We start from the raw sequence: 115343 nt of genomic DNA, 5'->3' as shown, positions 1-115343 counted from the left end.
GAGATCCTGAATTTGCCGGAACATGAGCTGAACAAGCTGCGCGCCGAGCAGATTTCAATGATTTTCCAGGATCCGATGACGTCCCTGAACCCCTATATGCGGGTGGGCGAACAGCTGATGGAAGTGCTGATGCTCCACAAGGGGCTGGGTAAAGCCGAAGCGTTTGAAGAGTCCGTCAAAATGCTGGATGCGGTGAAAATGCCTGAAGCACGCAAGCGCATGCGCATGTATCCGCACGAGTTTTCCGGCGGTATGCGTCAGCGCGTTATGATCGCGATGGCATTGCTTTGTCGGCCAAAACTGCTGATCGCTGATGAACCAACCACCGCCCTGGACGTGACCGTACAGGCGCAGATCATGACGTTGCTGAACGAGCTGAAGCGCGAGTTCAACACCGCCATCATTATGATCACCCACGATTTAGGCGTCGTTGCCGGGATCTGCGACAAAGTGTTAGTCATGTATGCAGGCCGCACGATGGAATACGGTAATGCCCGCGATGTGTTCTACCAGCCAGCCCATCCGTACTCTATCGGGCTGTTGAATGCCGTTCCGCGTCTTGATGCGGAAGGGGAGTCGCTGCTGACTATTCCGGGCAACCCGCCTAACCTGCTGCGTCTGCCAAAAGGCTGCCCGTTCCAGCCGCGTTGTCCGCATGCGATGGAAATCTGTAACAGCGCACCGCCGCTGGAAGCGTTTGCCCCAGGCCGTCTGCGCGCCTGCTTTAAGCCGCTGGAGGAGCTGGTATGAACGCGATCGACGAAAAAAGAAATGTGCTGCTCGAAATCGCTGACCTGAAGGTCCATTTCGATATCAAAGACGGTAAACAGTGGTTCTGGCAGCCTGCCAAAACCCTGAAAGCGGTGGATGGCGTCACGCTACGCCTGTACGAAGGCGAGACCCTGGGCGTGGTAGGCGAATCCGGCTGCGGCAAATCGACGTTTGCGCGTGCGATCATCGGCCTGGTGAAGGCCACCGACGGGAAAGTGGCCTGGCTTGGCAAAGATCTGCTGGGGATGAAGCCGGATGAATGGCGCGACGTGCGCAGCGACATCCAGATGATTTTCCAGGATCCACTTGCGTCCCTGAACCCGCGTATGACCATTGGCGAAATCATTGCCGAGCCGCTGCGCACCTATCATCCGAAGATGCCGCGCCAGGAAATTCGCGATCGGGTGAAAGCGATGATGCTCAAGGTGGGTCTGCTGCCAAACCTCATCAACCGCTACCCACACGAGTTTTCCGGCGGTCAGTGCCAGCGTATCGGTATCGCACGCGCGTTGATCCTTGAACCAAAACTGATTATCTGTGATGAGCCGGTTTCGGCGCTGGACGTTTCCATCCAGGCCCAGGTGGTTAACCTGCTACAGAAACTGCAACGGGAAATGGGGCTGTCGCTGATCTTCATCGCCCACGATCTGGCGGTGGTAAAACACATTTCGGACCGTGTGCTGGTCATGTATCTGGGCCACGCCGTGGAGCTGGGCACGTATGATGAGGTGTACCACAATCCTCTGCACCCTTATACCAAAGCGCTGATGTCTGCGGTTCCCGTTCCGGACCCCGATCTGGAAAAAAATAAAACCATTCAGCTTCTGGAAGGTGAACTGCCTTCGCCAATCAACCCGCCTTCAGGCTGCGTATTCCGTACTCGATGCCCAATAGCCGGGCCGGAATGCGCAAAAACACGGCCGGTTCTGGAGGGCAGTTTCCGACATGCGGTTTCCTGCCTGAAAGTAGACCCGTTATAATCGCAAGGGCTGACATGATGTCAGCCCTTATTTTTCGAGGTTAATGTGTCGCGATTATTCACGTCGGCCCGTCAGCGGCTGTATCACCTTTTATTCGATCCTGAAACGGTTTCCGGTCGCCGCTTCGAAGGTCTGTGTGGTTTATTTGCGCTGATTAGCGTCATTATTATCTTTATCGAATCCGGCGCCGGAACGCAGTACCACATGACGTATGAGGAGTGGCACGTTTTCGTCTGGCTGGAATTGATTGTCACGCTGGTGTTTACTGCGGAATATGTGCTGAGGGTCATTAGCTGGCCAAATCCGGCGAAATACGTTTTCAGCTTCTGGGGATTTATTGATTTAGCCACTATCCTGCCGCTGTATGTCATGTGGCTGTGGCCTGAGATCAGCCTGAATTATGTGTTTGCCTGGCGTGCAATGCGGGCGATTCGTGTGTTACGGATTCTCAAACTGCTGCGCTTTATGCCGTCGCTGCGGGTTTTTTGGGTTGCCATTGTCAGCGCCCGCCACCAGCTGATTCTCTTCTATTCGTTTATTGCTATCGTGATGATCGTTTTTGGCTCCCTGATGTATTTAATCGAAGGGCCGAAATACGGGTTTACCACGCTTAATGCGTCTGTTTACTGGGCTATCGTCACGGTGACCACCGTGGGCTATGGCGATATTACCCCGCATACGCCGCTCGGACGTATTGTGGCATCGGTTCTTATCCTGATCGGCTATTCTGTGATAGCGATTCCGACGGGGTTAATTACCACCCATATGAGCAGCGCCTTCCAGAACAGCAAGCAGCAACGCAAATGTCCGAATTGTCAGCAGGGGAATCATGAACCCGGCGCGCGGTTTTGTCACCGCTGTGGAAATGCCTTACCGGATTAAATAAAAAAGGCTGCGCGGGCAGCCTTTTTTATTATTCGCGCCAGAGGATATGGCACAGTTTGTGATCTTTCTCGCGGCACAGCAGGACGCGGGCAAAGATGTCGTTAATTTCTCCGCCGTCTTCATCTGCAAGGCCAATCACCACCTCGGCGAAGAAGTCCGGGTTGAGATCAAAATCGACATGTTCGGCCCAGTCTTCAGCCGGATCGAACAGCTCAGCACCGCCACGCTCTTCAAATTGCAGGTTGAAAAGAATGACGTCAGCAGGGTCGAGATTATCGACCGCCAGCTCGAGAAAAATATCGTAGGCCTGTTCGAGCGTTTCGTCTTCGGTCAGGCGATTGTTCAGATCCATTTCCATGATGACTACCTGTTAAAAATCGTTGGGCACGTTTTACAGCAACGGACTAAAGAAGTAAAACAGTCGTTCGGCAATTCGCTGCCACAGCGGACGTTTCGCCCACAGTCTGGCGTCCAGCAGGCGTGAGCGGGAGATATAATCGTCCTGAACCGCCGCCAGATCGCCACCGAACCCGGCGTCATCAATGACCAGCGTAATTTCAAAATTCAGCCACAGACTGCGCATATCGAGGTTGACGGTACCCACCAGGCTCAGCTCTCCGTCCACCAGCACGCTCTTGGTGTGTAACAGGCCGCCTTCGAACTGATAAATTTTAACGCCTGCGGCCAGCAGCTCACTAAAGAACGCGCGGCTTGCCCATCCCACCAGCAGCGAATCGTTCTTGCGCGGCATAATAATGCTCACATCCACTCCGCGCTGTGCCGCTGTACAGATGGCATGCAGAAGGTCGTCGCTGGGAACGAAATAGGGCGTGGTCATGATCAGATATTCCCGCGCGGAGTACGCGGCGGTCAGCAGTGCCTGATGGATCAGATCTTCCGGAAAGCCAGGACCGGAGGCGATAGTGTGGATAGTGTGCCCGCTGGCTTCCTCAAACGGCATGATATTGCCATCCGGCGGCGGGGGAAGAATGCGTTTACCGGTTTCAATTTCCCAGTCGCAGGAGTAGACGATGCCCATTGAGGTCGCGATCGGTCCCTCCATCCGCGCCATCAGATCGATCCATTGCCCCACGCCGGAATCCTGCTTGAAGAAGCGGGGGTCAACCATGTTCATGCTGCCGGTGTAGGCGATGTAGTTATCGATCAGAACCATTTTCCGGTGCTGGCGGAGATCCATGCGGCGCAGAAAGACGCGGAAAAGATTCACTTTTAGCGCCTCGACCACCTCGATACCGGCGTTGCGCATCATGCCTGCCCACGGGCTACGGAAAAAGGCCACGCTGCCGGCGGAGTCCAGCATCAGGCGGCAGTGGATACCGCGACGTGCAGCGGCCATTAGCGATTCGGCGACCTGGTCCGCCATGCCGCCCGGCTGCCAGATATAAAACACCATCTCGATATTATGCCGGGCGAGCTGGATATCACGGATCAGCGCCTGCATCACATCATCAGAAGAGGTCATCAGTTGCAGCTGATTGCCTTTTACCCCAGCAATCCCCTGGCGGCGTTCGCACAGCTTGAACAGAGATGCGGCCACGCTACTGTTCTCTTCAGCGAAGATATGCTTGCAGGCTTTAAGGTCGGCAAGCCATTTCGCCGTGGAGGGCCACATGGCGCGGGCGCGTTCGGCGCGGCGTTTACCCAGATGAAGTTCACCGAAAGAGAGATAGGCGATGATGCCCACCAGCGGCAGAATATAGATAATCAGAAGCCAGGCCATGGCGGAAGGTACCGCTCTGCGTTTCATCAGAATGCGCAACGTCACCCCGGCAATTAACAGCCAGTATCCTAAAATGACCAGCCAACTCACCACGGTGTAGAAGGTTGTCATAAATAAAAAATCCTTTTGAAAGCGTATTGTTATGAGTTTACGCATCAGGATTCATCTGGCAAATAAAAACGGCAGATAAAAGCGCTGGTTTGCCGCCTGCTTAGGCATATAATGGCATCTCTGTTAGAGAAAGAGTTGTAGACATGAAGCGCAGTAGAACTGAAGTTGGGCGCTGGCGCATGTTGCGACAGGTGAGTCGTCGTAAGGCTCGTTGGCTGGAAGCACAATCCCGCCGCAATATGCGTATCCACGCCATCAGAAAATGTGGCCTGAACAGACACCGTAACGCGCTGTTGTTCGCGGTCCAGGACATCTGAAAAGCATGAAGGGCACCGTAAAGGTGCCCATTAAACATCCAGGCTATCAATTTTTGCAGTCTCTTCCCATCTGCTTTCCGCGATATACTAACTTCCAATAACGTCATGATATTAAAAGATGAATCCTTATCTCTGGATTTTTATTGTACTTTTGGCGCTGGATGCGCTCAGGGAAGATTTAGGACTTTCGTCATTTTCCTCATTGGCAGATTATGTTTTCGCATGGGGAATACATTTTTATTAAAGGAAAAAAGGATGAACGGAAAAGTAATGGCAGCACTCTTTGGGATTGCGATATTAAGCGGTTGTGCCAGCAGCAAAACCTCACCCGAACGGCACGCGTTTTATTTCGTGTCGCATCAGTCCAGCTTTACTGGCGGCAACTACACCTCCAGCGTGCAGAAAAATTATCAGCTGAACGTGGCGCAGTTCCGCGAGCTTTATGCCCGTGGCAAAGCTGACCGCGCGGAAGGGCGGACTGAGGCTGAAGCCAGTGAATACGCGCAAAGCATTCGCGATCAGCTAAAAGAAAATGCGAAGTCGCAGGAACTGTTCGCAGGCAACGCGAAGGATAAATGGTCTTCGGACATGGACAGTAAAGACGCCCTATTATTTGGTAACGAACTGGCCGCGACTTATCTTGATGGCTATAACGGCGTACAATAGCGCAACTGATTCAGGGGATACCGTAATTACCGGTATCCCCGCTGTTTTTGAGCGAAAGGAGTGAGACGTGTTTGCGGAGTTTGGTGTACTGAATTTCTGGACCTATGTTGTCGGCGCATTTTTTATCGTGCTGGTTCCAGGACCGAACACCTTGTTTGTGCTGAAAACAGGGATTGGCCACGGCGTTAAGAAAGGCTATCTGGCAGCCACCGGTGTGTTTATTGGTGATGCCGTGCTGATGTTTCTGGCCTGGGCGGGCGTCGCCGCGTTGATCCAGACCACTCCGGTTTTATTTAATATTGTCCGCTATCTGGGCGCGTTTTATCTGCTGTGGCTGGGCGGAAAAATGCTCTGGTCCGTTATGACGCGTCAAAAAAATGCGCACGAAAGTAGCGCCGAACCGGCAAGCGCAATCCTTAAGCGTTCGCTGGTGCTGAGCCTGACGAACCCGAAAGCGATTCTCTTTTACGTGTCGTTCTTCGTGCAGTTCATTGATGTCAATGCGAAGAATACCGGCACGTCGTTCCTGATCCTCGCCACAACGCTTGAGCTGATCAGCTTCATGTACATGAGCTTCCTGATTTTCTCAGGCGCGTTTGTCACGCGTTACCTCAAAACCAAAAAGAAACTGGCGAAGCTGGGGAACGGGCTGATAGGTCTGCTGTTTGTCGGATTTGCGGCGAGGCTGGCGTCGCTGCACTGAATGAAGAAAAGGCTCCCGAGGGAGCCTTTCGTTTCAGAATACTTTTTTATACGGACGAACCGTGACTTTCTCGTACACGCCGGCTGCGACGTACGGGTCTGCTTCTGCCCAGGCCTGCGCGGCTTCCAGAGATTCAAACTCGGCAATCACCGTGGAGCCGGTAAAACCCGCCGCGCCCGGATCGTTGCTGTCAACGGCAGGCATCGGGCCTGCGGTCAGCAACCGACCTTCATCCTGTAGCAACTGTAAACGCGCCAGATGAGCAGGGCGAACGGAAAGACGTTTTTCCAGAGAATCAGGTACATCTTCAGCGTAAATCACGTAAAGCACGGCAAAGCTCCTTAACCGGTAAAAGTGACAATTACGTTATGTGAAAGCACAAATGACTGCAATGTAAAGATAATAACAATGTTAAAACCCTGATCTGGATGCCCCTTTTTTGCCCTCATGTACGCTTAAATTGCGCCAGGACAAAGTGTCTTATTGAATATGATTGCTATTTGCATTTAAAATCGAGGTTCGGTTTTTTAACGTTGATGATTATGACTTCGATGACCCTTGATTTACCTCGCCGCTTTCCATGGCCGACGCTGCTTTCCGTCGTTATTCACGGTGCTGTCGTGGCGGGTCTGCTCTATACCTCGGTTCATCAGGTTATTGAAATGCCGGCGCCAGCGCAGCCAATTTCTGTGACCATGGTATCGCCTGCGGATCTTGAGCCGCCGCAGGTTGCGCCGCCGCCGCCACAGCCCGTTGTTGAACCCGAGCCGGAGCCAGAGCCCGAGCCGGTTCCTGAACCGCCGAAAGAAGCACCGGTAGTGATCCATAAGCCGGAGCCGAAACCTAAGCCGAAGCCAAAACCCAAGCCGGTCAAAAAGGTGGAAGAGCGTCCGAAACGCGAAGTGCGTCCGGTTGAGCCACGCGCCACGCAGCCGGTTGAAAATGCCGCCCCGTCACGTCCGCTGATGAATAACACCACGACCGCGACAAAACCGACGGTAACGGCGCCCGCGGGCCCGCGCGCGCTGAGCCGTAACCAGCCGCAGTACCCGGCACGTGCTCAGGCGTTACGTATTGAAGGGCGTGTACGGGTGAAATTCGACGTTACGGCCGATGGACGTGTCGATAACGTGGAAATCCTGTCCGCACAGCCGGCGAATATGTTTGAACGCGAAGTTAAATCGGCCATGCGCAGGTGGCGCTATGAAGCCGGTAAACCCGGCAATGGGTTGATTGTGAACATTGTCTTCCGCCTGAACGGCGGGGCACAGATGGAATAAAAGAAGCCTCCGCAAGGAGGCTTTTTTTTACCTGAGGATCAGCTCCGTGGGAGCTGGCGGGGCTTACCGTCGCTATCCACCGCCACATAGATAAATAATGCCTCCGTCGCCTTATAGCGCTGACCAATCGGCTCAGAAGAGACTTTTTTCACCCATACTTCAATGTTGATGGAGACAGACGTATTGCCGCGTTTTACGCAGCGTGCGTAACAGCACACCACGTCCCCCACCGCGACAGGGCGCAGGAAGGTCATGCCATCGACCCGGACTGTCACCACGCGCCCGTGTGCAATCTCTTTTGCCAGGATTGCACCGCCCATATCCATCTGCGACATCAACCAGCCACCAAAAATATCGCCATTGGCATTCGTATCCGCAGGCATTGCCAGTGTGCGTAAAACCAGTTCGCCCTGTGGGGCGTCATTTGTTGTCATTGTTTTAAACTCGTAACTGAAGACTTCAGGCGGGATGCTACTATGATTTCTGGCTGGAGAGAATAGGGTTAGCGCCCGCAGAGCAGGCGCCAGAGGGTCAGAAGGACAGGGTCACGCCGGCGTAATACGCACGGCCTGGTTCGTTATAGGTCGATGCACCGTCATTTTCTCGGTAAATTTGCTTATCAAAGAGGTTGCTGATCCCGGCATTCAGGCGGAGATCTTTTGTCAGTTGATAGTTACTACCGATCCCAACGATGGAATAGGCGCCAATCTCTTTATCTGACATCGCATTCTGCTCTTTGCGGATTTCAGCATTTTCTCTTGGCTTCTGGCGGCCATACATCGTCCAGCTAAGGTTCGCTGAAAGTTTGCTGTTAACCTGCCAGTCGAGCATCGTGTTGACGGTATATTTTGGGATAATCGACAGAGGGTTGCCGGTGTCCTTACTTTCAGACTGAATCATATACGTCGCATTGGTACGCCAGGTTAGCGTGTCGCGAATAACCGGGACGGTGAGGTTGCCTTCCAGCCCCTCAACAACAGCCTTTCCTCCGTTCTGCCACTGAAGGATATTTGCGCCGCTGCTTGTCTGGCCCAGCACATCCGTTCCCGAAACAATCTTGTTTTTGTAATCGTTGCGGAACCAGGTTATGCCAGCCTCGTAGCCTTCCAGCGCGAAGGCCAGGCCAATCTCTTTGTTCACGCTGATTTCAGGATCCAGATCCGGATTACCTAACAGGTAACAGCTTCCTTCGGAAACGTTGTTCGGGCAGCCATTGCCGCGGGTGGAAAGCAGATAGCCTTCGCTGGATTGATACAGGTTTGGCGCTTTAAATACCCGAGCGATACCCGCTTTAACCTTGAACATGTCACCCAAATCCTGAGAGAGGTTCAGGCTAGGACTCCAGTTGCTGCCAAACTGATTGTGATAATCAAAGCGGAGCCCTGGGATCAGGTTGGTGCCCTGGCGCGCTTCAATATTGTCCTCAAGATAGATGCCAGTGAGGTCAGCGCTGTTTTTGCTGTTGCGCTCAGAAGCCGTACCGGGAACGCCGTTAATCACTTCTCCCGACACATTTGTCGCCTGCATTGAGGCCGGATCGTTCAGTTCATCACGGTTCCATTCTGCACCCACGGTTAGCGTCTGTTCGACCAGCCAGAAGAAAGGCATGTTCAGTTCACCCGTTGAACGGTATGACTCCAGCCGGCTGGTATCGTATTTATCGCTATTGATCATCCCCTCAACTTTGCCCGTAGAGCCTTCTTCCAGGCGGGTGTTGTTGGTCTTTTCATAATAAACACCGAACTTTGACTGACCCCAGTCCCAGATGCCGTTGTGCGTAATGCCATAAGACTGGCGGTACATTCGGTTCGTTTCGTGTCCATACAGGGACGACACCAGACCGTCAGGGCTGACGTTGCTGTTGCTGTATTGAGTATCACCCGCGTAGATATTGCCCTGGCGGCTGTAGCTGTAGTCGAAATCGATAATCTGCTGTGGCGTGAGTTTCCAGGAGAGCAGGGCATTAATGTCCTTGTTGCGCACGCCTTCACGTCCGGCGGCGTAAGAACCGTTTTGCGCGGTGTTGATGTCCTGAGCATCTGCGTCAGTTTTGTTGATATTCCCGTACAGGCGCATCGTTAACGCATCGCCCGCAAGGGGGCCGCTCAGATCAAAATTAGCGCGTTTCGTCGCTCCCTCTTTATCATTTTCAGGCTGGTTAGTGTACAGGGAGAGCGAGCCGTGCCAGTCGTTGGTCGGGCGTTTGGTAATGATGTTGACGACGCCGCCGGCCGCCCCCGAACCATAGCGGGCGGCAGCAGGTCCCCGGAGCACTTCAATGCGCTCAACCATCTCTGGCGGAACCCAGTTGGTATCCCCGCGGGTGTCGCGCTCCCCGCGCCAGCTGTAGCGCACCGAGTTACGTGACGTCACCGGCACACCGTCAATCAGAATCAGCGTGTTCTCCGGCCCCATACCGCGGATGTCGATCTGGCGGTTGTTACCGCGGCTGCCTGTCGCGCTGTTTCCGGTGAGGTTAACCCCGGGCATTTTGCGAATAATTTCTGAAAGATCGTTAACCGGTGGATCCTTTTCTATGTCCTTTGCCGTGATGATGGATACCCCCGGCTGTTGCTTCAGCGCCTCTTCAGCGGTGGCCTGAACAACCATTGTTTCACCATCGGCGAGAGGATCTTCCGCTGCGTGTGCGCTCTGATAAAGCGTTGAAAGAATGGCGAGCGTAAGTGTAGCCGGGGCAAATCTTATTATGTTATTCATCAACTCATTTCCATTTGTTAAAAATGCGATGACGAATATTAATGATAGTCATTCTCATTACAATAAAGCGACAGCAAACTCCATAAAATCTTCATGATTCAGACATTTTCGCAGGAAGGGTGTAGAGAAAAGAGAAGGCGGGAAAAGAGGCCAGACCGCGTGGCGATCTGGCCAGAAGGATCAGTGCTTGTCATCCTGCGGCATGTGGCGATAAATATAAACGCCGCTGAGCAGGGTGAAGATAAGAGTCAGCGCCGTCAGGCCAAACACCTTGAAGTTGACCCAGATATTCTGCGGCAGCCAGAATGCGATATAGATATTCGCCAGACCACACAGAATAAAAAATAGCGCCCAGGCGATATTTAGACGCCCCCACACAGCCTGTGGCAGGGTCAGTTCTTTCCCCAGCATGCGCTGGATCAGCGGCTTCTTCATCACCCACTGGCTGATGAGGAGTGCGCCCGCAAACAGGCCGTAAATCACCGTGACCTTCCATTTGATAAATTCATCATTGTGGAAGAACAACGTCAGACCTCCAAACACCGCCACCATCAGGAAGGTGATGAGCGCCATCTTTTCAACTTTGCGATAGCGAACCCAGCTGTAAATCAGCACCACAGCCGTTGCCACAATCAGCGCCAGCGTGCCGGCATAAATGTCGTACAGCTTATAAAAAGCGAAAAATACGATCAGCGGTAAAAAATCAAGAAACTGCTTCATTCTGCGATCCCAGTTACTGACGAATTAACATGTACAGGCGGAACAAATAGACCAGCAGCACGGCTGAAATCAGATTGCTCAGCGTATTGGCGACAACCGCTCCGACGTTTGGCGTTAACACCGCAAAATTCGGCGCAAACAGCAACAGCAGAGTTTTGGCCAGCAGCCAGCTGATAACGGCCGGGGCGACCAGTCGCATATTGGCCCATGCGAGCCTGATGCTGCTGCGCATGGCGGTGAAAATGCCCATTTTGTCCTGCACAACCATTACTGGCGCGAATGAAAGCACGATAGCCAGCAGCACGCCCGGAACGACAACCAACATTATCCCCATCTGGACCAGCAGCGTGGTCAGGAAGATGAGGATAAACAGTTTTGGCAGCACCGGAGCGCTGGCCCCGATTGCACGTAACGCGCTGACGCGTTGGCCGGCAGACACCAGCTGGATCATCAGCAACACGCCACCCGCCAGAATGGCGTTGCCAATCAGGCCCGAGAAGGTAGATGCCGCAGATGCGCGCAGCAAGATTTGCTGTTGCTCTGGCGTCATATTCTGCACAAGGTCAAACAACCCTGCGCTGCCTGCAAGATTTTCCCCCTGGCTCAGCGTGGCAATCTGTTCATCACTGGGTGAGAACGCATGACCCAGCACCACCGTAATAAAGGCGCACAACAACGCGATCAGTAAAAAGGTAATGAACTGATTGCGGAAAAAATTTCCCGTGTCACGGTAGACAGACTTCGCCGTGATAGACATGCACTCTCCTTGAGTATTGCAGGTGTTAATTAGCCGGCAATTGTACACCGGATAACACGCTGGTGGCAGCATCAAGGCTTGTATGGAAAAGCATATCTTTGTAAAGCGGCGGTAATCCATAGCGGGCGCGGGCGCGATTGCATGCCTCATTGACCTGCCCATCCTTTCCCGACATCGCGAAAGTGCGACACGGGCTGGGGCGATCCGCGTAAATGGAACAGCGGGTGGATACCCCAGGCTCACCTTGCAGTGCCACACAGCGGCTCTGTTTTTGGTTGGTGCCGCGCATACAGCGCAGAAAAGGGGTTAAGGGTTCAGTGAGATCAACCGGAACGGTGCCGCCGCCATCGCTGGCTTCAGCCCAGTAGAACGAGACTCGAAAATACGCACAACAGGCTCCGCACGTCATGCACGGGTTATGATCACTCATGGCACACCTGCAAAAGTAGAACGCATCAAATCACATTGTGAGAGCGATAAATTATCCAGCCGCTACAGGAAGCGCAAGAGAGGGAAAACAGAAAATTTTGTAACCATGAAATGCCAAAAATTGACGCGGTAACAACTTATTGCTTTATGAGGCGTCACCAAAAATTAACCTAGATCAATGAATGTTAACTTACTGGTTTTAATGTGATCTGTGTTAGATCACTTATTACTCATTTGTGAGTATATTCTCCTCCGCAATTAAAACCACAACGATGGAGCGGATATGAAAAAATTAGCGGTGGCAGCCCTTATCTTAAGCAGTCTCTCTGGCGGCGCGTACGCGCATGAAGCAGGCGAATTCTTTATTCGTGCCGGTTCGGCAACGGTACGTCCAACGGAAGGGTCTGATAATGTACTGGGTATGGGCGGGTTTAACGTCAGCAATAACACCCAGTTAGGCCTGACGTTTACGTATATGGCAACGGATAACGTTGGCGTCGAGCTTTTAGCCGCCACGCCATTCCGTCACCGCGTCGGTTTAGGACCGACCGGGGACATTGCCACGGTTCACCATTTGCCACCAACGCTGATGGCGCAGTGGTACTTCGGCGATTCCAGCAGCAAGGTGCGCCCTTATATTGGTGCAGGGGTTAACTACACCACCTTCTTTGATGAGAAATTTAACGATACCGGTAAAAAGGCCGGGCTCTCCGATCTCAGCCTGAAAGACTCGTGGGGTATGGCGGGGCAGGTTGGTCTGGATTATCTGATTAACCGTGACTGGCTGATCAACGCCTCGGTCTGGTATATGGACATTGATACGGACGTGCGCTTTAAAGCTGGCGGGCAGCAGCAAAGTATCAATACCCGACTGGATCCGTGGGTATTTATGTTCTCAGCAGGCTATCGTTTCTGACAGAAGATATATCCCCTGTCAGCCGGTGATTGCTGTATGGTGGTTGTTCCATACACCTGGCTGGAGGGGATATCCCCAACATCAAATTTGAGTGTCCGGTTTGTGCAGGTAAACAGTTTCAGTTCACGACGTTCAGCCCAGCACATAGCCTACCTCACGGTGCTATCTGTTCCGTTTGCGGAACACGTCTCACCATTCATTCATGCCTGCCGAAGCTCAGACGACGACGGTGGCCAAAGCCAGTAAACTAGAAAAGGCCTCTGAGAGGCCTTTTTCGATCGTGAAGTCACTTCTGAATTAAATAACGAATGGTTGGTCCGTCCTGCTGGATATCCAGCACGGTATAGCCGTGATTTTTGGCATCAAGAGGAATGTTATTGATCGACTGGGGGCAATCGCTCACCACTTCCAGAATTTCACCTTTCTTTAGCTGCGGTAGCGCTTCAAGCGTGGCGACGGCCGGGTAAGGGCAAGGTTCACCCACCATATCGAGACGATAATCAGGCACGATCTCTTTCATGCGGCATTCTCCTGAGTTTCAGTTTTGGCGGTGGCGCGTCGGAAGAAGCGCTTCTCTTGTGCAACAACCAGTAAGAAGGCGATAAGCAGCAGGGCGTAGGTCACCAGGAGCCCCCCGAGTGGACCAAAGGTATTCAGCAGGTTGACCTTGTCCCAGTTTGTTGCCAGTACCGGAGAGACGTCATCCCAGTAGTAGGCCAGAATGGTAGAGCCAATCACGTTACCCAGACCCACCCACCAGTAATGCACCTGGCCTTCCACAGCGCGATACATCCAGCCGGTTTCACACCCGCCCGCCAGCACGATGCCAAAACCAAACAGCAGCCCGCCAATGACGGCATTTGGGCCCGCCCACATGATTTTCGGTTCCACGCCGAGCTGAACGTAGCTGAAGATGCCGATCGCGCTCACGGCCATACCGGCAATGATCGCCTTCGCCATCATGCTTCGTCCGGTGATCCACATATCGCGAAACGCGGAGGTAAAGCAGATCTGCGCGCGTTCAATCAGCAGACCAAAACCGACGCCGAACAGCATGGCCAAGCCGAGTTTTGGCTGATTCATCGCCGTGCAAATCGCCCAGGCAACCATGGCAAAAAAGACCAGCATACCGAGGCGGAAGCGACGACGCGCCTGATCGGGTTTTTGCGTTAACGGAGAGGCAGCGCTAACTTTCGTCATTTTCACCGGAATGCGGAACAGCGGCAGCAGGGTGAATTTAGCACCGAAGTAGGAGCCGATGGCGGTGGCGACGGCAAAGAACCAGGCATGCAGCGAGAACTGCGGAATACCGGTAAAGAACGCGGCCAGATTACAGCCCATCGCCAGGCGGGCGCCAAACCCGGCAATGATGCCGCCGACCACGGCCTGCATAATGCGGATGCGGCTTTTCGGCATGCGCAACTTAACGTTGTTGGCCCACAGCGCGGCCGCAAAACAGCCGCCGAACATGCCAATGATCATCATCCCGTCGATGCGGGTCAGCGGTGTGCCCTCAAGATGGATCAGTTTGAAGTAGCCCCACTCTTCGGCATGGACGCCTGCCAGCTGTAATAGCTGCCCACCCCAGCGGGTAAACTCGCCCGTAACAGCCCAGAAGGTGCCGGTAATACCGAAATAATAAGTAGAGAGAATGCCTGCCGCGATAACGGCCGGAACAGGTGACCAGAACTTAACCAGGTAAGTCTGTTTGAAGGAATGCCATGACATGAATAACCTCTGAACTCAGAAGGGTAACGCTAAAAAGAGCCCAGATCATACGCTTACGCGAAAGTTTGGAAAGTCATTCACACCGAAAATATCGACAGGATCAATTTTGACCTGCTTCTTTCAGGAAGAGAGAAGGGAAAACCGCCTGACGCCGGGGCCAGACGGTGTTAACGGTTACGCCTTGCGCGTGGCCGCTTTCATGGATGTGACGAATGCGTGTAACTCAGCCAGCATCTGCTCTGGCTTATCCACGTTCTTCTCGATAATTTTCACGATAGCCGAACCGGAAATGGCTCCGGCGGCTTTCGCGTCAATCGCCGCAGTAACCTGATCCGGTGAAGAAATGCCAAAGCCCTGAAGCGGCGGTGCAGCATGGTATTCTGCCAGCTTCTCCACCAGATGATGCAGCGGCAGCGCGGCTTTGTTTTCCGCACCGGTGACGCCCGCACGGGAGAGCAGGTAGGTGTAACCTCGTCCGTAAGAGGCAATCTGGCGCAACAGATCGTCATCGGCATTCGGTGGACAGATGAAAATCGGCGCGACGTTGTGGCGCATTGCCGCCTGACGGAATGGCGCAGACTCTTCAACGGGCACGTCAGCCACCAGCACGGAGTCAACGCCCACGCGGGCGCACTCTGCGTAAAACGCATCAATACCGCGGCTGAACACCAGGTTGGCGTACATCAGCAGGCCGATCGGAATGGTCGGGTGCTTCTGACGGATCGCCGCCAGCATTTCAAAGCACTGGCTCGGCGTCACGCCCGCGGCAAACGCGCGTAGCGTTGCGTTCTGAATGGTCGGGCCATCCGCCAGCGGATCGGAGAACGGAATACCGAGCTCCAGCGCGTCGGCACCGGCATCAATCAGGGTGTCGATAATCTTCAGCGACTGCTCCGGGCCGGGGTCGCCCAGCGTCACGAAGGGAACGAAGGCGCCTTCCTGGCGAGCTTTCAGTTGTGCAAATGCGTTGTCGTAGCGTTCCATCAGATTTCCCCTCGTGCTTTCAGAATATCGTGAACGGTGAAGATATCTTTGTCACCGCGACCGGAAAGGTTTACCACCAGCAGCTGCTCTTTTTCCGGGTTTTCCTTCATCATTTTCAGCGCGTGCGCCAGCGCGTGGGAAGACTCCAGCGCCGGGATGATCCCTTCATTGCGGCACAGCGTTTTGAAGGCCTCCAGCGCTTCGTCATCGGTGATGGAGACATAATCCGCGCGGCCGGTGCTGTTCAGGAACGCGTGCTGCGGCCCTACGGACGGGAAATCCAGCCCGGCAGAGATCGAGTAAGACTCCTCAATCTGCCCTTCATCGGTCTGCATCATTGGGGCCTTCATGCCGAAGTAGATACCCACGCGGCCATGCTTCAGCGGCGCACCATGCTCGCCCGTTTCAATGCCGTGGCCGGCAGGCTCAACGCCAATCAGCCCAACGCTGGTTTCGTCAATAAAATCGGCAAACATGCCGATGGCGTTAGATCCGCCGCCAACGCAGGCGATCACCGCATCCGGCAGGCGACCCTCTTTTTCGAGGATCTGCGCTTTAGTCTCTTCGCCGATCATGCGCTGGAATTCACGCACGATGGTCGGGAACGGGTGCGGGCCCGCGGCGGTACCGAGCATGTAGTGGGCGGTTTCGTAGCTGCCAGACCAGTCGCGAAGCGCTTCATTACAGGCATCTTTCAGCGTGGCAGAACCGCTGTGCACCGGGATCACTTCCGCCCCCATCAGACGCATACGGAACACGTTTGGCGACTGGCGCTCAACGTCCTTCGCCCCCATGTAAATGCGGCATTTCAGACCGAGCAGGGCGCTGGCGAGCGCTGAGGCCACACCGTGCTGCCCCGCGCCGGTTTCGGCGATGATTTCGGTTTTACCCATCCGCTTCGCGAGCAGCGCCTGGCCAAGCACCTGGTTAGTTTTATGCGCGCCACCGTGCAGCAGATCTTCACGCTTAAGATACAGCGTAGTTTTAGTGCCTTCGGTCAGGTTGCGGCACTTTGTCAGCGCAGTCGGACGACCGGCGTAGTTTTTCAGCAGGTCAGTAAACTCCGCCTGAAACGCCGGATCTTTCTGTGCGCTCACGAACGCTTCTTCCAGCTGGCGCAGCGCGGGCATCAGGATTTGTGGGACATACATCCCACCGAACTCACCAAAATACGGGTTAAGTAATGTCGTCATCTTCTCTTCCTTAATATGCACGCAGAGTTTTAAATACCGATGCCAGCTTGCTGGCGTCTTTAATGCCCGGTTGGGACTCTACGCCTGAATTGAAATCGAGGCCGGCGCAGCCGGTTTTGGCCGCTTCGACACAGTTATCGGGGCTTAATCCCCCTGCCAGCAGGACATTGTCCAGCACTTCGCCACGCAGCAGTGACCAGTCAAAACGCTGCCCCGTGCCGCCCTGGCCGTTGTCGAGCACGTATTTATCAACATGCTTCAGGTTACGCGCGGGCAGGGTGGCGCCAACGCTTTGCGCTTTCCAGATCTGAACCTGAGGCGCCAGAACATGTCGCAGAGCATCGATGTACGCCTGATCTTCATCGCCGTGCAGCTGGACCGCGCTCAGGGATAACGCGTCCGCTTTTGCCGCAACGTCGTTAATATCCGCAGTGCGGAACACGCCCACGTAGCTCAGTGGCGCAGCCGCGATCACCTTGCGCGCCTGTTCTTCATTTACTGCGCGAGGAGAGGACTCGACAAAGATCAGACCACCATAGATTGCGCCCGCTTCATATGCGGCCTGCGCATCCTGGGCACGGGTCAGGCCGCAGACTTTGTTCTCACCCAACAGCACGCGGCGCACGGCCGCGTTAAGGTCTTCGTGTTCCATCATTGCGGAACCTATCAGGAAACCGTTGGCAAAGTGGCTGAGTTCGCGCACCTGAGCGTAGCTGTTAATCCCGGATTCGCTGATCACCGTGACGCCCGCGCCCAGACGCGGCGCAAGCTGGCGCGTACGGTTGAGGTCAATCGACAGGTCGCGCAGGTCGCGGTTGTTAATGCCGACCACTTTGGCTTCCAGCGCGATGGCGCGCTCCAGCTCCTCTTCGTTGCTCACTTCGGTCAGCACGCCCATATTCAGGCTGTGCGCGACGGCGGAGAGCTGGCGATACTGCTCGTCATCCAGAACGGAGAGCATCAGCAGGCAGGCATCTGCCTGGTAAAAGCGCGCCAGCCAGATCTGATACGGGTCGATAATAAAGTCTTTGCACAGAATCGGCTGCGGCGCGATGCCGCTGACAACGGGCAGAAAATCGAAGCTGCCCTGGAAATATTTCTCATCCGTCAGCACAGAAATGGCAGACGCATGATGCTTGTAGATACCGGCAATACGCGCCGGGTCGAAATCGTCGCGGATCACGCCTTTGGACGGAGACGCTTTTTTACACTCCAGAATAAACGCGGTACGCGCGCCCTGGAGCGCATCATAAAAACGACGGCTGCTCGGAACGACGTCATTCTGAAAACTGGCGAGCGGCTGCTGTTGCTTACGGGCTTCCACCCAGATGGCCTTATCGGCGACGATTTTCGCTAAAACGGTCTGCATTATTTACCCTCTTGCCGCAAGTGCGGTAACGCGATCGTAAGCTGCACCGGAGCGCAGTACGTCCAGAACTTTTTGGGCGTTGGCTTTCAGATCTTCCTCGCCATGTAAACGCATCAGCATGGCTACGTTGGCCGCCACGGCGGCCTCATGGGCGGCCTCACCTTTACCTTGTAATAAGCGCGTGAGAATGTCACGGTTTTCTTCCGGCGTGCCGCCCGCCAGGGCGTCCTGATGGTACGGGGTCAACCCGAAGTCAGCGGCCTCAAGCTGATAGTTCAGCACTTCGCCGTTATTCAGTTCGGCCACCAGCGTGGGCGCATGCAGGGAAACTTCATCCATCCCGCCGCTGTGTACCACGGCGGCGCGTTGGTAACCGAGGACGCGCAGCGTCTCCGCAATCGGCAGGACCAGCTCCGGACTGTAAACGCCAATCAGCGCCAGCGGCGGGTGCGCCGGGTTAATGAGTGGACCGAGCACGTTAAACAGCGTGCGGGTTTTGAGCTGCTGGCGAACAGGCATCGCGTGGCGGAAACCGGTGTGATACTTCGGCGCGAACAGGAAACAGACGCCCAGGTCATCCAGCGCTTCACGGGAACGCTCGGCGTTCATGTCCAGGTTGATACCGAAAGCCGCCAGCAGGTCGGACGATCCGGAACGGCTGGACACGCTGCGGTTGCCGTGTTTCGCCACTTTCAGACCGCATGCCGCGGCCACAAAGGCGCTGGCGGTGGAAATATTGATACTGTTACTGCCGTCGCCACCGGTCCCGACAATATCGGCAAACGGATAGTCCGGGCGCGGGAACGGGGCAGCATTTTCCAGCAGCGCGGTTGCCGCACCGGCGATCTCCTGCGGGCTTTCGCCGCGTACCTTCATGCTCACCAGCGCAGCGGCCAGCTGCTCAGGCTTCAGCTCGCCGCGCACGACGGCGGAGAACAGCTGATGGCTCTCCTGCTGGCTCAGAGTCTGAGCCTGATACAGTTTTTCCAGAATCGGTTGCAGGGTGTTGGTCTGCTCCAGCTTTTGCAGCGCCCAGTCGAGCGTTTGCTCCAGCAGGCGCGCGCCGTTGGACGTCAGGATAGATTCCGGATGGAACTGCATCCCGCAGACGCGATCCGCATCGTGACGCACCGCCATCACCATCCCTTCAAACGAGGCGTTAATGGTCAGCCCGGCCGGAATGTTGCTGCCGACCAGCGAGTGGTAACGCGCTACCGGAAGCGGGTTCGGCAGACCGGCAAACATCGCCTGACCGTCATGTTCAATACTTGACGCTTTACCATGCAGGATCTCCCCCGCCTGACCCACGTAACCGCCGTAGGCTTCGACAATCGCCTGGTGGCCGAGACAGATGCCGATAATCGGCAGCTTGCCGCGCATACGGGTCAACAGCTCAGGCATACAGCCTGCTTCGCTCGGTGCGCCTGGGCCCGGGGAGAGCATCAGCACCGGGTTTTGCATGGTCGCCAGACGGTCAATCAGCGTCTGGGCCGGAACGTGGTTGCGATAGATAACGACGTTGTGACCATTCGCACGCAGCTGATCTGCCAGGTTGTAAGTAAAGGAGTCGATATTATCGAGCAGCAGAATGTCAGCCATCAGAAAATCTCCTGTGCATGGTGTGCGGTAGCAATGGCGCGCAGTACCGCGCGCGCTTTACTGCGGGTTTCGTCGGCTTCCGACTGCGGAACAGAATCCAGCACAATCCCGGCCCCGGCCTGGACGGTGGCAATGCCGTCCTCAACGTAGGCGGAGCGGATCACGATGCAGGTATCGAGGTCACCGTGAGCGGTGAAATAGCCCACGGCACCACCGTAGCTGCCGCGACGGCGTCCTTCCGCTTCAGCGATCAGCTGCATGGCGCGGACTTTCGGCGCGCCGCTCAGGGTGCCCATGTTCATGCAGGCGCGGTAGGCGTGCAGAACGTCGAGGTCGTGGCGCAGTTCACCCACCACGCGGGATACCAGGTGCATGACGAAGGAGTAGCGGTCGACTTTGGTCAGGTCCGCCACGTAGCGGCTGCCAGGCGTGCAAATGCGTGCCAGATCGTTACGCGCCAGGTCAACCAGCATCAGGTGTTCGGAGAGCTCTTTATGGTCGGTACGCATCTCCAGCTCGATGCGGCTGTCGAGGTCGCGATCCAGTGAACCATCGGCACGACGGCCGCGTGGACGGGTTCCCGCTATTGGGTAGATCTCAATCTGGCGGCTGGTGGCGTCGTACTTGAGGGAGCTTTCCGGCGACGCGCCAAACAGGGTGAAATCATTGTCCTGCATAAAGAACATGTACGGGCTTGGGTTGCTCTTTTTCAGCACATCGTAAGCCGCCAGCGGCGACGGGCAGGGCAGTGAGAAGCGACGGGACGGCACCACCTGGAAAATCTCCCCGGCACGAATCGCTTTTTGCATCTGACGTACCACCGCGCCGTACTGATCGTCGGTCTGACTCACCTCGCAGGTCATCTTTTCAACACGCTGCACCGGGAGCGCGGGCGGTGCTTCCGACATCTGCTGTTGCAGTTGGGCGATGCGCTGCGCGAGGCGATTTCTCTCAGACTCAGACGGGGTGAACAGGCTGGCCTGGATGCGGGTGTATTTTTTCTGATGGTCGATCACCAGCAGGGTTTCGGCCAGGTAGAAGCAGTAGTCCGGGCAGCGATTACCCTGCTCGGTTTCCGGTAAATCTTCAAAGCCAGCAACCAGGTCGTAAGCAAACAGCCCGCCAAAAAACATTGCTTCGCGCTCAACTTCCGGCACGGCCACCAGATTTTGCAGCAGGCGGAAGGCGTCAAAAACGGAGAGCGAGCAGAGGCGGGCATCCTCATCCAGCAGCTGGCTCACCGGCGGGAAATGCAGAATACGCAGGTCCGGGTGGCGTTCATTTTCAATGCCTGAAGGCAGCGCCGCATCCAGCAGCGGCAGGAGCGACGCGCCATTGTCAGACAACGCCTTGATAGTGACGGTGTCACCTAACGCGGTAATGCGCAGCGCGCTGTCAACCAGCAGCAGGCTTTTGAGGTCGTCCTTACTGTCGATATCAGCAGACTCCAGCAGCAGCGTCGCGGGACGTGCGCCGCACACCTGATGAAACAGCGCGGTAGGGTTATGGCGATAGGCCGCCTCGCAGGTCAGCAGTTCGAGATGAGGTTTGGCTGTTTGCATGTTGTTGTTCTCATATTCTGTTCAAAAAAAAGCCCGCTGGGTAGCGGGCCGGGTATCTGTTTGCATTTCGCAGACGCGTGACACTGCCCGAAGATCAGGAAGTACGCCACCAACCGTGCAGAGCGAAATGTGCTGTCATTTTCAGATACCTTTCTCGTGTGAACTTGCGTACTAGTTAACTAGTTCGATGGCGTGTTGTCAACCCCTGATTTCAGTATTTCACGGTTAGTCGGTATCATAGGGGCTTCGGATGTCTCCAACCTGTTATGGGAAGTGCTTTGAGCGATACCACCTACGCCGTAATTTATGATTTACATAGCCATACGCAGGCTTCAGATGGCCTGCTGACACCCGAAGCTCTGGTCCATCGCGCCGTTGAAATGCGTGTCGGCACGCTGGCAATAACCGATCACGATACCACTGACGGCATTCCCGCCGCGCGCGCCGAGATTGCCCGCAGCGGACTGGCGCTGGATCTGGTGGCCGGGGTTGAGATCTCGACGGTCTGGGAAAACCACGAAATTCATATCGTTGGCCTGAATATCGATACAGAACATCCGGCCATGCGTGCTTTTTTGCAAGAACAAAAAACACGCCGCAATCAACGCGCGGAGATGATTGGCGAACGTCTGGAAAAAGCGCATATTCCCGGTGCGCTGGAAGGCGCGCGAACGCTGGCGAACGGTGGGGCGGTGACGCGCGGCCATTTCGCCCGTTTTCTTGTGGATGCCGGTAAGGCGACGACCATGGCGAATGTCTTTAAAAAGTATCTGGCGCGCGGGAAAACCGGATACGTTCCCCCACAGTGGTGTACAATAAAACAAGCTATTGATGTGATTCATCATTCTGGCGGTAAGGCCGTGCTGGCCCATCCGGGGCGGTATAATCTTTCTGCTAAATGGCTGAAAAGACTGCTGGCACACTTTGCCGAATGCGGCGGTGAGGCGATAGAAGTTGCCCAGTGTCAGCAGGCACCCAATGAGCGTTCGCAGCTCGCGACCTACGCCCGTCAGTTTGGTCTGCTTGGGTCACAGGGTTCAGATTTCCATCAGCCCTGCGCGTGGATTGAACTGGGGCGCAAGCTCTGGTTACCCGCGGGCGTTGAGCCTGTCTGGCAGCTCTGGGAACAGCCACAGCAAATTGAAGAGAGGGAAGTATGAGTCAGTTTTTCTATATCCATCCGGATAACCCCCAGCCACGTCTGATTAATCAGGCCGTGGAGATCGTCCGCAAAGGCGGCGTTATTGTCTACCCAACCGATTCTGGCTACGCGCTGGGCTGTAAAATTGAGGATAAAGGGGCGATGGAGCGCATCTGTCGCATCCGCCAGCTGCCGGACGGCCACAACTTCACCCTGATGTGTCGCGATCTCTCTGAGCTGTCGACCTATGCTTATGTTGATAACGTGGCCTTTCGTCTGATTAAAAACAACACGCCGGGTAACTACACCTTCATTCTGAAGGGGACAAAAGAGGTGCCGCGTCGTCTGTTGCAGGAAAAACGTAAAACCATCGGCATGCGCGTGCCGTCGAACCCGATTGCCCAGGCGCTACTGGAAACCCTCGGCGAGCCGATGCTCTCCACATCGCTGATGCTGCCGGGCAGTGAGTTTACCGAGTCCGACCCGGAAGAGATCAAAGATCGTCTGGAGAAGGTGGTGGAGCTGATTATTCATGGCGGCTATCTTGGCCAGCAGCCGACCACCGTGGTGGATCTCACCGAAGACGCGCCAGAAGTGATTCGTGAAGGCGTGGGCGATGTTAAGCCTTTCTTGTAAGGGTGTAAGCAGATATACTACGCGGCCATCAAAGCAGGGCGTTGCCCTGTTTTTGACCTGATTCGACGCCTGTGAAGGCGACACCTGAGGAAGCTCAATGAGCGAGAAGTTACAGAAAGTGCTGGCGCGCGCCGGCCACGGTTCGCGCCGTGAAATCGAAGCCATTATTGAAGCAGGCCGCGTGAGTGTGGACGGTAAAATCGCCACGCTCGGTGACCGCGTTGAAATCGTACCGGGGCTGAAGATCCGCATTGACGGCCATCTTATCTCCGTGAAAGAGTCTGCTGAACAGATCTGCCGCGTACTGGCTTACTACAAGCCGGAAGGCGAACTGTGTACCCGCAACGACCCGGAAGGTCGCCCGACGGTGTTTGACCGTCTGCCAAAATTGCGTGGCGCCCGCTGGATTGCCGTAGGGCGTCTGGACGTGAACACCTGCGGCCTGCTGCTGTTCACCACCGATGGTGAACTGGCAAACCGTCTGATGCACCCGAGTCGTGAAGTGGAACGTGAATACGCCGTTCGTGTTTTCGGCCAGGTTGATGAGAACAAACTGCGCGACCTGTCGCGTGGTGTTCAGCTGGAGGACGGCCCTGCGGCGTTCAAAACCATCAAGTTTACCGGTGGTGAAGGCATTAACCAGTGGTACAACGTTACCCTGACAGAGGGACGTAACCGCGAGGTGCGTCGTCTGTGGGAAGCGGTCGGTGTCCAGGTGAGTCGCTTGATTCGCGTCCGCTATGGCGACATTCTGCTGCCGAAAGGCCTGCCACGTGGCGGCTATACCGAACTGGATCTGACGCAAACCAACTACCTGCGCGATCTGGTTGGCCTGACGCCAGAAACCACGTCGAAAGTGGCGGTAGAGAAAGATCGTCGTCGCATGAAGGCGAATCAAATCCGCCGTGCGGTGAAACGTCACAGCCAGGTTAGCAGCAATCGCCGCTCTGGCAGCCGTAATAACAACGGTTAATTGAAAAGCCCGGTGAATATACCGGGCTTTTTTTCTTCAGTAATCAATCCCAATTTGCGCTTTGATACCCGCATCGAACGCATGCTTAACCGGACGCAGCTCGCTGACGGTATCGGCCAGCTCCAGAATGTCCCGATGACACCCGCGCCCCGTGACGATCGCCGTCTGGTGTGCAGGGCGGTTCCTGAGGGCCTCCAGCACGGCTTCCAGCGGCAGGTAGTCATACGCCACCATATAGGTGATCTCATCCAGCAACACCATGTTCAGCGACGGGTCTGAAAGCATTCTTTTGGCATGCTCCCAGACGGCGAGGCAGGCTGCGGTATCGGTTTCCCGGTTCTGGGTATCCCAGGTAAAACCGGTTGCCATTACCTGAAACTCAACGCCATGCGGCTCGAGCAGATTACGCTCGCCGTTGGGCCATTCACCCTTGATAAACTGGATCACGCCCACTTTCTGCCCATGCCCGACTGCGCGGGTGGCGGTCCCAAATGCGGCGGTGGTTTTGCCTTTGCCGTTGCCGGTGAACACGATGAGGATCCCGCGCTCGTCCTGAGCGGCCGCCACGCGTGCATCAACCTGTTCTTTCAGACGCTGCTGGCGCTGCTGATGCCGATCTTCACTCATTGCGATATCCCCGGTTTGCGGCCTGGCTGGGCATCGAAGGTCATTCCGGTTTTGCGACGGCTGTCGTCACCCATCAGCCACAGGTAAAGGGGCATGATATCGGCCGGGGTTTTAAGCTTCTGCGGATCTTCTGTCGGGAAGGCGCTGGCGCGCATTTTGGTGCGCGTACCGCCTGGGTTAATACAGTTAACCCGCAGGTGGCGGCTTTGGTACTCTTCGGCCAGCACCTGCATCATTCCTTCGGTGGCAAATTTTGAGACGGCGTAAGCCCCCCAGTTCGCACGCCCCTGACGCCCCACGCTGGAGGAGGTAAATACCAGCGAGCCGGAATCGGAGTTGAGTAATAAAGGAAGCAAGGCCTGGGTCAGGAAAAACGTCCCGTTGACGTTAACCTGCATCACCTGCTGCCAAATTTCCGGATCCTGTTCATCCATCGGGCGCACTTCGCCCAGTAACCCCGCGTTGTGCAGTACGCCGTCCAGACGCGGATAATGCGTGCTGATACGCTGGGCAAGGGCCTGACATGACGCTGGCGTGCAGGTCAGCAGATCGAGCGTATACCAGGGCGTGGGGGTACCGCCGGCGTTTTCGATTTCACGGGCGACGGCTTTGAGCTTTTCTTCATTACGTCCCAGCAAAATAAGGCTCGCACCGTATTCAGAATAAGTCAGCGCCGCTTCGCGACCAATCCCGTCGCTGGCACCGGTAACCAGAATGATGCGGTTCTGTAGAAGGTTTTTTTGTGGCTGATAATGCACGGTGGCTCCTCAGGCGCATTGGGCGTGACTTGCACCTTTATTTATGACTTTTCGGCTTTATGCCCGAAACAGCGTCAGAATTCAATCAGTCTACAGGACAGAACGCTGGGAAATTAACAATTTGCAAAGATTTAAACCAGAAGCGGGGGATTCCTGAAGCCGCCTCGCAGAGGTAATGTCCAGAGCGAGACGCCTGCGCAGGGCTGTTGTACACTGGCGTGAAAGATTCGTGGTTAAATCAAGGTGGAACGCGTGGAATTACTTTCTCAGTATGGGTTGTTTTTGGCCAAAATCGCGACGGTGGTTATTGCTGTCGCGGTGATTGCCGTCCTGATTGTCAACCTGACGCAGCGTAAGCGTCAGCGTGGTGAGTTACGCATTACCCGCCTGAGCGAGCAGTATAAAGAGATGCAGGAGGAGATGTCTCTGGCGCTGCTTGACGATCATCAACAGAAGCTGTGGCTAAAAGCCCAGAAGAAAAAACATAAGCAGGACGCCAAAGCCGCGAAGGCGAAAGCTAAGCTCGCCACGCCACAGGCTGACGCAAAACCGCGCGTCTATGTGCTCGATTTTAAAGGTAGCATGGATGCGCATGAAGTCTCCTCTCTGCGTGAAGAAGTGACGGCGGTGCTGGCCGTGGCGACAGCCCAGGATCAGGTGGTGGTACGCCTTGAAAGCCCGGGCGGCGTAGTGCATGGGTATGGACTGGCGGCTTCGCAGTTACAACGTCTGCGGGATAAACAGATCCCACTCACCGTTGCGGTAGATAAGGTCGCGGCGAGTGGCGGCTATATGATGGCGTGCGTGGCGGATAAAATCGTCGCGGCACCGTTCTCCATTATCGGCTCGATTGGGGTGGTCGCGCAGATCCCTAACTTCAATCGTTTCCTGAAAAATAAAGAGATCGACATCGAACTGCATACGGCGGGTCAGTACAAACGTACGCTGACGCTGCTCGGCGAAAATACCGAAGAGGGACGGCAGAAATTCCGGGAAGATCTGAACGAAACCCACCATCTGTTCAAAGATTTCGTGCACCGCATGCGCCCAACGCTGGACATTGAGCAGGTGGCTACGGGCGAACACTGGTACGGCACGCAGGCGCAGGAGAAAGGGCTGGTGGATGAAGTGGGTACCAGCGATGACCTCCTGCTCAACCTGATGGAAGGCCGTGAGCTGGTGGAGGTGCGCTTCACCCGACGTAAGCGCCTGCTCGACCGTTTTACCAATAGCGCGGCAGAAAGCGCTGATCGCCTGCTGCTACGCTGGTTGCAGCGCGGCCAAAAGCCGCTGCTGTAAAGAAAAACGCGAGGCAGATGCCTCGCGTTTTCGTTTTAATCGACCAGGTGGTACTTCTCTGAGAGGGTATGCGCCAGGTATTTAAACATGTTAAACACGGCGGTGCTTTTCGGGGTGGGTAGCCCTTGTTCATCAAGGAAGTATTCACCGCTGAACACCAGCACGCCATTACGTTGTTCCACGCCAGTCGCTTCAATTCCCGCCAGGGTGTCTTCATGGTCGCGAATGAGTTTGTTTGCTTCGATAAGCAATGAAGCTCGGTCAATGGGTTGGGTCGTATTCTGCATATTCCACTCCTTAAACAGTGACAATAGTCTACGCCTGGGTCGCTTCGGGGGCAAATTTTCCCTGTTATCCGAGGGGATAAGAAACAGGGGCTGGCTGGCGGGATTTGCTTTTGCATGCTAATAAAGTTGCGTAACGAATTTTATCAGGTACAGTGTGCGCTTTCGTCATTCTGGCAACAGAATTGCTTGACATTCGACCGGGAATTCGTCACGAATGAACTTTGATGTGAGAAAAATACCCGAAAACTCAATGACCTGGATGTCGCCATTCTGACGTTCGGTAACACATAGGGGTTGATATCCCCTGACGATGTCGCAATATCAATGGCTCGTCGTCAGCGGAAGGGAAATCAACGTGCGGCGTATTCCTGGAAGAATTAAATTAGGTAAAGGTGAATATGGGTAAAGCTCTCGTCATCGTTGAGTCCCCGGCAAAAGCCAAAACGATCAATAAATATCTGGGCAATGACTACGTGGTTAAGTCCAGCGTTGGTCACATTCGCGATTTGCCGACCAGTGGCTCAGCCAGCAAAAAGAGCGCAGACTCTACCTCCACCAAAGGGGCTAAAAAGCCTAAAAAGGATGAACGTAGCGCGCTTGTCAACCGCATGGGTGTTAACCCATGGCACAACTGGGATGCACATTACGAAGTGCTGCCAGGCAAAGAAAAAGTCGTTAACGAGCTGAAACAGCTTGCTGAAAAAGCAGACCACATTTATCTCGCAACCGACCTTGACCGCGAAGGGGAGGCCATTGCATGGCACCTGCGGGAAGTGATCGGGGGTGATGACAAACGCTACAGCCGTGTAGTGTTCAACGAAATTACAAAGAATGCGATTCGTCAGGCGTTTGAAAAGCCGGGTGAACTGAATATCGACCGTGTTAACGCTCAGCAGGCGCGTCGCTTTATGGACCGCGTTGTAGGCTACATGGTCTCGCCGTTGCTGTGGAAAAAGGTCGCTCGCGGCCTGTCTGCGGGGCGTGTGCAGTCTGTGGCTGTTCGTCTTGTTGTTGAGCGTGAACGCGAGATCAAAGCGTTCGTCCCGGAAGAGTTCTGGGAAGTGGATGCGAATGTCACCACGCCGGGCGGCGATGCGCTGCCGTTGCAGGTGAGCCATCACAACGACAAACCGTTCCGTCCTGAAAATCGCGATCAGACCATGGCCGCCGTGGCGCTGCTGGAAAAAGCGCGTTATCAGGTTCTGGATCGTGAAGATAAACCAACCAGCAGCAAGCCTGGCGCACCGTTTATCACGTCAACTCTCCAGCAGGCGGCAAGTACCCGTCTGGGTTACGGCGTGAAGAAAACCATGATGATGGCCCAGCGCTTGTATGAAGCGGGTTACATCACCTACATGCGTACTGACTCCACCAACCTGAGCCAGGACGCTGTCAACATGGTGCGTGGCTATATCGAGGACAACTTCGGTAAGAAATACCTGCCGGACGGGCCTAATCAGTACGCCAGCAAAGAGAATTCTCAGGAAGCGCACGAAGCGATTCGTCCTTCTGACGTTTCTGTTCTGGCTGAATCGCTGAAAGATATGGAAGCGGACGCCCAGAAGCTGTATCAGCTGATCTGGCGCCAGTTCGTAGCCTGCCAGATGACGCCAGCGAAATACGACTCCACCACGCTGACGGTCGGCGCGGGTGATTTCCGCCTGAAAGCGCGCGGCCGCATTCTGCGCTTCGACGGCTGGACAAAAGTGATGCCAGCGTTACGTAAAGGTGATGAAGACAGAACGCTGCCTTCAGTCAACAAAGGTGACGAGCTGTCGCTGGTTGATCTGGTCCCGGCTCAGCACTTCACCAAGCCACCTGCGCGCTTCAGCGAAGCATCGCTGGTGAAAGAGCTGGAAAAACGCGGCATCGGTCGCCCGTCCACCTATGCGTCAATCATTTCGACCATTCAGGATCGTGGATACGTTCGCGTCGAGAACCGTCGTTTCTATGCTGAAAAAATGGGTGAGATTGTCACCGACCGTCTGGAAGCGAACTTCCGTGAGTTGATGAACTATGACTTCACCGCGCAGATGGAAGACAGCCTCGATGAGGTTGCCAGCCATAAGGCAGAATGGAAGAAAGTTCTCGACAGCTTCTTCAGCGATTTTACCAATCAGCTTGAGAAAGCCGAGAAAGATCCTGAAGAGGGCGGCATGCTGCCTAACCAGATGGTACTGACGAGCATCGACTGCCCAACCTGCGGCCGTAAAATGGGGATCCGTACCGCGACCACGGGCGTGTTCCTCGGTTGCTCTGGCTATGCGCTGTCGCCGAAAGAGCGTTGCAAAACCACCATCAACCTCGTGCCGGAGAACGAAGTTCTCAACGTGCTGGAAGGTGACGATGCGGAGACCAACGCACTGCGCGCCAAACGCCGCTGTAAGAAATGCGGCACGGCGATGGACAGCTACCTGATCGATCCCAAACGCAAACTGCACGTTTGTGGCAATAACCCGACCTGCGATGGTTATGAGATCGAAGAAGGTGAGTTCCGTATTAAGGGCTATGACGGTCCAATCGTTGAGTGTGAGAAATGTGGTTCCGAAATGCACCTGAAAATGGGACGCTTCGGTAAGTACATGGCATGCACCAACGACGACTGTAAAAACACGCGTAAGATCCTGCGTAACGGTGAAGTTGCGCCGCCAAAGGAAGATCCGGTTCCGCTTCCTGAGCTGCCGTGCGAGAAGTCAGACGCGTATTTCGTGCTGCGTGACGGCGCTGCCGGGGTATTCCTGGCGGCCAACACCTTCCCGAAATCGCGCGAAACCCGTGCGCCGCTGGTAGAAGAACTGTACCGCTTCCGCGACCGTCTGCCGGAGAAACTGCGTTACCTGGCCGATGCGCCACAGCAGGATCCGGAAGGCAACAAAACCGTGGTGCGCTTCAGCCGTAAAACGAAGCAGCAGTACGTGGCGGCAGAGAAAGAGGGCAAAGCGACCGGATGGTCAGCCTTCTTTGTCGACGGGAAATGGGTTGAAGGCAAGAAATAATCTTCCCTTACCGTAACTTACCTGTAAAAGGGCCGGACTTCCGGCCCTTTTTTATTACGTAGTTATTATTTTTTGTTCCGTACTATACAGCCTGGCTATAAATGATATAGTGGTTATAGTTAACCCGTTTCTTATTATCAAATCGTCTTAAGCGATTGACGCATGCGCTAAATCGGATGGTCTGGCATGAAATTACAGCAGCTTCGCTATATCGTTGAGGTCGTCAATCATAACCTCAATGTCTCTTCCACCGCAGAAGGTCTTTATACCTCTCAGCCCGGCATCAGTAAGCAGGTGCGTATGCTGGAGGATGAGTTAGGTATACAGATATTTGCCCGCAGCGGTAAGCACCTGACTCAGGTCACCCCGGCAGGACAGGAAATCATACGCATCGCACGGGAAGTGCTCTCCAAAGTCGACGCCATTAAATCCGTCGCCGGGGAACATACCTGGCCAGATAAAGGCTCTCTGTATATTGCCACCACGCATACACAGGCGCGTTATGCGCTTCCCGGGGTGATCAAAGGCTTCATAGAACGCTATCCCCGCGTTTCCCTGCATATGCATCAGGGCTCACCGACGCAAATCGCAGAGGCCGTGTCTAAAGGCAATGCAGACTTCGCTATCGCGACGGAAGCGCTCCATCTGTACGATGATCTGGTCATGCTCCCGTGCTACCACTGGAACCGCTCTATTGTCGTGACCCCGGATCACCCGCTGGCGGGGAAGGGCGAAGTGACAATCGAAGAACTGGCGCAATACCCGCTGGTGACCTATACGTTCGGCTTTACGGGCCGGTCTGAACTGGACACCGCGTTTAACCGCGCCGGATTAACGCCACGGATTGTCTTTACGGCGACGGATGCGGACGTCATAAAAACGTATGTGCGTCTGGGCCTGGGCGTTGGGGTTATTGCCAGCATGGCGGTGGATCCTGTCTCAGACCCGGATCTGGTGCGTCTGGATGCGCATGATATTTTCAGTCACAGCACCACCAAGATAGGTTTTCGTCGCAGCACGTTCCTGCGCAGCTATATGTATGATTTTATTCAACGCTTTGCGCCACATTTAACGCGCGATGTGGTGGATACAGCTGTGGCGTTACGCTCCAATGAAGACATCGAAGAGATGTTTAAAGACATTAAACTTCCCGCCAAATAATCACTCCCGGTATCTTTCTCCTGCGGAAAGATACCGTCATTCCGCTTTAAACCTGAATTAGAATTATCATCATCTACGCCCACTGTCATATATCGTCATAACCCATTTGATGACTATGGTTTTACTGTCGCAAATTTGCGACAAAAGTAGAAACTAATTTACAGCTGTGCAAATTATTCTTTTCAATTATTTATTTCTGGTCAAAAGATTGAATTTTCCCGGGCTCGGATACGTAAATTCACTGGCTTTTCGGCTAAAGTTTCTTTAGGATTTATCTCATCAAATGATTACTTGTGCCAATTGTTTGGTCTCTAAATGATAAGCGATATCGATTGTATGAGGTTAGCAATGCCGTCAGGAAGTGAAGAACCGCAAAGGGATCCCGCGCTTAAGCGTAAAGCCTGGCTGGCGGTCTTTCTTGGCTCTGCCCTGTTCTGGGTGGTGGTTGCTCTTCTTGTCTGGAATTACTGGGGTTGATTATGGTCATGACGGTGCGTACAGAAGCGAGAAAAGAGATGTGTCAGCTTCGTGACAATGCTCACAAAGCCCGTAAGGCGCCAGCAACCAGCGTGCCAGCTTCCTGGAAACTGACGCCGCAGCAGCAGGCCTTTATTGATGTGTTCGCGGAAGACGAACCCAAAAAACAATAATTTTGATTTTTGCGTAATGATGCAAATAGTCTGAATATAGACTGTGCACTTTTGTACTCCTTAATAAATACACATCAGCAATATAGAACGAGGGCAGACCTCGCAACCTTAAATAATTAAAGTCTGGTGTCCCTATGATGAATAACATGACAACCGTAAAATACTGGTCATGGCTCGGCGTATTCTCAGCGTCGATCCTCTTCTGGTGTCAGCTCCTCTGGCTGGCCTTGCACTAAATCGTAAAACCTCGCCACGGCGGGGTTTTTGTTTTATCCCTCGCGTTGGACCATTCCTAAATTTATCAATTTGGGTTGTTATCAAAACGTTACGACATCTTTGTGTTATCTTTAATTACAGCCCTGATGATTGTCAGGACATCCCTGTTTTTAAGGAGGAGCTTATGTCGTTAACCCTACGCGAAGCCAGTAAGGACACATTACAGGCGGAAAATAAAACCTGGCGCTACTACAGCTTACCGCTGGCTGCCAGAACGCTTGGGGACATTTCGCGGTTACCCAAGTCGTTGAAAGTCTTACTGGAAAACCTCTTGCGCTGGCAGGATGGCGACTCGGTTACCGAGGAGGATATCCAGGCTCTGGCAGGGTGGCTGAAAAATGCTCATGCAGACAGAGAAATTGCCTATCGCCCGGCCAGGGTGCTGATGCAGGATTTCACCGGCGTGCCTGCGGTGGTGGATTTGGCAGCTATGCGTGAAGCCGTTAAGCGTCTCGGGGGCGATACAGCTAAGGTTAACCCCTTGTCCCCGGTAGACCTCGTCATTGACCACTCCGTCACCGTCGATCACTTTGGTGACGACGATGCTTTCGGCGAAAACGTCCGTCTGGAGATGGAACGTAACCATGAACGCTACGTATTTCTGAAATGGGGTCAGCAGGCGTTCAGCCGCTTCAGCGTTGTTCCACCGGGCACCGGCATTTGTCACCAGGTCAACCTGGAATATCTCGGCAAAGCCGTCTGGAGTGAATTGCAGGATAAAGAGTGGGTGGCTTACCCTGATACGCTGGTGGGCACCGATTCACACACCACCATGATTAACGGCCTTGGCGTTCTGGGCTGGGGCGTCGGTGGTATTGAAGCGGAAGCGGCCATGCTCGGCCAGCCGGTATCAATGCTCATTCCCGATGTGGTGGGCTTTAAGCTGACCGGTAAGTTGTCCGAAGGCATTACCGCCACGGATCTGGTTCTGACGGTCACCCAGATGCTGCGTAAGCATGGCGTGGTGGGTAAATTCGTTGAATTTTATGGCGATGGTCTGGATTCACTGCCGCTTGCGGACAGGGCCACCATCGCCAACATGGCGCCGGAATATGGCGCGACCTGCGGCTTTTTCCCGATTGATAGCGTTACGCTGGAGTATATGCGCCTCAGTGGTCGCAGCGAGGAGCAGGTGGCTCTCGTTGAGGCCTACACCAAAGCGCAGGGCATGTGGCGTAACCCGGGTGACGAGCCGGTATTTACCAGTACGCTGGAGCTGGATATGGGCACCGTTGAGGCAAGCCTCGCAGGGCCAAAACGTCCGCAGGACCGCGTCGCCCTGAGCAACGTTCCGAAAGCCTTTGCCGCCAGCAATGAGCTGGAAGTTAACGCCGCACAAAAAGATCACCGTCCGGTGGACTATGTTCTGAACGGGCATCAGTATCAGCTCCCTGACGGCGCCGTGGTGATCGCCGCTATCACTTCCTGTACCAACACATCCAACCCGAGTGTGTTAATGGCTGCCGGGCTGCTGGCAAAAAAAGCGGTAGAGCTGGGGCTCAAGCCACAGCCTTGGGTTAAAGCCTCCCTGGCGCCTGGTTCGAAAGTGGTATCCGATTACCTGGCACAGGCCAGACTCACGCCTTACCTCGACGAGCTGGGCTTTAACCTGGTGGGCTACGGCTGTACGACCTGCATCGGTAACTCTGGTCCACTGCCTGAACCTATTGAAATGGCGATCAAGCAGGGGGATTTGACCGTTGGCGCGGTACTTTCCGGTAACCGAAACTTTGAAGGGCGTATTCATCCGCTGGTGAAAACCAACTGGCTGGCCTCGCCGCCGCTGGTTGTAGCCTATGCGCTGGCCGGAAACATGAACATTAACCTGGCGACCGATCCGATTGGTCACGATCGCAAAAATGAACCGGTCTATCTGAAAGACATCTGGCCATCATCGCGCGAAATTGCGCGCGCGGTAGAGAAAGTTTCCACCGAGATGTTCCGCAAAGAGTATGCGGAAGTGTTCGAAGGCACAGCGGAGTGGAAAGCGATCGACGTAGTGGGTTCCGATACCTATGACTGGCAGGATGATTCCACCTATATTCGCCTGTCGCCATTCTTCGACGAAATGCTGGCGGAGCCTGCACCGCTGAAAGATATTTACGGCGCGCGCATTCTGGCGATGCTGGGCGATTCCGTCACCACCGACCATATCTCCCCTGCGGGTAGCATCAAGGCGGACAGTCCGGCAGGTCGGTATCTGCAAAGTCGTGGCGTGGAACGTCGCGATTTCAACTCCTACGGTTCGCGCCGCGGTAACCACGAAGTGATGATGCGCGGGACCTTTGCCAATATCCGCATTCGCAATGAAATGGTCCCAGGCGTGGAAGGGGGTATGACGCGCCACCTGCCGGATACAGAGGTCATTTCAATTTATGACGCAGCCATGAAGTATCAGCAGCAGGGTACGCCGCTGGCCGTTATTGCCGGTAAAGAGTACGGCTCCGGTTCCAGTCGCGACTGGGCGGCAAAAGGTCCGCGTCTGCTCGGGGTTCGCGTGGTGATTGCCGAATCCTTTGAACGTATCCACCGCTCAAACCTGATCGGGATGGGGATCCTGCCGCTGGAGTTCCCGCAGGGCGTAACGCGTAAAACGCTGGGTTTGACCGGGGAAGAGCAGATTGATATCAGCGGTCTGCAAAATCTGCAACCGGGTAAAACCGTTCCGGTGAAGTTAACGCGCGCAGATGGAACGACAGAAGTGCTGGATTGCCGGTGTCGTATTGATACGGCAACAGAGCTGACCTATCATCAGAACGACGGCATTTTACATTATGTGATTCGTAAGATGCTGGACTGATCAAACTCGCCCGGCACATGTGCCGGGCGTTTTGCGTTTACTCGCTCAGCAGATGCCCCATTTTGGCAGCTTTGGTATCGAGGTAGTGCGCGTTTTTCGGGTTGCGGCCGACAATCAGCGGTACGCGTTCCACAATATTGATGCCCGCTTCAGTGAGGATTTCCACTTTTTTCGGGTTATTGGTCAACAGACGCACTTCGTCCACGCCCAGCAGCTTGAACATATCCGCGCACAGGGTGAAATCGCGCTCGTCAGCAGCAAAGCCGAGCTGATGGTTCGCTTCGACGGTATCGTAACCCTGATCCTGCAACGCGTAGGCGCGGATTTTATTCAGCAGGCCAATATTGCGACCTTCCTGACGGTGATACAGCAGAACGCCACGTCCTTCCTCTGCGATATGAGAAAGGGCGGCTTCAAGCTGAAAACCGCAGTCGCAGCGCAGGCTGAACAGCGCGTCACCGGTCAGACACTCTGAATGAACGCGGGACAGCACCGGCGTTTGCCCCGAAATGTCGCCGAACACCAGGGCGACGTGATCTTGCCCGGTTGCCAGTTCTTCAAAACCCACCATCAGGAAATCGCCCCATGGGGTTGGCAGTTTGGCTTCTGCCACACGTTTAAGCTGCATGTGATTCTCCAGACCAGGCTGACACGTTTCGTACCTTTGCCCCATTATGCTTTCTGTATCGGACTATTTTGCCACAAGCCCGGCAACTTCACCTAATCACCACCACGCTTTACAAACGTTAAACGCACAATCCGACATATCCACCAGAATGATGAAATTCAGTTATGATTGTGGTGCTTACTGAAAAAGGAGAGGACATGCTTTCAATTGCCAGACGAACGGCCGCAGGAGCCGCCGTATTGCTCGTTATACCCCTGGTCGTTTGGTTCTCCGGCTGGATGTGGCAGCCCGGACAAAACGAGACGTGGCTGAAAGCCTTATACTGGATAACCGAGACGGTCACCCAGCCGTGGGGGATTATTACGCACGTGCTGCTCTGTGGCTGGTTCCTGTGGTGCCTGCGCTTTCGCCTTCGCGCGGCGCTGGTACTGTTCGCTATTCTCGGCGGCGCCATACTTATCGGGCAGGGGGTGAAGTCGTGGGTCAAGGATCGCGTGCAGGAACCCCGTCCTTTCGTCGTCTGGCTGGAAAAAACGCATCATGTTCCGGTGGATGAGTTCTACAATTTAAAGCGTAAAGATCGCGGTGCGTTGGTAAAGGAGCAGCTTGCAGAACAGCAGGATATCCCGACCTTTTTACGCAAACACTGGCAAAAAGAGACCGGCTTTGCGTTTCCTTCCGGGCATACGATGTTTGCTGCCAGCTGGGCGCTACTTGGCGTGGGACTGCTGTGGCCGCGTCGGCGTACCCTCACGATTGCGATTTTGCTGGTCTGGGCGACAGGCGTAATGGGCAGCCGGATGCTGTTGGGGATGCACTGGCCGCGTGATTTGGTGGTGGCAACGCTGATCTCGTGGGTACTGGTGACGCTGGCGACCTGGCTTGCACAACGTTTTTGTGGACCATTGACGCCGCCGCCGGAAGAGAAGGAAGAAATAGCCGAAAGGGAGTCTGGCGCAACCTGAAGGTTGATATTCCGCATTTTGACCATAAATCCATGTAGGGCGCGTTACTTTTTCCATTTCGCGCCCGCCACTAAAATGGTAGCTTATAAGGCTGATTGCAGTGAGTTGAACACGCTTTATACGCTCGAACCACATAACGGGAAGTCATGTGAAATATTTACTCATTTTCTTACTGGTGTTGGCGATTTTTGTCATTTCAGTCACATTGGGCGCGCAAAACGATCAACAGGTAAGTTTTAACTATCTGCTGGCGCAGGGCGAGTACCGGGTGTCGAGCCTGCTGGCGGTGTTATTCGCGGCGGGTTTTGTCATCGGCTGGCTTGTATGCGGCCTGTTCTGGCTTAAGGTTCGTGTTTCTCTTGTTCGCGCTGAACGTAAAATTAAACGACTTGAACATCAACTTACGCCTGCGTCTGACATTCCGGCGAGCTCTGGTGTGCCGGTAGTCAAGGAATAATCGAATATGCTGGAGTTGTTGTTTCTGCTTTTGCCTGTCGCCGCAGCCTATGGCTGGTATATGGGCCGCAGAAGCGCGCAACAAACAAAACAGGATGAAGCAAACCGACTCTCCCGTGACTACGTAGCGGGGGTGAACTTCCTGCTGAGCAATCAGCAGGACAAAGCGGTGGATCTGTTCCTCGACATGCTTAAAGAGGATACCGGCACCGTTGAGGCGCATCTCACCCTGGGAAACCTGTTCCGCTCGCGCGGAGAGGTTGACCGTGCCATTCGTATCCACCAGACCCTGATGGAAAGCGCTTCGTTGACCTATGAGCAACGGTTGCTGGCCGTGCAGCAACTTGGGCGGGATTACATGGCCGCGGGGCTTTACGATCGCGCCGAGGATATGTTCTCTCAGCTGGTGGATGAGACGGACTTCCGTATCGGTGCGCTTCAGCAGCTTCTGCAAATCTATCAGGCCACCAGCGACTGGCAAAAAGCGATTGATACCGCCGAACGGCTGGTCAAACTCGGTAAAGACAAACAACGCGTCGAAATTGCCCACTTCTATTGCGAGCTGGCTCTCCAGCAGATGGGTAGCGATGACATGGATAAAGCCATGGCATTGTTGAAGAAAGGCGCTGCGGCCGATCGCAACAGCGCGCGCATCTCGATCATGATGGGGCGGGTCTTTATGGCTAACGGTGATTACGCCAAAGCCGTGGAGAGCCTGCTTCGCGTTATCGATCAGGACAAAGAGCTGGTCAGCGAAACGCTGGAAATGCTGCAAACCTGCTATCAGCAGTTAGGTAAGCAGGACGAGTGGGTTGCGTTTCTGCGTCGCTGCGTTGAAGAAAACACCGGTGCCACAGCCGAGCTGATGCTATCGGATGTCGTCGAAGAGCACGAAGGGAGTGATACCGCCCAGGTATACATTACCCGCCAGTTGCAGCGTCATCCTACCATGCGGGTATTCCATAAGCTGATGGATTACCACCTTAATGACGCAGAAGAAGGGCGCGCTAAAGAGAGCCTGATGGTGCTGCGAGACATGGTGGGTGAACAGGTGCGCAGCAAACCGCGCTATCGCTGCCAGAAATGCGGCTTCACCGCCTATTCGCTTTACTGGCATTGCCCTTCCTGCCGGGCGTGGTCCACCATTAAGCCAATCCGAGGTCTGGACGGGCAGTGATTTTTTAAAACTCCGCATTTTAGTTACAACATACTAATTGTTGTGGTAATTTCGTCAGCATCGTGCGGTCTGGGGTTCGGCAGGAAAATCATTCGATTCTGTTCATTTACCCCGAGGGCAGGTAGAATGCACGCCGTTTATCTGTTCCGCGCCGCTGCGCGCCCATAGACGAAAAGGGCTGGTCATGACGTCTGTTACATCCTCCACTTCCCGCGTAGTTACCGATTCTCCCGTAGTTGTTGCTCTGGATTACAATAACCGTGACGCCGCACTGGCCTATGTTGATGGCATTGATCCCCGCGATTGCCGTCTGAAAGTAGGCAAAGAGATGTTTACGCTGTTCGGCCCACAAATCGTCCGCGATCTGCACCAGCGTGGCTTCGACGTTTTCCTCGACCTGAAATTCCATGATATTCCAAATACCACTGCGCACGCCGTAGCTGCGGCGGCTGAACTGGGCGTGTGGATGGTTAACGTTCATGCATCCGGCGGGGCACGCATGATGACGGCTGCGCGCGAAGCGCTGGTGCCGTTTGGCAATGACGCTCCGCTTCTGATCGCCGTCACCGTGCTGACCAGTATGGATGAATCCGACCTGCGCGACCTGGGTGTGACGTTGTCACCTGCCGAACACGCGGAGCGTCTGGCGCGCCTCACGCAACAGTGTGGTCTCGATGGCGTGGTCTGTTCGGCTCAGGAGGCGGTTCGCTTCAAAGCTGAGCTAGGCCGCGACTTTAAACTGGTAACGCCAGGCATCCGTCCGGCAGGCAGCGAGTCTGGGGATCAGCGACGCATCATGACGCCAGAGCAGGCGCTGAGCGCGGGTGTAGACTATATGGTGATTGGTCGCCCGGTGACGCAATCCGCTCATCCGGCAGAGACCCTGAAAGCGATTAATGCATCACTGAAAAAGGGGGCATAATGCGTGACGCCAACAGTCGTCTGGTCTATTCAACGGATACCGGGCGCATTGAAGAGCCAAAAGAGAAAGCTGAACGTCCGAAAGGCGATGGTATCGTGCGAATTCAGCGGCAGACCAGCGGCAGGAAAGGTAAAGGGGTTTGCCTTGTCACTGGCATTGATCTGGATGATGCAGACCTGGTAAAGCTCGCCGCTGAACTTAAAAAGAAGTGCGGATGCGGTGGGGCAGTAAAAGACGGCATTATTGAGATTCAGGGTGATAAACGGGATTTAATTAAAACGCTGCTGGAAGCCAAAGGAATGAAAGTTAAACTGGCGGGCGGCTAAAATAAATGAGCCACGGACATTGCCGTGGCTCTTTTTTTACGTGCGTAAGTCAGACCTGAAAATACAAAATATATTATTATACCGGTGAGAGCCGTTATGGTGATTATTTGCCCACCTGGTGACCGATAACACCACCTACGGCAGCACCACCTAATGTACCCAGCGTACTACCATCCGTTAATACTGCACCACCAAGCGCACCAGCACCGGCACCAATCGCGGTGTTACGGTCACGTTTAGACCAGTTAGAGCAAGCGCTCAGGGACATTGCTACAGTGATTGCCAGAACAGCGGCGGCTAATTTTTTGCTGGTAAAGGTCATAATACTTTCTCCTGAATTATCGATTCACGGAAAGGAATGCACTTTAAGTATAGACAATATCCATACTTAAATTCTGTTCCCGTGAAAGCTGGTCGCGCAGGTGTTTCATCATCACGCAGGTGATAGTCACTTCCTGTTATATCGCTAATATTAATTTTACGTGTTTAGAACGGTTTCAACAGGTAAAAACTCTTAAAGGCAGGGTCAGAATACTCTCAGAGAAAGGTTTAAGTGCGCCCATTATTCGGGCGCAGCAGGATAATCAGGCCGTTTTTTTCACAATATCGACAGTCAGGCCGTCTTGTTCTAATTGCTGGCGATATTCATCGCGCAAACGCTCATCCGTGATCACGCGGCTGAAGCGCGAAGCCGGACCCATCGTATAAGGGTGTACGGCGCCAAACTTAGAGCTGTCGGTCAGCACTATCGCTTCACACTCTTTGGCGAGTACTGCGTTAACCACGTCTGAACGCATCATGTCGCGACCAGTAAAGCCGGTGTCGGGCTGCCAGCCGTCAATACCAATGAATGCTTTACTGAAGTGAACCTGCTGAACATATTGACGCGTTAATGGCCCCACCATGCTTTCGCTTTTCTTCTGGTAAATGCCGCCCAGCAGTATCACCTCGCACTGAGTTTCCTTCAACAGATGGGCGATATAGCTGCTTACGGTGATGATGGTAACGTCTTTTTGATCGGCGAGCGTGCGCGCCAGAAGGGCGTTACTGCTGCCATTTTCAATAAAGACGGTCTCACCGCTATTCACTAAGGATGCAGCAAACTCCGCCAGCTCCCGCTTGAGCGCATAATTGTTCATCATGCGGGTTTCGACGTCGTCGCTGTCCAGTGGAACGGCATATCCGTGCGCACGCCGCAGGTAGCTCTGTTTTTCCAGCAGATTCAGATCCTGACGAATGGTGACTTCAGAAACGCCGGTGGCTTTAGCGAGATCGACCACGCTTACGCGTCCCTGATCGATCACCATCTGCAAAATGATTTGTTGTCGGGAATTCATAGCATCCATTTAAAAGGCAAGGGCGGAAACGACGTGGCTACACTTCCCACGGGGCTTTAGGTTGAGTGGATTCTGGAGCGTCATCAGCGCCGTTCTCAGCCAGCAGTTCAGACTTGAGGATTTCAAGGTTACGGATAGCAGAGTGATAATCGCCTGCGACAAGAATATCCAGCACAGTATCAATACGCTGTGCCACGGCTGTTGCATCAATGTTAGACATAAGCTCACCCTGAAGCGAAAAGTTAATATTATCAATGATGCAGAAAATTGATTCAAAAGAGAAGGTAAAAAATGCAATAACCAAAGTTCATAAATGAAAGTGATAAATTTGGCCCCCGTATGCTGCGGGTTGTAGGGGTGGATTAGTCTAAAACTGCGCGCAACGCGCTTTTTTATAAGAGGAATTCGACTATGACAGTTATCAACCAGACAACCTGCACATTGTTTACTGATGCTGAACGATTCACTCAACTGGCGGCTTATTATGAGGCCGAACGGCGTACGGTGTGGATGATGTTACGTGCCACGCCACGGCCTTGCTTCAATCATGCGCTGATCGAGGAGATCATGAATCTCTCCTGGCTGGTTCGACAGTCCGGATTTGTCGTTGATTTTTGGGTCACCGGATCGCTGGTCCCCGACATCTACAATACCGGCGGTGATTTACAGTTCTTCGTTGAGTGCATCAAAAACAACCGACGCGAAGCGTTACGCGCCTATGCCCGGGCCTGTGTGGACTGCGTTCATGCCGCCTCGCGAGGGTTTGATACCGGAGCTGTCACGCTGGCTATGGTGGAAGGAAGCGCGTTAGGGGGCGGGTTTGAAGCCGCGCTGGCGCATCATTTCATTCTGGCCCAGCGCGATGCCCGATTAGGCTTTCCGGAAATCGCGTTCAATCTGTTCCCGGGCATGGGCGGCTATTCACTGGTGGCGCGTCGTGCCGGCATGAAAATGGCGGAGGCGCTGATCTACAAAGGTGAGACGCATACGGCGGAATGGTATGAGCAGTATGGTCTTGTGGATCTCTTATTCGAGCCGTTACAGAGCTATGTTTCGGTGCGGACGTTTATCGACATGCTACAGCCGAAGCTCAACGGCGTAAGGGCCATGCTGCGTGCACGTACGCGCGTGCTGCCACTTCCGCGAAGCGAGCTGATGGACATTACCGAGGATTGGGTTGATGCCGCCTTCTGCCTTGAACCGAAGGATATCGCCTACATGGAGCGGCTGGTTATGCTGCAAAATCGCCATCAGGCGACGGGCTTACGCAAAGCCAGCTAACGGACATTTCTGGCCTGATAGCGCTTTAGCCATCGCTCGAATGCGGCAGCGGGCATGGGCTTAGCAAAAAGATAACCCTGCCGTTCGTTGACGCCATTCTTCGTCAGAAAGGCGTCTTCTTTTGCACTTTCCACCCCTTCAGCAATGACCTGCAAATTTAACGCCTGCGCCACGGCGACTATCGCACGCACCAGCGACTGTGAAATGGACTGCTTATGGATGTCCCGCACGAAAGCCTGGTCAAGCTTAATGGCATCGATAGGGAAGCGCGCCAGCTGCGACAGGGAAGAGTACCCCGTACCAAAGTCATCCAGGTGAATTTGCGCTCCCAGGCGGCTAAATTGCTGGATCACTGACAGGGCCAGCTCTTCATTTTCAATGAGACAGCTTTCGGTCAATTCCACGTCAATCGGGCAGTATTCAAAACTCAGGTCTTTCAGCGCCTGCTTCAGGTCGCTGAAGATGGTCTGGTCCGCCAGCTGACGGGCGGAGACGTTGACCGCGACGCGAAGGTTGATCCCCTTGTCGCGCCATTTTGCCACCTGGCGCACCACATCAAGCATAACCCAGCGGCCCAGGGGCACAATCAGCCCTGACTCCTCAGCATAGGAGATAAACTCCATCGGCGGGATCAGGCCACGCTCTGGCGACTGCCAGCGCACCAGCGCCTCCAGACTTCTGACTTCGCCGCGCCAGGTTATTTTGGGCTGGTAGTGGATTAACAGCTGATCGTTATCCAGCGCTTTACGCAGGTTGGTATCCAGCCACAGGTATTCAAATACGCGCTGGTTCATCTCTGGCGAGAAGACGCAGAATTTGCCCCGGCCATTTTCTTTGGCGGTGTACATGGCGGTGTCGGCATTACGAATGACGCTTTCGCGATCGTTACCGTGCTGGGGCGCAAGCGCGATGCCCAGCGAGCAGCCGGTGTAAACCTCTATCAGCCCGATGCGGAAAGGCTGACGAAGTCGGGTCAGTATGCGCGATGCCATGGCTTCCAGCGCGCCCTGCGAGGTATCGGTGGCTAGCACGATAAACTCATCCCCACCCAGGCGCGCCAGGGTTTGTCCTTCGTCCAGGCAGCTCAGGATCGCCAGCGCAACGGCCTGTAGCAGCTGGTCGCCAAACATATGCCCATAGGCATCGTTCACTTTTTTAAAGTTATCCAGATCGAGATAAACCACGCCTACCTGGGTGTCACCCCGAGCGGTGATGGCATCAGAGATCAGCTCATGGATGGCGTTTCGGTTAGGCAAACCGGTAATCGTATCCGTATTGGCGAGTACGCGCAGGCGCTCCTGGGCCCGACGCTCTTCGGTTATATCGGTACCTGAACAGATGAGGAAGATTTCATTTTTCCCGCTGCCGCTGTGAACAAATTTATTTCTGAAGAGAAACAGGCGCTGCCCTTTGCGGGTCTTGATCCAGCGTTCAACTTCGTACGAGCTGCCGTTACGAAAAAAACCGGTGATGTTGCGTTTGGAGGCCGCGGCTTCGCTACGGCTCATAAACAGTTTGAACACGTTTTGCCCGATAACTTCCTGTTCCTTCAGGCCCGTATATTCTTCACTTAAACGGTTGAAGCGCTGAATATTCCCGTTCTGGTCGAGGATCACAATCACGGAGTTAGCCTCGGACACTACCTGTTCGGCGAAGGAGAGCCCCTGCGCCAGGTCCCGCGCCACGGAAGGAGTATCGTTCCAGGCTGATGCCGTTCCTGCCCACTCATTTTTGTTAATTTTACGGCCGACAAGATGAACGGGAACGTCCACACCGTACAAGGGCAGGGTCATGGCAATGCTGGAGGTTATCACGGTGAGCTGGCGGATTAGCGCGGCCTGCTCATCATTCAGCGCCACCACCTGAATGATGTCAGCGCTTTCACTGGCAGCAAGATGAAGAGCATTGCTGTCTGCTGTCAGTCGCCACCAGGGGCTATGCGTACCCATGTAACGAAACAGCAAATTCTGCTCCAGATCGTCCATCACGTTTTCTCCCGCGGCTGCTGAGTAGCGCACAAATTATTCATTTGCAGTCGACAATGACGGCTCTCTTTTACTGTAGATAATTCTGGCGAAATGTGGCGATGGGAAACAGAAAAGTGTGAGAAAAAACGATGATTTTGCGGGAGATAATACAGAAGAGAACTCCCGGCCACCCCTTAACGGAACGGCCGGAAGTTTACGCGGTTATCAGGCGACAGGGCGCGCGATAATACTGCGGGTTTCCATGCGCACTTCAGCGATGGTGACATCAATCACGTCAGTGACCTTGTAAACCGTTTCGCCTTTAATTTGCACGGTCCCGTTTTCCTGGCTACAAACCAGTTCGTCGCGAACGGCATGCAGGAACGGGGCAGGAATAAAGGCAACGGCGCCATTATCCACCAGACGAACGCGCATACCGCCGCGGCTGATGTCAATGATTTCAGCCGGGAAACGGGTGTCAGTCCCTGCCTTATCATTCAGGAAGCGCGCGTATAACCAGTCGCCGACATCACGCTCCGCCATACGGTTGAGACGGCGACGTTCTGCCATCTGCAACGTCGTATCATCCTGTGGGCGGGCAACAGATTCCCCTTTGATGATCGCTTTCAGCAGACGATGGTTAACCATGTCGCCGTACTTACGGATCGGGGAGGTCCAGGTCGCGTAAGCCTCAAGGCCAAGGCCGAAGTGCGGGCCTGGCTCGGTGCTGATTTCCGCAAAGGACTGGAAGCGGCGAATACGGCTGTCAAGGAACCCTGAAGGCTGCGCGTCCAGCTCGCGGCGCAGTTTGCAGAAACCTTGCAGGGTCAGCACTTCCTCAGGATCGACGTGTACGTCATGGGTTTTCAGCAGGGCAGCCAGCGCTTCGGTGTTCGCCGGATCAAACCCGGTGTGCACGTTGTAAATGCCAAAGCCTAATTTGTCGCGCAGCACGCGGGCGGCACAAATGTTGGCGGATATCATCGCTTCTTCAACGATGCGGTTGGCAATACGGCGCGGCTCAGCGACGATATTCAGCACTTCACCTTTTTCACCCAGCACAAAACGGTAGTCCGGACGATCTTTGAAGACCAGCGCGTGAGTTTGACGCCATTCGCTGCGGCTCAGGCAGACGCGGTGCAGCAGACGAATTTGTGCGGCAATGTTGTCGGACTCGGGTTTCCAGCTGCCCGTGTTCTCCAGCCAGTCGGACACGTCGTCATAGGCCAGCTTGGCTTTGGATTCGATGGTGGCGGCGAAGAATTCAATATCTTCTTCAATGGTACCGTCAGCCGCAATGGTCATCCGACAGGCCAGCACCGGACGTACTTTGTGCGCACGCAGCGAGCAAAGATCGTCGGAGAGTTCACGCGGCAACATCGGAATGTTAAAGCCCGGCAGGTAGTTGGTGAACGAGCGCACTTTGGCCATCTCGTCCAGCTTGCTGCCTTCGACAATCCATGCGGTAGGGTCGGCAATGGCGACGGTCAGATGCAGTTTGCCATCGGCTGTCTCTTCGGCATACAGCGCATCGTCCATATCCTCGGTGCTGGCGCTGTCGATGGTGACAAAGTCCAGTGCCGTCAGATCGCGACGTTCCAGACCTTCGTCCTGCATTTCAGTCGCCACGCCCTCAGGCGCTTCTTTTTCGAGGTTGTGGCGCGCCAGCGTCACCCACCATGGGACGAAATGGTCGTCGCCGAAGGTAATGTATTGGGTAAGCTCGGCGTAGAAACCGCGATCGCCTTTTAAAGGATGACGGCGCATCTCAGCAACCGCCCAGTCACCCTCAACAAAATCATGCTCAACGCCACGCGCGGCGCGGCACGGAATAGCATCTTTCAGGAGAGGATGGTCCGGCACGACAGAAAGACGATCGTCTTTTTTATGCACTTTCCCGACAAAGCGGGTCAGGAAAGGTTCGATCAGTGCTTCCGGCTCGGCAGACTCTCGTTCCTTTTCGGTATGAATAACGGCCGAAATGCGGTCGCCATGCATCACTTTCTTCATCTGAGGAGGCGGAATGAAGTAGCTCTTCTGCCCGTCAACTTCAAGAAAGCCAAAGCCCTTTTCCGTGGCTTTTACGACCCCTTCTGCACGCGGCGTCTGGGAATGCAGTTGCTGTTTAAGCTGCGCTAGCAGCGGGTTGTCCTGAAACATAATGTTCTATTTTCGTAGCCATTGAGCGGCTGACAGTTTTACGCGAATCTCACTGCTACAGCAAGCGCTCTTTAGGTAAAGAGTATGGTTATTCCTCTTTGCCGAGCGCCACGCGCAGACGGTCCAGCCAGCCATAAAATGCATCTCGGGTAAGCAGGTTGATGGCCTTCTCTGGCGAGAGACCTGACCCGGTCAGGGGCGTTAACTGGGCGGCGCTAAAGCGATCCGGAGAGGCGACAAGCAGCGCACGAGCGGCTGAGAGCATCGAAGACGCGGGGCCTTCACTTCGCGGATGGTTAAGCAGAATTTCGCCCGTCAGATCAAGCAGCATCGGCTCATGACACAGCACAGGAGTAAGCGCTTCAAGCGCCGGTTCCGCCTGCCAGCGTGAGAGCGCCTCAAGCTGAAGCGCACTGGCATATTTTAGCTCAACCGGGGGTAGCGTGGCGGTCCATCTGCTGAAGCTGACCGGCAGCGTATGGGGCTGAATGTGATGCCCGGGCAGCCAGCGTACCGGATGGCCAAGCAATGCCTGAAATACCGCGACCACTCGCGCCTGAAAACCGACAAAGCCGATGATCTGGTTGATGAGCACAATGTCATACGTTGTGAGTCCAACCTCATCAAGCTGGTTTTGGGCTTTATCATCGATGACATCGGGTGAGCTGGCTAACTGGCGGGCATACTGGGTAATTTCTGCAAGGCGTCGATTGCTTTCCCGGGAGGAGTCCGGCCCCGGAAGAGGGGCGAGCAGAGCAGCGTAGTGGTTACAGAGCCGCTGAACGCCACACGCCTGGGCAACCGTTAATGCCGTGCTCAGCCTGTCGTAGGCGCTGAGCGTATGCAGACGGTTCACGGGAGTATCAAGTGGGAACAAAAGATGACAGAGAGTTCGGGCAGGCGTAAGCCAACCAGCACAGCTTGCGAGAATGTCATCGGGCAGGGCTAAATCGAGCAAAAAACGGTCGTCGACGTTAGCGGCTTCGGGCACCAGCGGCAGAACGTCCGTCTGCGAATGATTCGACTGGGTTTCATGATACCAGTGGCCTTTGCCGGAAAAACGGCGTTGTTCCATGGGCGTTCCTTGATCTCAAAATGGCGATCAATATCCTGGCGTAAGGCGGATGAGGGGAAAAATATTGTTAGGTGATAACAAATAGCTGAACGGAATAACGAGGGGCGGGAGGAAACTCTCTTCCCTGGCGGGAAGAGAGTGACAAGCTTATTTGATTTCCAGCTCGTTCATTGCAGCGATGTTGAAGCCGCCGTCAACGTGAACCACTTCGCCGGAGATGCCCGCGGAAAGGTCAGAGCACAGGAATGCCGCAGAGTTACCCACATCTTCGATGGTAACGGTACGACGAATCGGGGTAACCGCTTCGCAGTGTGCCAGCATTTTACGGAAATCTTTGATACCGGAAGCGGCCAGGGTACGGATTGGACCCGCAGAAATAGCGTTAACACGCACGCCTTCAGGACCCATCGCGTTCGCCATGTAGCGCACGTTGGCTTCCAGAGACGCTTTCGCCAGACCCATAACGTTGTAGTTAGGGATAGCACGTTCTGCGCCGAGGTAGGACAGAGTCAGCAGGGCTGCGCCCGGGTTCAGCATCGCGCGGCAGGATTTTGCCATTGCAACGAAGCTGTAGGAGCTGATGTCGTGGGCGATTTTGAAGCCATCACGGGTAACCGCGTTCACGTAGTCGCCGTCCAGCTGGTCGCCAGGAGCGAAGCCGATGGAGTGAACAAAACCGTCGAATTTCGGCCATGCTTTTGCCAGTTCAGCAAACATGCCATCAATGCTTTCGTCTTGTGCAACGTCACATTCCAGAACAATGCTGGAACCCAGCTGCGCGGCAAATTCTTCAACACGGCCTTTCAGCTTGTCGTTCTGGTAGGTGAACGCCAGCTCAGCGCCTTCGCGATGCATTGCCTGTGCGATGCCGTATGCGATGGACAGTTTGCTGGCAACGCCAGTCACCAGAATGCGCTTACCGGAAAGAAAACCCATAGCTTTAATCCTTATATTCATTGCTTATTTTGCCTTGTAATTCATAGCGTTACAGGCAGTATTTCAAAATCATTCGAAATTAGCTCGAAATTATAGCCCACTCACAGCCCCTTGTGTCACGATATTTCTCGCTCCTGCGCCGTGAATGGGCTCACGGAAGAGGTCGAACTGTCTCTTCATCAGGCTGTTTCGTGTGTATCCCAGCAGTATATCACCGCACGCGGGGTTCGCCTCATCCAACCAGAGACTGCCCGGAGCTTCACGCTTATACAGCCGGATCTTAATTCGCTGACGAGGGGATTCTGGCGATAACCTTAATTTCGAAATCAAAACCCGCAAGCCAGTTAACGCCTATTGCTGTCCAGTTTGGGTAAGGAGCGTGGGGAAATGCCAGTTTTTTCGCCTCCATGATAACGGGGAACTGGTTTTCAGGATCGGTATGAAACGTCGTGACATCAATCAGATCGTCAAAAGTACATCCCGCGGCTGCCAGGATCGCCCGTAAATTATCGAACGCCAGCTGCACCTGAGCGGGGAAGTCGGGTTCAGGTGTGCCATCGCTGCGGCTGCCAACCTGACCGGAAACAAATAACAGATCGCCAGAGCGAATTGCAGCTGAATAGCCATGCTCTTCATAGAGGGCATGTCGGTTAGCCGGGAAGACGGGATCACGTGAAGGCATGGCTTTTCCTTTTCTGTCAGAGGTATTGTTGTGCTTACGCGGTAGAAGTAACATACGCGATGTATGTGAAAAATGTAATTCACATACGTCGCGTATGTCAAATTATAGTTATCGCTTAATTAAGGAAGTCCCATGGCTACAAAACGTCGCGCTGAAACGGCCCAGGAAAATCGCGAGAAAATGATTCAGGCGGCGCGAAAGGCATTTGCTGAAAAAGGCTATGCCGCAGCGTCAATGGATGAACTCACGGCAAGCGTGGGGTTAACACGCGGCGCGCTATATCATAATTTCAACGACAAGAAGGGACTACTGGCGGCGGTGGTCGCGCAGATAGACAGCGAAATGGCAGCAAACGCAAAAGCGATTGCCGCCGCCGCCGAAGATGACTGGGAGCGACTGCTGGCGGAGGGCATCGCCTATATCAAAATGGCGCTCGTTCCGGAAGTTCAGCGTATCGTCCTCCTTGACGGCCCGGCTGTTCTGGGCGACCCGGCGCAATGGCCCAGCCAGAACAGCTGCCTTGAGTCGACCCGTCAGACCATCGAAAAAATGATGGAGTGCAACGTAATCAAAAAGATGGATGCCAGAGTCGCAGCCCATCTGCTGAATGGCGCTGCTCTGAATGCGGCTCTGCTGATTGCCGCGAGTGAAGAACCGCAGAAGACCCTCCCGCATGCCATAGAGGTGTTTACTCTGCTGGCAAGCGGGTTACGCAGCGGCTAACGATCTTTACGCCACGCGTCCGCCGTCAACGCTTCACCAAAGTGGCCGGCAATCAGGCGTTTTGTCAGATCGTGGAGCGGGGAGGCCAGTACGTCAGCGGTACTGCCGCGCTCGACAACTTCTCCCTGGTGCATCACCAGCACCTGGTCGCTTATGTGCTTCATCATGCCCAGATGCTGAGTCACGTAAATATACGAGATCCCCTGCTTTTCCTGTAACTCCAGCATCAGGTTAATGAGCTGCGAACGCATCGACATATCCAGCGACGCCAGCGCTTCGTCGGCGATGATGACCTTCGGGCGCAGGATCAGCGCGCGGGCCAGACCGAGACGCTGTTTTTGGCCCGGGGCCAGCATGTGCGGGTAATAGCTGACATGGTCGGGCAGGAGGCCTACCAGACGCAGGGTTTCGACAATCCGTTTGCGACGCGCTTCCGGCTCCAGGTCGGTATTCAACCGCAGCGGGAAATCCAGGATCTGGGAAATACGCTGACGCGGGTTCAGGGACGTCGACGGATCCTGAAAAATCATCCGGATGCGCTGACTGCGAAAAGAGTAGTCCCCAAATTCCAGAGGATGATCGTCAATCAGTATTTCACCGCCGCTCGGCTCGACCATACCCGCGAGCATTTTTGCCAGGGTCGATTTGCCCGAGCCGTTTTCACCGATAATCGCCAGCGTCTGCTTTTCGCGCAGCGTAAAGCTCAGGGGTTTAACAGCCTCGACGGTCTGACGGTGAAACAGGCCGGTGCGATAGCGAAAGGTCTTACTCAGGTTACGTACTTCCAGTAAGGTTTCGACCATTTCACTCTCTCTCCATGTTCAGCGGGAAATGACAGGCAAACAGATGGTTTTTCGGCCCTGTCAGGCGCGGTGTTTCAATGCATTTGCGCTGAGCATACGGGCAACGCGGACCCAGACGGCAGCCAATGGGCAGCGATTCCAGCAGCGGTATCGCGCCAGGCAGTGTATTCAGCCGGCTTTTGTGCGGCATCGCGCTGCCAAAGTCCGGGATCGCCCTGATCAGCGCCTGCGTGTAGGGATGATGCGGCGTCGTCACCAGGTCCTCGCTTGGCGCGGTTTCTACCGTCTGGCCGCAATACATTACGTCAATTTTATCCGCCCACTTGCTCAGCATTTGCAGGTCGTGGCTGATCAACAAAATGGTGGTGTTGTTATTCTGGTTCAGACGAGTGAGCAGGCGGAAAATCTGGGCCTGGGTGGTTGGCTCCATCGCGTTCGTTGGTTCGTCCGCAATCAGCAGACGCGGCTGATTCGCCAGGGCGATGGCAATCATCACTTTCTGGCATTCACCGTCGGTCAGTTCGTAGGGGAAACTGCGCATCGCGTCTTTATGGTCTTTGATCCCGACACGGTGCAACAGCTCAATGGCACGGCGTTTACGCCAGCCGAAACGTTGCCACCAGCGGCCTTTATAGGTCCAGCCGGGAATGTTCTGCATCAGCTGTTTCCCGACGCGCTCGGACGGGTCGAGACAGGATTGCGGCTCCTGGAAAATCATCGAGACGTTATGGCCCACCAGTTTACGGCGTTCGCGCGGGGAGAGACGCAACAGATCGATGTCGTCGAAGCGCATACGATCGGCGGTCACCCGCCAGTTGTCCTTCGCCACGCCGCAAATGGCCTTGGCGATCAGACTTTTCCCTGAACCCGATTCGCCCACCAGCCCGCGGATTTCGCCCTCTGCGAGCGTAATACTGATGCGATCCACGGCCTTGACCCAGCCTTCGCCCGTTTTAATTTCGATCGTGAGGTTGCGGATATCGAGTAACGGCATTATTGCACCCCCGCATTGATTGCGCGGCGGATCCCGTCGCCCAGCAGGTTAACGAGCAGCACGCTCACCATGATGGCCGCGCCCGGCAGCATGACCGTCCACGGCGCAACGTAAATCAGCTCCAGCGCATCGCCGAGCATGGCGCCCCATTCCGGGGAGGGGAGCTGCGCGCCAAGGTCCAGGAAGCCCAGCGCTGCGATATCCAGAATCGCCATCGACAGGGCGCGGGTGATCTCCGTCACCAGCCCGGCGGCAATGTTAGGCAGCACGGCAAACCACAAAATATTAAACGTGGTGGCGCCATCCAGGCGGGCGGCAACGACATACTCTTTCTCCAGCTCGTCGTGAACCAGGCTGTAAACCGAGCGCACCATGCGCGGCAGAATGGCCAGCCAGACGGCGAACATCGCATGGGTGAGGTGCGGCCCCGCGAAGGCCACGACGATAATCGCCAGCAGCAGCGAAGGAATAGAGAGCAGGGTATCAAGAATATGGTTAAGCACGGCCGACCGCAGCCCGTGGGTTGAGCCGGCAAAAATGCCCAGCGCCAGGCCGCAGATTGCGGCAGCCAGGGTGACCACGAACGCGCCGCCTACCGTCGGTGCGGCGCCGCTCAGCAAACGACTTAGCACGTCGCGTCCGAGATCGTCAGTCCCCAGGAAGAACGAAACCTCCCCGTAGCGCGACCACGACGGCGGTAAAAGCTGATAGCCAAGGAACTGCTGATCGATGCCATACGGTGCAAACCACGAACCCAAAACGCACAGCAACACGAGGCCAATGCAGCCGTAAAAGCCGATCATCGCCGTGGTGTCGCCGTAAAAATTACGCCACACGGTACGTAGCGCACCGGGCGTGCGCTTTTCGCTGTAGACGTTATCGTAAGGCATACCATTCCTTATGCTTCAATGGGTTGGCCATGGCACCCAAAATATCGGAAATAACGTTAACAATAATGACCAGCGAGCCAATCACCATCACGCCGGCGGAGATCGCCGCGTAATCCTGCTGGCGAATGGCGTTGATCATCCAGCGCCCAAGGCCCGGCCAGCTGAAAACCATCTCGGTGATCATTGCCAGCGTCAGCATGGTTGAGAATTGCAGCCCAAGACGTGGGATTACGGGGGGCAACGCATTGTGCAGCACATGGCGACGTAAAATCGTCAGGCGAGACAGTCCGCGCGTGGCGGCGGCTTTCACATAGTTTTGATCGAAGACGTCGATAGTGCTGATGCGCATCAGGCGGATCACCTCGGTCGTCGGCGCGACGGCCAGCGTAAGCACCGGCAGCACCATGTGGCGCAGCGCACTCACGATCATTTCGTCGCGCCAGACTGAATCAGAAAGCCAGGCGTCAACGATGGCGAAGCCGCTCACCGTTTGCACGTTATACAGCAGGTCAAAACGGCCAGATACCGGCAGCCAGCCTAACGTCAGTGAGAAGAAGAGGGTAAGCAGCAGCGCCAGCCAGAAAACAGGGATGGAAAAGCCAATTAAGGCAAGCGCACTAATAAATTTATCCTGCCATTTATTACGATAAATTCCCGCCAGCATTCCCACCGGGATCCCCACCATGAGGGCAAAGCCAAAGGCGAGTATACACAGCTCCATGGTGGCCGGGAAAACCACTTTCAGCTGTTCGGAGATGAGCTGTCCGTTGATGCTGGACACGCCAAAATCCCAGTGCAGCAGGCCATTAAACCAGAACAGCCAGGCGTCCCAGAGAGATGAGCCCTGAAGCGGGGCGTGCGGCGTAAAGTAGCTCAGGCTAAAGCCGACAAAGGTCAGGAAGAACAGGGTCACCAGCAGTAACAGCAGCCGACGCAAGGTAAATATAATCATGGTTTCTTCACCTCTTGTTCTTTCTCACGGGTCACGCCCGCGAAGGAGGCGTTACCAAACGGGCTGAGTACCAGCCCTTTAATATCGTAACGGTAGGCCTGGAGGCGCAGGGAAGAGGCAAGCGGCAACACGGGAAGTTCTCTGGCCAGAATATTTTGCGCTTCATCGTAGGCCTCAATGCGTGAGGCAAGCTGTTGAGACGCCAGCGCTTTTTGCAGCACGGTATCAAATTCCCGGTTACACCAGTGGGCGTAGTTGGTCTGGGAGTTGATTGCCGCACAGCTCAGCAGCGGACGGAAGAAGCTGTCCGGGTCGTTACTGTCGGTGGACCAGCCAGCCAGCGTTAAGTCGTGATTCATGTCCATCAGACGCGCCTCCTGGAAACGGCCTTCGACAGGCACGATGATCACCTTAACGCCCACCTGCGCCATATCAGCCTGCAACAGCTCCGCCGTTTTTAGCGGGCTGGGGTTCCACGCCTGAGAGCTGGTGGGCACCCACAGCTGTAGCGTCAGGTTTTCTGCCCCCAGCGCTTTAAGCTGTTCGCGCGCTTTCGCCGGATTATATTCCGTAATCTTCGCCTCGCCGTCATAGGCCCAGGAGGCGCGCGGAAGAATAGAGGCGGCGGTTTCCGCGGTACCGTAGTAAATCGACTGCATCAGACGCTGGTTGTTGATCGCTAACGCCAGCGCATGGCGCACGGCCGGATTATTCAGCGGCGGCTTATCGGTGTTAAACGCCAGATAAGCGATGTTCATGCCCGGGCGCAGGGTCAGGCGCAGGCGTGGGTCGTCGCGCAAAATGGTCAACTGGCTGGCCGCAGGCCAGGCAAGCACGTCGCACTCGCCGGTCAGCAGTTTGGAGAGTCGGCCTGTTCCACCTGAACCCAGATCAACAATAACCTGCGGCATCAGCGGCTTGCCGCGCCAGAAACGATCGTGGCGTTGCAGGCGAATGTATTGTCCGGCGCGGTACTCTGCTAACTGGAACGGACCGGTGCCTACAGGCTCACGATCGAGACGTTCCTGACGATCCTTTTTCGTCAGCTGATCCGCGTATTCGGCTGACATGACCGAGGCGTAGTGCGTCGCCAGATGCCAGAGGAAGGAGGCATCCGGGCGATTCAGTCGAAACTCAACCGTACGGTTATCCAGTTTGCGAACGCTTTTGACCGAGTCCGCGAATTGCAGACTGTCGAAATAGGGGAAGTTCCCGCCATTAACGTTATGCCACGGATGATTGCGGTTGAATATGCGCTGGAAGGTGAAAACCACGTCATCCGCGTTGAGCTTACGGGTTGGGGTAAACCACGGGGTGTGCTGAAATGCGACATCATCGCGTAGACGAAAGCGGTATGTGGCGCCGTTATCAAGCACTTCCCAACTTTCAGCAAGCTCCGGAACCAGCCGATAGGTATAAGGATCGACGTCGAGCAGGCGATCGTAGAGCTGTGCGGCCAGCGTATCGACAATCAGGCCACTCCCCGCTTTTTGCGGATTAAAAATATCAACTTGACCGCTGACGCAGTAGACGAAACCACTATCACGGATATCAGGAGGCACAGCGCGATCGGGCGCAGCAAAGGCCAGATTGCTGAACAAACCGAGTGCAAACAGGGACGATAAAACCAGGCGCATAGTTTTTAAGGTTTTTAGATTCGATCTGCAAAGTGTATCGCACTTACGCCTGCTTCGTAAAAATGTCTGGGGGTAAGTGCTGATAATGTCAGCGCATTTGATGTTTTTTGAGCAATGCCCTTAACTGATGGTAGGTCAGGCCCAGCAGTTCAGCTGCCCGTTTCTGATTATATTTCGCCTCTTTCAGGCTCTGCTCAAGCAGCTGTTGCTCCTGCTGATGCTGGAACTGGCGTAAATCGAGCGGCAACGCCGGAGCCTGCTGGCGCGTCGCCGGAGCAGGGAGCTGTTTCTCCTCGCGCCGAAAAGGATCGAGAATAATGTTGTCCAGTTCGGTCTCGCTGCTGCCATGCCGGTAAACGGACCGTTCCACCACGTTTTTCAGTTCACGAATATTGCCCGGCCAGTGGTAACCGAGCAGGGTCCCGGTGGCCCGTTCGCTGAAGCCCGGAAAGAGAGGCAGACCCAGTTCCCGGCACATCTGAATGGCAAATTGATCGGCCAGTAGCATGATATCGCTGCGCCGCTCCCGCAGCGGCGGCAGCTGTACAACATCGAAAGCCAGCCTGTCCAGCAGGTCGGCGCGGAATTTGTCCTCAGCCACCATCGCGGGCAGGTCGGCGTTGGTGGCGCATACCAGGCGAACGTTGACCTGGAGGGGCTGACTGCCGCCAACGCGTTCCAGTTCACCGTACTCAATGACGCGCAGCAGCTTTTCCTGCACCAGCATCGGCGCGGTCGCCAGCTCGTCGAGAAAGAGCGTTCCGCCATCGGCGCGCTCAAAGCGTCCGGGATGGCGTTTTTGTGCGCCGGTGAAGGCGCCAGCTTCATGACCAAACAGCTCGGTGTCGAGCAGGTTTTCATTCAGCGCCGCGCAGTTAAGGGAAATAAAAGGGCCGTCCCAGCGGCCAGACAGAAAGTGCAGGCGGTTAGCGATAAGTTCTTTACCCGTTCCGCGCTCACCGATAATCAGCACCGGTTTATTCAGCGGCGCGAGGCGCGATACCTGTTCAAGCACTTCCAGGAAGCTGTTGGCCTCGCCAAGCAAATTATCTTTATATTCAGCCATGATGAAATTAACCACTCCTTAGTGATATTCACCAGGTGAGAATAGCCGCTGGCTGGATAAATATCAATCACACTCAGTAAAATCAATAAGATAAAAAGTTGGCATGGGATTTGTATTAACTACTCAGCAGGGCATCGCCCGATAACAGAACTATGAGGATTGAATTATGGGTATTTTTTCTCGTTTTGCCGACATCGTGAACGCCAACATCAACTCGCTGCTGGAGAAAGCGGAAGATCCGCAGAAGCTGGTGCGCCTGATGATTCAGGAGATGGAAGACACGCTGGTTGAAGTACGCTCCACCTCCGCCCGCGCGCTGGCAGAGAAAAAGCAGTTAACGCGTCGTATCGAGCAGGCAACTGCCCAGCTTAACGAATGGCAGGAAAAAGCGGAACTGGCGCTGCGTAAAGATAAAGAAGATCTGGCCCGCGCTGCGCTGATTGAGAAGCAGAAGCTGACCGACATGGTTGCCACGCTGGAACACGAAGTGACGCTGGTGGATGATACTCTGACGCGTATGAAGAAAGAGATTGGTGAGCTTGAAAACAAACTCAGCGAAACCCGTGCACGTCAACAGGCGCTGGCGCTGCGCCACCAGGCTGCAAGCTCGTCCCGCGACGTGCGTCGCCAGCTGGACAGCGGCAAGCTGGATGAAGCGATGGCCCGTTTCGAATCGTTTGAACGCCGTATCGACCACATGGAAGCGGAAGCCGAAAGCCACAGCATCGGTAAGCAGAAAACCCTGGATCAGCAGTTTGCTGACCTGAAAGCCGATGATGAAATTAGCGAGCAACTGGCTGCGCTGAAAGCCAAAATGAAACAAGACAACCAATAATAATTCCTGCGGCACCTGAGCGTGCCGCATCGTAAGACAAGGAGTACACATGAGCGCGCTTTTTCTCGCTATACCCCTGACCATTTTCGTGCTGTTTGTTCTGCCCATCTGGTTATGGCTGCACTACAGCAACCGCTCTTCACGCGGTGAGCTGTCGCAGAGTGAACAACAGCGGCTGGCGCAGCTCTCTGCCGAGGCAAATAAAATGCGCGAACGTATTCAGGCGCTGGAAGCGATCCTGGACGCGGAACACCCGAACTGGAGGGAACGGTAATGGCTGGACTGAATCTGAATAAAAAACTGTGGCGGATCCCACAGCAGGGCATGGTTCGGGGCGTTTGCGCCGGGCTGGCGCACTATCTGGATGTTCCGGTAAAACTGGTGCGTGTGGTCACGGTATTGTCGATTTTCTTCGGCCTGGCCTTTATTACACTGGTGGCATACATCATTCTGTCGTTTGTACTCGATCCTATGCCGGAAGGTGAGCTGGATGCGGAGAACACGCCAACCAGCAGCGATCTCCTGAACGCGGTGGATGAACAGCTGAGCGCAGGGGAGAAGCGATTGCGCGAGATGGAACGTTATGTCACCTCCGATACCTTTACGCTGAGAAGTCGTTTTCGTCAGCTTTAAGAGAGAACTTACATGAAACAAAACTGGCAACAGGCCGGTCAGAAGGTAAAACCCGGCCTGAAAATCGCAGGTAAACTGGTTCTGATGACGGCGTTACGTTATGGCCCGGCCGGTGTGGCGGGTTGGGCGATCAAGTCTGTTGCCCGCAAGCCGGTCAGAATGATGCTGGCGGTCGCTCTGGAGCCGCTGTTACAGAAGCTGGCAAAACGCGTTTCCCGGCGCTACCTGTCACGCTAGTTCCTCCCGCATAAGCCCTTTCTCGCCCAGAGAAGGGGCATGACTTTCCCTTCTGCGTTTCTTATGCTTTTCTGCTTTCTTTGCGGCAGCTCACAATAATGCGTTGCGCTGCGCTGAGATTGCCGCTTTCTGCCCCCGGGTCCGTTGACAGATATTTTACATGGGAGTAGATTGCCAATCCGTGGGACCGCTACCATGGAAAATAATGTGAACGCAAAAATTAAAAAACTTATCAATCATATTTACGGTGAATCATTTTCAGATGCACACCTTAACGTGTTATTAACTAAGCTTGAAAAGGCGGCGGTTAATATTACGGAAAAGCGTAAGTCAGGCTGGGATGAAAAAGACGTTGTGCTGATTACCTATGCCGATCAGTTCTCCGCGAAAGGGGAGAAAGCGTTGCCGGTATTTACCCGTTTCTATAATGAATGGCTTTCTCGCACGTTTTCTCATGTCCATCTGTTACCGTTTTATCCGTGGTCGTCGGATGATGGATTTTCCGTTATTGATTATCACGAAGTTGCACCTGAAACCGGAACCTGGCGAGATGTCGCGGAATTAAAACAGTCTGCCAGCTTAATGTTTGACTTCGTTTGCAACCATATGTCAGCGAAAAGCGAATGGTTTGCTAATTATCTGGCGCAGAAGCCGGGCTACGAAGATTTCTTTATTTCTGTCGATCCCGAAACCGATTTATCGGCGGTGACGCGTCCCCGCGCATTACCGCTGCTGACGCCGTTCACGCTTAATGATGGCAGCGTTCGTCATCTGTGGACCACATTCAGCGATGACCAGATCGATCTCAATTTCGCCTCGCCGCAGGTGCTGATTGCCATGGTTGACGTTCTGCTCCATTACCTCATGGAAGGGGCGCGTTATATCCGTCTGGATGCGGTCGGGTTTATGTGGAAGATCCCGGGAACCACCTGTATCCATCTGGAACAAACCCATTGCCTTATCCAGCTGTTCCGCGCCATTACGGACGCCGTGGCGCCTGGAACGGTGATCATCACTGAGACAAATGTTCCCCACAAAGACAATATCTCTTACTTCGGTGATGGTGAAAATGAAGCCCAGATGGTCTATCAGTTTTCCTTACCACCGCTGGTGCTGCACGCCGTTCATCGTCAGGATGTCAAAGCCCTGTGCCGGTGGGCGGGCTCGCTGGCGCTGCCTTCAACTTACACCACCTGGTTTAATTTCCTGGCTTCACATGATGGTATCGGATTGAACCCGTTACGCGGCATCCTTCCGGAATCAGAGATCCTTTCGCTGGTCGAAAAGCTTCAGCAGGAAGGCGCGCTGGTCAACTGGAAAAATAATCCTGACGGAACGCGAAGCCCCTATGAAATTAATGTCACCTATCTTGATGCGTTGAGTTTGCGAGACAGCTCAGATGATGAGCGCATTGCGCGGTTCATCCTGGCGCATGCTGTGTTATTAAGTTTTCCTGGCGTACCGGCTGTATATATTCAAAGCATTCTTGGTTCGCGTAACGATTATGAAGGTGTCGAACGTCTCGGATATAATCGCGCGATAAACAGGAAGAAATACACCGCAGGTCAGGTTGATCGGGAGCTTAATAATAATAAGAGTATACGTTATCAGATTTATTCTCGTTTGAGTGAGCTTATTGCTATTCGTCGCGGCGAGCGTGCGTTCCATCCGGATAGTCAGGCTATTTTTGACGCAATCGGTGAACATATTCTTAAAATTGTTCGTGTTGCTGAAAATGGCGAGCGAATGACAGCATTATTTAATTTTAGCAATAAAATGCAGACCGTTTATGGACAAACGCTCTTTGGTAGGGAATTACTCTCAGGACAAGATATTAGCGGTACGGAACTGACCCTCAATCCATGGCAGGTAATGTGGATTAAAGAAAACTAAAAAGGACCCTAAAATGAAAATGCCCAAAATTGTGCTGTTATCAGCACTGGTTTCGTGCGCCCTGTTATCAGGCTGTAAGGACGATAAAGCATCTCAGGTCACCATTGAGTTTATGCACTCGTCGGTAGAACAGGAGCGTCAGGCAGTTATTACGAAACTGATCGAAAAATTCGAGAAAGAAAACCCGACTATTACGGTGAAACAGGTCCCCGTTGAGGAAGATGCCTATAACACCAAGGTCATTACGTTGGCCCGTACCGGCGCGCTGCCGGAAGTGATTGAAGTCAGCCATGACTACGCCAAAGTCATGGATAAAGAGCAACTGCTGGACCGTGACGCGATCGGCAACGCGATTAAAGCCGTCGGTGAAGATACCTTTTACGACGGTATTTTACGCGTTGTTCGCACCGAAGACGGCAAGGCATGGACGGGGGTGCCGGTTAGCGCGTGGCTGTCCGGCGTCTGGTATCACAAAGATGCGCTCGCGGCAGCGGGAATCGAAGAACCGCACAACTGGGAGCAACTGCTGAAAGCCAGTCAGGCGCTCAACGATCCGGCGAAAAAACATTACGGTATCGCGCTTCCAACCGCAGAAAGCGTCATGACGGAGCAGGCCTTCTCGCAGTTTGCGTTGTCAGGCGGAGCCAACGTCTTTGATGCAAACGGCAACGTGAAAATCGATACCCCTGAAATGTCGAAAGCGCTGGCGTTTTATCGGGCACTGGCCGCGAACACCATGCCGGGCTCCAATGATGTCATGGAGATCAAAGACGCCTTCATGAACGGCTCTGCGCCTATGGCCGTTTACTCCACCTATATCCTGCCCGCGGTCTACAAAGATGGCAATCCGGCCAACCTGGGGTTCGTGGTCCCGACGGAAAAATCATCAGCCGTGTACGGCATGATCACCTCGTTGACGATCACGACCGGCCAGACCGAAGAGGAAACGCAGGCGGCAGAAAAGTTTGTGACCTGGATGGAGCAGGCTCAAAACGCGTCTGACTGGGTGATGATGTCCCCTGGCGCGGCGCTGCCGGTGAACAAACTCGTGGTGGGCACTGATAGCTGGAAAAACAACGACGTGATCAAAGCCTTTGGCCAACTGCCTTACGAGCTGATTGCCCAGTTCCCGAACGTCCAGGTATTTGGCGCCGTAGGCGACAAAAACTTTACCCGCATGGGAGACGTTACCGGCTCCGGCATTATCAGTTCCATGGTGCATAACGTGACGGTGGGACAAAAAGATCTCAATGCGACGTTAAGCAACAGCCAGAAGAAACTGACTGACCTGATAACACAACGATAGGAGCGCTTTGCGAAGGGAATTATGAAGACGTTGTTTTCTGGTCGTTCAGATATGCCTTTCGCCATGCTGCTGTTGGCCCCCAGCCTGATTTTGCTGGGGGGCCTGGTGGCCTGGCCAATGATTTCCAACATTGAAATCAGTTTTTTACGTTTACCGCTGAACCCGCGTATTGATGCGGTGTTCGTCGGCCTGGATAACTACATTCGCATTCTGGGCGATGCTGCGTTCTGGCACTCCCTGTGGATGACGTTCTGGTATACGGCGCTGGTCGTGCTCGGCAGCACCGGGCTGGGACTGGCCGTAGCGATCTTCTTTAACCGTGAATTCCGCATGCGGAAAACGGCACGTTCACTGGTGATTCTGTCCTACGTGACGCCGTCTATTTCACTGGTATTTGCCTGGAAATACATGTTCAACAACGGCTACGGGATTGTGAACTATCTGGGCGTTGATCTGCTGCATCTCTACGATCAGGCGCCGCTGTGGTTCGATAATCCTGGCAGCAGTTTTGTCCTGGTTGTGCTGTTCGCCATCTGGCGTTACTTCCCGTACGCCTTTATCTCGTTCCTCGCGATTTTACAGACCATTGATAAATCATTGTACGAAGCGGCAGAGATGGACGGAGCAAATGCCTGGCAGCGTTTTCGTATCGTGACGTTGCCCGCCATCATGCCGGTGCTGGCCACGGTGGTCACGCTGCGAACCATCTGGATGTTCTACATGTTTGCGGATGTTTATCTGCTCACCACCAAGGTCGACATTCTGGGCGTATATCTCTACAAAACCGCCTTTGCGTTCAATGACCTGGGTAAAGCAGCCGCCATTTCCGTTGTGCTGTTTGTGATCATCTTCGCTGTCATTCTGCTGACCAGAAAAAGGGTAAACCTCAATGGCAACAAATAAACGCGTTCTGGGCCGTATCGGTTTTTATCTGGGACTGGCGCTATTTCTGATTATCACGCTGTTTCCATTTTTTGTGATGTTGATGACGTCGTTCAAAAGCGCGAAAGAGGCGATCTCGCTGCACCCGACCATTCTGCCGCAGGAGTGGACGCTACAGCACTACATCGACATCTTTAACCCGCTGATTTTCCCGTTTGTGGATTACTTTCGTAACAGCATGGTGGTGTCGCTGACCTCCTCGGTCATTGCGGTGTTTCTCGGCACGCTGGGCGCGTATGCGTTATCCAAACTGCGCTTTAAAGGGCGCACGACGATCAATGCGAGCTTCTACACCGTCTATATGTTCTCCGGGATCCTGCTGGTGGTGCCGCTGTTCAAAATCATCACCGCGCTCGGCATTTATGACACCGAACTGGCGCTGATCATCACCATGGTGACGCAGACGTTGCCTACCGCGGTCTTTATGCTGCGCAGCTATTTCGACACCATCCCGGACGAAATCGAAGAAGCCGCGATGATGGACGGCCTGAATCGCCTGCAAATCATCTTCCGCATCACCGTGCCGCTGGCGATCTCGGGTCTGGTGTCGGTCTTTGTCTACTGCTTCATGGTGGCGTGGAATGACTATCTGTTCGCCTCCATTTTCCTGTCCAGCGCCAGCAACTTTACGTTGCCGGTGGGGCTGAACACGCTCTTCAGTACGCCAGATTACATCTGGGGTCGCATGATGGCGGCATCGCTGGTCACGGCACTTCCGGTCGTCATTATGTATGCCCTGTCTGAACGTTTCATTAAAAGTGGTTTGACCGCCGGCGGCGTGAAGGGCTGAGGCGGCCGATTTTAACAAGGAGTCAGTCATGAAAAAATTAGTTGCGACAGCGCCTCGTGTAGCGGCGCTGGTGGAATACGAAGATCGTCCTGTTGCAGCACATGAGGTGAAGATTCGTGCCCGTTATGGCGCCCCGAAACACGGCACTGAAGTCGTGGATTTCCGCGCGGCAAGCCCGTTCATTGATGAAGAGTTCAACGCTGAGTGGCAGATGTTTACGCCGCGTGAAGAAGGTGCAGCGCGCGGCATCGAATTTGATAAATTCCAGCTGGGGAACATGATCGTCGGCGACATCATCGAATGTGGTGCGGACGTGACGGAATACCAGATCGGCGACAGCGTCTGCTGCTACGGCCCGTTGCAGGAAACGGTCATCGTTAACGCGGTGAACAACTATAAGCTGCGCAAAATGCCGCAGGGCGCATCCTGGAAAAACGCCGTTTGTTACGATCCGGCGCAGTTCGCCATGAGCGGCGTGCGTGATGCTAACGTCCGCGTAGGGGATTTCGTCGTGGTTGTGGGGTTGGGCGCGATTGGTCAGATTGCGATTCAGCTGGCGAAAAAAGCCGGCGCGTCAGTGGTTATTGGTGTCGATCCTATCGAACATCGCTGTGAGATCGCCCGCCGTCACGGTGCAGACCACTGCCTGAACCCAATCGGTACCGATGTCGGTCTGGAAATTAAGAAACTGACCGGCAAGCAGGGCGCGGATGTGATCATCGAAACCAGCGGATTTGCAGATGCGCTGCAATCTGCTCTGCGCGGTCTCGCCTACGGTGGAACAATCTCCTACGTGGCCTTCGCCAAGCCGTTTGCGGCGGGCTTCAACCTTGGTCGCGAGGCACACTTCAACAACGCCAAAATTGTCTTCTCCCGCGCATGCAGTGAACCCAACCCGGATTATCCGCGCTGGAGCCGCAAGCGTATTGAAGAGACCTGCTGGGAATTGCTGATGAACGGTTATCTCAATTGCGAAGATCTGATCGACCCGGTCGTCACCTTCACCACCAGCCCGGAAAGCTATATGAAGTATGTCGATCAGCACCCGGAACTCAGTATCAAAATGGGCGTCACTTTTTAAGCTAAGGACAGCAAATCATGAAAATCGCAACACAAAACCAGGCCTTTTTCCCGACCGCTATCATGGAGAAATTCGAATACATCAAAGCGATGGGATTTGATGGCTACGAAATTGATGGCCGGCTGCTGGTGGAAAACCTCGACGAAGTAAAAGCGGCTATCAAAGTCACCGGCCTGCCGGTCACGACGGCCTGTGGCGGATACGATGGCTGGATCGGGGATTTTATCGAAGAACGCCGCCTGAACGGTCTACAGCAGATTGAACGCATTCTTGAAGCGCTGGCAGAAGTGGGCGGCAAGGGGATTATTGTTCCGGCTGCGTGGGGGATGTTTACCTTCCGTCTGCCGCCAATGACTTCGCCACGTAGCCTGGACGGCGATCGCAAAGCGGTCAGCGCTTCCCTGCGCTGGCTGGATGAGGTGGCAGCGCGCACCGGTACTACCGTCTACCTGGAGCCGCTGAACCGCTATCAGGATCATATGATCAACACCCTGGCCGACGCGCGTCGTTATATCGAAGAGAACGGCCTGAAGCACGTGCAGATCATCGGTGATTTCTACCACATGAATATTGAAGAAGACTCCCTGACGGAAGCGCTGCATCACAACCGCGACCTGCTGGGTCATGTGCACATTGCTGATAACCACCGCTATCAGCCGGGCAGCGGCAGCCTCGATTTCGCCAGCCTGTTCGATCAGCTGCGTGCCGATAACTATCAGGGTTATGTCGTGTACGAGTGCCGGGTGCGTGCCGACGATCCGGCTCAGGCCTATAAGGACTCTCTCACTTACTTGCGTGAATGCTAAGGATGACGAGCGTGATGAGTGCTTCTACACCTTTGCCTCTGCGCGTCGCCATCATTGGCGCCGGGCAGGTTGCAGACAAAGTGCATGCCTCGTATTACGCCACGCGCAGTGATGTTCAAATGGTGGCTGTCATGGACAGCCGCCTTGAGCAGGCACAGGCGTTCGCGGAACGTTATGCTATTCCATCGGCATGGCAGGACGCTCACGAGATGTTGCAGGAAGTAAAACCGGATGTGGTGAGCGTCTGTTCGCCTAACCGGTTCCATTTTGAACATGTGATGGCGGCTCTCGAAGCAGGCTGTCATGTGATGTGTGAAAAGCCGCCGGCGATGACGCCGCACCAGGCGGATGAGATGCGTCTCGCGGCGCGCAAGGCTGGAAAAGTCCTCGCGTACGATTTTCACCATCGCTTTGCCCTGGATACCCAGCTCCTGCGCGATGCGGTTATGAACGGAACGCTCGGTGAAATTTACTTCACCTCCGCGCAGGCGCTGCGTCGCTGCGGTGTGCCGGGGTGGGGCGTGTTCACCAATAAATCGCTTCAGGGCGGCGGGCCGCTGATCGATATCGGCATTCATATGCTGGATGCCGCGATGTACGTGCTGGGTTTCCCGGCCGTTAAGCGGGTAACCGCGCACAGCTTCCAGAGACTGGGGAACCGGAAACACACCGGCCAGTTTGGCGAATGGGATCCTGCGCAGTTTACCGTGGAAGATGCCCTGTTTGGTACGATTGAGTTCTGCAACGGTGGCATTCTGCGTCTGGACACCTCTTTTGCGCTTAATATCCGCGAGCAGTCGATCATGAACGTCTCTTTCTGCGGTGAGAAGGCAGGTGCAACGCTGTTCCCGGCACACATTTATAACGACGAAGCCGGTGTTTTGCAGACGCTGATCCAGCGTGAAGAAGCTGACGATCGGAGACATCTGTGCTGTATGGACGCGTTTGTTCGCCACGTATTGGGCGAGCCGGTCATGATTGCCGATGCGGAGCAGGGGCTGGTGATCCAGCAATTAGTCGCGGCGTTATATGAAGCCGCGGAAACAGGGGAAAGCGTGACGTTATGCTGAACCAGTCTGTATTAACCGATCCGGGCTTTTGCCCGCATAGCCTGAATAAGTACGCGTCCATTATGGCCTGCGGCAATGGCTACATGGGCATGCGCGCCACGCATGAAGAAGATTACACCCAGCAGACCAGAGGCATGTACCTCGCGGGGTTGTATCATCGCGCGGGACGCAACGAAACCACTGAGCTGATCAATCTGCCGGATGTCACCGGGATTGAAATTGAGCTGAACGGCGTCAATTTCACGCTCCTTTCAGGCGAAATTCTTGAGTGGCAACGCGAGCTGGCCTTTGCTAACGGCGAACTGCATCGTAACGTTGTCTGGCGTTCGCCGGACGGAAAACGCTATCGCCTGGAAAGCCGTCGTTTTGTTTCGCTGGACCAGTTGCCCTTAGTGGCAATGCAGCTCTCGATCACACCGCTTGATGGCGCCGCTCAGGCCGTGCTGAAAACCGGCATAGATGCGACACAAACGAACAGCGGCAGGCAGCATCTGGATGAAATCTCGGTAAGGGTCTTTGACCAGCACTACATGCAGGGTGTGTATGAAACGCAGGACCGGGCGTCTGAAGTTGTTGTTTCGGCGTTTTGTCAGCTCTCCGCTAAGAGCGACAGTTGTTTCACCGCCAAAAATCGTCGCCTCAGCGTTCATCATTCTCTGACTATCTCGCAAGGTGACACTGTCACGCTTGAAAAAATTGTCTGGCTGACGCATCGCTGCGATAAATCGCTCTCGCAGGAGTCTTTCGCCCGCAACGCGCTGGCCGATCTCAAAGTCTGCGCGGCAAGAGGCTACGATACGTTGCTTGAGAGCTCAGCGTACGCCTGGGAAGCGGTCTGGCGTGATGCTCGGGTGGAAGTGACGTGTGCAGAACAGCAGGATCAGCTGGCGCTGGATTACGCCGTCTGGCATCTGACGACAATGACGCCTGCTCATGATGAGCGAAGCAGTATTGCGGCTAAAGGGCTGACGGGTGAGGGGTATAAGGGACACGTCTTCTGGGATACCGAAATTTTCCTGCTGCCGTTCCATCTGTTTACCCGTCCACAGATTGCCCGCAGTCTGCTGCGCTATCGCTGGCTCAATCTTTCGGGCGCGCGTGAAAAAGCACGCCGTAACGGTTGGCCGGGCGCGTTGTTCCCGTGGGAAAGCGCCGCCAGCGGACAGGAAGAGACGCCAGAATTCGCGGCCATTAACATCCGCACCGGGGTTCGCCAGAAGATCGCCTCCGCACTCGCTGAACACCACATCGTGGCAGATATTGCCTGGGCCGTTGTCGCTTACTGGCAGGCAACACACGACGATGCCTTTATGCGCAATGAGGGCCTGACGCTGCTGATGGAAACCGCTTCGTTCTGGATGGGACGCGCGACGGAAATTAATGGTCGTCTTGAGATCCATGACGTGATCGGACCGGATGAATACACCGAGCATGTCAACAACAACGCCTACACCAACTATCTGGCCTGGCACAACGTTGCCTGCGCGCGTCAGTTTATGGCGATGTTTGGGCGTGAAGATGCGCGTTTTACGGAGAATGCCGGGACGTTTCTGGCGCGCCTGTGGCTGCCAGAGGCCGACGCAGAGGGTGTGATCCCGCAGGATGATACCTTCATGGCAAAACCTGCCATCGATCTGAGCCGCTATAAAGCCAAAGCGGGTAAGCAAACCATTCTGCTTGATTACTCTCGCGCGGAAGTGAACGAGATGCAGATCCTGAAGCAGGCCGACGTGGTGATGCTTAACTACCTGCTGCCGGAACGGTTTACGCCGCAGCAATGTGCCGCCAATCTGGCGTTCTACGAGCCACGCACGATCCATGATTCATCCCTAAGTAAAGCCATTCACGGCATTGTGCTCGCACGCTGCGGTGACACCGACGGGGCGTATGCCTTCTGGCGTGATGGGATTGCCATCGACCTGGGGGACGACCCGCACAGCAGTGATGACGGTATTCATGCCGCCGCCACCGGTGCGATCTGGTTGGGCGCCATTCAGGGTTTTGCTGGCCTGCACATTAGCGAAGGGGAGCTGCATCTTGCGCCGAAGCTGCCTGCTCACTGGCAGAAACTCGCCTTTCCGCTGCGGTGGCGGGACGCAACGATGCACATTACCTGTGAAGATGGCCAGTTAACCATCGAAACCACCGCACCTGTCACGTTGACGCTGTGGGGTAAAACGCTGCACGTATCAGGGCGAAAGGTCTGCGCGCATAAGGACTTTCTTGCATCTGTTAATGGGACCGCTACCACGGAGGGGCGCCATGACGCTTAACGCTGTTGTATTCGATCTGGACGGGGTGATCACCGATACCGCACATCTTCACTTTCTGGCCTGGCGCGCCGTGGCGGAGGAGATTGGTATCACCTTCGACGAAGTATTTAACGAACAGCTGAAGGGAATAAGCCGTATGGACTCCCTCCAGCGCATTCTGATACATGGCGGGAAAGAGGGGATGTTCAGTGACGAGCAGCGCCTGGCGCTGGCGACGAAAAAAAACGCGCTTTACGTCCAGTCGCTGGCATCACTGACGCAGGATTCGCTGCTGCCGGGTATTCGCGACGTGCTGGCGGATATTCGCGCCGCGAAGGTCAAAATTGGCCTGGCATCCGTATCGCTTAATGCCCCTGGGATTTTGCACGCGTTGGGTATTCATCAGGCTTTCGATTTTTGCGCCGATGCTTCGCGCATTTGCCGCTCAAAGCCGGACCCGGAAATCTTCCTTGCGGCCTGTAAAGGACTGAACGTGCGTCCTGAAGAGGCCATTGGTATCGAAGATGCCGCCGCAGGAGTAGATGCGATTAACGCCGCAGGAATGCTGTCGGTCGGGATTGGGCCTGGCCTGAACCATGCGGGATTACAACTTCATTCAACGCAGGAACTGACCTGGGAAGGCCTGACGGCGTTCTGGGCATCCCGGGCGTATTGATAAGGAATTAATAATGGCTCAACTGTCTCTGAAACACATTCAGAAAATCTATGATAACCAGGTCCACGTGGTGAAGGATTTCAACCTCGAAATTGAAGACAAAGAATTTATTGTCTTCGTCGGTCCATCGGGCTGTGGGAAATCCACGACGCTGCGAATGATTGCCGGCCTTGAGGAGATCAGCGCGGGTGAACTGATTATTGACGGGGTTTGCATGAATGATGTTCCCGCCAAGTCCCGTGATATCGCGATGGTCTTCCAGAACTATGCGCTCTATCCGCATATGACGGTCTACGACAACATGGCGTTTGGCCTGAAAATGCAAAAAATTGCGCCCTCCGTCATTGAAGAACGCGTTACCTGGGCGGCACAGATCCTGGGCTTGCGCGACTATCTCCAGCGTAAACCTGGTGCGTTGTCCGGCGGTCAGCGCCAGCGCGTGGCGTTAGGCAGGGCGATAGTGCGCGAAGCGGGGGTCTTCCTGATGGATGAGCCTTTATCCAATCTCGATGCCAAACTTCGTGTGCAGATGCGCGCTGAAATCAGCAAGCTGCACCAGAAGCTTAATACAACCATGATTTACGTGACGCACGATCAGACGGAAGCCATGACGATGGCGACACGCATCGTGATTTTAAAGGACGGCATCATTCAGCAGGTGGGCGCGCCGAAGCAGGTATACAACGAGCCGGCGAATATGTTCGTTGCAGGGTTTATTGGCTCACCGGCGATGAACTTCATTCGTGGCGCGATCGACGGCCGCTACTTTGTGACCGAAACGCTGCGTCTGGAGATCCCGGAGGACATTCTGGCCGTACTTAATGCGCAAGGTTACCAGCGTAAAGCGGTCGTCTTTGGGATCCGTCCGGAAGACATTCTCACCGCACAGCGAAGCGGTGAAAACATCACGGCGAAGATCAGCGTTGCTGAGCTGACCGGGGCTGAATTTATGCTTTATGCCACCGTGGGTGGGCATGAACTGGTTGTCCGTGCGGGAGCGGCGGATGATTACGTTGCCGGAGAGAATATCGGCATCCAGTTCGATATGAATAAGTGCCATTTCTTCGATGCTGATACTGAAACAGCTATTAGATAAGAAAGGTGTTCGCCGGAAATGAAAGTTTCCGGTTTTTTGTGTGTTAATTATAAAGGAATATTTTAATGAGTACTCTACTAAGAAGTGCTGCGCTCGTCCTGTGCGCAGGGGTGAGCTGCGCGCAAGCAACAGAATCAGCCAAACAGTGGGAATTTAATATTGGCGCCATGTATGAAATTGAAAACGTAGAAGGTCAGGCTGACGATAAAGATGGATTATATGAACCCTCCGTGTGGTTTAATGCCACATGGGATGCCTGGACCATTTCGCTGGCTATGTATCAGGAAGGGCCGGTCGATTACAGTAGCATGACGCGCGGCACCTATTTCGATCGTCCTGAAGTAGAATTACGCTATCGTTTTATCGGCACCGATGATTTTACGTTCGGCCTGACCGGTGGCTTCCGTAATTATGGCTATCACTTTAAGGATGAGCATGGTGCTAAAGACGGTAGTGCTAATATGCAGCGCTACAAAGTTCAGCCTGACTGGGATATTAAACTAACCGACGACTGGCGTTTTGGCGGCTGGTTTGCCATGTATCAGTTTGCCAACGATCTGGAAAAAACCGGCTATTCTGACAGCCGCGTCGAGACCGAAACCGGTTTTACCTGGACAATTAACGAAACGGTCTCGGCAAAAGTTAATTACTATTTAGAGCGCGGTTTTAATATGGACGGTTCACGTAATAACGGTGAATTCTCCACTCAGGAAATTCGCGCCTATCTGCCGATTTCATTGGGTCAGACGACGCTAACGCCTTATACCCGTCTGGGACTCGATCGCTGGTCAAACTGGGACTGGCAAGACGATCCTGAGCGTGAAGGACATGATTTCAACCGTTTGGGTATGCTGTACGCCTATGATTTTAACAATGGTTTATCCATGACGCTGGAATATGCCTACGAATGGGAAAACCATGACGAAGGGGAAAGTGACCGCTTCCACTATGCCGGTATCGGCGTGAATTACGCGTTTTGATAACACTTCACCAGGGGCGTTTGCCCCTGGTTTTTAGCGTAATGAAGCCGCATCTGAAAAATGCGTTTCAACCAATATCTTATGCGGGGCAGGTTTACCCGCTATGCACCTGAACAACACATCGCAGCTCTCTTCGCCCAGCTTTCTGGTGGGGATATCAAAGCCGCCAGGCGCAGGGGTTAAAATGAGAGATAGCATTGGGTCGCTGTATCCTGCCATTGCGACCTGTTCGGGGATCGTCAGGTTTAGCGCATCCGCGGCACGATAAAGACTCAGCAATTTCATGCTGTCCGTCGCAAAAACCGCATCGGGCGGGTTGTCTGAAGAGAGTAGCTGACAGGCCGCCTGAAGCGCGCTTTCATGGGTGTATCCGCCATCAATAACCCAGTCCGGGTTAATTGCAATACCCTGCTTCTCAAGGCTCGATTTATAGCCCGCCAGGCGATCGATAGAAACGTGATAATCGAGCGGGGCATGCAGGCAGGCAATTTTAGTGCGACCATGTTTGATAAATGAGTCGGTTAATATGGCGCTGTCGCGGAAATTATCCGTGTCGACAGAATAGATATTCTGGTAATTGCCTTCCACTTTACCAATAACGACCACGGGCACGCCATATTCGTCCAGCGTCGCGAAAAAAGACTCGTTCGCCGGCGAGCTTAGCATGATGATCCCCTTGATCATCTTCTGCTTTATTTTACCTACGCATTTTTGCAGATCATCTTCGCTGCTTTTGGACGTTTGTAAAATAACATCAAAACCCTCTTCTTCTGCTTTTGCCGTAATGGCATGTAGTACATCAGAGAAAAACGGATTGCCTGCGGTGGTTTTGGTTGAACGGGTCGAAATAACCATAATGGCGTCGAAGCCAGAAGAGGTGAGTGCGCGGGCAAGTTTATTCGGTTGATAATTTAATTCTTCTATCGCCTTCAACACCTTTTCGCGCGCTTCAGGAGAAATATTCGTTTGTTTATTCAGAACGCGCGACACGGTTGATTTCGAAACGCCAGCAACGCGGGCAATATCATAGATGGTGGGTGACATACACCTTACTCACTCCAGACGGACAGCAATTGCGCCCATCTTACTGGAGAGAAAACGGCAATAGCAATAATTAAGAATTGATAATCAACGATCTGCCCCAATTTACTGTATTCTGAAGTGACTTTTTTCAGGGTTCCAGGCAATGAAGGACGGCGATGAAGCGACTTAAAAACGAATTCAATTCTCTGGTGAACCGTGGCGTTGATCGCCATCTGCGTCTTGCCGTGACGGGGCTGAGCCGCAGCGGTAAGACAGCATTCATTACGGCGATGGTCAATCAGCTGTTGAACCTGCATGCAGGGGCGCGCCTGCCACTGCTTAGCGCAGTGCGCGAGGAGCGGTTGCTTGGGGTGAAACGCGTACCGCAACGTGATTTTGGCATACCCCGTTTCACCTATGATGAAGGTCTGGCGCAGTTATACGGGGAGCCTCCCGCCTGGCCCACCCCGACGCGTGGCGTGAGCGAAATCCGTCTTGCGCTTCGTTTCCGCTCGAATGAATCCCTGATGCGTCACTTCAAAGAAACGTCCACGCTCTATCTCGAAATTGTGGATTACCCGGGAGAATGGCTGCTCGATTTACCGTTGCTGGCGCAGGATTACCTGAGCTGGTCCCGACAGATGACCGGTCTGTTGCAGGGGCAGCGGGCAGAGTGGTCGACCAAATGGCGCCAGCTTTGCGAAGGACTGGATCCGCTGGCACCGGCGGATGAAAACCGTCTGGCCGTCATAGCCGAAGCCTGGACGGATTACCTGCATCAGTGCAAGCAGGAGGGGTTGCATTTTATTCAGCCGGGCCGATTTGTTCTGCCGGGTGATTTAGCCGGTGCTCCCGCGCTACAGTTTTTCCCGTGGCCGGACGTTGACAGCATCGGTGAATCGAAACTGGCGCAGGCGGACAAGACCACCAACGCCGGTATGCTCCGCGAGCGATACAATTATTACTGTGAGAAGGTGGTTAAGGGCTTTTATAAAAATCACTTTTTACGCTTTGACCGCCAGATCGTACTGGTGGACTGCCTGCAACCGCTCAACAGCGGGCCGCAGGCGTTCAATGATATGCGGCTGGCGCTGACGCAGCTGATGCAAAGCTTTCATTATGGCCAGCGTACGCTGTTTCGCCGTTTGTTCTCGCCGGTCATCGACAAGCTGCTGTTTGCCGCCACAAAAGCTGACCATGTGACGGTCGATCAGCACGCCAACATGGTATCCCTGCTGCAACAGCTGGTGCAGGATGCCTGGCAGAATGCGGCCTTCGAAGGGATCAGTATGGATTGTCTGGGGCTGGCGTCCGTACAGGCTACGCAGAGTGGGTTGATTGACCTGAATGGCGAGAAAATTCCGGCCCTGCGGGGCAACCGTCTCAGCGACGGTGCGCCGCTCACGGTCTATCCGGGGGAAGTTCCGGCGCGTCTGCCGGGCCAGGCTTTCTGGCAAAGCCAGGGTTTTCAGTTCGAAGCCTTCCGTCCGCAGAGTATGAACGTTGACCAGCCATTGCCGCATATCCGTCTGGATGCCGCGCTGGAGTTTTTAATTGGAGATAAATTGCGATGACGGAACCGTTAAAACCACGCATTGATTTTACCGGCCAGCTTGAGCAGTCCCCGCATGAGGCGTTTAAAACGGCGCAAACCTTCAGCGGGCCGCAGGCCGACAACTTTGCTCCCGTGCTGGCAGACGAACCGATGGTTGAAGAGGGGCAGGCGGAAGCGGTTGTTGATGCGGCACTGCGCCCGAAACGCAGCCTGTGGCGCAAGATGGTGACCGCCGGGTTAGCCCTTTTTGGGGTGAGCGTAATCGGTCAGGGCGTGCAGTGGGGCGTCAATGCCTGGCAAACGCAGGACTGGGTGGCGCTGGGGGGATGCGCCGCCGGGGCGTTGATTGTTGGTGCGGGCGTTGGCTCAGTCGTCACCGAGTGGCGTCGCCTCTGGCGTTTGCGTCAGCGTGCCCACGAACGCGATGAAGCGCGGGATCTGCTGCACAGTCACGGCACAGGAAAAGGGCGTGCTTTTTGTGAAAAGCTTGCGGCTCAGGCCGGGATTGATCACTCTCACCCGGCGCTTCAGCGCTGGTATGCGGCGATCCACGAAACCCAGAATGACCAGGAAGTGGTCACGCTCTATGCCCACATTGTTCAGCCGGTGCTGGATGCGCAGGCTCGTCGTGAGATCAGCCGCTCGGCGGCGGAATCTACCCTGATGATCGCCGTCAGTCCGCTGGCGATGGTGGACATGGCCTTTATCGCCTGGCGCAACCTGCGCCTGATCAACCGCATCGCCAGACTGTATGGCATCGAGCTTGGCTATTACAGCCGGCTGCGCCTGTTCAAACTGGTATTGCTGAATATCGCCTTCGCCGGGGCAAGCGAACTGGTACGGGAGGTCGGGATGGACTGGATGTCGCAGGATCTTGCGGCGCGTCTCTCTGCCCGGGCGGCGCAGGGGATTGGTGCCGGTCTGCTGACGGCACGCCTGGGTATCAAAGCGATGGAGGTTTGTCGTCCACTCCCCTGGATCGATGGCGATAAGCCGCGGCTGGGGGATTTCCGTCGCGAATTGATTGGCCAGCTTAAAGAGACGCTTAATAAAAAACCTGCTCAGTGAGGTTTTGTTTACTAATCGTGCGGGCTGTCAATATTTGTTGACAGCCACCTTCCCGAATACCGTGATCTGACATATCATTTTACTGTTATTGGCTTAAACGGTGAATTTCCCATGCGTCTGGAAGTCTTTTGTGAGGACCGTCTCGGTCTGACCCGCGAGTTACTCGATCTTCTTGTTTTACGTAGCATTGATTTACGTGGCATAGAGATCGACCCTGTCGGGCGAATTTACCTCAATTTTGCCGAAATTGAATTTAATACCTTCAGTAGCCTGATGGCGGAAATCCGCCGTATCGATGGCGTTACGGATGTACGCACCATCCCCTGGATGCCGTCCGAGCGGGAACATCTTGCGCTGAGCGCGCTGCTGGAAGCAATGCCGGAGCCGTTTCTCTCTCTCGATCTGAAAAATAAAGTCGAGCGCGTTAACCAGGCCAGCTGCCAGCTGTTTGCGCAGACTCAGGAAAAACTTATCGGGCACCACGCCACGCAACTGATTACCGGTTTTAATTTCCAGCGCTGGCTGGACAGCAACCCGCAAAATACCCATAGCGAGCATGTCGTTATCAACGGACAGAATTTCCTGATGGAGATCACGCCGGTCTACCTGAAAGGGGAAAATGCCGCGCGGGTGCTCACCGGCGCGGTGATCATGCTGCGCTCCACGGTGCGCATGGGACGCCAGTTACAGAATCTTTCCAGCCAGGACGTCGGCGCATTCAGCCAGATTATTGCGGTGAGCCCGAAGATGCGTCATGTAATCGACCAGGCGCGCAAGCTGGCAAATCTTACGGCACCGCTGCTGATTACCGGGGATACCGGTACGGGGAAAGATCTGCTGGCGCATGCTGTGCACATGGCCAGCCCGCGTGCGGCAAAACCGTATCTGGCGCTGAACTGCGCGTCTATTCCTGAAGATGCGGTGGAAAGTGAGCTGTTCGGGCATGCGCCGGAAGGTAAAAAAGGCTTCTTTGAACAGGCGAACGGCGGCTCGGTGCTGCTGGACGAGATTGGCGAAATGTCGCCACGCATGCAGGCGAAACTGCTTCGTTTTCTCAATGACGGCACGTTTCGCCGCGTGGGGGAAGATCATGAAGTGCACGTGGACGTGCGCGTCATCTGCGCCACCCAGAAAAACCTGGTGGAGCTGGTGCAGAAAGGGGTATTCCGCGAAGATCTCTACTATCGTCTCAACGTTCTGACGCTCAATATACCGCCGCTGCGTGATTGCCCGCAGGACATCATGCCGTTGACAGAACTGTTCGTGGCCCGTTTTGCCGACGAGCAGGGCGTGCCGCGTCCGAAGCTCTCTGCCGACCTGGGCACCGTGCTGACGCGTTACGGCTGGCCGGGCAATATTCGTCAGCTTAAAAATGCGGTCTATCGCGCATTAACTCAGCTTGAAGGGTATGAACTGCGCCCTCAGGATATTCTGTTGCCGGATTACGATGCCGGGACGGTCTCGGTAGGCGAAGAGGCAATGGAAGGCTCGCTGGATGACATCACCAGCCGTTTCGAGCGTTCGGTGTTAACGCAGCTTTATCGCAGCTATCCGAGCACGCGCAAGCTGGCTAAACGTCTTGGGGTGTCACATACCGCAATTGCGAATAAGCTGCGCGAGTATGGGTTAAATCAGAAGAAGGGTGACGAATAAATAAAAAAGCCTCTTTGCAGAGGCTTTTTTACGTTTAGGCTTTAAGCGCCTCAAGTGCAGCGGTGTAATCCGGTTCGGTAGTGATTTCGTTAACCAGCTCACTGAAAACAACGTTGTCGTTTTCGTCGATCACCAGCACCGCACGAGCAGCCAGACCTTTCAGCGCGCCTTCGGAAATGGCAACACCGTATTTTTCCAGGAAATCCGGGCTGCGCAGAGTGGAAAGGGTGATGACGTTGCTCAGGCCTTCAGCGCCGCAGAAGCGGGACTGGGCAAACGGCAGGTCAGCAGAAATGCACAGCACTACGGTGTTGTCCATTTCGGTCGCCAGCTGGTTGAATTTACGCACTGATGCAGCACAAACGCCAGTATCGATGCTTGGGAAAATGTTCAGGACTTTACGTTTGCCAGCAAACTGGCTCAGCGTGACGTCAGACAGATCTTTAGCCACCAGAGTAAAAGGCTGTGCTTTGCTGCCAGACTGTGGGATGGAACCTGCAACAGCAACCGGGTTGCCCTGGAAATGAACGAGTTGTGACATAGATATCTTCCTGTTTACAAATAGTTAACGTCGTGGCTAGTGTATGTCATCCGCAGTTAGCACGGCAAACCAATTTTCTGCCTTTCCGGCCTGCAAGGAGTTAGTGATGAGAAGCGTTAAGGTCTATGAAGAAGCCTGGCCATTGCACACCCCGTTTGTGATCTCGCGCGGCAGCCGTAATGAGGCCTGTGTGGTCGTGGTTGAATGTGAAGAGGACGGCGTAAAAGGCGTCGGGGAATGTACCCCTTATCCTCGCTACGGAGAAAGCCTGGCGTCAGTCATGGCGCAAATTATGACGGTGGTGCCCGAGTTGCAGGCGGGTCTGACGCGCGAGGCTCTTCAGCTTCGGTTGCCGGCCGGCGCGGCACGCAACGCGATTGACTGCGCACTCTGGAGTCTGGAAGCGGCGAAACAACAAAAACCGCTGCCTGCGCTGCTGGACGTTACGCTGCCGCAATCGATCGTCACCGCGCAAACGGTGGTCATCGGTGAACCAGAGCAAATGGCCGCCAGCGCTCAGGCGTTGTATGCCACCGGTGCAACATTATTAAAGGTGAAGCTCGACGATCGTCTGATTAGCGAACGCATGGTCGCCATTCGTGCGGCGGTGCCTGATGCCACTCTTATCGTCGATGCGAACGAATCATGGCATAGCGAAGGGCTGGCAGCCCGTTGTCAGCTGCTTGCCGATCTGGGCGTTGCCATGCTGGAGCAACCCCTCCCGGCAGAAGACGATGCCGCGCTGGCGAATTTTATTCATCCGCTTCCCGTCTGTGCAGATGAAAGCTGTCATACCCGTGAGAGCCTGTCAGCTCTCGAGGGACGCTACGAAATGGTGAACATTAAGCTGGATAAAACAGGTGGATTAACCGAAGCCCTGGCACTGGCACAAGATGCGCAGGCGCAAGGCTTTGCTCTGATGCTGGGCTGCATGTTGTGCACGTCAAGAGCGATCGGCGCTGCGCTCCCGCTGGTGAACAGCGTGCGTTTTGCCGATCTTGACGGCCCAACCTGGCTGGCGGTTGACGTATCACCCGCCCTGAATTTTACCTCCGGTGTACTTCATCTTTGAGGCTGCCAGCGCAGGAGATCTGTCATCGCCCGCAGGTATTTTTCGCTCGCTTCATCCGAGGAGATGGGCGGAAACTCTGCGGTGATACAGTGAAGGCTAAGGTCCGCGCACCAGCTGCCAAACGACCCGGGTGTTTCATAGCCAACGCTGCTCACCATAGGTAGAGCAAACGCATCCGCCAGCCACTGCCCGAGCGCCGTATTACGAGGATCTTCAATACAGGCGAGGGGATCGTGGAAAGAGACAACCCAGGCCGGGTGGATCTTATGAATAAGCCGGCACAAGGCCTGAGTCTCCGGTTCGGAACCGGGTTTTTCTCCCGTGAGCAGGACAACATCTCGCTCCTGCGCTGAACTGTTCCAGCGATACACCGTTTCACCGGCGCGCCAGTTTGCCGCCGGGAAGTTCCTGTTCAAGTCAACGCCGCGTGCATTCGCCCGTAATCCAAGCTGACAACCGTCCGGGTTGACGGTCAAAATCACATGATGTCGTCGTAAATCGGGGGCCAGCGTACGTAGCGCGCACGAGAGCGTCACGACAGACGAGTTTTCATCGCCATGCGTGCCCGCAATGATTAAGCCGCTATTGCGATCGGCCTCGGGTGCCGGAAACCAGATCAGCGGCGCGCCTAAAAACGAGCGTCCATAATGTTCAGTCCCGGGCGGGAAGGCGCCGCGTTCCGTTCTTGGTCGGGTAGTTGCCATAGTAAACCCTGATGATAAAGTCACTTCTGGCAGTGTTGTGCAAAAGCCGCGCTTAATCAAATAGTTTCCGTGTGTGTGTAAAATTGCCTGACATCAACTTTCCGGAGGAAGCATTTGCATTTCTCCGTTTCGAAACAAATAATTACGCATCTGCCTGTTACCTGACATCATTAAGGGGATCGTATGAAGCATCCTGTTTCGCTTCTTTGTACTGCGCTGTGGCTGTGCGGGCTTTCTTCACTTTCATATGCCGCGGAGGTTCCCGAAGGAACGGTTCTGGCGCAAAAGCAGGAGCTGGTTCGACATATCAAAGATGAGCCCGCCTCGCTCGATCCGGCAAAAGCGGTGGGGTTGCCCGAGATACAGGTGATCCGCGACCTCTATGAAGGGCTGGTGAATCAGAACGAAAAAGGGGTGTTAGTTCCCGGCGTGGCGACGCGCTGGCAGAGCAATGATAACCGCGTCTGGACATTCACGCTGCGGGATAACGCTAAGTGGTCCGACGGTACTCCGGTGACGGCACAAGATTTTGTCTATAGCTGGCGTCGTCTGGTTGATCCTAAAACAACGTCACCTTTCGCCTGGTTTGCGGCGCTGGCGGGCATTAACAATGCCCAGTCCATCATCGACGGCAAAGCTGCTCCGGATACGCTCGGCGTGACGGCGGTCGATGCTAAAACGCTGCGCGTGCAGCTGGACAAACCGCTACCCTGGTTCAGTAATCTGACGGCTAACTTCGCGTTTTATCCTGTTCAAAAGGCCAATGTGGAGAGCGGTAAGGAATGGACGCGCCCTGGCGCGCTCATTGGCAACGGTGCTTATGTGCTGAAAGATCGCGTGGTGAATGAAAAACTGGTGGTTGAGCCGAACTCTCATTACTGGGATAACGCCAGGACGGTGCTTAAAAAAGTCACCTTTGTGCCGATCAACCAGGAGTCCTCAGCGACCAAACGCTATCTGGCGGGCGATATCGATATTACAGAATCGTTTCCGAAAAACATGTACCAGAAGCTGCTTAAAGATATTCCGGGACAGGTATACACACCGCCACAGCTTGGGACCTATTACTACGCGTTTAACACGCAAAAAGGCCCAACCGCGGATGCCCGCGTACGTCTCGCGCTCAGCATGACTATCGACAGACGTATTATGGCGGAAAAAGTCCTGGGGACCGGCGAGAAACCGGCCTGGCATTTTACTCCCGATGTCACTGCGGGTTTTACGCCGGAAACCTCGCCATTTGAGCAGATGTCGCAACAGGAGCTAAATGCACAGGCGAAAACGTTGTTGCAGGCGGCAGGCTATGGCCCTCAGCGCCCGCTTAAATTAACGCTGCTGTACAACACGTCTGAAAACCATCAGAAAATTGCGATTGCCGTTGCATCCATGTGGAAGAAAAATCTGGGTGTTGACGTTAAGTTGCAGAATCAGGAGTGGAAAACCTACATCGACAGCCGCAATACCGGGAATTTTGACGTCATCCGTGCATCGTGGGTAGGGGACTACAACGAGCCGTCGACATTCCTGTCGCTGCTGACCTCCTCCCACAGCGGGAATATCTCACGATTCAACGATCCTGCTTACGATAAGATTATTCATCAGGCGACGCTCGAAACTACTGAAAAAGCGCGTAATGCCGACTACAACATGGCCGAGAAGATCCTCACCGAGAAAGCACCGATTGCCCCTATTTATCAGTACACCAATGGCCGTCTCATCAAGCCATGGGTTAAAGGTTATCCGATAAATAACCCAGAGGATGTTGCGTACAGCCGTACAATGTATATTGAAAAGCACTAAAAAGAGCTCAGGGCGCTACGTGATTATGGTTAACATCCATTAACCGCATAAGCGCCCGCTCTCAGGGTTGATTGTTTTACAGCCTGGTTATTTCCGAATATTCCCTTCATATCAGCCCATCACTCATTGTCATGATGAATATCTTCAGAGAGATTCTTCCTCCCGTTTATCGAAAAACGCGTAGTCATTTATTCGCCATTCCAGTAGCAGTGTAGTCATTACTTTTTTTAAGATTAAATTTTTCCGATACAGGATTTTTCATATTCAGGCCATTTATTGAATTAAAACCTTATTTCTCTGCACTGTTAAGGGATGCGTTAATAAATGCATTGATGTAAATCAATTATTCAACCTCATGGAACAATAAGTTCAATATTTCCAATCAAAGCAGTCATTTCTGCCAAATTAATGTGAATAAATAGTTAATTTTTACTGTGTGTCATGTATCTATGGCATTTATGAATACAATAATTTAGTGGAATATTCTTAAGAAAAGTCTAATGGTAGATCTTTGATCTGATAAGTTGATTTTAAATGGGCTTTTGCTCTAATATGGTTTTGTAAAGAAACGTCACTCACTTAACATTTATTTCTTTTAAAGAAAGGGACTGCTATGGCCGATTCATTCCAGAATGAGGTGCCCAAGGCACGCATAAACTTAAAGCTGGCTCTGCATACAGGTGGCGCGCAGAAGAAAATCGAACTGCCGCTTAAACTCCTCACCGTCGGTGATTTCAGTAATGGAAAAGAGAATCGCCCATTATCAGAAAGGGAGAAAATTAACGTCAACAAAAATAACTTCAACAGCGTACTTTCGGAATTTAACCCGGAAGTGAATCTGACGGTTCCTAACACAATGGCCGGGGATGGTTCGGAAGAAAGCATAAATCTGAATTTCTCCGATATTAAGGATTTCGAACCTGAACAGGTTGCCCGCCAGATCCCCCAGCTCCGCGCCATGCTGGCCATGCGTAATTTATTACGCGACCTCAAATCCAATCTCCTTGATAACGCCACTTTCAGAAAAGAACTCGAGAAAATTCTTAAAGACCCGGCGCTGTCTCAGGAATTACGCGACGAAATGAGTGCACTGGCCCCGAAATAAGCGGCATGTGTAATTTAATGGATTAACCGGGAATATGCTGATGTCTGTGAATACTGAAACCGCCTCCGCGCAGGGGCAGACCACCGTACTGGAAAAAGAGGGCGTTTACGCCTCCCTGTTTGAAAAAATCAACCTGACCCCGGCCTCCAGCCTGGGGGATATCAATGCGTTTCTGGATGACGCCGCGCTTTCTGACGCTCCGGCGGGTGAACGCCTGACGGCGGCGATGCAGGTGTTTATGGACTGCATCCGCAAATCCGGTCAGCCGGTGGAGAAGCTCGACAAAACGCTGATTGACCACCATATCGCTGAGCTGGATTTCCAGATTAGTCGTCAGCTGGATGCCGTAATGCATCACCAGGAGTTCCAGAAGGTGGAGTCCCTGTGGCGCGGCCTGAAGCAGCTGGTGGACAGCACCGACTACCGCCAGAACGTGAAAACCGAAATTCTGGATGTGTCGAAAGAAGATCTGCGTCAGGACTTTGAAGACGCGCCAGAACTTATCCAGAGCGGCCTCTACTGGCACACCTATACCGCCGAATATGACACCCCGGGCGGAGAGCCGATTGGTTCCGTGATTTCATCCTATGAATTTGACGCCAGCCCGCAGGATGTGGCGCTGCTGCGCAACATCTCTAAAGTGTCAGCTGCCGCACATATGCCGTTTATTGGCTCTGTCGGGCCGAAATTCTTCCTGAAAGACTCCATGGAAGAGGTCGCTGCAATTAAGGATATCGGCAACTACTTCGACCGCGCGGAGTACATCAAGTGGAAATCTTTCCGCGACACCGACGACGCCCGCTACATCGGCCTCGTGATGCCGCGCGTGCTGGGGCGTCTGCCGTATGGCCCGGACACCGTACCTGTACGCAGCTTTAACTACGTTGAGCAGGTGAAAGGCCCGGATCACGAGAAATACCTGTGGACCAGCGCCTCGTTCTCCTTCGCGTCAAACATGGTGAAGAGCTTCATCAATAACGGCTGGTGCGTGCAGATCCGTGGCCCGCAGGCGGGCGGGGCGGTGAAAGACCTGCCTATTCATCTGTACGATCTGGGTACCGGCAACCAGGTGAAAATCCCGTCTGAGGTGATGATCCCGGAGACCCGCGAGTTTGAGTTTGCCAACCTCGGCTTTATTCCGCTCTCGTATTACAAAAACCGCGACTATGCCTGCTTCTTCTCGGCGAACTCCGCGCAGAAACCGGCGCTGTACGACACCGCGGATGCCACGGCCAACAGCCGCATCAACGCCCGTCTGCCGTACATCTTCCTGCTGTCGCGTATTGCGCACTATCTGAAGCTCATCCAGCGCGAGAACATCGGCACCACCAAGGACCGCCGTCTGCTGGAGCTGGAGCTGAATACCTGGGTGCGTAGTCTGGTGACGGAAATGACCGATCCGGGCGATGAGTTGCAGGCTTCTCATCCGCTGCGTGACGCGAAGGTGGTGGTGGAAGATATCGAAGACAACCCGGGTTTCTTCCGCGTGAAGCTGTTTGCGGTGCCGCACTTCCAGGTGGAAGGCATGGATGTGAACCTGTCTCTGGTGAGCCAGATGCCTAAAGCGAAAGCGTAACGTAAGGCAGGAAGCATGAGAACGGAACAACCGTTATGGGGCAGGGGCCAGATGGTCTCTCCCCAGCACTTCCAGCAACAGGCCGCCTATGCGACCTGGTCTGCGGAATGTATCGCCCGACTGGGTCTTTCCCATCCCTGGGGGGTGATTAATGCCTCTTTCGAACCGGATGTACTGAAGTTGGGCCGTCTACAGGCCCGTCATCTGCACCTCCGGTTCCCTGACGGGACATTAATCGATACGGATAATGCTGACGACCTGCCACCGGTGCTGGCGCTTGAGAGTGAAACACAGGACGTGGTGGTGGTTCTGGCTCTTCCGCTGCTGCGCGCGAATGGTGGCAACTGCCTTAAGCCCGATGAGGTGGCCGCGCGTCCTGTTCGCTATCGCCAGCGCTGGCGGGATGTCCGCAACCTTTTTGGCGATGATACCCGCCAAATTGCAGTGATGCGGCCAGAGCTGACGTTGCGATTTGCCCATCAGAACAACAGCGATTACCTGACCTGTCCGGTTGCCCGCCTGCAACAAGATTCGCAGGGGAACTGGGCACTTGATGAGACATACCTTCCGCCGCTGTTGGCGTTACTGGGCAGTCGCTGGCTGATGACCCAGCTGGAGCAACTGTTGACGCAACTGCGCGCCCGTCTGGGCCGCCTGATGGACATGCGCCGGGAAAGTAATGAGCGCATGGCGGATTTTGCCGTAGCCGATGTTTCATTGTTCTGGCTGCTCAATGCCCTGAACAGTGCTGAGCCCGTGCTGGGTCAGTTTCAGCGCCACCCGCAAAGCCCGCCTGAGCGTCTCTATCCGGAGCTGGCAAGGCTTGCAGGCAGCCTGTTGACATTCTCGCTGGAGCATCAGGTCAGTGCGATCCCGGCATGGCAGCATGAGCAGCTGAATAACGTCTTCCCGCCGCTGTTTGATTTACTTGGCGATCTTCTGGAAGCCAGCCTGCCGTCGCGGGTGGTGGCAATTGAGCTTGAGCATGATGACCGGCTTCACTTCTGGCAGGCCCGTCTGCATGATCCACGTCTGCGCGAAGGGGCTGATTATTACCTCTCCGTGCGTTCACCGATGCCGGTGGCACAATTGCAGGAGCAGTTCCCGCGCCAGTGCAAGGTCGGCAGTCCCGATCATGTCAGGAGTATCGTCAATTCATCGCGGGTGGGCGTCCCTCTGATGCCGCTGCGCCATGTGCCGGCAGCCATTCCACTACGCCTGGAAAATCAGTATTTCAGCCTTGATGTCTCTCATCCCCTGGCCATCGAAATGTTCCAGAGCGGCACCTGTATGTTTTACGTTCCGGGAATGCTCGCCGAGCCTGAACTTGAACTCTTTGCGGTACTGAGAACATGAATGATCGTAAACGCGCTACTGCCGCGTTCATTGATATTGATGCCCTGTTACAGGACACCTGGCTACAGGTGATCAGTCTGCGTCACGGCCCGACATTCCAGGACGGGGAAGGGCGTACGCTTTGGGAGCGCTGCATCGACGATGTCGGGCGTGTGCAGCGAGAACTGAAAGCGAGCGAACTCGATGAGGCCAGCTGCCAGCATATTCTTACGGCACAGTGTGCGCTGCTTGATGAGGCAGTCAAAGGTCGCGGTGTGGAGGATGACGCCTGTATACAGTGGTATGACATTCCCCTACAGGGATATTTCCTTGGCACCATGGACGCCGGTGACACGTTATGCGATCGGATGCGTGATGTGCTGCGTGAACCGGCTCCTGACCACGCCGTTGTGACCTGCTTCCAGCGAGTCATGATGCTCGGATTCCTCGGCAACTTCCGCTCCCTGAACGATCCTGAGCGGCAGAAACTCATGAATGCACTGAATGAATATGTTGCGCCGTTTAGCTATTCACAACCCCATCCCGTTCTGGCGGAAAGCCATGCCGGACAGGGGATAGGGGGTTGGCTGGCATCATGGCCCGTGCGCATTGGCCTGAGTGTGGTGGTGGTCACCGCATTATGGTGGGGACTGGATTGCTGGCTGGATCAGACACTGCTTACCCTGCTGCCGGGAGCCGTGAAATGAGCCCTGCACAACAGCGCGGGCTTGCGCTCTGGGCTGCCCTGCTGAGTGCAGTGGTCTGCCTGTGGTTTCTGCCAGCATCCCGTCTGGTTTCCATTCTCGTCCTGCTGGCGGTACTGGGACTCATCATAGCGTTCTGGGCTGTCGCCTGCCGTCGCGTGCAGCACGATTTCACCCTGTGTCTGGAGGACCTGCCTGAAGCCAATTATTGTCAGCCCGTGGTACTGGTCTGTGGCGATCTGCCGCTTGCCTGGCCGCATCAGTCACCTGTGCTTACTGTCACGCAGGGCTGCTGGATCCGTGTGGAGGATCATCTGGAACTGGAGCAGGCCGCCCGTCAGGTACTGTGGTTGCGCCCCGACTGGGGACGTCAGCTGTCAGTGATGGTCAGTGTTTGTCCGCAGCAGCACCCTGACAGTGAGCGCCTTACCAGTCGTTTGCTTGCCCTGCGCTGGCAGATTAGTCGATTGCGTAAAGCAACCGGCCATTCTGTGCCACTGGTTCTGAATGGACAGGTCGGCAGTGCGATGATGAATGACATGCTCTGGCAGACGGCGATCCTGGGGGAAGGGGTAAAGGTCTGGAGTGGAACTTCAGCGCCTGGCTCAGTTGCTGAATGGGTTAATACTGGCGGAACGCCTGCGATGCAGCAACAGGTGCTGATGAACAGCCTGATGAGCTGGTTCCAACAGCACGTCCAGGCTGTCCTTATGGATGAAAACCCCGATATTCCTGTCATTGAACCTGTTGCGGTTCTGTGGGGATTGGGCCCGATCCTGGCCGGAAGCATGGCCACCTCTGTCTGGACAGCGTGGTTGTCCCGCCATACTGCGATGCAGCAGGTGTCTGGCTGGCAGCCGGCGGGAACGGACAGTACGGTTATTTCCCTGTTCCCGAATTTTGTCCTCCCTTTACTGCCAGAAGGACGAGGCCTGACACCGCATGGTCGAACCTGGCGCGGTGCGCTCGGAATCTTCACGCTGGCGACCATTGCTGCGCTACTCAGCAGTGGCTGGAATAATCGCCAGCTGTTGCAACGCGTGAGCTTCGATATTGCACGCTATGAACGTATACCGATGAATGACTTCGGGCCGAAAGCTGACGCCGTTGCCGTGCTGCGCGAGGATGCGGCATTGCTGGACGACCATGCACGTAACGGTGTACCGGCCCGGCTGAGTCTGGGTCTGTATCAGGGCGGACGTCTGCGTATGCCAGTGCTGAATGCGATTCGCTCTTATGTGCCTCCGCCTCCGCCGCCTGAACCGGAACTCAAACCGGCACCGAAAATCATCCGCCTCGACAGCATGTCGCTGTTCGATACCGGAAAGTGGGCGCTTAAACCCGCCTCAACAAAGCTGCTGGTGAACTCACTGGTGGGGATCAAGGCGAAGCCCGGCTGGCTGATTGTGGTGGCGGGCCATACCGACAGCACCGGGGATGACCAGTCCAACCAGGTGCTGTCGCTTAAGCGCGCGGAGTCGGTGCGCGACTGGATGCGGGATACCGGCGACGTGCCGGAGAGCTGTTTTGCGGTGCAGGGCTATGGTGAAAGCCGTCCTGTCGCCACCAACGACACGGCTGAAGGCCGGGCGCTGAACCGCCGTGTCGAAATCAGTCTGGTACCGCAGGCGAATGCCTGTCAGGCGCCGGGCAAGACCCATGCGTCATCGCAGGATGATGGCGCTGATAACAATGTAACGGAGTAATTAACATGGCAATTCCAGTCTATCTGTGGCTGAAGGACGACGGCGGCGCGGACATCAAAGGGTCCGTGGACGTTCAGGATCGTGAAGGCAGTATCGAAGTGGTGGCCCAGGAGCACAACCTGTACATCCCGACCGATAACAATACCGGCAAGCTGACCGGCACCCGTATCCACACGCCTTTCCTGTTCACCAAGGAAATCGACTCCTCCAGCCCGTACCTGTACAAGGCGGTGACGACCGGCCAGAACCTGAAATCGGCTGAGTTCAAATGGTACAGAATCAATGACGCAGGCCAGGAAGTGGAGTACTTCAACACGAAGCTTGAGAACGTGAAGCTGGTGAAAGTGAATCCGAAGATGCATGACATCAAGGATCCTGCTTTCGAGAAGCACAACCACCTCGAGCAGATTGAACTGCGCTACGAAAAAATCACCTGGACCTACAAGGACGGCAACATCATTCATTCCGATTCCTGGAACGAACGCGCCACTGCGTAAGAGCCCTGAGCAGACGGTCAGCCGTCTGCTTTTTTTGCTGAGCGCCTGCACTGACGGGTGGTCAGCAAAGAAAAACACAATCTGCCTGCCCGACCTGATGCGCTTTGGGTTCCTGAATAACAGGGAACAGCGACGGGCGGTAGCGTGCCCGGAACTGATAAAGAGAGAGTCTCATGGAAAATCCAGCCATCCTGTTACGCCGTCTTAACCCTTACTGTGCCCGCGCGATGGAAGGGGCCGCTTCCCTGTGCCAGACCCGCGCCCATGCGGAAATACTGCCTGAGCACTGGCTGCTGAAACTGCTGGAGCAGGGTGAGGGCGACCTGACGGTGCTGGCGCGGCGCTACGAATGGGATATGGATACGATATGGCAGGATATGCTGGGTTTTCTGGACAGCCTGCCACGGTCGGTGCGCAGCCGTCCGCAGCTTTCGGAGGGCGTGCAGTCCCTTATGCAGGACGCCTGGCTGCACGCCTCGCTGGCGGGGGAAGAACATATCCGCAGCATTCACCTCCTGATGGCTCTGGTGGAAAAACCGAAACTGCTGCGCTGTGACGGCCTGTGGCCGCTGCTGACGCTGGCGCAGAGCCAGCTTGAGCGCCTGCGTGGACTTCTGGATGCGCAGTCGGATGAACGACCGGAGGTGCAGCAGGAAGCGGAGCTTACGCAGGGGGATGAGGTGGAGTTTGTCGGCCGTCCGGTGAATGCGGATATAACAGGAGAGCTGAACCCGGCGTTGCAGAATGCGCTGGACAGGTTCACCCTCGACGTCACCGCCCGCGCCCGTGAGGGCAGAATCGACCCGGTCTATGGCCGCGACAATGAAATCCGCCAGATGGTGGACATTCTTTCCCGGCGCCGCAAGAACAACCCGATTCTGGTCGGCGAACCGGGCGTCGGCAAGACCGCGCTCGTGGAGGGACTGGCGCTGCGCATTCATGAGGGCAATGTGCCGGACGCGCTGAAGCCGGTCTCCGTGCGCACCCTTGACCTCGGCCTGTTACAGGCCGGGGCGGGTGTGAAGGGGGAATTCGAGCAGCGCCTGAAAAACATCATCGACGCGGTGCAGCAGTCACCCCAGCCGGTTCTGCTCTTTATTGACGAGGCGCACACCATTATCGGCGCGGGCAACCAGGCGGGCGGCGCCGATGCGGCCAACCTGCTGAAACCGGCGCTCGCCCGCGGTGAGCTCAGAACCATCGCCGCCACCACCTGGAGTGAGTACAAACAGTACTTTGAGCGCGACGCCGCGCTGGAGCGTCGTTTCCAGATGGTGAAGGTGGACGAACCGGACGACAACACCGCCTGCCTGATGCTGCGCGGACTCAAGTCACGCTACGCGGAGCACCATGGCGTGCATATTACCGATGAAGCGGTTAAAGCCGCCGTCACGTTGTCCAGACGCTATCTGACCGGACGCCAGCTTCCTGACAAGGCGGTGGATTTGCTGGATACTGCCTCTGCCCGTGTCCGTACGAGCCTGGATACGGTGCCGGAGCCGCTGACCCGCATGAAGGCGCAGCTCACGGCCCTTGCTATGGAGAAGCAGGCGCTGCTGGAGGATATCGTGGTGGGTAATACCGCTCACGGCGAACGTCTGGCCGCCATCGGAGAGGAAGAGGTCGCCATCATTTTGCAGCTCGACGAACGGGAAGCCCAGTACGGCCAGGAGCTGAAACTGACGGAAGAACTGCTTGCCTGCCGCACGGATATCTCCCGTCAGGGGGAGATTGCGGACCTTCAGATGCAGCTTACTGCCGTGCAGCAGAATACCCCGCTGCTGGGGCTGGATGTGGACGCGCGTACCGTCGCCACCGTTATCGCCGACTGGACGGGCGTACCGCTCTCTTCCCTGATGAAGGACGAGCAGACGGAACTGCTGAGCCTTGAGCACAGTCTGGCGAAACGCGTTGTCGGTCAGGACAGTGCGCTGAATACCATTGCGCAACGCCTGCGCGCCAGCAAAACCGGTCTGGCGCCTGAGAACGGCCCGCAGGGCGTGTTCCTGCTTGTGGGGCCGAGCGGCACCGGCAAGACCGAAACCGCACTGGCGCTGGCCGATGAACTGTTCGGCGGCGAGAAGTCCCTTATCACCATCAACCTTTCGGAATACCAGGAGCCACACACCGTTTCGCAGCTTAAGGGCTCACCTCCGGGCTACGTGGGTTACGGTCAGGGCGGCATTCTGACCGAAGCCGTCCGTAAGCGCCCGTACAGCGTGGTGCTGCTGGACGAAGTGGAAAAGGCGCACCAGGACGTGATGAACCTGTTCTATCAGGTGTTTGACCGAGGCTTCATGCGCGACGGCGAGGGGCGGGAAATTGACTTCCGTAACACGGTGATTCTGATGACCTCCAACCTCGGCAGCGACCTCATCATGCAGATGCTGGAGGAGCAGCCGGAGGCGACAGAGCCGGACCTGCATGAACTGCTGCGTCCTGTCCTGCGGGACCACTTCCAGCCCGCGCTGCTGGCGCGCTTCCAGACGGTGATTTACCGTCCGTTGGCAAAGGCAGCGATGCGTACCATTGTGGAGATGAAGCTGAATCAGGTGAGCAGACGCCTCAACCGTCACTACGGTATGACTACCCATATCAGCGAAAGCCTGTACGACGCACTGACTGCCGCCTGCCTGCTGCCGGATACCGGTGCGCGCAATATCGACAGCCTGCTGAACCAGCAGATTCTGCCGGTGCTGAGCCAGCAGCTGCTGAGCCATATGGCAGCGGGGCAGAAGCCGCATACCCTGACGCTGGGCTGGGATGAGGGAGAGGGCATAGTGCTCGAGTTTGACCGGACAGAAGGTGAGCATGCATGAGCAGTAATCTTCCCTTACGATTCAGCCACAGCCATCACCTGCTGTCGGTGAAGGGCTGCGATGCAGGGCTTGATGTACTGGCGTTTGAGGGCGATGAAGCCCTGAGCACGCCGTTCAGCTACCGTACTGAATTCACCAGTACGGACCATGCCATCAGCAAAGAGATGATGCTGATGAAAGCGGCTTCCCTGACGCTTCAGGCCCCGGTAGACCAGGGGTACGGCATCAAAATACAGCAGCCGGTGCGGGTGATTCAGGGCGTGGTCACGGGTTTTGAACGTCTGGGTACCTCAAAGGATGAAACCCGTTACGCAGTGACGCTTGAGCCGCGTCTGGCCCTGCTCAGCCGTTCGCACCAGAACGCCGTCTACCAGGACATGTCCGTCCCGCAGATTGTGGAGAAAATCCTGCGCGAGCGCCACGGCATGCGCGGCCAGGACTTCCTGTTCTCACTGAGTAAAGAGTATCCGCGCCGTGAGCAGGTGATGCAGTACGCTGAGGACGACCTGCACTTTATCACCCGCCTGCTGGGTGAGGTCGGTATCTGGTTCCGCTTCACCACCGACACGCGCCTCAACATTGACGTGGTGGAGTTTTACGACAGCCGGCAGGGATATGAGAAAGGCCTGACGCTGCCGTCGGTGCCGCCGTCAGGGCAGCACTCGCAGGGTGTGGACTCGGTGTGGGAAATGGAGAGCCACCATAATGTGGTGCAGAAGGCGGTCAGCACCCGCGATTACAACTACCGTCAGGCCACGGAGGACATGAACACCCGGGTTGACGCGACCCGCGGGGATGTCACCACGTACGGTGAGGCCTATCACTGGGCGGATAACTACCTGACGCCGGGCAGCGCGTATGACCGCAACCCGGCTGCGGAGTCCGGGGCGTTTTACGCCCGCATCCGTCATGAGCGCTACCTGAATGACCAGACGCAGACCGTTGCCTTCACCAGTTGTCCGGAGCTCTCTCCGGGTATGCTGCTGAAAGTCACCGGCGGGTACGAAGTGGCAGAAGTGTTTGCGCAGGGCGTGGTTGTCACGGCGATGCACAGCCATGCGCAGCGTGATGCGGACTTTTGCGTCAGGTTTGACGGTATCCCGGACAGCACTGATTTCAGTTTCCGCCCTGAGCCTGGTTCACGTCCGGTGATGGCCGGTACCTTACCGGCCCGCGTCACCAGTACCACTGAAAATGACACCTACGGGCATATCGATAAAGACGGCCGCTACCGCGTCAACATGCTGTTTGACCGTGAGAACTGGGAGACCGGGTTCGAGAGTCTGTGGGTCCGTCAGTCCCGCCCGTATGCGGGTGACACCTACGGCCTGCACCTGCCGCTGCTGGCAGGCACCGAGGTGGCGATTGGTTTTGAGGGCGGCAACCCGGACCGGCCGTACATTGCCGGTGTGCTGCACGACTCGGCGCACGGCGACCACGTCACCATCCGCAACTACAGACGCAACGTGCTGCGCACGCCGGCGAACAACAAAATCCGCCTCGACGACGAGCGCGGGAAAGAGCATATCAAGGTCAGCACGGAGTACGGCGGCAAGAGCCAGCTGAATCTCGGCCATCTGGTCGACAGCGACAGGCAGAAGCGCGGTGAGGGGTTTGAGCTCAGAACCGACAACTGGGGCGCCATCCGGGCGCAGAAAGGGATTTTTATTAGTGCTGACGGCCAGGCGAAGGCGCAGGGCCAGGTCCTTGATATGGAGCCTGCACTCGCACGGCTTTCAGCAGCATTAGTGGAAATGGAATCCCTTGCTGCCTGCGCACAGCAGGCTCAGGCTCTGGCTGCCGATGTTGGCCGTCAGCAAAAACTCCTGAAGCAGAAAATTGAACAACTGCATGAAGAGGTGATTCTGGGCAGTGCGCCAAAAGGCATGGCACTGGTGAGCGGCGAAGATATGCAGCTATCAGCCAGTGATAATATGACACTGACAGCGGGTAAACAGCTGGATGTTGGTGCGCAGAATGATTTTACGCTGGCGGCCGGTAAACAACTCAGCCTGTACAGCCGTGAAGGAGCAAAACTGTTCAGCTCGCAAAACGACATTGATATTCAGGCGCAGGGCGGAAACATCACCACATGGTCCACGCAGGATACGCATGTTTCAAGCGGCAGGAAAATGGTTGTCACGGCACAGGACGAGCTGACGCTGATTTGTGGTGGTGGCTATATCAAAATCAGCGGTGGGAATGTTGAGATTGGTGGTCCGGGTAAACTGCTGATTAAGAACACGGGCATCAGGAAAGCGGGCACGGGCAGTATGCAGGGGGTGATGAAGTCGTTTGAACCTTCTACGTTTGATGAGAAATTTGTCATCAGAAATGCATTAACCCAAGAGCCGCTTCCAGGAAAAGCCTATAAAATAACTATGCCAAACGGGTCAGTTGTCACTGGTATAACAGACGCGCAGGGGGCAACGACGCTTAATTCTTCGGATTTGATAGATGATATGATAATAACACTTACTGGTCGTTAAATAATATTAATGGAATACATATGTTAGGATTAATACTCTTTATAATGTGTTTATATTCTCTTGTAATTGGTAGCATCTTATATATTTTTGTTGGCTTTTTGCATAAACCTATTGATGGCGGGTGTAAAAAAGCAGGCAAGTGGTGTATGTGTGTGGTTTTATCATATTTAATTATATATATCTTCCAATCACATGGTGTCCCAGTAATAAGATAAGTGGCGGCTTGTCTAATAGATAAAAAAGGATGCTTCTAATGAGTGAAAAAACAGATACAACCAGGGCTTTAGAGTTAAAGTATGACGACAATGGAAAACCTTCATGGCGTTCATGCCCTTCTCATAAAAATATAAAGGTCCGCGGAGGATGTGATTTACCTCCTCATCTCCCTGGTTTGATAATACTCGTCCATGGGGTTAACTCAACAGGTGAATGGTATCAAAATGCGGAAGAGTCTCTCTGCAAAGGATTAAATGACAGGTTAGGGCTCAATGGTTCTCAATTTGAATTGAAGCCGAACAAATATAGTACAGATTGTGAGAAGGAGGAAGGGAAAAGTAACTCGTCACCTTCACCTTTAGCTCGTAGAAAACTTATTGAAAATTCTGAGCGCTCTCCAATCATTCGATTCTATTGGGGGTATTCTTCTGTGAGGGAGGAAGAGGATAAATATATTATCCCGTTAGCTAATGCGGATGGTGAAGATTATCATGAAATGAAAAGAACAGGTATAAAACAAGATGACATTCAAAAAAAAGGGCCATATATATGGGGAGGTGGCCCATTCCAAAATGGCACGAATAACTTACACTCGCTTTGGAGTGACTATGGATTCGATGAGAATCTGGCGGGAATCTCTGGAGCAAAACTTCAGTATCTCAATGAAGATAAAGATAGACTTTTAACAAATGCTCCACCAAGAAAATACTATTCACATGCAGCTAAGAGATTAGCAGATCTTTTAGACCTTATCCGGGATAAATATCCAAATGATACGGTTAGTATTATCTCTCATAGCCAAGGGACAATGATTTCGCTAGCCGCAGTCGCATTAGCAAAAAAAGGGCCAGATACTCTTTTTATATTAAACTCCCCTTATGCAATGCATAATAGCCAGCTTAATGAGCTTTCAATTCCTCAGAAAGAGAGAATTTCTCCAAGCGGACGCGAAAATACATTATCATCAATAATTGAAAAAATTGCAAAGCAATCCACGCATCTGTCCTCTGTGGGTTATAAAGGGTTATGTGTAGGCAAGTTTACTGATAAAACGAATTGGAAGCCTGAAGGTGAGAATGTAATACGGGCTGGAAAAATACAAGAGCGTGATAATCATGGCAGAACGTATATTTATTTTTGCCCTCATGACCGAGTTATGGGGTCATTACCGCTTCGCTCGATAGGGTGGCAAGGGCTACCTAATGATAAAAATGGTAATCCACATCCATTAATTGTGAAATTTAAAAATAATTTGTACCAGAGGATGTTGGCCAGGAATACGCCATGCGGTTCTTATCCTGATAAGCAGACACCATTTGGTACTTTACCTGATGGAAAACCATTTTGGGATGATGATGGTGATAAATATCAAAGTAGTAGCATTACATATCCTGACCCTCCAAAATGGCAAACAGTGTTTGTAAATGCAGAGAAAGTCCCTGAGCCTATTAATCCCAGTGAGCTGGCCGAATTTGACGAAACCAGAGTAGGTAAAGAGCATGGCTCAAAACAACAGGATGGGTGGGGTGAGATAGCCCCTAAAACTGGAAAGAAAAATGACAATACATATGATAACTATGTCAATTTATATCCAAACCAAGATGTCGTAATCGGCTATAAGGAGCTTCCAAGTGGTTATGTGCAAGAGATAACAAGGAAGGAAACTTTCGAAGAAAAAGATAAAAGGTTACGAACTTATGTTTCTCAACCAACAGATCACAGCACACTGCCCGGAAACAAGGAATTTATGACCAGAGTAGTAGCTTATGATTTACCGATAGGTTACTGCGATGCTACATGGGATAAAGAATTTCTTTCAACGCTCCGATATCTTGCTGATTGGACCACTGGCGCAGACCCTTATATGAACACTGGGGTTGTTGAAAGAATTAATGAACCTTCAATGATAAGTCGGGAAACGGGTATCGAGGAAATTATTCGAGAAAAGGCAAAGGAGTATGGTTATTAAATGAGTAGATACGTCGTTGTTTTAGGGATGCCACTACGCGTGATGGTAAAGTTACATCAGCCTCATCCAGTTTCGATATAGCCGGTAAAAAAATGCCGCACTTTTGAATGATACCGTCAGTTGCCCGGAACACGGTATGAATAAAATTATTGAATGCGATGTTTCTGCGTATGAAGAAAACGGGCGTGGAATTATATTGCATGGCTGCAAGACGCAGTGTGGTGCGAGTGTCATTGCAAGTTATGCAGCTATCAGTCAGTGATAATCTTACGCTGACAGCGGGTAAACAGCTGGATGTTGGTGCGCAGAAGGACTTTACGCTGGCGGCCGGTAAACAACTCAGCCTGTACAGCCGTGAAGGGGCAAAACTGTTCAGCTCGCAAAACGATATTGATATTCAGGCGCAGGGCGGAAACATCACCACATGGTCCACACAGGATACGCATATTTCAAGCGGCAGGAAAATAGTCATTACAGCACAGGACGAGCTGACGCTGATATGCGGTGGCGGCTACATCAAAATCAAAGGCGGGAATGTTGAGGTTGGTGGTCCGGGTAAGCTGCCGATTAAGAACGCGGGTATCAGGAAAGCGGACATAGGCAGTATGCAGGGGGTGATGAAGTCGTTTGAACCTTCTACGTTTGATGAGAAATTTGTCATCAGAAATGCGCTGACAAAAGAACCTATACCAGGTAAAGCGTACAAAATCACCATGCCAGATGGTTCTGTTGTTTCCGGTATTACAGATGCTTCTGGAGCAACGTCACTCAATTCTTCTGATGTTATCGATATGATTATCAGCTTAGTAAAGGCGAATTAAGATGAGATGGAATCAGTCAGACAGGAAAGTCCTTACAATTATAGCCATTATTGGTGTATTCCTGTATGCCATTTATAAAGGCTTACAGTTCCTGGCAGGAGCCAGTATGGGAGCCAGTTTTGGGGTGGGTCTGGGAGGAATGAGCGGTTCTCAGAAGGTAGAAGAGTCACGAAAAGTTGAAACAGATGCTCCTGCTCAAATTATTTATCGCATAGATAAAAATCGATACCTGACGCTGGAAAACTACATATCCTGTGATAGGGGTGGACAAGTATATTACAATGACTCTCAGAGGGGAATAAAAACACACCTGGGATGGGATAACGATTTTTATGATTTCTCATATCGCCGGGGAAATAATATTGCGGCTTATCAAGGCTCTATTATTAATGGGGCGGATAATGGTTATCTGGCATTCCCTGGCGCATCTACCAGACAATATTGTGGTAGTGGAAGGTCAGAAACAGGTTGCCCTGTGTTTTTCTTCTTTTCAGCAGATCATGGGAACACATTTATATATAAAATTGTAGCTATGGAATACAGCACCCCAGAACGTTTTAGTCAGCTTAAAGTAGTAGTGGCTAATGATGGTGTTTATCTAAGGGATGAGTCTAAAACGGAGGATAGCTATTCTCGCCCTACAGGTCTCAATGACCTTAGCTCAGTGAATAAATTAAGGTTTTCTGACGGCAATTTAATCAGTGTTTATGATGACTGGCAGAAAAAAATTGATGAGTTAGTGAAAGAAGAACTGATAAGAAAAAAAATGCCCTATGCAAACGAGTATGGACCTAGATTTCATATATTCGACTATCTCAGAACATTAACGCCACCGAAAACACATGAGGAAAGGAATTTAATGGCAAACGAATTGTCTGAAATCCAGATTAGGATTGAAGATGAAGTTTATAAAGATGGAATTAAATTTCCGAAGCCTTCAACGTCAAGTATTGATGTTAAATATCAATGTAATAAAAATATTAAAGCTAAAGCCATCACATATACTAATGAGTCAAATGGGAAAAAGGAGGTGGTGAAAAATGAACAATAATTATGAACCTGTTCGGGAACTTGAATGTAAGTTTGATGATAATGGGCATCCTTCCTGGCGTTCATTTCCCTCTCATAAAAATTGCCAAATCAGAGGTGGGTGTGATTTACCTCCACATTTGCCTGGAATTATTATTCTTGTACATGGTGTTAACTCGACAGGAGAATGGTTTTCAATTGCTGAGGACAAAATTTGTGAAGGCCTGAATAAGAGACTTGGATTAAAAGGGACTGATTATAAACTGGTGGCTAATAAATATTTTTCTGATGAAAAAATAGAGACTGAACCTCTTATAGAAAGAGATTTGCCTGCGCCTAAGAAGGAAACCTCTCCAGTCATTCGCTTTTACTGGGGGTATGCTTCACCTAAAGGTAATGAAGATAAATATGATATACCGTTAGCCAATAGGAAAGGCGTTGATTACCATCACTTAAAAAGGCAAGGCATGCCTCATGAAAATATTATTGCTCAGGGGCCATTTTTCTGGGGCGGCGGGCCATTCCAGAACGGTACAAATAATCTGCACTCTTTATGGAGTGAGACAGGGTTTAAAGAGAGAGTAGCAGGTATCAAAGTCCAGTGGTTTAATGAAGACAAAGATCGCCTGTTAACCAATGCGCCACCGCGAAAATACTACGCGCATGCTGCAAAACGCCTTGCAGACCTGGTTGACAGTATTCGTAATAAATATCCCAAAGATACAGTAACCATTATTTCTCACAGCCAGGGAACCATGGTTGCAATGGCTGCGGTAGCGATAGCCAGGAATGCACCTGATGAATTATTTGTACTTAATTCTCCTTATGCACTGGATCATAACGATCTTAATGGGGCGTCACTTCCGGCAGATGAATGCATTTCGCCAGAAGGGCGGCAGAATACGTTATCTGCCATCATTGATAAGGTGGCTTCCAGAAAAAATCATTTATCATCACTGGGCTATGAAGGGCTTTGTGTCGGACAGACGGCAGATAAAAAGAACTGGCGACCAGATGTCGCTCTTGCCAGTGAAAGTGGCAGCAGTCTTGCCGAACGAGATAACCACGGACGCACTTATATTTACTTCTGTCCTCATGATCGAGTTATGGGGTCACGTCCGCTACGCTCAATTGGCTGGCAGGGATTACCCAATAATTCTCAGGGGCAGCCTCATCCTCTGCTGAAAAAGCATCAGGGAAATTTATTTCAGCGCATGCTGGCTCGCAGTACTCCATGTGGCGAAGCGCCAAATCCCGCAACACCTTTTGCAAAATTGCCGGATGGTAAACCGTTCTGGGATGATAAAGGCGACAAGTATCAAAGCAGTAGTTTCACCTATCCAGATCCTCCGGAATGGCAAACGGTTTTTATTAATGCCGAAAAGGTACCTGAACCTATAGATGCTGCAAAATTAGCTAATTTTGATGTATCACGTGTTGGAGCTGAACACGATGACAGACAGATAGATGGCTGGGGGGGAAATTAATCCGGATAAAAATCTAAAAAACGACAATACCTATGACAATTACATCAATTTATACCCCAATCAGGATATTGTGATTGGATTTAAAAATGTGGGAACTGAATCTGAGCCCCGAATGGTGCCTGTGACCCGTAAGGAGACATTTGAAGAAAAGGATCTTCGTATAAGAACCTATGTTTCTCAGCCCACGGATCATAGTACTCTTCCTATGCGTGCTGATTTCATGTCTCAGGTGGTGGCATATGATTTACCGATTGGGTATTGCGATGCAACCTGGGATAAAGAATTTATGGCAGATTTACGGCGAAAAGCGGACTGGACGCAGGGAGAGGATCCTTATCTCTCCAGTGGAGAGCCAGACAAAGTACCTGAACCTGATTTAATTAGTCAGGACACTGTTGTTGATGAATTTTATAAAGAGCAAAGTAAGCTGCCAGCATATAGAGCTGTAAATAAAGCATAAACACACTTCGGTAGGTTGTTGTTCAGTGGGTTTGCTAAAATTCAACGCTATATAGTCAGTTGTTTTCTTCGAATTAAAGGATTAGCAAATGGGGAAATTTGTCGTCGTTTTAGGGGATGCCACTACGCATGGTGGCAAAGTCACATCAGCCTCATCCAGTTTCGATATATCCGGTAAAAATGCCGCACTTTTGAATGATACCGTCAGTTGCCCGGAACACGGTATGAATAAAATTATTGAATGCGATGTTTCTGCGTATGAAGAAAACGGGCGTGGAATTGTATTGCATGGCTGCAAGACGCAGTGTGGTTCGAGTGTCATCGCAAGTATGCCGGATATGGAGGTTGGCTGATGGGATGGTCTCTTCCGGAAGTGCCTGAAAAAGAGCAGGCACCATCCTGGTCACCGTGGAACTGTCTGTTGATTATTATTCTCGGACTTTTCACCGGGCTGCTTGTTGCTGTACTGAAATCTCCGGCGACAGGGTTACTTTCATTGAGCAGTGGGGCCTGGTTGCCACTGACGGCCTGGACATTTGCGGGCATTTCGGCAGCCATCGCGGTTTACACTTTCAGGCAGGAAATGCTGGCAGTTCGTGTCTGGAACTGGAATGAGTGGTGCCGGAACATGCGTCTGAAGTGGCGCTTACGTGCACAACAGCATCTTGTCATTCTCAGCCATGTTTTCATTACTGCCGATACGGGACTGTTAGATCGTCTCGCACATACGCAGGAAGAGGAAAGTTCAGACACATCGCCTCTCACGATGTTGCCAGACGAACCGCTTACACCCGGTATTTCACGTTTTGAGCAGCTGCTTCGTCATCTCATTGCTCAGATAATGCCCTCGATTCGGCGGCGATATTCTTCCGGCCCACTCCAGATTATTGTTCAGACCAACGGTAGCGACAAAGACCGTGAATCTCAGTCTTTCTATCGTATCTGGTCAGCAGGTTCCCCTCCCTGGAAAGCTGAGATTCATTTTCAGGACGTAGACTCATCCTTTGATGACTGGAATCAGTTTGTGGCGTCAACAAAGCGGCCCGTACTGGTACTGGCAATGCACTATCGTTTGCCCAATGATGTTCTGCCGGAATTTGCCAGCGCGTTATTTTTGATGCCACCATCGATGCTGAATCCGGGTGAGCAAAAAAATGCATTACGGCTTTTCCGGGCGATGCCGCTCAACACCCGTATGCTTGCAACGGAACTCACTGAATTACGGGATATGGCCCTCACGTCTGCCAGCAAGAAACACCTTGTCTGGCACAGTGGGCTCACAGATGCGCCAAGACAGTCAGTGAGCAGGGTGCTGAATGATCTGTCGGTTCCTTTGTACGATAGCATTGGCACTGGCGGTGTCATTGACTATGACACCGCCAGTGTCCGGTATGGCGGTCTTGCTGGCTGGGCAATGACTGGCGCTGCGGCTGAGATGGCTGCTTATGGCCCCACCAGCCAGTGGCTTCTTCTCGAAGGTGAAGACGATGCCTGGGCTGTGTCGCTCGGAAACGCCGCTCCTGCAGTCGGGCATGATCATTTCGTGATTCAGCCTCCCTTTCCCGGGGGATCTGTTCTTATGGCATTACTGCTTAATGCTGGGCTGTACAGTCTGATGATCCGCTATTTCCCTTCAACTGCATTCTCCTGGGCAGGGATCTCTCTTCTTCTGCTGTCAATGATTGTGACATTGCCTGGGCTGGCCATTTTGCTGAGACGAATTACAGCCCGTCTTCAGCGCCCGGAATTTATCAGGGTTGCACGACACTCCGGAAAGGAATAACCGGCATGAAAAAGGTTTCAAAGCCACTGGGAGCAGGACTACTTATCGTGGCAGTTCTGCTGATGATACTCTTTATTTTTGCACAGACAGCGCAGTTACCGTCCGGTAGCGGTGACGATAATTTCTGGTATGTGCTGGCAGGTTGCATCATTCTGACCGCCACATTATGCACCCTGGTGTTCTTTACGTTGTCCAGGCAACAAAATCCCTCTCCCGTTACGCCTGATGGTGAAAACAATCCCAACGAAGAAAGCGCGTCGGATCAATATGATTTTTCAGCACTGAGCAGGAATCTCAGAAGGCGGCACTCGTTCTTCTGGCGGCGTAAAGTCCGCCTGCTGCTGATCACCGGCGATGAAGCCGCGATTGAGCAACTGGTACCCGGCCTGCAACAGCAGCAGTGGCTTGAAGGCAACCGCACCGTGCTGATTTACGGCGGCAGCCTGGCATCGGAGCCTGACCGCGAAAAATACACCGCGCTGCGTAAACTACGCCGTGGACGCCCGCTGGACGGGATTATCCGTGTACTGCCCGAGTCGCTTAATCTTACCCCACATATCAGCGATAGCGATTTACGCGGCCTGGAAAAAATCAGCGAACTGCTGCGTTATTCCGCTCCGGTCTGGCTGTGGCAACTGTGCAGCAGTCACTGGTCGCAGGGTACGCGTCCTGAGCAGGCGGTAGGCGCAAGCTTTCCACCACGCGCAAAAGAAGACGATGTGATCCGCCAGCTGGAACTGATGCTGCCGGCCCTGCGGACGCAGGGGATGAGTCAGGTCGCGGAAAACAGCAGCCACGACTTCCTGCTGCGCCTGAGCCAGCACCTGAACGACGGTGCTATTGCCCGCTGGGCTCAGCAGTTGCAGCCATGGCTCTTTGTTTCTCAGCAGCGCGTCCCGCTGCGTGGTCTGATGTTCAGCCTGTCGGAGAAGAAACCTGCCGGAATGTCAGCGGAAACAGCCGACGCTGAGAATTATGGATCACAGCGTCATGCCCTGACTCTGCCAGCAACCTGGCAGGGTATTGTTGACGACTGCACCCGCATACGTGGCCGTCGTGTCGGTATGCCGTGGGAACGAGCGCTGGCCTGGGCACTGATGGCCATCATCAGTGTCTGGGGGGTAGGGACGCTGCTGTCGTTTGCGGTCAACCGGTCACAAATCGTTTCTGTTGCACAGCAGGCTCATGCTCTGGTGGACCACCCTTCTGTATCGGATTACCAACTGACTGCCCTGCATGCTTTGCGTAATGATGCCGGTCGCCTGCTGCACCATATTCAGGACGGCACCCCATGGTATCAGCGCTTTGGTCTGAACCATGATCAGCAGTTGCTTGACGCAATGCTGCCCTGGTACGGGGTGGCGAACAACCGTCTGATACGTGACCCGGCAAATGAAGCGCTTAAGCAGAAGCTCATTGCGCTGGTCAATTCGGCACCCAACAGCGACCAGCGGACACAGATGGCGAAACCGGGTTATGATCAGCTGAAAGCCTGGCTGATGATGTCCCGTCCGGATAAAGCTGATGGTGCATTCTACGCGCAAACCATGAAAACCGTGCAGCCGACGCGTTTAGGCATCTCAGCTGGACTGTGGCAAAGCCTGTCACCGGATTTGTGGGCTTTCTACATCACCGAACTGCCAGCGCAGCCACAGTGGAAAACCACACCGGATGCGCAACTGGTAAGCCAGAGCCGCCAGGTGCTGTTGCAGCAAATTGGACGGCGCAACGCGGAAAGTACGCTGTACGAGAACATGCTCAAATCCGTGCGTCGTAACTTCGCCGATGTGTCTCTGGAGGACATGACCGGCGGTACCGATGCCCGTCGCCTGTTTACCACAGATGAGGTGGTGCCGGGCATGTTCACCCGTCAGGCCTGGGAGGGAGGTATCCAGCAGGCCATTGAGAAAGCGGCGAACTCCCGCCGCGATGAAATTGACTGGGTGCTGAGCGACAGCCGGAAAGCCGTCTCCTCAGACCTGTCGCCGGAAGCACTGAAAGTACGTCTGACGGAACGCTACTTCACCGACTTTGCCGGTAGCTGGCTGAGCTTCCTCAACAGCCTGCAACTTAATCCGGCAAACAATATTGCAGACGTCACCGACCAGCTGACGCTGATGAGTGATGTTCGCCAGTCACCGCTGATTGCCCTGATGAACACCCTCGCCTGGCAGGGGCAGACCGGCCAGAAGAGTGAAGACCTGTCGGATTCCATCATCAAATCGGCTAAAGACCTGGTAGGCGGGAAGGACAAACCGGTAATTGACCAGTCAGCCTCAGGCCCGCAGGGCCCACTGGATGAAACCTTTGGACCGTTGCTGGCACTTATGGGTAAAAACAAAGGCAGCAATGTTATGTCGGCTGACAACTCACTGAGCCTGCAAACTTATCTTACCCGTATCACCCGTGTGCGTCTGCGTCTGCAACAGGTCGCCAGCGCCTCTGACCCTCAGGAAATGATGCAGAGCCTGGCGCAGACCGTGTTCCAGGGTAAAAGCGTGGATCTGACCGACACGCAGCAGTACGGCAGCCTGATTGCTGCAAGCCTGGGCGAAGAGTGGAGTGGTTTTGGCAGCACCATGTTTGTGCAGCCACTGACCCAGGCCTGGGAAACTGTGCTTCAGCCATCGGCAGCGAGCCTGAATGACAAATGGGGTCGCTCCGTGGTGGCGAACTGGCATACGGCATTTGACGGACGTTTCCCATTCGCGATCAGCAAGAGTGATTCCTCTCTGCCAATGCTGGCTGAGTTTGTGCGTAAGGACAGCGGACGCATTGAGCGCTTCCTGACCGCGGAACTCGGCGGTGTGCTGCATAAGGAGGGCAGCCAGTGGGTGCCAGATAAGGTTAATAGCCAGGGGCTGAGCTTTAATCCAGCCTTCCTGCGGGCGATTAATCAGCTCAGCCAGCTATCGGATATCTTATTTACCGACGGCAGTCAGGGCATCAGCTTTGAGCTACAGGCGCGTCCGGTACCGCAGGTGGTAGAAACGCAACTGACTATTGATGGACAAAAGCTGCACTACTTCAACCAGATGGCAGACTGGCAGAGCTTCCGCTGGCCTGGTAACACCTACAAGCCCGGAACCATGCTGACATGGACCACCGTCAATGCGGGTGCACGTCTGTTTGGTGATTACAGCGGAACCTGGGGCTTTATTCGCTGGCTGGATGAAAGTAAGAGAGAGCAGCTTGACCGCAGTCAGTGGATGATGAGTTTTACCGCCCCGGATGGTCGTACCCTACAGTGGGTACTGCGTTCACAACTGGGCAGTGGGCCGCTGGCGTTACTGGCACTCCGGGGTTTTACGCTGCCAGATCAAATATTCAGCGTCGACAGCACGGCTATGGCGCAGGCGCTGATGACCAACACAGAAAACAGTGACATGGACGGAGTCGAATAATGGACGCTTTGCAGAATCTGGTTGTTGCCTGCCAGGCGGATGAAACCTTGCTGCGACAGCAGGCGCAGTCACGTATGGAAAGCTGGCAGCGCTGGCTTACCCCTATCAGTGAGATCAATCCTACAGGAGAAGACCCGGGTTATGACGATGATTTCCAGCGTATCCGGGAGGAGGTCAATAAACTTTCCGGCATTGATACCGGGCTGATTTGCCAACTGGCTGAAAAGGTGCTGACCACAGAGGCCAAAGATGTCCGGGTTGCTACTTACTATTGTTGGGCGCGCTTGCACCAGGACGGTGAAACCGGGTTTGCTGAAGGGCTTGAGTTACTGGCGGGATTACTAACCCAGTATGGAACACAGCTCCATCCACAGCGCGAGCGAAGCCGTAAACCGGCGCTGGAGTGGCTCGCAGGCTCTCGTCTACTTGACAGCCTGTTACTCTGGCCAGAAGTGGTACGCGACGATGCCCAGCGTACGACCGGTGCGTTGCTGCTCATCCGAGACAGTCTTGAAACTGAGTCGGAAGCGTCACATCCAGATCTGAGTGCCCTGTACAGCGCGCTGGGATCCCGCCTGATGAAAGCCGGTGGCGTGGATGCGGTAATACCTCAAAACGCCAGCAGTCAGACACGCGCGCATCCAGCAGCTCATACGGTAGAACAGGACACGCCAGTGCTGAGCCGCATCACGTCCGGTCAGGATTTGCTGGCTCAGGCCCGAACCCTTACGGGATATTTGCGTGAGCAACCTGATGGCTGGCTTGCCGCACACCGGCTGATGAAAAGTCTGCGTCACGACACGCTAAGAGCAATCCCGGCACCGGATGCCGAAGGGAAAACGCGCATCGAACCGCCGCGGGCTGACCAGCGTGCAATGCTTAAACGGCTGTATTTGCAACAGAGCTGGCTGGAGATACTGGAACAAGCGGACAGCACTTTCTCGCGTGGCGCCAATCATCTCTGGCTGGATTTGCAGTGGTACATCCATCAGGCCCTGATTAAATCAGGCCAGGATGTGCTGGCCGATATCATTACCGCTGACCTGAAAGGGCTGCTGCGGCGCCTTCCTGGACTTGAAACGCTGGCCTTCAATGACGGCACACCCTTTGCTGATGAGGTCACGCTGAACTGGATAAACCAGAGCGTGCTCGACGAGATGTCCAACTGGCGGGATGAGTCTGTCAGTGCCTTGAGTGAAACTGGCAACGATATTCTGGCCCTTGAACCGGAAGCACTGGAGAAAGCTGACACGGATGGTCTGGATGCCACACTCCACTGGCTGCAAACGCGCCCGGGCACCGACACCACAAAAGACAAATGGTTGGTGCGTCTGCTGATGGCACGTGTGGCTGAGCAGAAGGGTAAGAATGAACTGGCGCTGCATCTGCTGGGTGAGCTTGACGCTGCAGCACAGGCCATCACCCTTACTCAGTGGACGCCAGCGCTGTTGTTTGAAGTGAAATCGCGCCGCCTCAGGCTGCTGCGTATGAAAGCCGCCCGCAGTGAAACCGATAAGTCACGGCTTCAGCCAGAGATGGACCAGCTTCTGGCGGGCCTGATTGCCCTTGACCCGGCAGGCTGTGCGGTACTTTGCGGGTAAAGCGACTGACATACCTTTAAAACACACATATTCAGGTTCTTATGGACGACTTAACCCTGCGTTACTACGACGCTGAAATGCGCTATCTGCTGGAAGCCGGCGAAGAATTTGCCCGCGCTCACCCTGAACAGGCGGCAATGCTCAATCTCGATAAAGCGGGCGCGCGCGACCCGTACGTGGAGCGACTGTTCGAGGGCTTTGCCTTTCTGATGGGCCGCCTGCGTGAGAAGCTTGATGACGACCTGCCTGAACTGACTGAAGGGCTGGTCAGTCTGCTATGGCCGCATTACCTGCGCACTATTCCCTCGATGTCGGTGGTGGAGTTCACTCCTGTCTGGCGTGAGATGAAAGAACCGATGCGTATTGCCAGAGGTTTCGAGGTCAATTCGCGGCCGATCGGTGAAAAAGGCACGCGTTGTCGCTACACCACAACTAAAGAGATAACCCTTCAGCCACTGGCGTTGGAGCATGCCCGCCTGTCGACTGATCCTGACGGGCGCTCTGTCATCAGCCTGCGCTTCAGTTGTAGCCATCTTGCTGACTGGAGCCGTGTCGATCTCAGCCAGATCCCGTTCTATTTCAACGCTGACGCACCGCTGGCCTGCGCTATGCATGAAGCTTTTACCATGAATACTGCGCGTCTGTGGCTGCGCATGCCGGGCGACATGGACAGAAGGCCGATGGACGGGTATTTCACCGCACTGGGGTTTGGTGATGATGACAGGCTGTGGCCGAAGGGGGACAGCAGTTTCAGCGGTTACCAGTTGCTGCTGGAGTACTTCACCTTTCGCGAGAAATTCATGTTTACTGGGCTGCGCGGGCTGGAGAGCGTGGTCTTTCCGGCTGAGATCCCGTGGTTTGAAATCGACGTGGTGCTGGCGGAACGCTGGGAGCATGACTTCAGCTTTACCGAAAAGCACCTGCGCCTGAATTGCGTGCCGGTCATTAACCTGTTCCCGCTGGAATCCGATCCGCTGACGCTCAATTCTCTGCAAACCGAATACATGCTGCGCCCGATGCGCGTGCAGGATGGCCATACCGAGATATATACCGTGGATTCGGTGATGTCATCGAGCCAGCACACCTACGTGCCGTTTTCGAGCTTCCGTCATAAGGGAGGAATGATGCGTCATGAAGCACCGGAATATTACTACCACACCCGCGTGCGCCGCGGTCCGTCCGGCCTGCATAACACCTGGCTCATCCTTGGCGGCGAAGCATTTGATAATCATACCGTCCCGGAAGACGAAAGCCTGTCGCTGACGCTCACCGGCACCAATGGTCAACTGCCACGACGTGCGCTGCAGAGCACCGTGCTTGATACGGTGATGAAAACCACTTCGGTCAGCATTGCCGTGCGCAACCTGTGTGCGCCGACGCTGCCTTGTTACCCACCTGCGCAGGACCGTTTTCACTGGCGCGTACTGAGTCACCTTGGCAGCGGATTTCTGTCGATGATGGATAATGCCGACGTGCTGCGCGGTACCATGGCGCTGTATGAATGGACCGACAGCGAGATGAACCGTCGCCGTCTGGAAGCCATCCTCGAGGTGAAGCACAGTGAAACGGAGCGCTTTGAACAGGGCTACCTGGTCCGTGGCGTGCAGATTGAAGTCACGCTGGACAGCAATGGCTTTGCCGGACGCGGCGACATCTGCTTATTTGGCGAGATGATGAGCCGATTCTTTGCGCTATACACTGACATCTACTTGTTTAACCGCCTGATTATCATTCTGCAACCGACCGGAGAACGCCTGGAATGGGAAGAGAAGCACAACCGCCGCATTCCCGGCTGAGCCCACGGCTGGAAGCCGACCTGCATCGTATTAACTTTTACCGTTTATGCCAGTTGCTGGAGAAGCGTAACCCGGGCAGGCCGCTGATGGGCTCGACCAGTCACCCGGGCGATGACCCGGTACGCTTTGCCCCGCATCCGGGCATGGGATTTCCGGCCAGTGAGCTGAAAGCCGTGGAGTATGATGAGGATGATGACAGCCGGCCACCACGTATCCGCACGACTTTTATGGGAATGTACGGTGTCGACTCACCCCTGCCGATGGCGTATCTCGATGACATCGCTCAGCGTCGGGAAGGGCATGACGCACTACAGGGTTTTCTGGATATTTTCAGCCATCGCATTCTGACGCAGTTTTACCGTATCTGGCGTAAATACTCTTATCCGGCCACCTTTGAACCCGGTGGTACGGACAGCATCTCGCAGTCATTGCTGGGCCTGGTGGGATTGGGTATTCCCGGCACAGCAGACCACATCGCCACACCGGTATCTCGTTTTCTGGCTCTGCTGGGTGTTCTACAGCAACCGGGCAAAACTCAGGAGGGAATGCAGGCGCTGGTGACGTTGCTGGCCCCGGATACCACCGTGAAGGTCAGTCCATACTGCCTGCGGCCGGTGGAAATGGGTCAGCCGCTGGGCTTTTACGGTGATGACGATTTTCTGCTGGACGGCAACACGCCACTGGGTGACGAAGCGATGGATGCGGGTAGCCAACTGCTGGTTGCGCTTACAACGGATAATGAACAGGAGGCACAGGGCTGGAAGCCGGACGGTCTGCTGTATCAGGACTTTCTGGTGATGCTTCGTGTCTGGCTCGGCTGGCGTTTTAAAGCAAAGATCACCCTGACCACACGGACCCGACTGCTGGCCGTTCCGCCGCTTGGCGAAGGCCCTTTCTGGCTCGGGATGAACGGCGTGCTGGGTGCTGATGAGAGGGAACTTAAAGACGATATCCCACCGACCTTTACGACGGAACTGGGCTATTACACTGGCCTGAAGCCGGCAATACCACAACAAGGAAACCGACGTGTTACGTACAAGTTTGATTAAATCCGCAGGCTGGTTGCCTGCACTGCTGGTGTTCAGCCTGACGGGGTGCGGGATGACGCAGGGTATCACCGATGGCACCAAATCGGCATTTAACGCCGTGTTCTACAAAAAAATTAAGATGCTGCACCTGGATTTCACGGCGCGTGAAGCGCTAAACACCGATTCCCGCGAAAGTAACTCACTCTCCGAGCCGGTGGTAGTTCGTGTCTATCAACTGAAAGACCGTAAAATCTTCGATAAAACGGTTTACCAGCAACTACTGAACGATGGCGAAACTATTCTGAAAACCGACCTGATGGCGACCCGCGATGTGGTCGTAAAACCGGGCGGTGATACAAATCTTGATATGCCAATGGAAGAAGAAACGCAGTTTGTCGCGGTAGTCGGCCTGTTTCGTCACCCGGACCTGGTAAACAATACCTGGAAGCAGGTTCTAAAACGTGAAGATCTCGATCCGGATAAGCCGCGCATTCTGGAGGCCGGGAATAACCACCTGACGTTACAGCCATTGAAGGATGACTGATGCCTAAGGGACATAATACGCCATCGCTGTATGAAATGCTGAGCGGCAATTTCTCAGGTGGCCTGAGCCTCAACCAGGTCAGCGAACAGAATCAGGTGATTTTATCGGTACTCGATAATATGCAGCGGGTACTTAACTGCCGCGCCGGTACGCTGGCTCACCTGCCGGACTACGGCCTGCCGGATATGACAAAAATCCTCCAGGGAATGCCCGGGACCGCCCACCAGCTGATCACCACACTGTCGGCCGTGTTGCTGAAATATGAGCCGCGCCTGAGCCGGATTAACGTGGTGATGCAGGAACAGATCCAGCCCGGTGAACTCCGCTACGCCATTGATGCGGAGCTGAAGGGGGTGGGGCTGGTGCGCTACGGCACGGAATTTATGCCCGAGGGCAGGGTATTAATCCGTCATCTGAAACAACAGCAATACCTCGATGCACGAGCCGCCATCTAGTTATTACTCAGGTTAAAACAGTTATGACAATAAATTCTGAACGCCAACTTAAAACCGGCGGGGATCCGCGCACGCTTGCGGATTACGCTGCCTTGCGCGACGAAATGAACAAGCTCACCCATCCGGCACGCCCGGATGTTAACTGGCAACACGCGGAAACGCTCTGTCTGTCACTGTTCGAGCATAACGGTGTGGAGCTACAAACGGCTGCCTGGTATACGCTCGCCCGCACGCATCTTGCCGGCCTCTACGGCATGAATGAAGGGCTGGCGCTACTGGCTGCACTGGTCGTCCGTCAGTGGGGTAGCCTCTGGCCACAGCCTGTCCATGCGCGAGTTGAAATCCTCAGAGCACTGAGCAAACGCCTGCAACAGGTGGTGCGAACGCTGACGTTGACGTATGCCGATTTAGGACAACTTTATCAGGCTGAGGAGAATCTGAACGCGCTGAGTGACATGTTGCAGCGCCTCGAACTTAAGCATGCTGCTCAGCTTGATGCTCTGCGCACGATGATGCAGAACGCAGCAGTGCGTCTGGAAAACAGTGAAAATACGGGCGTAAGTCTGCCGGGTAACGCGGTGGGGGCCGCGGAACTCCACCTCACAGAACCGACAGAGCGTTGTAAATGGGTTTATGTGGTTCAGCCCGAGCCGTTGCCGAATAAAGAGCCTCCTGTACCCGTGAAACAGTGGAAGCCATTTGCTGCGGGTATGTTGTCCATGCTGATGGCTGCCAGTGTTGTCGTAGTGGGATGGCAGATGATGCATGCGCCAGATTCGGCGCAAATGCAGCTGGCTGCGACTCTGGCTCCTTTACCTGAAGGACTCTCTACAGCACAGTTGCAGGCGCTGCAACAAACGTCACCGCCACATGAACCGGGGATCAGCAAGACACATCAGTTGTTAGCGCAGCTTTTACACCTGAAACCAGACTGGGCAGTAAGCTACGGCGACCGTCTGGTGCAGCAGGCGCTGACGTTGTGGCCTGAAGAGGCCAAACCCCTGGCACAACAGTGGCACAAGCAAATTAGCGTTGCCGGACTTGCAGAGTCAGAGCTGAATGGCTGGCATCAGGGAATGACGCAGTTACAGCAGTTGACGAACAGGCTAAACGCGCTGGATGAACAGAAGGGGAAGTACATGACGGTCAGCGAACTGAAATCAGCCGTGTTTGCCATGTCGCAGTCCTTCAGCCATACCGTTCCGCTTGAGGAGCAGCTTCGTCTGCTTTCCATTTTACCTGCCGGGCAACCCGTGTCAGCAGCGCAGCTAAACCAGACCGAACAGCATCTTCAGCAGTTGATTGCCAGCTATGCCCTGCTGAAGCACCAAAAAGAATAATGAGACTGGCGAAAAACACGGAGTTGACATGTCAGCAAGAGAGCGTTTTTTTAAGAAAGTGCAGCAGAGCATCGGGGACAAACCGATCTATGTTAATACGGCTGAGGCCGAAGTCAGGGCGTTTTGTGAGCGGATGGAGGATCTTGCGCAGCAAATCATTACATGGTTTGAAGGTTCTGGTATTGAAATATTTTTATCTAAAAAACATATCACCGATTTAAGTACGGTTGGCTACAGCCTCAGTAGCGGTATATGTCGTTATGCCATTACGACGATCATTTTGCAAAATGGGGATCGCAGCGTCACCATTATGCCAGAACAGGTGATCAGCGGGCCGGAGAAGGGGTGTGTGACGATGAGTATTAATGTCCCCGATAGTCTGTCGGGGGCGAGGATATTCCATTTAAGCATGGCGCCTGATACAGGCTGGTATATTCGTCGCGGGCATCAAAGTGCAAAAGAGAATATTCTCATGACTGAGGACTATTTTTTCCAGGCTATCGACTGTCTGGCCTGAACGTAAGTCACCCTAACGGAAGGAGCGCGCATTAACGTAGTTAATATATATTAACTACGTTAACTTATTAAGCACCACTACACACCGGCGGCCTACAGTACCCCTCCTTAAATATATAATTAACATTTTTGAAGGGGTATCAGTAACCCAACGACAAGCCAGATATTTAGCGTAAAACATGCTTTTTATCCGCCTTAAGTAAAACTGAGCAAATCAAACTGCAAAACAACAAACCAGCGACGAACGTGAGGACAAATTCGTATGGCAATGCTATAACCCTTAATGCCAACCAAAATATAATGTCCCAGGAAAACGTATGCTAAGAAATATTAGTGTCAGAACGTTCATTGTCTATTTCCTTTTATGTGTATTTTTGGTAAGTGATGGAGTTATAGCGCTATTTTCACGAAATTCTTCGCTTTTTATTGCAGTCATAATTGTACAATTCATCGCCTTATTTTTGCTTTGGGCGTACATGACAAAATATCTTGTGACGCCGATCAATACGGTGAAAAAAAGTATTGAAGAAGTGACGTCAGGCAAACTTGGCGTGTCGATACCTGAATTTGGCAACAATTGTGCGGGACGCCTGATCCCGGGGATTAATAGTCTCTCCAGCAACATTGCAACCCTGGTCCGTGAGATCCGCGCCTCCTCGCAAACCGCGATGACCCTGTCAGATCAACTCTCTTCACGCAGCGCGCAGCTTTCCGTCAAAACAGAACAGCAGTCAGCTTCGCTGGTGCAAACGGCAGCCAGCATGGAAGAGATGGCTGCAAGTACAAAAAATAATGCCGACAATACCCGTTTAGCCAGCGAGCAGGCGAATATCGCGACGTTACAGGCGCGTAAAGGCGGAGAATTAATGGGGCAGGTCGCGAACAATATGCAGTCGATTACCGACTGCGCCCAGCAAATGACAGAGATTATCTCGCTGATTGACGGTATCGCTTTTCAGACCAATATTCTGGCGCTTAACGCCGCCGTTGAAGCGGCAAGAGCGGGCGACCATGGTAAAGGGTTTTCTGTGGTCGCGGGTGAGGTGAGAAGCCTGGCGCATCGTAGCGCCGAAGCGGCAAAAAATATTAAGTCACTGATTGAAGTTACCAGCCATAACGTGACGCAGGGCGTTAACGTGGTCTCTGAAGCCGAAAAAAACATGCATGACATTGTTACCGGTTCGGGCAATGTGAGCAGACTGATGGATGAAATATCCGCCTCAACATCAGAACAGGAAAAAGGTATTTCACAAATTACGCAGGCATTGTCAGAGCTTGAACGCGTAACGCAGAGCAACGTGTCGATGGTTGAGGAACTCAATGGGTCGTCAGATGTGCTGCGCAATCAGGTGATTGAGCTCCAGACACGAACACGTAATTTCCGTCTGGAAAATGAGTTCCAGACTGACAATGCGTTAAGAAGCCGCGAATGGGCGGTGAATTCCTGAACGTATTCAGGACGATGCCTCACATAATTATTGCTTAACCCTCGGCGAAAGCTAGACTGACACCGAAAGAGATAAAACGGTGGAGGCGCTGTGGAGAGCATTAAAGGGTCTGAGGTTAACGTACCTGACGCAGTTTTTGCATGGGTGTTTGATGGACAAGGCGGCGCAAGGCCGCTTGAAGATCAGGATCACATCGACAGCGAACATCCATGCTGGCTGCACCTCAACTACACGCACCCGGACAGCGCCGAGTGGCTCGCGTCCACGCCGCTACTGCCCAACAACGTTCGGGATGCGCTGGCGGGAGAAAGTCTCAGACCCCGCGTCAGCCGGATGGGTGAGGGGACGTTAATTACGCTGCGTTGTATAAACGGCAGTACGGATGAGCGTCCGGATCAGTTGGTGGCAATGCGTGTTTATATGGATGAACGGCTGATTGTTTCCACCCGCCAGAGAAAAGTGCTGGCGCTGGATGACGTCATTAACGATCTGAAAGAGGGCACGGGGCCTACGGATTGCGGCAGCTGGCTGGTGGATGTGTGTGATGCGCTGACCGATCATGCCAGCGAGTTTATAGAAGAACTTCACGATAAAATCATCGATCTGGAAGATAACCTGCTCGATCAGCAAATCCCCCCACGTGGTTTTCTGGCGCTGCTGCGTAAGCAGCTCATCGTGATGCGCCGCTATATGACCCCTCAGCGCGACGTTTATGCGCGGCTGGCCAGCGAACGCATGAGCTGGATGAACGACGATCAACGCCGCAGAATGCAGGATATCGCTGACCGGCTCGGACGTGGACTGGACGAGATTGACTCATGTATTGCCAGAACGGCAGTCATGGCGGATGAGATAGCCCAGGTGATGCAGGAGTCGTTAGCCAGGAGAACGTACACCATGTCGCTGATGGCGATGGTCTTTTTACCGAGTACCTTCCTGACGGGGTTGTTTGGCGTAAACCTCGGAGGGATCCCCGGCGGTGAATATCACTATGGCTTCACCACGTTTTGCGTCATGTTAGTGGTTTTAATTGGGGGTGTTGCATGGTGGTTGCATCGTAGTAAATGGCTGTAAATTTACGCTTTTCTGAGGCAGAGTCGGCTTCAAAACGACATTTTAATTGAGCGAAGTCAATAAACTCCGACCATGTTAGGTGCAATATTACTCCCGCAGGTGAATGCAACGTCAAGCGATGGGCGTTGCGCTCCATATTGTCTTACTTCCTTTTTTTGAATTACTGCATAGCACAATTGATTCGTACGACGCCGACTTCATAGTCGGCTTTTTTTTTGCCTCCTGTTTATCTGCGTCTACCCTTTAGGGGTCAGCACCCTAATCTGGAGGAAAAGATGAGTATGCTACTTGCCCTGCAACGCCTCAACACCTGGCAGTCCGATCCGGTGCCCACCGATCCGACGCCGATACCCGATCCTGTCCCACGTCCGCAGCCGATGCCGGATCCGCCGCCCGATGAAGAACCGATTAAATTGTCGCATCGTTAGCGCAGATCTGCGAGGATACGCGCCATCTGACTGCAATCATTACCACGAGAGTATATTGTGACCGCTTTTTCCACGCTGAACGTTCTGCCTGAAGCCCAACTGACTAACCTGAATGAGTTGGGCTACCTCACTATGACCCCTGTCCAGGCCGCCGCGCTGCCGGCTATCCTTGAAGGCCGTGACGTGCGCGTGCAGGCGAAAACCGGCAGTGGTAAAACGGCTGCATTTGGGCTAGGCCTGTTACAATACATTGATGCAACCCTGTTTCAGACTCAGTCCCTGATACTCTGCCCGACGCGCGAGCTGGCCGACCAGGTCGCGGGTGAGCTGCGTCGTCTGGCGCGTTTTTTGCCTAACACTAAAATTTTAACGCTCTGCGGCGGGCAACCGTTCGGTGCGCAGCGCGATTCCCTTCAGCACGCGCCGCATATCATTGTGGCAACGCCGGGCCGTCTGCTCGATCACCTGCAAAAAGGCACTGTTTCACTCGATGCACTGCAAACGCTGGTGATGGATGAAGCTGACCGCATGCTGGATATGGGCTTCAGCGATGCGATTGACGAAGTGATCCGCTTTGCCCCAGCCACACGCCAGACGCTGCTCTTTTCTGCCACCTGGCCCGAGGCGATTGCAGCGATCAGCGGGCGCGTGCAGAAGAACCCGCTGACCATTGAAATCGATACTGTCGATGCGTTACCAGCGATTGAGCAGCAGTTCTTCGAGACATCGCAGCACGGCAAAATTCCACTGCTACAAAAATTGCTGAGCCAACACCAGCCAGCGTCCTGCGTGGTGTTCTGTAATACCAAAAAAGATTGTCAGGCGGTGTGCGATGCCCTGAATGATGCCGGACAGAGCGCATTATCGCTGCATGGCGATCTGGAACAGCGCGATCGCGATCAGACGCTGGTGCGTTTCGCTAACGGCAGCGCTCGCGTGCTGGTTGCAACGGATGTGGCGGCCCGTGGCCTGGATATTAAATCGCTTGAGCTGGTGGTGAATTTCGAACTGGCATGGGATCCGGAAGTGCATGTCCACCGCATCGGGCGTACCGCGCGCGCAGGTAACAGTGGTCTCGCCATCAGCTTCTGCGCACCTGAAGAGGCGCAGCGCGCCAATATTCTTGCGGAAATGCTGCAACTGAAACTCAACTGGGTGAATACCCTTGGTAATATCAGCATCGCTCCGCTGGCGGCGGAAATGGCCACCCTGTGCATCGACGGCGGTAAAAAGGCCAAAATGCGTCCCGGTGACGTTCTGGGGGCGTTAACTGGGGATATCGGTCTCGACGGGGCAGATATTGGCAAGATCACGGTCCATCCTGCGCATGTCTACGTAGCGGTTCGCCAGTCGGTTGCGCATAAGGCCTGGAAACAGTTGCAGGGCGGGAAGATTAAAGGGAAGACCTGCCGCGTTCGACTGCTCAAATAAGCTTAAAACGCGTCTCAGAAACGATATCTGAGACGCTGCCAGGTTACTTGACTTCTACCACGTTCAGGCGCAGTTCATCGAATTGCGCATCCTCTTCCTCTGGCTGCCAGCCAGCAGGCTGCATCGGGATCTCTTCGCGGTCAAACGCCAGATCCCCGCCATTCACCACCTCTGAACCGTGGTTAATCCCTTTGAAATCGAACAGTTCAACGTCGGCCAGGTGCGAAGGCACCACGTTCTGCATGGCGCTGAACATGGTT

109 protein-coding genes, 3 pseudogenes and 1 other annotated feature (2 of these 113 only partly in view) are annotated in these 115343 nt (G+C 54.1%); of the genes and pseudogenes, 74 read left to right on the top strand and 38 right to left on the bottom strand.

Annotated features, from left to right (window positions below):
* The 3 genes and pseudogenes from ACQG1Y_RS12960 to ACQG1Y_RS12950 all read left to right on the top strand — a co-directional run.
* A protein-coding gene (locus ACQG1Y_RS12960) for an ABC transporter ATP-binding protein (protein WP_017384234.1) crosses the window boundary here: on the top strand, nt 1-750 show its 3' portion. 264 nt of this gene lie to the left of the window's left edge; the window shows 750 of its 1014 coding nt (coding positions 265-1014); the start codon falls outside the window, past its left edge; its stop codon occupies nt 748-750.
* On the top strand, nt 747-1751 hold the full coding sequence (oppF, locus tag ACQG1Y_RS12955) for a murein tripeptide/oligopeptide ABC transporter ATP-binding protein OppF (protein WP_017384233.1): 1005 nt from the start codon (nt 747-749) through the stop codon (nt 1749-1751). The genes ACQG1Y_RS12960 and oppF overlap by 4 nt, the downstream gene beginning before the upstream one ends.
* A 14-nt stretch (nt 1752-1765) precedes the next feature.
* A pseudogene (locus tag ACQG1Y_RS12950) lies at nt 1766-2633 on the top strand (ion transporter).
* Between the two features lie 31 nt (nt 2634-2664).
* Here ACQG1Y_RS12950 and ACQG1Y_RS12945 read toward each other — a convergent pair.
* Together ACQG1Y_RS12945 and cls are read right to left on the bottom strand one after the other, a co-directional pair.
* Nucleotides 2665-2994 (bottom strand): HI1450 family dsDNA-mimic protein, encoded by a 330-nt coding sequence (locus tag ACQG1Y_RS12945; protein ID WP_003856748.1) that lies wholly within the window; start codon nt 2992-2994, stop codon nt 2665-2667.
* A gap of 33 nt (nt 2995-3027) precedes the next feature.
* Complete coding sequence (gene cls / locus ACQG1Y_RS12940) at nt 3028-4488, bottom strand: cardiolipin synthase (RefSeq protein ID WP_003856750.1); 1461 nt, start codon at nt 4486-4488, stop codon at nt 3028-3030.
* A 143-nt stretch (nt 4489-4631) separates the two neighbouring features.
* Between cls and ACQG1Y_RS12935 the strand changes: the two genes are divergently transcribed.
* The 4 genes from ACQG1Y_RS12935 (at nt 4632) to leuE (ending at nt 6174) form a co-directional block, all read left to right on the top strand.
* Complete coding sequence (locus ACQG1Y_RS12935) at nt 4632-4805, top strand: YciY family protein (protein ID WP_017384232.1); 174 nt, start codon at nt 4632-4634, stop codon at nt 4803-4805.
* Between the two features lie 118 nt (nt 4806-4923).
* Nucleotides 4924-5049: a KPN_01571 family protein gene (locus ACQG1Y_RS12930; RefSeq protein WP_208971014.1), complete on the top strand. Its 126-nt coding sequence runs from the start codon at nt 4924-4926 to the stop codon at nt 5047-5049.
* Nucleotides 5050-5060: 11 nt separating this feature from the next.
* Nucleotides 5061-5471 (top strand): Exc2 family lipoprotein, encoded by a 411-nt coding sequence (locus ACQG1Y_RS12925; protein WP_015570374.1) that lies wholly within the window; start codon nt 5061-5063, stop codon nt 5469-5471.
* A 67-nt stretch (nt 5472-5538) separates the two neighbouring features.
* Nucleotides 5539-6174, top strand: a complete 636-nt coding sequence (leuE, locus tag ACQG1Y_RS12920; protein ID WP_006810877.1) for a leucine efflux protein LeuE — start codon at nt 5539-5541, stop codon at nt 6172-6174.
* Between the two features lie 33 nt (nt 6175-6207).
* On the opposite strand, the gene ACQG1Y_RS12915 is transcribed toward leuE, so the two are convergent.
* Nucleotides 6208-6504, bottom strand: a complete 297-nt coding sequence (locus tag ACQG1Y_RS12915) for a YciI family protein (protein ID WP_003856755.1) — start codon at nt 6502-6504, stop codon at nt 6208-6210.
* A gap of 221 nt (nt 6505-6725) precedes the next feature.
* Between ACQG1Y_RS12915 and tonB the strand changes: the two genes are divergently transcribed.
* Complete coding sequence (gene tonB, locus ACQG1Y_RS12910; RefSeq protein ID WP_017384230.1) at nt 6726-7454, top strand: TonB system transport protein TonB; 729 nt, start codon at nt 6726-6728, stop codon at nt 7452-7454.
* Between the two features lie 38 nt (nt 7455-7492).
* Here tonB and yciA read toward each other — a convergent pair whose 3' ends face one another.
* The 5 genes from yciA to ACQG1Y_RS12885 form a co-directional block, all read right to left on the bottom strand.
* A complete protein-coding gene (yciA, locus tag ACQG1Y_RS12905; protein WP_003856759.1) occupies nt 7493-7888 on the bottom strand; it encodes an acyl-CoA thioester hydrolase YciA in 396 nt (131 codons plus the stop codon).
* A gap of 97 nt (nt 7889-7985) precedes the next feature.
* Complete coding sequence (locus ACQG1Y_RS12900; protein WP_032671613.1) at nt 7986-10172, bottom strand: TonB-dependent siderophore receptor; 2187 nt, start codon at nt 10170-10172, stop codon at nt 7986-7988.
* A 180-nt stretch (nt 10173-10352) separates the two neighbouring features.
* Nucleotides 10353-10892, bottom strand: coding sequence for a septation protein A (locus tag ACQG1Y_RS12895; RefSeq protein ID WP_003856762.1), 540 nt, complete (start codon nt 10890-10892; stop codon nt 10353-10355).
* A gap of 13 nt (nt 10893-10905) precedes the next feature.
* On the bottom strand, nt 10906-11649 hold the full coding sequence (locus ACQG1Y_RS12890) for a YciC family protein (RefSeq protein ID WP_015570376.1): 744 nt from the start codon (nt 11647-11649) through the stop codon (nt 10906-10908).
* A gap of 25 nt (nt 11650-11674) precedes the next feature.
* Nucleotides 11675-12079 (bottom strand): YkgJ family cysteine cluster protein, encoded by a 405-nt coding sequence (locus tag ACQG1Y_RS12885; RefSeq protein ID WP_023296724.1) that lies wholly within the window; start codon nt 12077-12079, stop codon nt 11675-11677.
* A gap of 282 nt (nt 12080-12361) precedes the next feature.
* On the opposite strand from ACQG1Y_RS12885, the gene ompW reads away from it, so the two are divergent.
* The gene (gene ompW, locus ACQG1Y_RS12880) at nt 12362-12994 is read left to right on the top strand and encodes an outer membrane protein OmpW (protein WP_023303840.1); all 633 of its coding nucleotides are present in this window, start codon (nt 12362-12364) and stop codon (nt 12992-12994) included.
* Nucleotides 12995-13280: 286 nt separating this feature from the next.
* Here ompW and yedF read toward each other — a convergent pair whose 3' ends face one another.
* The 8 genes from yedF to trpL all read right to left on the bottom strand — a co-directional run bounded on the left by yedF (nt 13281) and on the right by trpL (nt 21568).
* Nucleotides 13281-13514 (bottom strand): sulfurtransferase-like selenium metabolism protein YedF, encoded by a 234-nt coding sequence (gene yedF, locus ACQG1Y_RS12875; RefSeq protein WP_003856774.1) that lies wholly within the window; start codon nt 13512-13514, stop codon nt 13281-13283.
* Nucleotides 13511-14722, bottom strand: coding sequence for a selenium metabolism membrane protein YedE/FdhT (gene yedE, locus ACQG1Y_RS12870; protein ID WP_017384226.1), 1212 nt, complete (start codon nt 14720-14722; stop codon nt 13511-13513). Before yedE ends, yedF begins: the two co-directional genes overlap by 4 nt.
* Before the next feature lie 174 nt (nt 14723-14896).
* On the bottom strand, nt 14897-15706 hold the full coding sequence (gene trpA, locus ACQG1Y_RS12865) for a tryptophan synthase subunit alpha (protein WP_015570379.1): 810 nt from the start codon (nt 15704-15706) through the stop codon (nt 14897-14899).
* Entirely contained in the window at nt 15706-16899 is a 1194-nt protein-coding gene (gene trpB / locus ACQG1Y_RS12860; RefSeq protein WP_003856780.1) for a tryptophan synthase subunit beta, read from the bottom strand. Before trpB ends, trpA begins: the two co-directional genes overlap by 1 nt.
* Nucleotides 16900-16909: 10 nt before the next feature.
* Nucleotides 16910-18268: a bifunctional indole-3-glycerol-phosphate synthase TrpC/phosphoribosylanthranilate isomerase TrpF gene (gene trpCF, locus ACQG1Y_RS12855; RefSeq protein ID WP_058688674.1), complete on the bottom strand. Its 1359-nt coding sequence runs from the start codon at nt 18266-18268 to the stop codon at nt 16910-16912.
* A gap of 3 nt (nt 18269-18271) precedes the next feature.
* Nucleotides 18272-19867 (bottom strand): bifunctional anthranilate synthase glutamate amidotransferase component TrpG/anthranilate phosphoribosyltransferase TrpD, encoded by a 1596-nt coding sequence (gene trpD, locus ACQG1Y_RS12850; RefSeq protein ID WP_017384223.1) that lies wholly within the window; start codon nt 19865-19867, stop codon nt 18272-18274.
* Nucleotides 19867-21429: an anthranilate synthase component 1 gene (locus tag ACQG1Y_RS12845; RefSeq protein WP_047740445.1), complete on the bottom strand. Its 1563-nt coding sequence runs from the start codon at nt 21427-21429 to the stop codon at nt 19867-19869. The genes trpD and ACQG1Y_RS12845 overlap by 1 nt, the downstream gene beginning before the upstream one ends.
* A gap of 23 nt (nt 21430-21452) precedes the next feature.
* Nucleotides 21453-21547 (bottom strand) — a sequence feature (Trp leader region).
* Entirely contained in the window at nt 21524-21568 is a 45-nt protein-coding gene (gene trpL / locus ACQG1Y_RS12840; RefSeq protein ID WP_071524153.1) for a trp operon leader peptide, read from the bottom strand. It overlaps the preceding feature by 24 nt.
* A gap of 127 nt (nt 21569-21695) precedes the next feature.
* On the opposite strand from trpL, the gene rnm reads away from it, so the two are divergent.
* The 3 genes from rnm (at nt 21696) to rluB (ending at nt 24179) form a co-directional block, all read left to right on the top strand.
* Nucleotides 21696-22589: an RNase RNM gene (gene rnm, locus ACQG1Y_RS12835; RefSeq protein ID WP_047740447.1), complete on the top strand. Its 894-nt coding sequence runs from the start codon at nt 21696-21698 to the stop codon at nt 22587-22589.
* On the top strand, nt 22586-23206 hold the full coding sequence (locus ACQG1Y_RS12830) for an L-threonylcarbamoyladenylate synthase (RefSeq protein WP_003856793.1): 621 nt from the start codon (nt 22586-22588) through the stop codon (nt 23204-23206). The genes rnm and ACQG1Y_RS12830 overlap by 4 nt, the downstream gene beginning before the upstream one ends.
* Nucleotides 23207-23303: 97 nt before the next feature.
* Nucleotides 23304-24179 carry a 23S rRNA pseudouridine(2605) synthase RluB gene (gene rluB, locus ACQG1Y_RS12825; RefSeq protein ID WP_003856794.1) on the top strand — a complete coding sequence of 292 codons (876 nt, stop codon included), beginning with the start codon at nt 23304-23306 and terminating at the stop codon, nt 24177-24179.
* A gap of 36 nt (nt 24180-24215) precedes the next feature.
* On the opposite strand, the gene cobO is transcribed toward rluB, so the two are convergent.
* Entirely contained in the window at nt 24216-24806 is a 591-nt protein-coding gene (gene cobO / locus ACQG1Y_RS12820; RefSeq protein WP_046619712.1) for a cob(I)yrinic acid a,c-diamide adenosyltransferase, read from the bottom strand.
* Nucleotides 24803-25564 carry a YciK family oxidoreductase gene (locus ACQG1Y_RS12815; RefSeq protein WP_017384219.1) on the bottom strand — a complete coding sequence of 254 codons (762 nt, stop codon included), beginning with the start codon at nt 25562-25564 and terminating at the stop codon, nt 24803-24805. Before ACQG1Y_RS12815 ends, cobO begins: the two co-directional genes overlap by 4 nt.
* Nucleotides 25565-25816: 252 nt before the next feature.
* Between ACQG1Y_RS12815 and sohB the strand changes: the two genes are divergently transcribed.
* Nucleotides 25817-26863, top strand: a complete 1047-nt coding sequence (gene sohB, locus ACQG1Y_RS12810; RefSeq protein WP_368740383.1) for a protease SohB — start codon at nt 25817-25819, stop codon at nt 26861-26863.
* A 35-nt stretch (nt 26864-26898) separates the two neighbouring features.
* Here sohB and ACQG1Y_RS12805 read toward each other — a convergent pair whose 3' ends face one another.
* Entirely contained in the window at nt 26899-27150 is a 252-nt protein-coding gene (locus tag ACQG1Y_RS12805) for a YciN family protein (protein ID WP_003856804.1), read from the bottom strand.
* A gap of 398 nt (nt 27151-27548) precedes the next feature.
* On the opposite strand from ACQG1Y_RS12805, the gene topA reads away from it, so the two are divergent.
* The 6 genes from topA (at nt 27549) to acnA (ending at nt 35033) form a co-directional block, all read left to right on the top strand.
* A complete protein-coding gene (gene topA, locus ACQG1Y_RS12800; RefSeq protein ID WP_017384217.1) occupies nt 27549-30146 on the top strand; it encodes a type I DNA topoisomerase in 2598 nt (865 codons plus the stop codon).
* A gap of 186 nt (nt 30147-30332) precedes the next feature.
* Complete coding sequence (gene cysB, locus ACQG1Y_RS12795) at nt 30333-31307, top strand: HTH-type transcriptional regulator CysB (protein WP_006810844.1); 975 nt, start codon at nt 30333-30335, stop codon at nt 31305-31307.
* A gap of 336 nt (nt 31308-31643) precedes the next feature.
* Entirely contained in the window at nt 31644-31784 is a 141-nt protein-coding gene (locus tag ACQG1Y_RS12790; protein ID WP_213083754.1) for a YmiA family putative membrane protein, read from the top strand.
* A gap of 2 nt (nt 31785-31786) precedes the next feature.
* Nucleotides 31787-31957 carry a hypothetical protein gene (locus tag ACQG1Y_RS12785; protein ID WP_006810843.1) on the top strand — a complete coding sequence of 57 codons (171 nt, stop codon included), beginning with the start codon at nt 31787-31789 and terminating at the stop codon, nt 31955-31957.
* 137 nt (nt 31958-32094) lie between these two features.
* The gene (gene ymiC / locus ACQG1Y_RS12780) at nt 32095-32193 is read left to right on the top strand and encodes a small membrane protein YmiC (RefSeq protein ID WP_032103392.1); all 99 of its coding nucleotides are present in this window, start codon (nt 32095-32097) and stop codon (nt 32191-32193) included.
* 164 nt (nt 32194-32357) lie between these two features.
* Nucleotides 32358-35033 (top strand): aconitate hydratase AcnA, encoded by a 2676-nt coding sequence (acnA, locus tag ACQG1Y_RS12775; RefSeq protein ID WP_368740384.1) that lies wholly within the window; start codon nt 32358-32360, stop codon nt 35031-35033.
* A 37-nt stretch (nt 35034-35070) separates the two neighbouring features.
* Here the strand turns inward: acnA and ribA are convergent, their stop codons facing one another.
* On the bottom strand, nt 35071-35661 hold the full coding sequence (gene ribA, locus ACQG1Y_RS12770) for a GTP cyclohydrolase II (RefSeq protein ID WP_003856813.1): 591 nt from the start codon (nt 35659-35661) through the stop codon (nt 35071-35073).
* A gap of 197 nt (nt 35662-35858) precedes the next feature.
* On the opposite strand from ribA, the gene pgpB reads away from it, so the two are divergent.
* The 5 genes from pgpB (at nt 35859) to yciH (ending at nt 39507) form a co-directional block, all read left to right on the top strand.
* Complete coding sequence (gene pgpB, locus ACQG1Y_RS12765) at nt 35859-36626, top strand: phosphatidylglycerophosphatase B (protein WP_062937970.1); 768 nt, start codon at nt 35859-35861, stop codon at nt 36624-36626.
* A 148-nt stretch (nt 36627-36774) separates the two neighbouring features.
* Nucleotides 36775-37083: a LapA family protein gene (locus ACQG1Y_RS12760; RefSeq protein WP_003856817.1), complete on the top strand. Its 309-nt coding sequence runs from the start codon at nt 36775-36777 to the stop codon at nt 37081-37083.
* 6 nt (nt 37084-37089) lie between these two features.
* Nucleotides 37090-38259, top strand: a complete 1170-nt coding sequence (gene lapB / locus ACQG1Y_RS12755) for a lipopolysaccharide assembly protein LapB (protein ID WP_003856819.1) — start codon at nt 37090-37092, stop codon at nt 38257-38259.
* A 184-nt stretch (nt 38260-38443) separates the two neighbouring features.
* Nucleotides 38444-39181: an orotidine-5'-phosphate decarboxylase gene (gene pyrF / locus ACQG1Y_RS12750; RefSeq protein WP_426736775.1), complete on the top strand. Its 738-nt coding sequence runs from the start codon at nt 38444-38446 to the stop codon at nt 39179-39181.
* On the top strand, nt 39181-39507 hold the full coding sequence (yciH, locus tag ACQG1Y_RS12745) for a stress response translation initiation inhibitor YciH (protein ID WP_003856822.1): 327 nt from the start codon (nt 39181-39183) through the stop codon (nt 39505-39507). The genes pyrF and yciH overlap by 1 nt, the downstream gene beginning before the upstream one ends.
* Before the next feature lie 103 nt (nt 39508-39610).
* On the opposite strand, the gene osmB is transcribed toward yciH, so the two are convergent.
* The 3 genes from osmB to ACQG1Y_RS12730 all read right to left on the bottom strand — a co-directional run bounded on the left by osmB (nt 39611) and on the right by ACQG1Y_RS12730 (nt 41064).
* Nucleotides 39611-39829: an osmotically-inducible lipoprotein OsmB gene (osmB, locus tag ACQG1Y_RS12740; protein WP_017384212.1), complete on the bottom strand. Its 219-nt coding sequence runs from the start codon at nt 39827-39829 to the stop codon at nt 39611-39613.
* A 262-nt stretch (nt 39830-40091) separates the two neighbouring features.
* Complete coding sequence (locus tag ACQG1Y_RS12735) at nt 40092-40844, bottom strand: DNA-binding transcriptional regulator YciT (RefSeq protein WP_023296713.1); 753 nt, start codon at nt 40842-40844, stop codon at nt 40092-40094.
* A gap of 37 nt (nt 40845-40881) precedes the next feature.
* Nucleotides 40882-41064 (bottom strand): hypothetical protein, encoded by a 183-nt coding sequence (locus tag ACQG1Y_RS12730; RefSeq protein ID WP_032672073.1) that lies wholly within the window; start codon nt 41062-41064, stop codon nt 40882-40884.
* Nucleotides 41065-41255: 191 nt separating this feature from the next.
* Here ACQG1Y_RS12730 and ACQG1Y_RS12725 point away from each other — a divergent pair, with 191 nt between their 5' ends.
* The gene (locus tag ACQG1Y_RS12725) at nt 41256-42125 is read left to right on the top strand and encodes a crotonase/enoyl-CoA hydratase family protein (protein WP_368740385.1); all 870 of its coding nucleotides are present in this window, start codon (nt 41256-41258) and stop codon (nt 42123-42125) included.
* On the opposite strand, the gene pdeR is transcribed toward ACQG1Y_RS12725, so the two are convergent.
* From pdeR to ACQG1Y_RS12700, 5 genes are all read right to left on the bottom strand, one after another.
* On the bottom strand, nt 42122-44113 hold the full coding sequence (pdeR, locus tag ACQG1Y_RS12720) for a cyclic di-GMP phosphodiesterase (protein ID WP_047638229.1): 1992 nt from the start codon (nt 44111-44113) through the stop codon (nt 42122-42124). The two genes, ACQG1Y_RS12725 and pdeR, sit on opposite strands and share 4 nt — an antisense overlap.
* A 204-nt stretch (nt 44114-44317) precedes the next feature.
* Nucleotides 44318-46252, bottom strand: coding sequence for an exoribonuclease II (locus ACQG1Y_RS12715; protein ID WP_047725973.1), 1935 nt, complete (start codon nt 46250-46252; stop codon nt 44318-44320).
* 88 nt (nt 46253-46340) lie between these two features.
* The gene (locus ACQG1Y_RS12710) at nt 46341-47327 is read right to left on the bottom strand and encodes a CMD domain-containing protein (RefSeq protein ID WP_045347742.1); all 987 of its coding nucleotides are present in this window, start codon (nt 47325-47327) and stop codon (nt 46341-46343) included.
* Between the two features lie 147 nt (nt 47328-47474).
* Complete coding sequence (gene fabI, locus ACQG1Y_RS12705; protein ID WP_003856831.1) at nt 47475-48263, bottom strand: enoyl-ACP reductase FabI; 789 nt, start codon at nt 48261-48263, stop codon at nt 47475-47477.
* Nucleotides 48264-48543: 280 nt separating this feature from the next.
* Entirely contained in the window at nt 48544-48945 is a 402-nt protein-coding gene (locus ACQG1Y_RS12700) for a RidA family protein (protein WP_023296708.1), read from the bottom strand.
* Between the two features lie 132 nt (nt 48946-49077).
* On the opposite strand from ACQG1Y_RS12700, the gene ACQG1Y_RS12695 reads away from it, so the two are divergent.
* A complete protein-coding gene (locus tag ACQG1Y_RS12695; RefSeq protein ID WP_023296707.1) occupies nt 49078-49668 on the top strand; it encodes a TetR/AcrR family transcriptional regulator in 591 nt (196 codons plus the stop codon).
* Here ACQG1Y_RS12695 and sapF read toward each other — a convergent pair.
* The 6 genes from sapF to pspF form a co-directional block, all read right to left on the bottom strand.
* Nucleotides 49665-50471 (bottom strand): putrescine export ABC transporter ATP-binding protein SapF, encoded by an 807-nt coding sequence (gene sapF, locus ACQG1Y_RS12690; RefSeq protein WP_003856838.1) that lies wholly within the window; start codon nt 50469-50471, stop codon nt 49665-49667. The two genes, ACQG1Y_RS12695 and sapF, sit on opposite strands and share 4 nt — an antisense overlap.
* 1 nt (nt 50472) lies before the next feature.
* Nucleotides 50473-51465 carry a putrescine export ABC transporter ATP-binding protein SapD gene (gene sapD, locus ACQG1Y_RS12685; RefSeq protein WP_003856840.1) on the bottom strand — a complete coding sequence of 331 codons (993 nt, stop codon included), beginning with the start codon at nt 51463-51465 and terminating at the stop codon, nt 50473-50475.
* On the bottom strand, nt 51465-52355 hold the full coding sequence (gene sapC / locus ACQG1Y_RS12680; RefSeq protein WP_003856843.1) for a putrescine export ABC transporter permease SapC: 891 nt from the start codon (nt 52353-52355) through the stop codon (nt 51465-51467). The genes sapD and sapC overlap by 1 nt, the downstream gene beginning before the upstream one ends.
* Complete coding sequence (gene sapB / locus ACQG1Y_RS12675; RefSeq protein WP_017383081.1) at nt 52342-53307, bottom strand: putrescine export ABC transporter permease SapB; 966 nt, start codon at nt 53305-53307, stop codon at nt 52342-52344. The genes sapC and sapB overlap by 14 nt, the downstream gene beginning before the upstream one ends.
* Entirely contained in the window at nt 53304-54944 is a 1641-nt protein-coding gene (gene sapA / locus ACQG1Y_RS12670; RefSeq protein WP_047738667.1) for an ABC transporter substrate-binding protein SapA, read from the bottom strand. The genes sapB and sapA overlap by 4 nt, the downstream gene beginning before the upstream one ends.
* Nucleotides 54945-55032: 88 nt before the next feature.
* Complete coding sequence (gene pspF / locus ACQG1Y_RS12665; protein ID WP_165602362.1) at nt 55033-56025, bottom strand: phage shock protein operon transcriptional activator; 993 nt, start codon at nt 56023-56025, stop codon at nt 55033-55035.
* A 151-nt stretch (nt 56026-56176) separates the two neighbouring features.
* On the opposite strand from pspF, the gene pspA reads away from it, so the two are divergent.
* The 15 genes from pspA to ACQG1Y_RS12590 all read left to right on the top strand — a co-directional run bounded on the left by pspA (nt 56177) and on the right by ACQG1Y_RS12590 (nt 70607).
* On the top strand, nt 56177-56845 hold the full coding sequence (pspA, locus tag ACQG1Y_RS12660) for a phage shock protein PspA (protein WP_022651342.1): 669 nt from the start codon (nt 56177-56179) through the stop codon (nt 56843-56845).
* 49 nt (nt 56846-56894) lie between these two features.
* Nucleotides 56895-57119 (top strand): envelope stress response membrane protein PspB, encoded by a 225-nt coding sequence (gene pspB / locus ACQG1Y_RS12655; protein ID WP_003856853.1) that lies wholly within the window; start codon nt 56895-56897, stop codon nt 57117-57119.
* Nucleotides 57119-57478, top strand: a complete 360-nt coding sequence (gene pspC / locus ACQG1Y_RS12650) for an envelope stress response membrane protein PspC (RefSeq protein WP_006810819.1) — start codon at nt 57119-57121, stop codon at nt 57476-57478. Before pspB ends, pspC begins: the two co-directional genes overlap by 1 nt.
* A gap of 12 nt (nt 57479-57490) precedes the next feature.
* Nucleotides 57491-57715, top strand: a complete 225-nt coding sequence (gene pspD, locus ACQG1Y_RS12645; RefSeq protein ID WP_003856857.1) for a phage shock protein PspD — start codon at nt 57491-57493, stop codon at nt 57713-57715.
* 195 nt (nt 57716-57910) lie between these two features.
* Nucleotides 57911-59608, top strand: a complete 1698-nt coding sequence (locus ACQG1Y_RS12640; protein WP_045347738.1) for a sugar phosphorylase — start codon at nt 57911-57913, stop codon at nt 59606-59608.
* A 13-nt stretch (nt 59609-59621) separates the two neighbouring features.
* The gene (locus ACQG1Y_RS12635; protein WP_368740388.1) at nt 59622-60914 is read left to right on the top strand and encodes an ABC transporter substrate-binding protein; all 1293 of its coding nucleotides are present in this window, start codon (nt 59622-59624) and stop codon (nt 60912-60914) included.
* A gap of 21 nt (nt 60915-60935) precedes the next feature.
* Nucleotides 60936-61817: a carbohydrate ABC transporter permease gene (locus ACQG1Y_RS12630; RefSeq protein ID WP_003856862.1), complete on the top strand. Its 882-nt coding sequence runs from the start codon at nt 60936-60938 to the stop codon at nt 61815-61817.
* Nucleotides 61804-62646, top strand: coding sequence for a carbohydrate ABC transporter permease (locus tag ACQG1Y_RS12625; RefSeq protein WP_015570402.1), 843 nt, complete (start codon nt 61804-61806; stop codon nt 62644-62646). Before ACQG1Y_RS12630 ends, ACQG1Y_RS12625 begins: the two co-directional genes overlap by 14 nt.
* A gap of 28 nt (nt 62647-62674) precedes the next feature.
* Nucleotides 62675-63727: a zinc-binding alcohol dehydrogenase gene (locus ACQG1Y_RS12620; protein WP_368740389.1), complete on the top strand. Its 1053-nt coding sequence runs from the start codon at nt 62675-62677 to the stop codon at nt 63725-63727.
* Between the two features lie 17 nt (nt 63728-63744).
* Nucleotides 63745-64533, top strand: coding sequence for a sugar phosphate isomerase/epimerase family protein (locus ACQG1Y_RS12615; protein ID WP_032671592.1), 789 nt, complete (start codon nt 63745-63747; stop codon nt 64531-64533).
* An 11-nt stretch (nt 64534-64544) separates the two neighbouring features.
* A complete protein-coding gene (locus ACQG1Y_RS12610; protein WP_096205749.1) occupies nt 64545-65603 on the top strand; it encodes a Gfo/Idh/MocA family protein in 1059 nt (352 codons plus the stop codon).
* Entirely contained in the window at nt 65597-67876 is a 2280-nt protein-coding gene (locus ACQG1Y_RS12605; protein ID WP_414234727.1) for a glycoside hydrolase family 65 protein, read from the top strand. The genes ACQG1Y_RS12610 and ACQG1Y_RS12605 overlap by 7 nt, the downstream gene beginning before the upstream one ends.
* Nucleotides 67866-68531 carry a beta-phosphoglucomutase gene (gene pgmB / locus ACQG1Y_RS12600; RefSeq protein WP_310865190.1) on the top strand — a complete coding sequence of 222 codons (666 nt, stop codon included), beginning with the start codon at nt 67866-67868 and terminating at the stop codon, nt 68529-68531. Before ACQG1Y_RS12605 ends, pgmB begins: the two co-directional genes overlap by 11 nt.
* Nucleotides 68532-68544: 13 nt before the next feature.
* Complete coding sequence (locus ACQG1Y_RS12595; protein WP_063413252.1) at nt 68545-69627, top strand: ABC transporter ATP-binding protein; 1083 nt, start codon at nt 68545-68547, stop codon at nt 69625-69627.
* Between the two features lie 65 nt (nt 69628-69692).
* The gene (locus tag ACQG1Y_RS12590; RefSeq protein ID WP_023303821.1) at nt 69693-70607 is read left to right on the top strand and encodes an OmpG family monomeric porin; all 915 of its coding nucleotides are present in this window, start codon (nt 69693-69695) and stop codon (nt 70605-70607) included.
* A gap of 33 nt (nt 70608-70640) precedes the next feature.
* Here ACQG1Y_RS12590 and ACQG1Y_RS12585 read toward each other — a convergent pair whose 3' ends face one another.
* A complete protein-coding gene (locus ACQG1Y_RS12585; RefSeq protein ID WP_023296696.1) occupies nt 70641-71651 on the bottom strand; it encodes a LacI family DNA-binding transcriptional regulator in 1011 nt (336 codons plus the stop codon).
* Between the two features lie 155 nt (nt 71652-71806).
* Between ACQG1Y_RS12585 and ACQG1Y_RS12580 the strand changes: the two genes are divergently transcribed.
* The 3 genes from ACQG1Y_RS12580 to tyrR all read left to right on the top strand — a co-directional run bounded on the left by ACQG1Y_RS12580 (nt 71807) and on the right by tyrR (nt 75906).
* Complete coding sequence (locus ACQG1Y_RS12580; protein ID WP_063932756.1) at nt 71807-73204, top strand: YcjX family protein; 1398 nt, start codon at nt 71807-71809, stop codon at nt 73202-73204.
* Nucleotides 73201-74253 (top strand): YcjF family protein, encoded by a 1053-nt coding sequence (locus tag ACQG1Y_RS12575; RefSeq protein ID WP_032669702.1) that lies wholly within the window; start codon nt 73201-73203, stop codon nt 74251-74253. The genes ACQG1Y_RS12580 and ACQG1Y_RS12575 overlap by 4 nt, the downstream gene beginning before the upstream one ends.
* Nucleotides 74254-74364: 111 nt before the next feature.
* A complete protein-coding gene (tyrR, locus tag ACQG1Y_RS12570) occupies nt 74365-75906 on the top strand; it encodes a transcriptional regulator TyrR (protein ID WP_023303818.1) in 1542 nt (513 codons plus the stop codon).
* Nucleotides 75907-75940: 34 nt separating this feature from the next.
* Here the strand turns inward: tyrR and tpx are convergent, their stop codons facing one another.
* A complete protein-coding gene (gene tpx, locus ACQG1Y_RS12565; RefSeq protein ID WP_003856889.1) occupies nt 75941-76447 on the bottom strand; it encodes a thiol peroxidase in 507 nt (168 codons plus the stop codon).
* A gap of 106 nt (nt 76448-76553) precedes the next feature.
* Between tpx and ycjG the strand changes: the two genes are divergently transcribed.
* Nucleotides 76554-77519, top strand: coding sequence for an L-Ala-D/L-Glu epimerase (gene ycjG / locus ACQG1Y_RS12560; protein WP_032619607.1), 966 nt, complete (start codon nt 76554-76556; stop codon nt 77517-77519).
* On the opposite strand, the gene mpaA is transcribed toward ycjG, so the two are convergent.
* On the bottom strand, nt 77510-78223 hold the full coding sequence (gene mpaA / locus ACQG1Y_RS12555; RefSeq protein ID WP_058688690.1) for a murein tripeptide amidase MpaA: 714 nt from the start codon (nt 78221-78223) through the stop codon (nt 77510-77512). The two genes, ycjG and mpaA, sit on opposite strands and share 10 nt — an antisense overlap.
* A 183-nt stretch (nt 78224-78406) precedes the next feature.
* Between mpaA and ACQG1Y_RS12550 the strand changes: the two genes are divergently transcribed.
* From ACQG1Y_RS12550 to dbpA, 29 genes and pseudogenes are all read left to right on the top strand, one after another.
* The gene (locus ACQG1Y_RS12550) at nt 78407-80023 is read left to right on the top strand and encodes a peptide ABC transporter substrate-binding protein (RefSeq protein ID WP_426736774.1); all 1617 of its coding nucleotides are present in this window, start codon (nt 78407-78409) and stop codon (nt 80021-80023) included.
* Between the two features lie 613 nt (nt 80024-80636).
* Nucleotides 80637-81128, top strand: coding sequence for a type VI secretion system contractile sheath small subunit (gene tssB, locus ACQG1Y_RS12545; RefSeq protein ID WP_033486877.1), 492 nt, complete (start codon nt 80637-80639; stop codon nt 81126-81128).
* 40 nt (nt 81129-81168) lie between these two features.
* Nucleotides 81169-82704, top strand: a complete 1536-nt coding sequence (gene tssC, locus ACQG1Y_RS12540; protein WP_023324775.1) for a type VI secretion system contractile sheath large subunit — start codon at nt 81169-81171, stop codon at nt 82702-82704.
* 15 nt (nt 82705-82719) lie between these two features.
* Nucleotides 82720-84060: a type VI secretion system baseplate subunit TssK gene (gene tssK, locus ACQG1Y_RS12535; protein ID WP_045338102.1), complete on the top strand. Its 1341-nt coding sequence runs from the start codon at nt 82720-82722 to the stop codon at nt 84058-84060.
* Nucleotides 84057-84746: a type VI secretion system protein TssL, short form gene (tssL, locus tag ACQG1Y_RS12530; RefSeq protein ID WP_414234725.1), complete on the top strand. Its 690-nt coding sequence runs from the start codon at nt 84057-84059 to the stop codon at nt 84744-84746. Before tssK ends, tssL begins: the two co-directional genes overlap by 4 nt.
* Nucleotides 84743-86449, top strand: a complete 1707-nt coding sequence (locus ACQG1Y_RS12525; RefSeq protein ID WP_203435812.1) for an OmpA family protein — start codon at nt 84743-84745, stop codon at nt 86447-86449. The genes tssL and ACQG1Y_RS12525 overlap by 4 nt, the downstream gene beginning before the upstream one ends.
* A gap of 5 nt (nt 86450-86454) precedes the next feature.
* Nucleotides 86455-86946, top strand: a complete 492-nt coding sequence (hcp, locus tag ACQG1Y_RS12520) for a type VI secretion system effector Hcp (RefSeq protein ID WP_414234724.1) — start codon at nt 86455-86457, stop codon at nt 86944-86946.
* 173 nt (nt 86947-87119) lie between these two features.
* Entirely contained in the window at nt 87120-89765 is a 2646-nt protein-coding gene (gene tssH / locus ACQG1Y_RS12515) for a type VI secretion system ATPase TssH (RefSeq protein WP_414234723.1), read from the top strand.
* Nucleotides 89762-92254 (top strand): type VI secretion system Vgr family protein, encoded by a 2493-nt coding sequence (locus tag ACQG1Y_RS12510; protein WP_368740391.1) that lies wholly within the window; start codon nt 89762-89764, stop codon nt 92252-92254. The genes tssH and ACQG1Y_RS12510 overlap by 4 nt, the downstream gene beginning before the upstream one ends.
* Before the next feature lie 253 nt (nt 92255-92507).
* Nucleotides 92508-94439 (top strand): T6SS effector phospholipase Tle3 domain-containing protein, encoded by a 1932-nt coding sequence (locus ACQG1Y_RS12505; protein ID WP_141414342.1) that lies wholly within the window; start codon nt 92508-92510, stop codon nt 94437-94439.
* Nucleotides 94440-94701 (top strand): annotated as a pseudogene (locus ACQG1Y_RS12500) (PAAR domain-containing protein).
* Nucleotides 94667-95260: pseudogene (locus tag ACQG1Y_RS12495) on the top strand (DUF2345 domain-containing protein); the annotation flags it as partial. The pseudogenes ACQG1Y_RS12500 and ACQG1Y_RS12495, both read left to right, overlap by 35 nt.
* A gap of 1 nt (nt 95261) precedes the next feature.
* Entirely contained in the window at nt 95262-96311 is a 1050-nt protein-coding gene (locus ACQG1Y_RS12490) for a T6SS immunity protein Tli3 family protein (protein WP_015572127.1), read from the top strand.
* A complete protein-coding gene (locus ACQG1Y_RS12485; RefSeq protein ID WP_414234721.1) occupies nt 96301-97776 on the top strand; it encodes a T6SS effector phospholipase Tle3 domain-containing protein in 1476 nt (491 codons plus the stop codon). The genes ACQG1Y_RS12490 and ACQG1Y_RS12485 overlap by 11 nt, the downstream gene beginning before the upstream one ends.
* Entirely contained in the window at nt 97757-98236 is a 480-nt protein-coding gene (locus ACQG1Y_RS12480) for an effector protein Tle3 domain-containing protein (RefSeq protein ID WP_229224434.1), read from the top strand. The genes ACQG1Y_RS12485 and ACQG1Y_RS12480 overlap by 20 nt, the downstream gene beginning before the upstream one ends.
* An 88-nt stretch (nt 98237-98324) precedes the next feature.
* A complete protein-coding gene (locus ACQG1Y_RS12475; protein WP_032648447.1) occupies nt 98325-98588 on the top strand; it encodes a PAAR domain-containing protein in 264 nt (87 codons plus the stop codon).
* Nucleotides 98588-100018: a hypothetical protein gene (locus ACQG1Y_RS12470; protein WP_414234720.1), complete on the top strand. Its 1431-nt coding sequence runs from the start codon at nt 98588-98590 to the stop codon at nt 100016-100018. The genes ACQG1Y_RS12475 and ACQG1Y_RS12470 overlap by 1 nt, the downstream gene beginning before the upstream one ends.
* Before the next feature lie 5 nt (nt 100019-100023).
* On the top strand, nt 100024-103422 hold the full coding sequence (locus ACQG1Y_RS12465) for an ImcF-related family protein (RefSeq protein ID WP_414234719.1): 3399 nt from the start codon (nt 100024-100026) through the stop codon (nt 103420-103422).
* On the top strand, nt 103422-105023 hold the full coding sequence (gene tssA / locus ACQG1Y_RS12460; protein ID WP_414234718.1) for a type VI secretion system protein TssA: 1602 nt from the start codon (nt 103422-103424) through the stop codon (nt 105021-105023). Before ACQG1Y_RS12465 ends, tssA begins: the two co-directional genes overlap by 1 nt.
* Nucleotides 105024-105064: 41 nt before the next feature.
* Complete coding sequence (gene tssF, locus ACQG1Y_RS12455; protein WP_047637284.1) at nt 105065-106819, top strand: type VI secretion system baseplate subunit TssF; 1755 nt, start codon at nt 105065-105067, stop codon at nt 106817-106819.
* Complete coding sequence (gene tssG / locus ACQG1Y_RS12450; RefSeq protein WP_254309147.1) at nt 106783-107868, top strand: type VI secretion system baseplate subunit TssG; 1086 nt, start codon at nt 106783-106785, stop codon at nt 107866-107868. The genes tssF and tssG overlap by 37 nt, the downstream gene beginning before the upstream one ends.
* Nucleotides 107846-108391 carry a type VI secretion system lipoprotein TssJ gene (gene tssJ / locus ACQG1Y_RS12445; protein ID WP_032648436.1) on the top strand — a complete coding sequence of 182 codons (546 nt, stop codon included), beginning with the start codon at nt 107846-107848 and terminating at the stop codon, nt 108389-108391. The genes tssG and tssJ overlap by 23 nt, the downstream gene beginning before the upstream one ends.
* Entirely contained in the window at nt 108391-108846 is a 456-nt protein-coding gene (tssE, locus tag ACQG1Y_RS12440; protein WP_063138322.1) for a type VI secretion system baseplate subunit TssE, read from the top strand. The genes tssJ and tssE overlap by 1 nt, the downstream gene beginning before the upstream one ends.
* A 23-nt stretch (nt 108847-108869) precedes the next feature.
* Entirely contained in the window at nt 108870-110186 is a 1317-nt protein-coding gene (locus ACQG1Y_RS12435) for a VasL domain-containing protein (protein ID WP_414234717.1), read from the top strand.
* Between the two features lie 28 nt (nt 110187-110214).
* The gene (locus ACQG1Y_RS12430) at nt 110215-110703 is read left to right on the top strand and encodes a hypothetical protein (protein WP_058688803.1); all 489 of its coding nucleotides are present in this window, start codon (nt 110215-110217) and stop codon (nt 110701-110703) included.
* 316 nt (nt 110704-111019) lie between these two features.
* The gene (locus tag ACQG1Y_RS12425; protein WP_080276444.1) at nt 111020-112150 is read left to right on the top strand and encodes a methyl-accepting chemotaxis protein; all 1131 of its coding nucleotides are present in this window, start codon (nt 111020-111022) and stop codon (nt 112148-112150) included.
* A gap of 90 nt (nt 112151-112240) precedes the next feature.
* Nucleotides 112241-113224, top strand: a complete 984-nt coding sequence (gene zntB, locus ACQG1Y_RS12420; protein ID WP_017382256.1) for a zinc transporter ZntB — start codon at nt 112241-112243, stop codon at nt 113222-113224.
* Nucleotides 113225-113505: 281 nt separating this feature from the next.
* Entirely contained in the window at nt 113506-113652 is a 147-nt protein-coding gene (locus ACQG1Y_RS12415; protein WP_275427718.1) for a hypothetical protein, read from the top strand.
* A gap of 57 nt (nt 113653-113709) precedes the next feature.
* Nucleotides 113710-115083 carry an ATP-dependent RNA helicase DbpA gene (gene dbpA, locus ACQG1Y_RS12410; RefSeq protein WP_368740393.1) on the top strand — a complete coding sequence of 458 codons (1374 nt, stop codon included), beginning with the start codon at nt 113710-113712 and terminating at the stop codon, nt 115081-115083.
* Nucleotides 115084-115126: 43 nt separating this feature from the next.
* On the opposite strand, the gene ttcA is transcribed toward dbpA, so the two are convergent.
* Nucleotides 115127-115343: the 3' end of a tRNA 2-thiocytidine(32) synthetase TtcA gene (ttcA, locus tag ACQG1Y_RS12405; RefSeq protein ID WP_001186974.1), read on the bottom strand. It continues 719 nt past the right edge of the window; only the last 217 of its 936 coding nucleotides appear in the window; its start codon lies beyond the right edge, outside the window; it ends in the stop codon at nt 115127-115129.

The organism is Enterobacter cloacae complex sp. 397G4, assembly GCF_050031515.1.
Classification (GTDB): Bacteria; Pseudomonadota; Gammaproteobacteria; order Enterobacterales; family Enterobacteriaceae; genus Enterobacter; species Enterobacter hormaechei_C.
Note: the sequence above shows the minus strand (reverse complement) of the source record. Positions and strands in the feature narration are given on the sequence as shown.

Bases quoted from the DNA above. Each gene is read 5' to 3' on its own strand.
- oppF (WP_017384233.1), top strand. From the start codon at position 747: ATGAACGCGATCGACGAAAAAAGAAATGTGCTGCTCGAAATCGCTGAC.
- ACQG1Y_RS12945 (WP_003856748.1), bottom strand. From the start codon at position 2,994: ATGGAAATGGATCTGAACAATCGCCTGACCGAAGACGAAACGCTCGAA.
- cls (WP_003856750.1), bottom strand. From the start codon at position 4,488: ATGACAACCTTCTACACCGTGGTGAGTTGGCTGGTCATTTTAGGATAC.
- ACQG1Y_RS12935 (WP_017384232.1), top strand. From the start codon at position 4,632: ATGAAGCGCAGTAGAACTGAAGTTGGGCGCTGGCGCATGTTGCGACAG.
- ACQG1Y_RS12930 (WP_208971014.1), top strand. From the start codon at position 4,924: ATGAATCCTTATCTCTGGATTTTTATTGTACTTTTGGCGCTGGATGCG.
- ACQG1Y_RS12925 (WP_015570374.1), top strand. From the start codon at position 5,061: ATGAACGGAAAAGTAATGGCAGCACTCTTTGGGATTGCGATATTAAGC.
- tonB (WP_017384230.1), top strand. From the start codon at position 6,726: ATGACCCTTGATTTACCTCGCCGCTTTCCATGGCCGACGCTGCTTTCC.
- yciA (WP_003856759.1), bottom strand. From the start codon at position 7,888: ATGACAACAAATGACGCCCCACAGGGCGAACTGGTTTTACGCACACTG.
- ACQG1Y_RS12900 (WP_032671613.1), bottom strand. From the start codon at position 10,172: ATGAATAACATAATAAGATTTGCCCCGGCTACACTTACGCTCGCCATT.
- ACQG1Y_RS12895 (WP_003856762.1), bottom strand. From the start codon at position 10,892: ATGAAGCAGTTTCTTGATTTTTTACCGCTGATCGTATTTTTCGCTTTT.
- ACQG1Y_RS12890 (WP_015570376.1), bottom strand. From the start codon at position 11,649: ATGTCTATCACGGCGAAGTCTGTCTACCGTGACACGGGAAATTTTTTC.
- ACQG1Y_RS12885 (WP_023296724.1), bottom strand. From the start codon at position 12,079: ATGAGTGATCATAACCCGTGCATGACGTGCGGAGCCTGTTGTGCGTAT.
- ompW (WP_023303840.1), top strand. From the start codon at position 12,362: ATGAAAAAATTAGCGGTGGCAGCCCTTATCTTAAGCAGTCTCTCTGGC.
- yedF (WP_003856774.1), bottom strand. From the start codon at position 13,514: ATGAAAGAGATCGTGCCTGATTATCGTCTCGATATGGTGGGTGAACCT.
- yedE (WP_017384226.1), bottom strand. From the start codon at position 14,722: ATGTCATGGCATTCCTTCAAACAGACTTACCTGGTTAAGTTCTGGTCA.
- trpA (WP_015570379.1), bottom strand. From the start codon at position 15,706: ATGGAACGCTACGACAACGCATTTGCACAACTGAAAGCTCGCCAGGAA.
- trpB (WP_003856780.1), bottom strand. From the start codon at position 16,899: ATGACGACATTACTTAACCCGTATTTTGGTGAGTTCGGTGGGATGTAT.
- trpCF (WP_058688674.1), bottom strand. From the start codon at position 18,268: ATGCAGACCGTTTTAGCGAAAATCGTCGCCGATAAGGCCATCTGGGTG.
- trpD (WP_017384223.1), bottom strand. From the start codon at position 19,867: ATGGCTGACATTCTGCTGCTCGATAATATCGACTCCTTTACTTACAAC.
- ACQG1Y_RS12845 (WP_047740445.1), bottom strand. From the start codon at position 21,429: ATGCAAACAGCCAAACCTCATCTCGAACTGCTGACCTGCGAGGCGGCC.
- rnm (WP_047740447.1), top strand. From the start codon at position 21,696: ATGGGAAGTGCTTTGAGCGATACCACCTACGCCGTAATTTATGATTTA.
- ACQG1Y_RS12830 (WP_003856793.1), top strand. From the start codon at position 22,586: ATGAGTCAGTTTTTCTATATCCATCCGGATAACCCCCAGCCACGTCTG.
- rluB (WP_003856794.1), top strand. From the start codon at position 23,304: ATGAGCGAGAAGTTACAGAAAGTGCTGGCGCGCGCCGGCCACGGTTCG.
- cobO (WP_046619712.1), bottom strand. From the start codon at position 24,806: ATGAGTGAAGATCGGCATCAGCAGCGCCAGCAGCGTCTGAAAGAACAG.
- ACQG1Y_RS12805 (WP_003856804.1), bottom strand. From the start codon at position 27,150: ATGCAGAATACGACCCAACCCATTGACCGAGCTTCATTGCTTATCGAA.
- topA (WP_017384217.1), top strand. From the start codon at position 27,549: ATGGGTAAAGCTCTCGTCATCGTTGAGTCCCCGGCAAAAGCCAAAACG.
- cysB (WP_006810844.1), top strand. From the start codon at position 30,333: ATGAAATTACAGCAGCTTCGCTATATCGTTGAGGTCGTCAATCATAAC.
- ACQG1Y_RS12790 (WP_213083754.1), top strand. From the start codon at position 31,644: ATGAGGTTAGCAATGCCGTCAGGAAGTGAAGAACCGCAAAGGGATCCC.
- ACQG1Y_RS12785 (WP_006810843.1), top strand. From the start codon at position 31,787: ATGGTCATGACGGTGCGTACAGAAGCGAGAAAAGAGATGTGTCAGCTT.
- ymiC (WP_032103392.1), top strand. From the start codon at position 32,095: ATGAATAACATGACAACCGTAAAATACTGGTCATGGCTCGGCGTATTC.
- acnA (WP_368740384.1), top strand. From the start codon at position 32,358: ATGTCGTTAACCCTACGCGAAGCCAGTAAGGACACATTACAGGCGGAA.
- ribA (WP_003856813.1), bottom strand. From the start codon at position 35,661: ATGCAGCTTAAACGTGTGGCAGAAGCCAAACTGCCAACCCCATGGGGC.
- pgpB (WP_062937970.1), top strand. From the start codon at position 35,859: ATGCTTTCAATTGCCAGACGAACGGCCGCAGGAGCCGCCGTATTGCTC.
- lapB (WP_003856819.1), top strand. From the start codon at position 37,090: ATGCTGGAGTTGTTGTTTCTGCTTTTGCCTGTCGCCGCAGCCTATGGC.
- pyrF (WP_426736775.1), top strand. From the start codon at position 38,444: ATGACGTCTGTTACATCCTCCACTTCCCGCGTAGTTACCGATTCTCCC.
- yciH (WP_003856822.1), top strand. From the start codon at position 39,181: ATGCGTGACGCCAACAGTCGTCTGGTCTATTCAACGGATACCGGGCGC.
- osmB (WP_017384212.1), bottom strand. From the start codon at position 39,829: ATGACCTTTACCAGCAAAAAATTAGCCGCCGCTGTTCTGGCAATCACT.
- ACQG1Y_RS12735 (WP_023296713.1), bottom strand. From the start codon at position 40,844: ATGAATTCCCGACAACAAATCATTTTGCAGATGGTGATCGATCAGGGA.
- ACQG1Y_RS12730 (WP_032672073.1), bottom strand. From the start codon at position 41,064: ATGTCTAACATTGATGCAACAGCCGTGGCACAGCGTATTGATACTGTG.
- ACQG1Y_RS12725 (WP_368740385.1), top strand. From the start codon at position 41,256: ATGACAGTTATCAACCAGACAACCTGCACATTGTTTACTGATGCTGAA.
- ACQG1Y_RS12715 (WP_047725973.1), bottom strand. From the start codon at position 46,252: ATGTTTCAGGACAACCCGCTGCTAGCGCAGCTTAAACAGCAACTGCAT.
- ACQG1Y_RS12710 (WP_045347742.1), bottom strand. From the start codon at position 47,327: ATGGAACAACGCCGTTTTTCCGGCAAAGGCCACTGGTATCATGAAACC.
- fabI (WP_003856831.1), bottom strand. From the start codon at position 48,263: ATGGGTTTTCTTTCCGGTAAGCGCATTCTGGTGACTGGCGTTGCCAGC.
- ACQG1Y_RS12700 (WP_023296708.1), bottom strand. From the start codon at position 48,945: ATGCCTTCACGTGATCCCGTCTTCCCGGCTAACCGACATGCCCTCTAT.
- ACQG1Y_RS12695 (WP_023296707.1), top strand. From the start codon at position 49,078: ATGGCTACAAAACGTCGCGCTGAAACGGCCCAGGAAAATCGCGAGAAA.
- sapF (WP_003856838.1), bottom strand. From the start codon at position 50,471: ATGGTCGAAACCTTACTGGAAGTACGTAACCTGAGTAAGACCTTTCGC.
- sapD (WP_003856840.1), bottom strand. From the start codon at position 51,465: ATGCCGTTACTCGATATCCGCAACCTCACGATCGAAATTAAAACGGGC.
- sapC (WP_003856843.1), bottom strand. From the start codon at position 52,355: ATGCCTTACGATAACGTCTACAGCGAAAAGCGCACGCCCGGTGCGCTA.
- sapB (WP_017383081.1), bottom strand. From the start codon at position 53,307: ATGATTATATTTACCTTGCGTCGGCTGCTGTTACTGCTGGTGACCCTG.
- sapA (WP_047738667.1), bottom strand. From the start codon at position 54,944: ATGCGCCTGGTTTTATCGTCCCTGTTTGCACTCGGTTTGTTCAGCAAT.
- pspA (WP_022651342.1), top strand. From the start codon at position 56,177: ATGGGTATTTTTTCTCGTTTTGCCGACATCGTGAACGCCAACATCAAC.
- pspB (WP_003856853.1), top strand. From the start codon at position 56,895: ATGAGCGCGCTTTTTCTCGCTATACCCCTGACCATTTTCGTGCTGTTT.
- pspC (WP_006810819.1), top strand. From the start codon at position 57,119: ATGGCTGGACTGAATCTGAATAAAAAACTGTGGCGGATCCCACAGCAG.
- pspD (WP_003856857.1), top strand. From the start codon at position 57,491: ATGAAACAAAACTGGCAACAGGCCGGTCAGAAGGTAAAACCCGGCCTG.
- ACQG1Y_RS12640 (WP_045347738.1), top strand. From the start codon at position 57,911: ATGGAAAATAATGTGAACGCAAAAATTAAAAAACTTATCAATCATATT.
- ACQG1Y_RS12635 (WP_368740388.1), top strand. From the start codon at position 59,622: ATGAAAATGCCCAAAATTGTGCTGTTATCAGCACTGGTTTCGTGCGCC.
- ACQG1Y_RS12630 (WP_003856862.1), top strand. From the start codon at position 60,936: ATGAAGACGTTGTTTTCTGGTCGTTCAGATATGCCTTTCGCCATGCTG.
- ACQG1Y_RS12625 (WP_015570402.1), top strand. From the start codon at position 61,804: ATGGCAACAAATAAACGCGTTCTGGGCCGTATCGGTTTTTATCTGGGA.
- ACQG1Y_RS12620 (WP_368740389.1), top strand. From the start codon at position 62,675: ATGAAAAAATTAGTTGCGACAGCGCCTCGTGTAGCGGCGCTGGTGGAA.
- ACQG1Y_RS12615 (WP_032671592.1), top strand. From the start codon at position 63,745: ATGAAAATCGCAACACAAAACCAGGCCTTTTTCCCGACCGCTATCATG.
- ACQG1Y_RS12605 (WP_414234727.1), top strand. From the start codon at position 65,597: ATGCTGAACCAGTCTGTATTAACCGATCCGGGCTTTTGCCCGCATAGC.
- pgmB (WP_310865190.1), top strand. From the start codon at position 67,866: ATGACGCTTAACGCTGTTGTATTCGATCTGGACGGGGTGATCACCGAT.
- ACQG1Y_RS12595 (WP_063413252.1), top strand. From the start codon at position 68,545: ATGGCTCAACTGTCTCTGAAACACATTCAGAAAATCTATGATAACCAG.
- ACQG1Y_RS12590 (WP_023303821.1), top strand. From the start codon at position 69,693: ATGAGTACTCTACTAAGAAGTGCTGCGCTCGTCCTGTGCGCAGGGGTG.
- ACQG1Y_RS12585 (WP_023296696.1), bottom strand. From the start codon at position 71,651: ATGTCACCCACCATCTATGATATTGCCCGCGTTGCTGGCGTTTCGAAA.
- ACQG1Y_RS12580 (WP_063932756.1), top strand. From the start codon at position 71,807: ATGAAGCGACTTAAAAACGAATTCAATTCTCTGGTGAACCGTGGCGTT.
- ACQG1Y_RS12575 (WP_032669702.1), top strand. From the start codon at position 73,201: ATGACGGAACCGTTAAAACCACGCATTGATTTTACCGGCCAGCTTGAG.
- tyrR (WP_023303818.1), top strand. From the start codon at position 74,365: ATGCGTCTGGAAGTCTTTTGTGAGGACCGTCTCGGTCTGACCCGCGAG.
- tpx (WP_003856889.1), bottom strand. From the start codon at position 76,447: ATGTCACAACTCGTTCATTTCCAGGGCAACCCGGTTGCTGTTGCAGGT.
- ycjG (WP_032619607.1), top strand. From the start codon at position 76,554: ATGAGAAGCGTTAAGGTCTATGAAGAAGCCTGGCCATTGCACACCCCG.
- mpaA (WP_058688690.1), bottom strand. From the start codon at position 78,223: ATGGCAACTACCCGACCAAGAACGGAACGCGGCGCCTTCCCGCCCGGG.
- ACQG1Y_RS12550 (WP_426736774.1), top strand. From the start codon at position 78,407: ATGAAGCATCCTGTTTCGCTTCTTTGTACTGCGCTGTGGCTGTGCGGG.
- tssB (WP_033486877.1), top strand. From the start codon at position 80,637: ATGGCCGATTCATTCCAGAATGAGGTGCCCAAGGCACGCATAAACTTA.
- tssC (WP_023324775.1), top strand. From the start codon at position 81,169: ATGTCTGTGAATACTGAAACCGCCTCCGCGCAGGGGCAGACCACCGTA.
- tssK (WP_045338102.1), top strand. From the start codon at position 82,720: ATGAGAACGGAACAACCGTTATGGGGCAGGGGCCAGATGGTCTCTCCC.
- tssL (WP_414234725.1), top strand. From the start codon at position 84,057: ATGAATGATCGTAAACGCGCTACTGCCGCGTTCATTGATATTGATGCC.
- ACQG1Y_RS12525 (WP_203435812.1), top strand. From the start codon at position 84,743: ATGAGCCCTGCACAACAGCGCGGGCTTGCGCTCTGGGCTGCCCTGCTG.
- hcp (WP_414234724.1), top strand. From the start codon at position 86,455: ATGGCAATTCCAGTCTATCTGTGGCTGAAGGACGACGGCGGCGCGGAC.
- tssH (WP_414234723.1), top strand. From the start codon at position 87,120: ATGGAAAATCCAGCCATCCTGTTACGCCGTCTTAACCCTTACTGTGCC.
- ACQG1Y_RS12510 (WP_368740391.1), top strand. From the start codon at position 89,762: ATGAGCAGTAATCTTCCCTTACGATTCAGCCACAGCCATCACCTGCTG.
- ACQG1Y_RS12505 (WP_141414342.1), top strand. From the start codon at position 92,508: ATGAGTGAAAAAACAGATACAACCAGGGCTTTAGAGTTAAAGTATGAC.
- ACQG1Y_RS12490 (WP_015572127.1), top strand. From the start codon at position 95,262: ATGAGATGGAATCAGTCAGACAGGAAAGTCCTTACAATTATAGCCATT.
- ACQG1Y_RS12485 (WP_414234721.1), top strand. From the start codon at position 96,301: ATGAACAATAATTATGAACCTGTTCGGGAACTTGAATGTAAGTTTGAT.
- ACQG1Y_RS12480 (WP_229224434.1), top strand. From the start codon at position 97,757: ATGGCTGGGGGGGAAATTAATCCGGATAAAAATCTAAAAAACGACAAT.
- ACQG1Y_RS12475 (WP_032648447.1), top strand. From the start codon at position 98,325: ATGGGGAAATTTGTCGTCGTTTTAGGGGATGCCACTACGCATGGTGGC.
- ACQG1Y_RS12470 (WP_414234720.1), top strand. From the start codon at position 98,588: ATGGGATGGTCTCTTCCGGAAGTGCCTGAAAAAGAGCAGGCACCATCC.
- ACQG1Y_RS12465 (WP_414234719.1), top strand. From the start codon at position 100,024: ATGAAAAAGGTTTCAAAGCCACTGGGAGCAGGACTACTTATCGTGGCA.
- tssA (WP_414234718.1), top strand. From the start codon at position 103,422: ATGGACGCTTTGCAGAATCTGGTTGTTGCCTGCCAGGCGGATGAAACC.
- tssF (WP_047637284.1), top strand. From the start codon at position 105,065: ATGGACGACTTAACCCTGCGTTACTACGACGCTGAAATGCGCTATCTG.
- tssG (WP_254309147.1), top strand. From the start codon at position 106,783: ATGGGAAGAGAAGCACAACCGCCGCATTCCCGGCTGAGCCCACGGCTG.
- tssE (WP_063138322.1), top strand. From the start codon at position 108,391: ATGCCTAAGGGACATAATACGCCATCGCTGTATGAAATGCTGAGCGGC.
- ACQG1Y_RS12435 (WP_414234717.1), top strand. From the start codon at position 108,870: ATGACAATAAATTCTGAACGCCAACTTAAAACCGGCGGGGATCCGCGC.
- ACQG1Y_RS12430 (WP_058688803.1), top strand. From the start codon at position 110,215: ATGTCAGCAAGAGAGCGTTTTTTTAAGAAAGTGCAGCAGAGCATCGGG.
- ACQG1Y_RS12425 (WP_080276444.1), top strand. From the start codon at position 111,020: ATGCTAAGAAATATTAGTGTCAGAACGTTCATTGTCTATTTCCTTTTA.
- ACQG1Y_RS12415 (WP_275427718.1), top strand. From the start codon at position 113,506: ATGCTACTTGCCCTGCAACGCCTCAACACCTGGCAGTCCGATCCGGTG.